This window comes from Pseudomonas sp. ADAK13 (assembly GCF_012935715.1).
Classification (GTDB): domain Bacteria; phylum Pseudomonadota; class Gammaproteobacteria; order Pseudomonadales; family Pseudomonadaceae; genus Aquipseudomonas.
Genome location: NZ_CP052860.1, coordinates 566,254 through 680,396 on the forward strand (window position 1 = coordinate 566,254; position 114,143 = coordinate 680,396).

The 114,143-nt window shown below is 60.2% G+C and carries 113 protein-coding genes, 1 tRNA gene and 1 pseudogene (2 of these 115 only partly in view); 54 read left to right on the forward strand and 61 right to left on the reverse strand.

What is annotated here, in order from left to right; all coding sequences use genetic code 11:
- Both HKK54_RS02725 and HKK54_RS02730 read left to right on the forward strand, forming a co-directional pair.
- Positions 1-652, forward strand: the 3' portion of a protein-coding gene (locus tag HKK54_RS02725; protein WP_010169854.1) for an alpha/beta hydrolase. The gene continues 293 nt to the left of window position 1, outside the view; 652 of the gene's 945 nt are visible here — the last part of the coding sequence; its start codon lies off the left edge, out of view; the stop codon is at positions 650-652.
- A gap of 58 nt (positions 653-710) precedes the next feature.
- Positions 711-1,181, forward strand: a complete 471-nt coding sequence (locus tag HKK54_RS02730; protein ID WP_003213034.1) for a MaoC family dehydratase — start codon at positions 711-713, stop codon at positions 1,179-1,181.
- A gap of 56 nt (positions 1,182-1,237) precedes the next feature.
- On the opposite strand, the gene HKK54_RS02735 is transcribed toward HKK54_RS02730, so the two are convergent.
- On the reverse strand, positions 1,238-1,705 hold the full coding sequence (locus HKK54_RS02735) for a ferritin-like domain-containing protein (RefSeq protein ID WP_010169856.1): 468 nt from the start codon (positions 1,703-1,705) through the stop codon (positions 1,238-1,240).
- Positions 1,706-1,911: 206 nt separating this feature from the next.
- On the opposite strand from HKK54_RS02735, the gene HKK54_RS02740 reads away from it, so the two are divergent.
- Entirely contained in the window at positions 1,912-2,148 is a 237-nt protein-coding gene (locus tag HKK54_RS02740) for a DUF3820 family protein (protein ID WP_003213031.1), read from the forward strand.
- 12 nt (positions 2,149-2,160) lie between these two features.
- Positions 2,161-3,336, forward strand: coding sequence for an aminotransferase class V-fold PLP-dependent enzyme (locus HKK54_RS02745; RefSeq protein WP_169386102.1), 1,176 nt, complete (start codon positions 2,161-2,163; stop codon positions 3,334-3,336).
- Between the two features lie 932 nt (positions 3,337-4,268).
- Here the strand turns inward: HKK54_RS02745 and HKK54_RS02750 are convergent.
- The 3 genes from HKK54_RS02750 to zwf are packed head-to-tail and all read right to left on the reverse strand — an operon-like array spanning position 4,269 to position 7,118.
- Positions 4,269-4,934, reverse strand: coding sequence for a bifunctional 4-hydroxy-2-oxoglutarate aldolase/2-dehydro-3-deoxy-phosphogluconate aldolase (locus tag HKK54_RS02750; RefSeq protein ID WP_010169858.1), 666 nt, complete (start codon positions 4,932-4,934; stop codon positions 4,269-4,271).
- 17 nt (positions 4,935-4,951) lie between these two features.
- The gene (pgl, locus tag HKK54_RS02755) at positions 4,952-5,665 is read right to left on the reverse strand and encodes a 6-phosphogluconolactonase (RefSeq protein WP_010169859.1); all 714 of its coding nucleotides are present in this window, start codon (positions 5,663-5,665) and stop codon (positions 4,952-4,954) included.
- The gene (zwf, locus tag HKK54_RS02760; protein ID WP_076015857.1) at positions 5,652-7,118 is read right to left on the reverse strand and encodes a glucose-6-phosphate dehydrogenase; all 1,467 of its coding nucleotides are present in this window, start codon (positions 7,116-7,118) and stop codon (positions 5,652-5,654) included. The genes pgl and zwf overlap by 14 nt, the downstream gene beginning before the upstream one ends.
- Before the next feature lie 218 nt (positions 7,119-7,336).
- On the opposite strand from zwf, the gene HKK54_RS02765 reads away from it, so the two are divergent.
- On the forward strand, positions 7,337-8,197 hold the full coding sequence (locus HKK54_RS02765; RefSeq protein ID WP_177090645.1) for a MurR/RpiR family transcriptional regulator: 861 nt from the start codon (positions 7,337-7,339) through the stop codon (positions 8,195-8,197).
- A 155-nt stretch (positions 8,198-8,352) separates the two neighbouring features.
- On the opposite strand, the gene HKK54_RS02770 is transcribed toward HKK54_RS02765, so the two are convergent.
- The 10 genes from HKK54_RS02770 to HKK54_RS02815 all read right to left on the reverse strand — a co-directional run bounded on the left by HKK54_RS02770 (position 8,353) and on the right by HKK54_RS02815 (position 19,520).
- Positions 8,353-9,198 (reverse strand): D-hexose-6-phosphate mutarotase, encoded by an 846-nt coding sequence (locus HKK54_RS02770; RefSeq protein WP_010169862.1) that lies wholly within the window; start codon positions 9,196-9,198, stop codon positions 8,353-8,355.
- 178 nt (positions 9,199-9,376) lie between these two features.
- Positions 9,377-10,723: a carbohydrate porin gene (locus HKK54_RS02775; protein WP_010169863.1), complete on the reverse strand. Its 1,347-nt coding sequence runs from the start codon at positions 10,721-10,723 to the stop codon at positions 9,377-9,379.
- Positions 10,724-10,822: 99 nt separating this feature from the next.
- Positions 10,823-11,983, reverse strand: coding sequence for an ABC transporter ATP-binding protein (locus HKK54_RS02780; RefSeq protein WP_010169864.1), 1,161 nt, complete (start codon positions 11,981-11,983; stop codon positions 10,823-10,825).
- Positions 11,984-11,985: 2 nt separating this feature from the next.
- Positions 11,986-12,831: a carbohydrate ABC transporter permease gene (locus HKK54_RS02785; protein ID WP_010169865.1), complete on the reverse strand. Its 846-nt coding sequence runs from the start codon at positions 12,829-12,831 to the stop codon at positions 11,986-11,988.
- Positions 12,824-13,732 carry a carbohydrate ABC transporter permease gene (locus HKK54_RS02790; protein WP_010169866.1) on the reverse strand — a complete coding sequence of 303 codons (909 nt, stop codon included), beginning with the start codon at positions 13,730-13,732 and terminating at the stop codon, positions 12,824-12,826. The genes HKK54_RS02785 and HKK54_RS02790 overlap by 8 nt, the downstream gene beginning before the upstream one ends.
- Before the next feature lie 88 nt (positions 13,733-13,820).
- Positions 13,821-15,107 (reverse strand): ABC transporter substrate-binding protein, encoded by a 1,287-nt coding sequence (locus HKK54_RS02795; protein WP_010169867.1) that lies wholly within the window; start codon positions 15,105-15,107, stop codon positions 13,821-13,823.
- Positions 15,108-15,213: 106 nt separating this feature from the next.
- A complete protein-coding gene (locus HKK54_RS02800) occupies positions 15,214-16,473 on the reverse strand; it encodes a D-mannose isomerase (protein WP_169386103.1) in 1,260 nt (419 codons plus the stop codon).
- 156 nt (positions 16,474-16,629) lie between these two features.
- Complete coding sequence (locus tag HKK54_RS02805) at positions 16,630-17,457, reverse strand: ATPase (protein WP_010169869.1); 828 nt, start codon at positions 17,455-17,457, stop codon at positions 16,630-16,632.
- A 118-nt stretch (positions 17,458-17,575) separates the two neighbouring features.
- On the reverse strand, positions 17,576-18,574 hold the full coding sequence (locus HKK54_RS02810; RefSeq protein WP_010169870.1) for an NAD-dependent epimerase/dehydratase family protein: 999 nt from the start codon (positions 18,572-18,574) through the stop codon (positions 17,576-17,578).
- Positions 18,575-18,626: 52 nt separating this feature from the next.
- Positions 18,627-19,520 (reverse strand): LysR family transcriptional regulator ArgP, encoded by an 894-nt coding sequence (locus HKK54_RS02815; protein ID WP_169386104.1) that lies wholly within the window; start codon positions 19,518-19,520, stop codon positions 18,627-18,629.
- A 99-nt stretch (positions 19,521-19,619) separates the two neighbouring features.
- Here HKK54_RS02815 and HKK54_RS02820 point away from each other — a divergent pair, with 99 nt between their 5' ends.
- The 7 genes from HKK54_RS02820 to HKK54_RS02850 all read left to right on the forward strand — a co-directional run bounded on the left by HKK54_RS02820 (position 19,620) and on the right by HKK54_RS02850 (position 27,527).
- Positions 19,620-20,021: an ACT domain-containing protein gene (locus HKK54_RS02820; RefSeq protein WP_169386105.1), complete on the forward strand. Its 402-nt coding sequence runs from the start codon at positions 19,620-19,622 to the stop codon at positions 20,019-20,021.
- Between the two features lie 5 nt (positions 20,022-20,026).
- On the forward strand, positions 20,027-20,629 hold the full coding sequence (locus tag HKK54_RS02825; protein ID WP_010169873.1) for a LysE/ArgO family amino acid transporter: 603 nt from the start codon (positions 20,027-20,029) through the stop codon (positions 20,627-20,629).
- A 175-nt stretch (positions 20,630-20,804) separates the two neighbouring features.
- Positions 20,805-21,401: a superoxide dismutase gene (locus HKK54_RS02830; RefSeq protein WP_003212997.1), complete on the forward strand. Its 597-nt coding sequence runs from the start codon at positions 20,805-20,807 to the stop codon at positions 21,399-21,401.
- A gap of 149 nt (positions 21,402-21,550) precedes the next feature.
- Positions 21,551-21,775 carry a hypothetical protein gene (locus HKK54_RS02835; RefSeq protein WP_010169874.1) on the forward strand — a complete coding sequence of 75 codons (225 nt, stop codon included), beginning with the start codon at positions 21,551-21,553 and terminating at the stop codon, positions 21,773-21,775.
- 494 nt (positions 21,776-22,269) lie between these two features.
- Entirely contained in the window at positions 22,270-24,327 is a 2,058-nt protein-coding gene (locus tag HKK54_RS02840; RefSeq protein ID WP_010169875.1) for a putative bifunctional diguanylate cyclase/phosphodiesterase, read from the forward strand.
- A 162-nt stretch (positions 24,328-24,489) separates the two neighbouring features.
- On the forward strand, positions 24,490-25,827 hold the full coding sequence (locus tag HKK54_RS02845) for an imelysin family protein (protein WP_010169876.1): 1,338 nt from the start codon (positions 24,490-24,492) through the stop codon (positions 25,825-25,827).
- A 245-nt stretch (positions 25,828-26,072) separates the two neighbouring features.
- Positions 26,073-27,527: a TrkH family potassium uptake protein gene (locus HKK54_RS02850; protein WP_010169877.1), complete on the forward strand. Its 1,455-nt coding sequence runs from the start codon at positions 26,073-26,075 to the stop codon at positions 27,525-27,527.
- Here the strand turns inward: HKK54_RS02850 and HKK54_RS02855 are convergent.
- Positions 27,484-28,539, reverse strand: coding sequence for an AraC family transcriptional regulator (locus HKK54_RS02855; protein ID WP_010169878.1), 1,056 nt, complete (start codon positions 28,537-28,539; stop codon positions 27,484-27,486). The genes HKK54_RS02850 and HKK54_RS02855 overlap by 44 nt on opposite strands.
- Before the next feature lie 161 nt (positions 28,540-28,700).
- Between HKK54_RS02855 and HKK54_RS02860 the strand changes: the two genes are divergently transcribed.
- Positions 28,701-29,012, forward strand: coding sequence for a DUF962 domain-containing protein (locus HKK54_RS02860; RefSeq protein ID WP_017475724.1), 312 nt, complete (start codon positions 28,701-28,703; stop codon positions 29,010-29,012).
- Positions 29,013-29,045: 33 nt separating this feature from the next.
- Positions 29,046-29,630 (forward strand): HD domain-containing protein, encoded by a 585-nt coding sequence (locus HKK54_RS02865; RefSeq protein WP_169386106.1) that lies wholly within the window; start codon positions 29,046-29,048, stop codon positions 29,628-29,630.
- Here HKK54_RS02865 and HKK54_RS02870 read toward each other — a convergent pair.
- Entirely contained in the window at positions 29,627-30,901 is a 1,275-nt protein-coding gene (locus HKK54_RS02870) for an MFS transporter (protein WP_169389237.1), read from the reverse strand. The two genes, HKK54_RS02865 and HKK54_RS02870, sit on opposite strands and share 4 nt — an antisense overlap.
- A 362-nt stretch (positions 30,902-31,263) precedes the next feature.
- On the opposite strand from HKK54_RS02870, the gene HKK54_RS33775 reads away from it, so the two are divergent.
- The 3 genes from HKK54_RS33775 to HKK54_RS02880 all read left to right on the forward strand — a co-directional run bounded on the left by HKK54_RS33775 (position 31,264) and on the right by HKK54_RS02880 (position 32,926).
- The gene (locus tag HKK54_RS33775) at positions 31,264-31,392 is read left to right on the forward strand and encodes a hypothetical protein (protein WP_010169882.1); all 129 of its coding nucleotides are present in this window, start codon (positions 31,264-31,266) and stop codon (positions 31,390-31,392) included.
- Positions 31,393-31,466: 74 nt separating this feature from the next.
- On the forward strand, positions 31,467-31,640 hold the full coding sequence (locus tag HKK54_RS02875) for a hypothetical protein (protein WP_010169883.1): 174 nt from the start codon (positions 31,467-31,469) through the stop codon (positions 31,638-31,640).
- Positions 31,641-31,726: 86 nt separating this feature from the next.
- The gene (locus HKK54_RS02880; protein ID WP_010169884.1) at positions 31,727-32,926 is read left to right on the forward strand and encodes an MFS transporter; all 1,200 of its coding nucleotides are present in this window, start codon (positions 31,727-31,729) and stop codon (positions 32,924-32,926) included.
- On the opposite strand, the gene arfB is transcribed toward HKK54_RS02880, so the two are convergent.
- Positions 32,923-33,336, reverse strand: coding sequence for an alternative ribosome rescue aminoacyl-tRNA hydrolase ArfB (gene arfB / locus HKK54_RS02885; protein WP_010169885.1), 414 nt, complete (start codon positions 33,334-33,336; stop codon positions 32,923-32,925). The two genes, HKK54_RS02880 and arfB, sit on opposite strands and share 4 nt — an antisense overlap.
- 901 nt (positions 33,337-34,237) lie before the next feature.
- Complete coding sequence (locus tag HKK54_RS02890) at positions 34,238-35,650, reverse strand: amino acid permease (protein ID WP_169386107.1); 1,413 nt, start codon at positions 35,648-35,650, stop codon at positions 34,238-34,240.
- 525 nt (positions 35,651-36,175) lie between these two features.
- On the opposite strand from HKK54_RS02890, the gene HKK54_RS02895 reads away from it, so the two are divergent.
- A complete protein-coding gene (locus HKK54_RS02895; RefSeq protein ID WP_003175756.1) occupies positions 36,176-36,313 on the forward strand; it encodes a hypothetical protein in 138 nt (45 codons plus the stop codon).
- Between the two features lie 77 nt (positions 36,314-36,390).
- On the forward strand, positions 36,391-37,350 hold the full coding sequence (locus tag HKK54_RS02900) for a hypothetical protein (RefSeq protein WP_010169887.1): 960 nt from the start codon (positions 36,391-36,393) through the stop codon (positions 37,348-37,350).
- 210 nt (positions 37,351-37,560) lie between these two features.
- Here HKK54_RS02900 and rluB read toward each other — a convergent pair whose 3' ends face one another.
- The 6 genes from rluB to HKK54_RS02930 form a co-directional block, all read right to left on the reverse strand.
- A complete protein-coding gene (gene rluB, locus HKK54_RS02905) occupies positions 37,561-38,811 on the reverse strand; it encodes a 23S rRNA pseudouridine(2605) synthase RluB (protein WP_010169888.1) in 1,251 nt (416 codons plus the stop codon).
- A gap of 143 nt (positions 38,812-38,954) precedes the next feature.
- The gene (locus HKK54_RS02910) at positions 38,955-39,146 is read right to left on the reverse strand and encodes a DUF1289 domain-containing protein (protein ID WP_169386108.1); all 192 of its coding nucleotides are present in this window, start codon (positions 39,144-39,146) and stop codon (positions 38,955-38,957) included.
- Positions 39,147-39,277: 131 nt separating this feature from the next.
- Complete coding sequence (gene scpB, locus HKK54_RS02915) at positions 39,278-40,231, reverse strand: SMC-Scp complex subunit ScpB (RefSeq protein WP_169386109.1); 954 nt, start codon at positions 40,229-40,231, stop codon at positions 39,278-39,280.
- Positions 40,232-40,243: 12 nt separating this feature from the next.
- The gene (locus HKK54_RS02920; RefSeq protein WP_173406103.1) at positions 40,244-40,942 is read right to left on the reverse strand and encodes a segregation and condensation protein A; all 699 of its coding nucleotides are present in this window, start codon (positions 40,940-40,942) and stop codon (positions 40,244-40,246) included.
- 120 nt (positions 40,943-41,062) lie between these two features.
- Positions 41,063-41,692 (reverse strand): L-threonylcarbamoyladenylate synthase, encoded by a 630-nt coding sequence (locus HKK54_RS02925; protein WP_003220075.1) that lies wholly within the window; start codon positions 41,690-41,692, stop codon positions 41,063-41,065.
- A 13-nt stretch (positions 41,693-41,705) separates the two neighbouring features.
- The gene (locus HKK54_RS02930) at positions 41,706-42,569 is read right to left on the reverse strand and encodes a PHP domain-containing protein (RefSeq protein ID WP_010169890.1); all 864 of its coding nucleotides are present in this window, start codon (positions 42,567-42,569) and stop codon (positions 41,706-41,708) included.
- 87 nt (positions 42,570-42,656) lie between these two features.
- Between HKK54_RS02930 and HKK54_RS02935 the strand changes: the two genes are divergently transcribed.
- The 7 genes from HKK54_RS02935 (at position 42,657) to HKK54_RS02965 (ending at position 48,250) form a co-directional block, all read left to right on the forward strand.
- On the forward strand, positions 42,657-43,253 hold the full coding sequence (locus HKK54_RS02935; protein WP_010169891.1) for a septation protein A: 597 nt from the start codon (positions 42,657-42,659) through the stop codon (positions 43,251-43,253).
- A gap of 1 nt (position 43,254) precedes the next feature.
- Complete coding sequence (locus tag HKK54_RS02940) at positions 43,255-43,554, forward strand: YciI family protein (RefSeq protein ID WP_010169892.1); 300 nt, start codon at positions 43,255-43,257, stop codon at positions 43,552-43,554.
- A gap of 106 nt (positions 43,555-43,660) precedes the next feature.
- Positions 43,661-44,068: a translation initiation factor 2 gene (locus HKK54_RS02945; protein WP_010169893.1), complete on the forward strand. Its 408-nt coding sequence runs from the start codon at positions 43,661-43,663 to the stop codon at positions 44,066-44,068.
- Positions 44,069-44,075: 7 nt separating this feature from the next.
- Positions 44,076-44,753: a response regulator transcription factor gene (locus tag HKK54_RS02950; RefSeq protein WP_169386110.1), complete on the forward strand. Its 678-nt coding sequence runs from the start codon at positions 44,076-44,078 to the stop codon at positions 44,751-44,753.
- 231 nt (positions 44,754-44,984) lie between these two features.
- A complete protein-coding gene (locus HKK54_RS02955) occupies positions 44,985-45,449 on the forward strand; it encodes a hypothetical protein (protein WP_010169894.1) in 465 nt (154 codons plus the stop codon).
- A 67-nt stretch (positions 45,450-45,516) separates the two neighbouring features.
- Positions 45,517-46,860, forward strand: a complete 1,344-nt coding sequence (locus HKK54_RS02960; RefSeq protein WP_010169895.1) for a sensor histidine kinase — start codon at positions 45,517-45,519, stop codon at positions 46,858-46,860.
- Between the two features lie 40 nt (positions 46,861-46,900).
- Positions 46,901-48,250 carry a CoA transferase gene (locus tag HKK54_RS02965; protein WP_169386111.1) on the forward strand — a complete coding sequence of 450 codons (1,350 nt, stop codon included), beginning with the start codon at positions 46,901-46,903 and terminating at the stop codon, positions 48,248-48,250.
- A gap of 123 nt (positions 48,251-48,373) precedes the next feature.
- Here HKK54_RS02965 and HKK54_RS02970 read toward each other — a convergent pair whose 3' ends face one another.
- Both HKK54_RS02970 and arcD (HKK54_RS02975) read right to left on the reverse strand, forming a co-directional pair.
- Positions 48,374-49,237 (reverse strand): DNA-3-methyladenine glycosylase family protein, encoded by an 864-nt coding sequence (locus HKK54_RS02970; protein WP_169389238.1) that lies wholly within the window; start codon positions 49,235-49,237, stop codon positions 48,374-48,376.
- A 2-nt stretch (positions 49,238-49,239) separates the two neighbouring features.
- Positions 49,240-50,667, reverse strand: coding sequence for an arginine-ornithine antiporter (gene arcD / locus HKK54_RS02975; protein WP_010169898.1), 1,428 nt, complete (start codon positions 50,665-50,667; stop codon positions 49,240-49,242).
- Between the two features lie 413 nt (positions 50,668-51,080).
- On the opposite strand from arcD (HKK54_RS02975), the gene arcD (HKK54_RS02980) reads away from it, so the two are divergent.
- From arcD (HKK54_RS02980) to HKK54_RS03035, 12 genes are all read left to right on the forward strand, one after another.
- Entirely contained in the window at positions 51,081-52,508 is a 1,428-nt protein-coding gene (gene arcD / locus HKK54_RS02980; protein WP_169386112.1) for an arginine-ornithine antiporter, read from the forward strand.
- Positions 52,509-52,532: 24 nt separating this feature from the next.
- The gene (gene arcA / locus HKK54_RS02985; protein WP_010169900.1) at positions 52,533-53,789 is read left to right on the forward strand and encodes an arginine deiminase; all 1,257 of its coding nucleotides are present in this window, start codon (positions 52,533-52,535) and stop codon (positions 53,787-53,789) included.
- Positions 53,790-53,858: 69 nt separating this feature from the next.
- On the forward strand, positions 53,859-54,869 hold the full coding sequence (locus tag HKK54_RS02990; protein WP_010169901.1) for an ornithine carbamoyltransferase: 1,011 nt from the start codon (positions 53,859-53,861) through the stop codon (positions 54,867-54,869).
- 196 nt (positions 54,870-55,065) lie between these two features.
- Positions 55,066-55,995 (forward strand): carbamate kinase, encoded by a 930-nt coding sequence (gene arcC / locus HKK54_RS02995; RefSeq protein WP_169386113.1) that lies wholly within the window; start codon positions 55,066-55,068, stop codon positions 55,993-55,995.
- Between the two features lie 18 nt (positions 55,996-56,013).
- Positions 56,014-56,376, forward strand: coding sequence for a DUF5064 family protein (locus tag HKK54_RS03000; protein WP_010169903.1), 363 nt, complete (start codon positions 56,014-56,016; stop codon positions 56,374-56,376).
- Between the two features lie 185 nt (positions 56,377-56,561).
- Entirely contained in the window at positions 56,562-58,070 is a 1,509-nt protein-coding gene (locus HKK54_RS03005) for a sigma-54-dependent transcriptional regulator (RefSeq protein ID WP_169386114.1), read from the forward strand.
- A 402-nt stretch (positions 58,071-58,472) separates the two neighbouring features.
- Positions 58,473-58,856: a glycine cleavage system protein GcvH gene (gene gcvH, locus HKK54_RS03010; protein ID WP_169386115.1), complete on the forward strand. Its 384-nt coding sequence runs from the start codon at positions 58,473-58,475 to the stop codon at positions 58,854-58,856.
- A 10-nt stretch (positions 58,857-58,866) separates the two neighbouring features.
- Positions 58,867-61,716 carry an aminomethyl-transferring glycine dehydrogenase gene (gene gcvP, locus HKK54_RS03015; protein WP_169386116.1) on the forward strand — a complete coding sequence of 950 codons (2,850 nt, stop codon included), beginning with the start codon at positions 58,867-58,869 and terminating at the stop codon, positions 61,714-61,716.
- A gap of 190 nt (positions 61,717-61,906) precedes the next feature.
- A complete protein-coding gene (locus tag HKK54_RS03020; protein ID WP_010169907.1) occupies positions 61,907-63,283 on the forward strand; it encodes an L-serine ammonia-lyase in 1,377 nt (458 codons plus the stop codon).
- A 39-nt stretch (positions 63,284-63,322) separates the two neighbouring features.
- On the forward strand, positions 63,323-64,447 hold the full coding sequence (gcvT, locus tag HKK54_RS03025; RefSeq protein ID WP_088427109.1) for a glycine cleavage system aminomethyltransferase GcvT: 1,125 nt from the start codon (positions 63,323-63,325) through the stop codon (positions 64,445-64,447).
- Between the two features lie 389 nt (positions 64,448-64,836).
- Positions 64,837-65,049: a cold-shock protein gene (locus tag HKK54_RS03030; RefSeq protein WP_003316897.1), complete on the forward strand. Its 213-nt coding sequence runs from the start codon at positions 64,837-64,839 to the stop codon at positions 65,047-65,049.
- 94 nt (positions 65,050-65,143) lie between these two features.
- Positions 65,144-65,632, forward strand: coding sequence for an RDD family protein (locus tag HKK54_RS03035; RefSeq protein WP_010169911.1), 489 nt, complete (start codon positions 65,144-65,146; stop codon positions 65,630-65,632).
- Positions 65,633-66,484: 852 nt separating this feature from the next.
- Here HKK54_RS03035 and nadA read toward each other — a convergent pair.
- The 5 genes from nadA to HKK54_RS03060 form a co-directional block, all read right to left on the reverse strand.
- Positions 66,485-67,543, reverse strand: coding sequence for a quinolinate synthase NadA (gene nadA / locus HKK54_RS03040; protein ID WP_169386117.1), 1,059 nt, complete (start codon positions 67,541-67,543; stop codon positions 66,485-66,487).
- A gap of 219 nt (positions 67,544-67,762) precedes the next feature.
- Positions 67,763-69,334 (reverse strand): lactate dehydrogenase, encoded by a 1,572-nt coding sequence (locus HKK54_RS03045; protein ID WP_237151043.1) that lies wholly within the window; start codon positions 69,332-69,334, stop codon positions 67,763-67,765.
- A gap of 128 nt (positions 69,335-69,462) precedes the next feature.
- On the reverse strand, positions 69,463-70,749 hold the full coding sequence (locus HKK54_RS03050) for an OmpP1/FadL family transporter (protein WP_010169927.1): 1,287 nt from the start codon (positions 70,747-70,749) through the stop codon (positions 69,463-69,465).
- 211 nt (positions 70,750-70,960) lie between these two features.
- Positions 70,961-71,191: a hexameric tyrosine-coordinated heme protein gene (locus HKK54_RS03055; protein WP_010169928.1), complete on the reverse strand. Its 231-nt coding sequence runs from the start codon at positions 71,189-71,191 to the stop codon at positions 70,961-70,963.
- Between the two features lie 26 nt (positions 71,192-71,217).
- Complete coding sequence (locus HKK54_RS03060) at positions 71,218-72,210, reverse strand: catalase family peroxidase (protein ID WP_169386118.1); 993 nt, start codon at positions 72,208-72,210, stop codon at positions 71,218-71,220.
- A 154-nt stretch (positions 72,211-72,364) separates the two neighbouring features.
- Between HKK54_RS03060 and HKK54_RS03065 the strand changes: the two genes are divergently transcribed.
- Complete coding sequence (locus HKK54_RS03065) at positions 72,365-72,985, forward strand: helix-turn-helix transcriptional regulator (RefSeq protein ID WP_010169930.1); 621 nt, start codon at positions 72,365-72,367, stop codon at positions 72,983-72,985.
- Positions 72,986-72,988: 3 nt separating this feature from the next.
- Here HKK54_RS03065 and HKK54_RS03070 read toward each other — a convergent pair whose 3' ends face one another.
- A complete protein-coding gene (locus HKK54_RS03070) occupies positions 72,989-73,882 on the reverse strand; it encodes a LysR family transcriptional regulator (protein WP_010169931.1) in 894 nt (297 codons plus the stop codon).
- Between the two features lie 107 nt (positions 73,883-73,989).
- Between HKK54_RS03070 and lldD the strand changes: the two genes are divergently transcribed.
- The 5 genes from lldD (at position 73,990) to pstB (ending at position 79,028) form a co-directional block, all read left to right on the forward strand.
- On the forward strand, positions 73,990-75,132 hold the full coding sequence (lldD, locus tag HKK54_RS03075) for an FMN-dependent L-lactate dehydrogenase LldD (RefSeq protein ID WP_010169934.1): 1,143 nt from the start codon (positions 73,990-73,992) through the stop codon (positions 75,130-75,132).
- A 168-nt stretch (positions 75,133-75,300) separates the two neighbouring features.
- Positions 75,301-76,317: a phosphate ABC transporter substrate-binding protein PstS gene (gene pstS, locus HKK54_RS03080; protein WP_169386119.1), complete on the forward strand. Its 1,017-nt coding sequence runs from the start codon at positions 75,301-75,303 to the stop codon at positions 76,315-76,317.
- A 67-nt stretch (positions 76,318-76,384) separates the two neighbouring features.
- Positions 76,385-77,380: a phosphate ABC transporter permease subunit PstC gene (gene pstC, locus HKK54_RS03085; RefSeq protein WP_169386120.1), complete on the forward strand. Its 996-nt coding sequence runs from the start codon at positions 76,385-76,387 to the stop codon at positions 77,378-77,380.
- Positions 77,377-78,249, forward strand: a complete 873-nt coding sequence (gene pstA, locus HKK54_RS03090; protein WP_169386121.1) for a phosphate ABC transporter permease PstA — start codon at positions 77,377-77,379, stop codon at positions 78,247-78,249. The genes pstC and pstA overlap by 4 nt, the downstream gene beginning before the upstream one ends.
- Positions 78,249-79,028 (forward strand): phosphate ABC transporter ATP-binding protein PstB, encoded by a 780-nt coding sequence (pstB, locus tag HKK54_RS03095; RefSeq protein WP_010169941.1) that lies wholly within the window; start codon positions 78,249-78,251, stop codon positions 79,026-79,028. Before pstA ends, pstB begins: the two co-directional genes overlap by 1 nt.
- Positions 79,029-79,145: 117 nt before the next feature.
- On the opposite strand, the gene HKK54_RS03100 is transcribed toward pstB, so the two are convergent.
- The 18 genes from HKK54_RS03100 to HKK54_RS03185 all read right to left on the reverse strand — a co-directional run bounded on the left by HKK54_RS03100 (position 79,146) and on the right by HKK54_RS03185 (position 93,070).
- A tRNA-Lys gene (locus HKK54_RS03100) sits at positions 79,146-79,221 on the reverse strand.
- 63 nt (positions 79,222-79,284) lie between these two features.
- Entirely contained in the window at positions 79,285-79,962 is a 678-nt protein-coding gene (queC, locus tag HKK54_RS03105; protein ID WP_169386122.1) for a 7-cyano-7-deazaguanine synthase QueC, read from the reverse strand.
- Between the two features lies 1 nt (position 79,963).
- Positions 79,964-80,611: a 7-carboxy-7-deazaguanine synthase QueE gene (queE, locus tag HKK54_RS03110; RefSeq protein WP_169386123.1), complete on the reverse strand. Its 648-nt coding sequence runs from the start codon at positions 80,609-80,611 to the stop codon at positions 79,964-79,966.
- A 165-nt stretch (positions 80,612-80,776) separates the two neighbouring features.
- The gene (gene ybgF, locus HKK54_RS03115; protein ID WP_063027616.1) at positions 80,777-81,613 is read right to left on the reverse strand and encodes a tol-pal system protein YbgF; all 837 of its coding nucleotides are present in this window, start codon (positions 81,611-81,613) and stop codon (positions 80,777-80,779) included.
- A 6-nt stretch (positions 81,614-81,619) separates the two neighbouring features.
- Positions 81,620-82,120 (reverse strand): peptidoglycan-associated lipoprotein Pal, encoded by a 501-nt coding sequence (gene pal / locus HKK54_RS03120; protein WP_003209827.1) that lies wholly within the window; start codon positions 82,118-82,120, stop codon positions 81,620-81,622.
- Positions 82,121-82,175: 55 nt separating this feature from the next.
- Complete coding sequence (gene tolB, locus HKK54_RS03125) at positions 82,176-83,456, reverse strand: Tol-Pal system beta propeller repeat protein TolB (protein WP_032881902.1); 1,281 nt, start codon at positions 83,454-83,456, stop codon at positions 82,176-82,178.
- A gap of 17 nt (positions 83,457-83,473) precedes the next feature.
- Entirely contained in the window at positions 83,474-84,547 is a 1,074-nt protein-coding gene (gene tolA / locus HKK54_RS03130; RefSeq protein ID WP_010169949.1) for a cell envelope integrity protein TolA, read from the reverse strand.
- Positions 84,547-84,999 (reverse strand): protein TolR, encoded by a 453-nt coding sequence (tolR, locus tag HKK54_RS03135; RefSeq protein WP_161635741.1) that lies wholly within the window; start codon positions 84,997-84,999, stop codon positions 84,547-84,549. Before tolR ends, tolA begins: the two co-directional genes overlap by 1 nt.
- A 23-nt stretch (positions 85,000-85,022) precedes the next feature.
- Complete coding sequence (tolQ, locus tag HKK54_RS03140; RefSeq protein WP_003209819.1) at positions 85,023-85,718, reverse strand: protein TolQ; 696 nt, start codon at positions 85,716-85,718, stop codon at positions 85,023-85,025.
- A gap of 1 nt (position 85,719) precedes the next feature.
- Positions 85,720-86,175 (reverse strand): tol-pal system-associated acyl-CoA thioesterase, encoded by a 456-nt coding sequence (gene ybgC, locus HKK54_RS03145; RefSeq protein WP_010169950.1) that lies wholly within the window; start codon positions 86,173-86,175, stop codon positions 85,720-85,722.
- Between the two features lie 139 nt (positions 86,176-86,314).
- The gene (ruvB, locus tag HKK54_RS03150; RefSeq protein ID WP_010169951.1) at positions 86,315-87,373 is read right to left on the reverse strand and encodes a Holliday junction branch migration DNA helicase RuvB; all 1,059 of its coding nucleotides are present in this window, start codon (positions 87,371-87,373) and stop codon (positions 86,315-86,317) included.
- The gene (gene ruvA / locus HKK54_RS03155) at positions 87,374-87,985 is read right to left on the reverse strand and encodes a Holliday junction branch migration protein RuvA (protein WP_010169952.1); all 612 of its coding nucleotides are present in this window, start codon (positions 87,983-87,985) and stop codon (positions 87,374-87,376) included. It abuts the gene before it with no gap.
- A 115-nt stretch (positions 87,986-88,100) separates the two neighbouring features.
- Entirely contained in the window at positions 88,101-88,625 is a 525-nt protein-coding gene (gene ruvC, locus HKK54_RS03160; protein WP_003209812.1) for a crossover junction endodeoxyribonuclease RuvC, read from the reverse strand.
- A gap of 180 nt (positions 88,626-88,805) precedes the next feature.
- Positions 88,806-89,552 carry a YebC/PmpR family DNA-binding transcriptional regulator gene (locus HKK54_RS03165; protein ID WP_169386124.1) on the reverse strand — a complete coding sequence of 249 codons (747 nt, stop codon included), beginning with the start codon at positions 89,550-89,552 and terminating at the stop codon, positions 88,806-88,808.
- A 151-nt stretch (positions 89,553-89,703) separates the two neighbouring features.
- Entirely contained in the window at positions 89,704-91,479 is a 1,776-nt protein-coding gene (gene aspS / locus HKK54_RS03170; protein ID WP_169386125.1) for an aspartate--tRNA ligase, read from the reverse strand.
- A gap of 108 nt (positions 91,480-91,587) precedes the next feature.
- On the reverse strand, positions 91,588-91,809 hold the full coding sequence (locus HKK54_RS03175) for an FmdB family zinc ribbon protein (RefSeq protein WP_003209804.1): 222 nt from the start codon (positions 91,807-91,809) through the stop codon (positions 91,588-91,590).
- Positions 91,810-92,027: 218 nt separating this feature from the next.
- Positions 92,028-92,381 (reverse strand): ribbon-helix-helix domain-containing protein, encoded by a 354-nt coding sequence (locus tag HKK54_RS03180; protein WP_169386126.1) that lies wholly within the window; start codon positions 92,379-92,381, stop codon positions 92,028-92,030.
- Positions 92,382-92,596: 215 nt separating this feature from the next.
- The gene (locus tag HKK54_RS03185) at positions 92,597-93,070 is read right to left on the reverse strand and encodes a Dps family protein (RefSeq protein WP_003209800.1); all 474 of its coding nucleotides are present in this window, start codon (positions 93,068-93,070) and stop codon (positions 92,597-92,599) included.
- 428 nt (positions 93,071-93,498) lie between these two features.
- On the opposite strand from HKK54_RS03185, the gene HKK54_RS33780 reads away from it, so the two are divergent.
- The gene (locus HKK54_RS33780) at positions 93,499-94,101 is read left to right on the forward strand and encodes a cold-shock protein (RefSeq protein ID WP_169386127.1); all 603 of its coding nucleotides are present in this window, start codon (positions 93,499-93,501) and stop codon (positions 94,099-94,101) included.
- Positions 94,102-94,181: 80 nt separating this feature from the next.
- Here the strand turns inward: HKK54_RS33780 and HKK54_RS03195 are convergent, their stop codons facing one another.
- Both HKK54_RS03195 and HKK54_RS03200 read right to left on the reverse strand, forming a co-directional pair.
- On the reverse strand, positions 94,182-94,388 hold the full coding sequence (locus tag HKK54_RS03195; protein WP_169386128.1) for a SlyX family protein: 207 nt from the start codon (positions 94,386-94,388) through the stop codon (positions 94,182-94,184).
- A gap of 3 nt (positions 94,389-94,391) precedes the next feature.
- Positions 94,392-94,817, reverse strand: coding sequence for an HIT domain-containing protein (locus tag HKK54_RS03200; protein ID WP_169386129.1), 426 nt, complete (start codon positions 94,815-94,817; stop codon positions 94,392-94,394).
- 263 nt (positions 94,818-95,080) lie between these two features.
- Here HKK54_RS03200 and HKK54_RS03205 point away from each other — a divergent pair, with 263 nt between their 5' ends.
- On the forward strand, positions 95,081-95,473 hold the full coding sequence (locus tag HKK54_RS03205) for a hypothetical protein (protein ID WP_169386130.1): 393 nt from the start codon (positions 95,081-95,083) through the stop codon (positions 95,471-95,473).
- A gap of 227 nt (positions 95,474-95,700) precedes the next feature.
- Positions 95,701-96,972: an OprD family porin gene (locus tag HKK54_RS03210; protein WP_003209790.1), complete on the forward strand. Its 1,272-nt coding sequence runs from the start codon at positions 95,701-95,703 to the stop codon at positions 96,970-96,972.
- 191 nt (positions 96,973-97,163) lie between these two features.
- Here the strand turns inward: HKK54_RS03210 and HKK54_RS03215 are convergent, their stop codons facing one another.
- The gene (locus tag HKK54_RS03215) at positions 97,164-98,006 is read right to left on the reverse strand and encodes a mechanosensitive ion channel family protein (RefSeq protein ID WP_169386131.1); all 843 of its coding nucleotides are present in this window, start codon (positions 98,004-98,006) and stop codon (positions 97,164-97,166) included.
- A 135-nt stretch (positions 98,007-98,141) separates the two neighbouring features.
- Positions 98,142-98,627: a YajQ family cyclic di-GMP-binding protein gene (locus HKK54_RS03220; RefSeq protein ID WP_010169962.1), complete on the reverse strand. Its 486-nt coding sequence runs from the start codon at positions 98,625-98,627 to the stop codon at positions 98,142-98,144.
- Between the two features lie 125 nt (positions 98,628-98,752).
- Here HKK54_RS03220 and HKK54_RS03225 point away from each other — a divergent pair, with 125 nt between their 5' ends.
- From HKK54_RS03225 to HKK54_RS03235, 3 genes are read left to right on the forward strand one after another with little or no spacing between them, the layout of a single operon-like run.
- Entirely contained in the window at positions 98,753-99,670 is a 918-nt protein-coding gene (locus HKK54_RS03225) for a putative 2-dehydropantoate 2-reductase (RefSeq protein ID WP_169386132.1), read from the forward strand.
- Positions 99,671-99,716: 46 nt separating this feature from the next.
- A complete protein-coding gene (locus HKK54_RS03230; protein ID WP_169386133.1) occupies positions 99,717-101,753 on the forward strand; it encodes a sensor histidine kinase in 2,037 nt (678 codons plus the stop codon).
- A 2-nt stretch (positions 101,754-101,755) separates the two neighbouring features.
- On the forward strand, positions 101,756-102,334 hold the full coding sequence (locus tag HKK54_RS03235) for a cob(I)yrinic acid a,c-diamide adenosyltransferase (protein ID WP_063027599.1): 579 nt from the start codon (positions 101,756-101,758) through the stop codon (positions 102,332-102,334).
- Positions 102,335-102,407: 73 nt separating this feature from the next.
- Here HKK54_RS03235 and HKK54_RS03240 read toward each other — a convergent pair whose 3' ends face one another.
- The 3 genes from HKK54_RS03240 to secA all read right to left on the reverse strand — a co-directional run bounded on the left by HKK54_RS03240 (position 102,408) and on the right by secA (position 107,468).
- Positions 102,408-103,352: a Nudix family hydrolase gene (locus HKK54_RS03240; protein WP_169386134.1), complete on the reverse strand. Its 945-nt coding sequence runs from the start codon at positions 103,350-103,352 to the stop codon at positions 102,408-102,410.
- A gap of 41 nt (positions 103,353-103,393) precedes the next feature.
- Positions 103,394-104,611 (reverse strand): bifunctional glutamate N-acetyltransferase/amino-acid acetyltransferase ArgJ, encoded by a 1,218-nt coding sequence (gene argJ, locus HKK54_RS03245; protein WP_010169967.1) that lies wholly within the window; start codon positions 104,609-104,611, stop codon positions 103,394-103,396.
- A gap of 121 nt (positions 104,612-104,732) precedes the next feature.
- Positions 104,733-107,468 carry a preprotein translocase subunit SecA gene (gene secA, locus HKK54_RS03250; RefSeq protein ID WP_010169968.1) on the reverse strand — a complete coding sequence of 912 codons (2,736 nt, stop codon included), beginning with the start codon at positions 107,466-107,468 and terminating at the stop codon, positions 104,733-104,735.
- 305 nt (positions 107,469-107,773) lie between these two features.
- Here secA and HKK54_RS03255 point away from each other — a divergent pair, with 305 nt between their 5' ends.
- Entirely contained in the window at positions 107,774-108,229 is a 456-nt protein-coding gene (locus HKK54_RS03255) for a DUF721 domain-containing protein (protein ID WP_010169969.1), read from the forward strand.
- Positions 108,230-108,249: 20 nt separating this feature from the next.
- On the opposite strand, the gene HKK54_RS03260 is transcribed toward HKK54_RS03255, so the two are convergent.
- The gene (locus HKK54_RS03260) at positions 108,250-109,728 is read right to left on the reverse strand and encodes a helicase HerA-like domain-containing protein (RefSeq protein ID WP_169386135.1); all 1,479 of its coding nucleotides are present in this window, start codon (positions 109,726-109,728) and stop codon (positions 108,250-108,252) included.
- A 197-nt stretch (positions 109,729-109,925) separates the two neighbouring features.
- On the opposite strand from HKK54_RS03260, the pseudogene HKK54_RS33900 reads away from it, so the two are divergent.
- Together HKK54_RS33900 and HKK54_RS33905 are read left to right on the forward strand one after the other, a co-directional pair.
- A pseudogene (locus HKK54_RS33900) lies at positions 109,926-110,957 on the forward strand (HAMP domain-containing protein); the annotation flags it as partial.
- A 93-nt stretch (positions 110,958-111,050) separates the two neighbouring features.
- On the forward strand, positions 111,051-111,815 hold the full coding sequence (locus HKK54_RS33905; protein WP_442962328.1) for a methyl-accepting chemotaxis protein: 765 nt from the start codon (positions 111,051-111,053) through the stop codon (positions 111,813-111,815).
- A gap of 10 nt (positions 111,816-111,825) precedes the next feature.
- On the opposite strand, the gene HKK54_RS03270 is transcribed toward HKK54_RS33905, so the two are convergent.
- Both HKK54_RS03270 and purU read right to left on the reverse strand, forming a co-directional pair.
- Positions 111,826-112,026, reverse strand: a complete 201-nt coding sequence (locus HKK54_RS03270) for a hypothetical protein (RefSeq protein WP_010169972.1) — start codon at positions 112,024-112,026, stop codon at positions 111,826-111,828.
- A gap of 86 nt (positions 112,027-112,112) precedes the next feature.
- Positions 112,113-112,961, reverse strand: a complete 849-nt coding sequence (gene purU / locus HKK54_RS03275; RefSeq protein WP_010169973.1) for a formyltetrahydrofolate deformylase — start codon at positions 112,959-112,961, stop codon at positions 112,113-112,115.
- Between the two features lie 351 nt (positions 112,962-113,312).
- On the opposite strand from purU, the gene mvaT reads away from it, so the two are divergent.
- On the forward strand, positions 113,313-113,687 hold the full coding sequence (gene mvaT, locus HKK54_RS03280) for a histone-like nucleoid-structuring protein MvaT (RefSeq protein ID WP_005790963.1): 375 nt from the start codon (positions 113,313-113,315) through the stop codon (positions 113,685-113,687).
- A gap of 90 nt (positions 113,688-113,777) precedes the next feature.
- On the opposite strand, the gene sbcB is transcribed toward mvaT, so the two are convergent.
- Positions 113,778-114,143: the end of an exodeoxyribonuclease I gene (gene sbcB, locus HKK54_RS03285; RefSeq protein WP_169386137.1), read on the reverse strand. The gene runs 1,062 nt beyond the window's last position; only the last 366 of its 1,428 coding nucleotides appear in the window; its start codon lies off the right edge, out of view — the gene reads right to left on this strand; the stop codon is at positions 113,778-113,780.

Consider the following 114,143-nt stretch of genomic DNA (forward strand, 5'->3'; position numbering starts at 1 on the left):
CGGCCAGCAGGCGCCGGGAGTGCCGATCATCCTGCTGGGCCACAGCATGGGCAGCTACATTGCCCAGGCGTATCTGCTGCACCACAGCGCGAGCCTCAACGGGGCGATTCTCAGCGGCTCGAATTTCCAGCCGGTGGCGCTGTACGGCGCAGCCAAGGTGATCGCCCACATCGAGCGCTTGCGCCAGGGCTTGCGCGGGCGCAGTGCGCTGATTGATTTCCTGTCATTTGGATCGTTCAACAAGGCATTTAAACCCAATCGCACCGCTTTCGACTGGCTCAGCCGAGACCCGGCCGAGGTCGACAAGTACGTCAGCGACCCGCTCTGCGGCTTTCGCTGCACCAACCAGCTGTGGATCGACCTGCTGAGCGGCTTGCAGCAAATCAGCAAAGCGTCCAATCTCGCTCAGATCGACCCGGGCCTGCCGATCCTGATAATGGGCGGAGAATGTGATCCGGTCAGTGAAGGCAAGCGTCTCAAAAGTCTGGCCAACGCTTTGCGTGAAGCCGGCTGCCAGAACCTGGAGCTGAGCATTTACCCGCAGGCGCGCCACGAATTATTCAACGAAACCAACCGTGATGCGGTCACAGCCGATGTGCTGACGTGGCTGGACCAGGCTGCAATACTGCGCCGCCCCGCTCGCTGCGAATGATATTTCGTTTAAAATCAATACATTAAGATTATCGATTAGCCACAGGATGCACCATCTGATGACCCAGGTTACCAACACGCCTTACGAAGCCCTCGAAGTCGGCCAGACCGCCAGCTACAGCAAGACCGTCGAAGAGCGCGATATCCAGCTGTTCGCGGCGATGTCCGGCGACCACAACCCGGTGCACCTGGACGCCGAATTCGCCAAGGCGACCATGTTCAAGGAACGCATTGCCCACGGCATGTTCAGCGGCGCCCTGATCAGCGCGGCAGTCGCGTGTGAGTTGCCTGGGCCCGGCACCATCTACATCGGCCAGCAAATGACCTTCCAGAAACCGGTTAAAATCGGCGACACCCTGACCGTGCGTCTGGAAATCCTGGAGAAGCTGCCGAAGTTTCGCGTGCGCATCGCCACCCGCGTATTCAACCAGCGCGATGAGCTGGTGGTGGACGGTGAAGCCGAGATCCTCGCGCCGCGCAAGCAGCAGACCGTGACCCTGACCGAACTGCCAGCCATCAGCATCGGTTAAACCACCACGCATAAAAAAGCCCCGCATCTGCGGGGCTTTTTCTATTCAGGCCGGGCTCAAGACTGAGCGCGTGCCTGGTTACGCAGGGCTTTCACCTGGTCGTGGTTGCGTTGCGCGCCGTGGAACTGACGCTCCACCAGGTCGCGGATACCCAGCAGGTTGTGCTTGTTAATCTTCTCGATCGCTTCTTTGTAAGCCTTCAACGCGTGGTCTTCACCGCGCTCGGCTTCGTTCAGCACAGCCTCTTCATCTTTACCGGTGACCAGCGACTTCACGTCGACCCAGCCACGGTGCAGGGCGCCAGCAACGCTACCGGATTTTTCCGGATCGCCACCGAGTGCTTTAACGGCGGTCTGCAGTTCGGCAGCGGCGGTGGCGCAATCAACGGAACGTTTGGCAAACAGGGCTTTGAGTTCTGGATGCTTGATGTCTTCTGCGCAGGTCTTGAAGCCTTCCTGGCCGTCCTTGCTGGTCTCGATCAGGTCATTGAGTACGGAGATCGATTCTTTGTTGATATCAGTCATTTTTCAATTCCTTCGCGGGTTAAGTAACGTGCATTAGTAATTGCAGCGCCCGTGCCAGCTTTTGAAAAACAAATTAATCCTTATATTTCAATAAGTTAAATATTAACCAAAAATCTGTATCCGCTTTATTTGCATGATCTGTCATTTGGCCTCCATGCAGAATGCCTGTATTTTCCAACGCATCGACTCAAACACTTGAAGCCCCAATGAACCCTGAAAAACTTGAACTGCTGATCACCCGCGAAATGCCCTTCGGCAAGTACAAGGGCCGGATCATTGCCGACCTGCCTGGGCCCTACCTGAACTGGTTTGCCCGTGAAGGTTTCCCCCACGGCGAGTTGGGTGGGTTACTGGCACTGATGCAGGAAATCGACCACAACGGCTTATCCGAACTGCTGGAACCCCTGCGCGCCAAACACGGCAAGCCAGCCCCTCGTCATTAATAGAGCACGCACATGGACAGTACCCGCGACGAACAACACTGGCACCAAATCGCCCAGCGCTACGACCTTGAGCCCGGCCCGATCAACCTCGAAAACGGGTACTTCGGGCGCATGAGCCGCGCGGTGCTGCAGCAGTATCAGGACCACGTAGCCTTCATCAATCGCAGCAATTCGATCCATGTTCGCCAGCGTTTCGAGCAGGGCGAAAACCTCGAGATTCGTAACCAGTTGGCGCATTTAATGGACGCCGACCCTGAAGCCGTCGCCCTCACCCGCTGCGCCTCGGATGCGTTGCAGTCGCTGATCCGCAACTACAACCGCCTGCAGCCGGGCGACCAGGTACTGATCAGCGACCTGGAATACGACACGGTCAAGGGCGCCATGCGCTGGCTGGCGCAGAACCGTGGGGTGGAGGTCATCGAGATTGCCCACGAACACCCGGCCAGTTTCGATAGCCTGGTGCAGACGTATCGCGATGCGTTCGTGCTCTACCCGCGTCTGAAATTGCTCGCACTGACCTATGTGACCCACCGCACCGGACTGGTAATGCCGGTGGAGGCGATTGCCACCGCAGCCAAAGAACACGGGATTGATGTGATCCTGGATGGCGCCCATGCGTTGGGGCAGATCGAGTTCAACCTGGCGCAGTTGGGCATCGCGTTTGCCGGCTTTAATCTGCACAAATGGATTGGCGCGCCGCTGACCCTGGGCTTTATCTATATCGACCCGCAGCGGCTGGCGGACATTGATCCCGACATGGGCGAGTTTCACTACCCGGTCACCGATGTACGTGCGCGTACGCCGTACAGCACGCCGAATTTCCCGGCACTGATGACGTTGCCGCTGGTGTTCGAAGAGCATCGGGCATTGGGCGGTTCGAAGGCCAAAGGCGCCCGGCTCAACTACCTGCGGGATTTGTGGGTGAGCGAGGTGCGGCAGTTGCCGGGAATTGAAGTGCTGACGCCGGACGATCCTCGGCTGTATTGCGCAATCACCTCGTTCAAGTTCACTGATCAGCCGGATCAACAGGTGATGGCGGATCGGTTGCTCAAGGAATATGACCTGTTTACCACGACCCGCAGCGGCGCGTCGTTCGGCAGTTGTATTCGGGTGACGCCGGGGTTTCTGACGTCAGCGGCGGACATCCACGTGTTGATCAAGGCCATCACAGAACTGAGCGCGACCTAGCGTGTATATCCGTTATTTAGGTAACGGCCACTTAGGGTTCCGCTCTTACAGCGGCTCACTTTTGAACAGCGCAAAAGTAAGCAAAACGCTCTTGCCCCACCACTCGGCACCTCGCCTAGGCTCGGTGTGCCCTCACTCCGGTACTACTCCGCGGGCCGCCGCGACGGGGCGTCCCTGCCCCGTCGCGGCTAAACCGGCGTCCTGCCGGTTTACCCGCTCCGTACTACCTGCGTTCGGCCAGCGTGGTTTAACGGGGCGCCTAAGATCAAGATCAAAAGCAGATCAACAGCACAGCGGCCTACAGGCCGGCTTGAGTGGTGTGAAGCAAAGGCAACATCAAAATCTAAAGCGGGCACGGTCCAACTGTAGGAGCTGGCTTGCCTGCGATAGCATCACCTCGGTGCATCTGAAAAACCGAGTTGTCTGCATCGCAGGCAAGCCAGCTCCCACAGAAAAGCAGAGCTGCATCAGTTTCAGATTTGGCTTTGGCTTTGGCTGTGGCTTTTGATCTGGTTTCTACCACTCAAGCCGGCCTGTAGGCCGCTGTGCTCTTGCTTTTGATCTGGCTCTGACTGCCCCACTCAGCCCGAGGCCGAACGCAGGGATTGAGGAGCGGGTAAACCGGCAGGACGCCGGTTTAGCCGCGACGGGGCAGGGACGCCCCGTCGCGGCGGCCCGCGGAGCAATGCCGGAGTGAGGGAACACCGAGCCTTAGCGAGGTGCCGACAGGCGGGGCAGAGCGCTTTGGTTACTTTGCCGCTTTTGCAAAGTGACTCGCTGTAAGAGCGAAACCATAAGCCGCCGTTACCTAAATAACGGATATGTACTCAGTCAGCCCTGAAGGTTTCCAGCAGGCAAAAAAAAGCGGCACACCGACCAAGTGCGCCGCAAAAATGCCGTAGAACACAGCAACAACGATTCGGTAAATCCAATCAGTCCAGCAGGGCCAGCGCCTCGGCGGTGGTTTCCTGGATACGTGCCCAGTCGCCGTTCTTGACCCACTCAGGGTCCAGCATCCAGCTACCGCCCACGCACATCACATTCTTCAAGGCCATGTAGCTCTTGATGTTGGCCGGGCCCACACCGCCAGTCGGGCAGAATTTCACTTCGCCAAACGGGCCGCCCAACGCTTTGATGGCCGCCACGCCACCGCTGACTTCAGCCGGGAACAGCTTGAAGCGGCGATAACCCAGGCCATAACCTTCCATGATCCCGGAAGCATTGCTGATGCCAGGCAACAGCGGAATCGGGCTGTGCACCGAGGCTTCCAGCAGGTCACGGGTAATGCCCGGGGTGACGATAAATTGCGAACCGGCCACTTCGGCCGCTTCCAGCATATGACGATCCAGCACGGTACCGGCGCCGGTGCACAGCTCCGGACGCTGCTCACGCAGCACCTGGATGGCCTTCAGGCCGAACTGCGAACGCAGGGTCACTTCCAGTGCGGTCAAACCACCGGCGGCCAGGGCATCGGCCAGCGGCAGAATGTCCTGTTCACGGGCAATGGTGATCACCGGCAGGATCCGCGCCTTGGCGCAGAGGCTGTCGATCAAGGCAACTTTGTCCGCCATGGAAACGGTAGGTTGAGGGCTGTTCATCGCGGCTGATCCTTGGCTCATGGGCACCAGTAAATCTCTAAAGTAGGTTGCAAAAACGCGCGTATCGGCATGGCAGCAACGTCGTCACTGGCCAGCGCGGCGCTCAAGGTGGTCAATTTCGAGCTGCCGGAAATCGACAGCACGGTGTAGTGGGCGGTGGCCAGCAATGCGCGACTCATGGTCAGGCGCTGGTGCGGCACGGTCGGCGCCAGCATTGGCCAGCAACGACGGCTGCCATCTGGCTTGAGTGCATCAGCCAGGTTCGGGCTGTTGGGGAACAGCGACGCGGTGTGGCCGTCGTCGCCCATGCCCAGTACCAGCACGTCAATCGCCGGCAACTCGGCCAGCAGGCGATCGGCCTGCTCGGCAGCCTGCTCCAGGGTGGCGGCGACGCTGTACAGGCTCAGGAACTTCGCCTTGGCCGCCGGCCCTTGCAGTAAATACTTTTTCAACAGGCCGGCATTGCTGTCGGCGTGTTCCACCGGCACCCAACGCTCGTCGGCCAGGGTGATGGTCACCTTGGACCAGTCCAGGCCTTGCTTGGCGAGGTTCTGGAAGAACGCCACCGGGCTGCGGCCACCGGACACCACCAGGGTCGCTTCGCCACGGGCACTGATGGCCGTGCGCAGTTGTTCGGCCACGTCATTGGCCAGGCCGTCGGCCAGCAGCGCCGCGGTGCGGTACTCATGGGCAGTGACGCCCTGAGGCAGTTTCAGTTCAGATATCGCCATACCAAGACCTCCCGTCCCGCGTGATCAGTGCAATCGAGCTCATCGGCCCCCAGGACCCCGCCGCGTACGGCTTGGGCGCATCACCGGACTTTTTCCACCCGGCGATCAACTGGTCACACCACTTCCACGCGGCTTCAATTTCATCTTTGCGCACAAACAGGTTCTGGTTGCCGCGCATGACTTCAAGTAACAACCGCTCGTAGGCATCGGGAATCCGCGCGCTGCGATAGGTGTCGGAAAAATTCAGTTGCAGTGGCCCGCTGCGCAGTTGCATGCCCTTGTCCAGGCCCTGCTCCTTGGTCATCACGCGCAAGGAAATACCTTCGTCCGGTTGCAGGCGGATGATCAGCTTGTTGCTGATCTGCAAGCGCTGCTCGGGAGCGAAGATGTAGTGGGACGGTTCCTTGAAGTGGATGACGATCTGCGACAGCTTTTGCGGCATGCGCTTGCCGGTGCGCAGGTAGAACGGCACCCCGGCCCAACGCCAGTTACGAATATCGGCCCGCAGCGCGACGAAGGTCTCGGTGTCGCTCTGGGTGTTGGAATTCTCTTCTTCGAGGTAACCCGGCACCGGCTTGCCGGCGCTGTAGCCGGCGATGTATTGGCCGCGCACCACTTGGGTGGTCAGGCCATCGGGGCTGATCGGCGCCAGGGCCTTGAGCACCTTGACCTTCTCGTCACGAATACTGTCGGCAGACAGGTCGGCCGGCGGGTCCATGGCGATCAGGCACAGCAGCTGCAGCAGGTGATTCTGGATCATGTCCCGCAGTTGCCCGGCCTTGTCGAAGTAACCCCAGCGACCTTCGATGCCGACCTGCTCGGCCACGGTGATTTCCACGTGGGAGATGTAGTTCTGGTTCCACTGGGTTTCAAACAGGCTGTTGGCAAAACGCAGGGCAATCAGGTTCTGGACGGTTTCTTTGCCCAGGTAGTGGTCGATGCGGTAGGTGCGGTTTTCCGGGAAAAACTGCGCCACGGCGTCGTTGACCTTGCGCGACGAATCGAGGTCCGAGCCGATGGGTTTTTCCAGGACCACGCGGGTGTTTTCCGCCAGGCCGACCTTGGACAGGTTCTCGCAGATCGCGCCGTACACCGCCGCCGGGGTGGCGAAGTAGGCAATCAGGCGTTGTTCAGTGCCGGCTTTTTCCGCCAGGGCAACATAGTCGTCGGCTTTCAGGAAGTCGACGTGCAGGTACGTCAGGCGGGCCAGGAAGCGCTGGGCGACGGTTTCGTCCAGTTCCTTGCCGACGTAGCTGCGCAATTCTTTTTCGATGTGGGCCAGGTGCTGCTGCTCGGAACCCGCCTCACGGGCCAGGGCCAGGATGCGCGTGTCTTCGTGCAGGAGGCCCGCACCATCGAGTTGATAAAGGGCAGGAAATAACTTGCGCAGCGCCAGATCACCCAAGGCGCCAAACAGGGCAAAGGTGCAGGGTTCTACGGTTATCGAAGGCATGATGTTTGTTCTTTTATCAAGTTAAGCTACAAATACCTTTTTTTAAGGCATCACTCAAGGAAAAATGTAGTAATAACCACAACATTTTCCCAAAAAACGTATTCCGAGTGGTGGTGTTCAACTACCCTAAGTAGGATAGGCCACCGCAAAGGGCCGCTCGTCGACTGGTTGACGACCCTTATTTGCATCGTCGCCCTAAGGAAACATGAATGGACCGCGTGCGAAATCTACTGGAACAGATCCAGAAACGCCTCGAAGAACTGAACAAGGCTGAACGTAAAGTCGCCGAGGTCATCCTGCTCAACCCGCAGCAGGCGACCCGCTTCTCTATCGCCGCCCTCGCCCAGGCCGCTTCGGTCAGCGAACCTACAGTGAACCGCTTCTGCCGCTCGTTCGGCGTGAGTGGTTACCCTGAACTTAAATTGCAGCTGGCGCAAAGTTTGGCCAGCGGCGCGGCGTATGTCAGCCGCGCGGTAGGGGCCGATGACAACCCCGAGGCCTACACCCAGAAGATCTTTGGCAGCGCCATCGCCTCCCTGGACAGCGCCTGCCAGGCCCTGGACCCGAACCTGATCAGCAAGGCCGTGGACCTGCTGATCCAGGCCCGGCAGATCCACTTCTTTGGCCTCGGGGCTTCGGCGCCGGTGGCCATGGATGCCCTGCACAAGTTTTTCCGTTTCAACCTGTCGGTCACGGCCCATGCCGATGTGCTGATGCAGCGGATGATCGCCTCGGTGGCCCATACCGGCGAGTTATTCGTGATCATTTCCTACACCGGGCGTACCCGTGAGTTGGTGGAAGTGGCGCGTATTGCGCGGGAAAACGGTGCTTCGGTGCTGGGCGTAACGGCCGAGAACTCGCCACTGGCCAAGGTCAGTACCGTGAGCCTGAACATTCCGTTGCCGGAAGACACCGACATCTACATGCCGATGACCTCGCGGATCATCCAGCTGACGGTGTTGGACGTGCTGGCCACGGGCATGACCTTGCGTCGCGGGGTGGATTTCCAGCCGCATTTACGCAAGATCAAAGAGAGCTTGAATGACAGCCGGTATCCGGTTGGGGATGAGTTCAACTAGTTCGAAATCTACGCGACTGTGGTGAGCGGGCTTGCCCCGCGCTGGGCCGCGAAGCGGTCCTATTAAGCTCGCCGAGTTGATTCAGGTATATCTCGGTGGCTGGTTTCAGGGCCGCTTCGCAGCCCAGCGCGGGGCAAGCCCGCTCACCACAGGCCTCAGGCACCCACCCGCGCCTGCAAACTCAAATGCGCCCTCTCCCCCGGCGCCAGGCTCGCACCGGCCATCGCCGACTCCACACACACAAACCCCGACGCCTCGTTGAAGCTCACCCCCAGCAACGGCCGGCTGCCCGGGTGCCACACCACCGTGTCGGCACTCTCGCCGGTATCGATGCACAACTCACGCTGCCAGGCATGGTCCTTGAGGTGCAACTCGCCCTCGTGCTGGAACACCCGCTGACAGCCGCCATCGACCCGCAACTCACCTTCCTGCTGGCAAACCTGGCGATTGAGCTGGTCGTAGCCCTGCGCCCCATCGAGCCCAGACAGCGCTATCTCACCGACGTTGCCAATTCGCCAATAGGCGTGCAAAGCATGGCTCAGTTGGCACGGAAGCTCGTCCTGATGCTCGGTGGCCAGGCGCAGTTCCAGGGTTTCCCCCAGGTGTGCATGCAGGTCCACCTGCCAATCGCATAACTGCAATTGCCAGTGCAAACGCACGCCGTCGTCGTCGGTGCTGCTGTCCAGCAGTTTCCAGTCGATCAGCCGTGCCCAACCATGGGACGGCCACGCGTTTTCGCTGGGATGGCGGCCATACCACGGCCAACACACCGGCACGCCGCCACGAATGGCGCCGACCTGCGGCCACTTGGCCGCGCACCACAGCCAGGGTTTCTGGCCCTTGGGCTGAAAGTGCAGCAATTGCGCGCCCTGGCGACTGAACACCGCCTGGCAGAGCGGGTGATCGATCACCAACACATCGCGCATCTGAAAGCGTTCCCAGGCGAATACCGGTCGCTCGCGCAGGGATTTGAAAAAGCGTTGCAGCGGATGCTCATGCATGTGCCACGGTCCTGAAAATCCTTGTAGGAGCTGGCTTGCCTGCGATGGCATCGCCTCGGTGTGGCAGATACACCGCGGGGCTCGCATCGCAGGCAAGCCAGCTCCCACACAAAAAAAAGCGGATAGCCATGGCTACCCGCAAAATGCGCACAGAGAGAAGGAGCTTATCGCAACAGCGTTAGAACGTAGACTGAATTTTCAGGCCCGCGACTACCGCGTTGTCGACCTGCTTCACGCCGCCTGGGTTGGCGATGTATTGCAGGTTAGGACGCACGGTCAGCCAGTTGGTGACGTGGAAACCATAGTTCAGTTCGACGTTGTACTCAGTGTTACGCAGCGGTGCGTAGCCCGACTGATCGTAATCGGTGAAACCGCCAGCGGCATTGAGCAACTCGGCGTTTTTCTTCACGTCACTGTTGGCGTGGATACGGGACACACCGATACCCACGTCATCTTTGGTACGTGCGTCGAATGGGCCCTTGTACACAAGCATCAGCGACTGGTAGTTGTCGACCAGGTTGGTGTCTTTGTCGTGGAAGGTGACGTTGGCCGCGATGTTCAAGCCGCGGGAAGCGTCGCCATTGTGGGTGGTGAGTTGCTGTTGCAGAACGCCCCAGTAACCGCTTTTGCTGCTGCGAACACGGAAAGCTGCGCCCGTGGTGCCAGCATCGTTGCCGTTGACGTCTTCACGTACGTCGGTGGCATCGGCGGTGCTCTTGTAGTAACCCACACGGTATTCGCCCGGCAGGCCGTTGACCTTAGGCGACCAGACCAATTCCACCGGCAATACGGTGCCCTTGGTGCCGCTGCCGCTGAGTTTGAAGCCGTTGCCGTGCTCCAACTGCGACGGGTTCTGGTTGTACGCACCGATTTGCGCATACAGCTCAGGCGTGATGTTGTACTTCACGCGGATAGCCGCCTGGCTGACTGGCCAGTTGTACCAGGTGTTTACATAGTTACCGACCTGGGAGCCGCAGAACGACAGGTTCTGGAAGTCGCACGGGAAGGTGTTGAAGTCTTCGCCTTCACCGAAGTAACCGAGTTTCACGTCCAGCTTGTTGTCGAACATCTGGTGCTGAATCCAGAACTGCGTCAGACGCACCATGTGGCCACGGCCGTCGACTTCTTGAGACGAACTCAAGGTGCCGGCACGCGGGTCACCGATACGGTCGTTGGAGATGTTCGCACCATTACGATTGGTCAACTGGATCTTGGCCTGGGTGTTGCTCCAGCCCCACAGCTTGTCCAGGTCCAGTGCTACGCCCAGACCGAACTGGTCAGCGTAACGGGCAGTTTTGTCGTTGTTGTAGCCACCGCTGAGGTTGCCACCGACTTCACCTACGTAATCCGCCTTGATGTCGATACCTTGCTCGATCAGCTTGGTACGCTCACCGCCCCAATCGCCGGTCATCCACTTGGAATCGGAGCTGAATGCATCGGCCGCCATCGCATTGGCGGACAATACCAGGGCTGCTGCTGCTGACAGTTGGCAGATCAGCCGGGTGTTGTTGTGTTGCTTTTTCATCCCTACATCCTCGTCTTTATTGTTATTAACTGTTTTTATCTAACGCGGTTTACTTCTTTGTCCCTGGTTCCCCGACAGGAGCGTGCCCGCTCCTGCCATTCAACGTCCCTTGAATTGAGCGACGTTGTCACTGCGCTCCTGTGCAGGCAACGAAGCGGCAGTGCCCAGACGCTCACCGGTCTTGGCGTCGAACAGCAACACCTTGGCCGGATCGAACTGCAGGGTCAGGGTCTCGCCCACCTGCGGCGCCACATCGGGCGCCAGGCGGCAGCAGACCTTGGTGTCATTGATTTGCACGAACACCAGGGTGTCCGGGCCAGTCGGTTCGGTGACTTGCACCTCGGCCCGAATGGTCGGTGCGCCGGTGGCTTCGGCTGCGGCCAGCACGATCTGCTCCGGGCGCAGGCCCAGGATCACTTCGCGGTCTTCAAGGCCTGCATCGTTCATGCTCAGCGGCAATTCACACCGAGCCTGGCCGCTGTCCAGCAACGCCACCAGGCGGCCGTCCTTGCGTTGCAGGCGCAGTGGAATGAAGTTCATCGGCGGCGAACCGATAAAGCTCGCCACGAACAGGTTGGCCGGGTCGTTGTAGATCTCTTTCGGCGTGCCGAACTGCTGGATGATGCCGTCCTTCATCACCGCTACTTTGTCGCCCAGGGTCATCGCTTCGATCTGATCGTGGGTGACGTAGACGGTGGTGGTTTTCAGACGCTGGTGCATCAGTTTCATTTCGGTACGCATCTCGACCCGCAGCTTGGCGTCGAGGTTGGACAGCGGTTCGTCGAACAGGTAGATCTTCGGACGACGCGCCAGTGCACGGCCCATGGCCACGCGCTGTTGCTGGCCGCCCGAGAGTTGGCCCGGCTTGCGATTGAGCAGGTGCTCGATCTGCAGCAGCTTGGCGACGCGCGCCACTTCTTCGTCGATCGCCGCCTGGGGCATCTTGCGAATCTTCAGGCCGAACTCGATGTTCTCGCGCACGCTCATGGTCGGGTACAGCGCGTAGGACTGGAACACCATGGCGATGTCGCGATCCTTGGGACTCATGCCGCTCACGTCCTGATCGCCGATCATGATCGCGCCGCCGGTGATGTTTTCCAGGCCGGCAATGCAGTTCATCAAGGTCGACTTGCCGCAACCCGAAGGCCCGACCAGGATCAGGAACTCACCTTCCTTGATCGACAGTTCGATGTTCTTCAGGGTGTCCGGCAGGCCGGTACCGTAGGTCTTGTTTACGTTACGAAGTTCAAGCGTTGCCATGATTACCCCTTGACCGCGCCGGCCGTCAGGCCGCGCACGAAATACTTGCCTGCGACCACATAGACCAGCAGGGTCGGCAGCCCGGCGATCATCGCCGCCGCCATATCAACGTTATATTCCTTGACCCCGGTACTGGTGTTGACCAGGTTGTTCAGCGCCACTGTGATGGGCTGCGAATCACCGCTGGAGAACACCACGCCGAACAGGAAGTCGTTCCAGATCTGCGTGAACTGCCAGATCAGGCACACCATGATGATCGGTGTCGACATCGGCAGGATGATCAGGCGGAAGATCGTGAAGAACCCCGCGCCATCCAGGCGTGCCGCCTTCACCAGTGCATCGGGAATGCTGACGTAGTAGTTACGGAAGAACAGTGTAGTAAACGCCAGTCCGTAGACGATGTGCACGAACACCAGGCCCGTGGTGGTACTGGCGAGGCCCATCTTGCCGAGGGTGAACGAGGCTGGCAGCAGCACGGTCTGGAACGGCAGGAAGCAGCCGAACAGCAGCAGGCCGAAGAACAACTGCGAGCCGCGAAAACGCCACATCGACAGCACGTAGCCGTTCAATGCACCGATGGCGGTGGAGATCAGCACGGCCGGAACGGTGATCTTGATCGAGTTCCAGAAGTAACCGTCAACCGTGGCCCAGGCTTTCACCCAGCCAATGCCGGTGACAACGGAAGGCCAGCTCAGCAGGTTGCCGGTGCTGATGTCTTCCGGGGTCTTGAAGCTGGTCAGCAACATGACCACCAACGGCACCAGGTACAACAGGACAGCGAGGATCAGCACCGCGTAGATCGCGATGCGGCTCAGGCTGATGGCAGGTTTGCCGACAAGACTAGTCATTGCGCTTGGTCCTTAGCTCGGAGTACAGGTAAGGCACGATGATTGCGAGAATCGCACCGAGCATCAGAATCGCACTGGCCGAGCCCATGCCCATCTGGCCGCGGCTGAAGGTGAAGGAGTACATGAACATCGCCGGCAGGTCGGAGGAGTAACCCGGACCACCCGCGGTCATGGCCGCCACCAGGTCGAAACTCTTGATCGCGATGTGCGCCAGAATCATCACCGCACTGAAGAACACCGGACGCAGGCTTGGCAGCACCACTTTCCAGTAGATGCGCGGCATGCTCGCGCCGTCGATCTGCGCAGCACGGATGATCGATTGATCAACACCGCGCAGGCCGGCGAGGAACATCGCCATGATGAAGCCCGAGGCTTGCCACACAGCGGCGATCACCAGGCAATACACCACACGGTCCGGGTCGATCAGCCAGTCCAGGCGAAAGCCTTCCCAGCCCCAGTCCCGCAGCAGTTTGTCCAGGCCCATGCCCGGGTTGAGCAGCCATTTCCAGGCGGTACCGGTAACGATCATCGAGAGCGCCATCGGGTACAGGTAAATGGTGCGGATAAAACCTTCGCGACGGATTTTCTGGTCGAGGAAAATCGCCAGCGTCACGCCGATCACCAACGTGATGCCGATGAACATGCCACCGAACACCGCGAGGTTCTTGCTCGCGACCCACCAGCGGTCGTTGTCGAACAAGCGCGCGTATTGAGCCAGGCCCACGAACTTGTAGGTCGGCAGGAAAGTCGAGTTAGTGAACGACAGCACAAACGTCCACAGGATGTAGCCATAGAAGCCCACCAGAACGATGAACATGCTCGGCGCCAGCACCAGTTTGGGTAGCCAGCGCTGCAGTGCATCGAACGGCGAGGCTTTGCTGAACACAGCAACAGAACTCATGGGAAAATCCAGTACAGGGAAAAAGGACTACAGGAACATGCCTTGCGGGGGTTAGGGGTCCCCCCGCAAGGCCATTCAGTACTAACCGTTACTTGGCCGACTTGACCGCGCTGTACAGTTGCTTCGCGGTGGCTGCCGGATCAGCGGCCGGGTTGTTGATGTAGTTGGTGACTACGTCAAAGAACGCGCCTTGTACGGCCAGCGTGGTCGCCATGTTGTGCGCCATGCTTGGCTGCAGGCCGCCGGTCTGGGCGTCTGCCAGGAAGTCCTTGGCGGCAGTCTGGGCGCAGGAGTCAAAGCCGTATTTGCCCATGTCTTTCAACATGTCGATACGAACCGGGATCGAGCCCTTGTTGATGCTGAAGACTTTCTGGAAGTTTTCGCTCAACACGACTTTGGCGATGTCCTGCTGACCGGCAGCAGTGCCTTTGTCTTTCTGCTTGAACACCGCGAGGGAGTCGATGTTGTAGGTGAACGCCTTGTCGGTGCCCGGGAAGGCTACGCACTCGTAGTCTTTGCCGGCGACTTTCTTGGCGGCGGTCCATTCACTCTTGGCCCAGTCACCCATGATCTGCATGCCGGCCTTGCCGTTGATGACTTTGGCGGCTTCGAGGTTCCAGTCCTGGCCCTTGCCGTCGACGTCCATGTAGGTCGCGACTTTCTTCAGCTCGGTCAGGGACTTGATCATTTCAGGGCCGGTCAGGGCTTTTTCGTCCAGGTCGACCAGGGCTTTCTTGTAACCGTCAGCCCCCATTACCGAGAGCACGACTGCTTCGAAAACGGTGCTGTCCTGCCAAGGCTGGCCACCGTGGGCGAGCGGAATGAAACCGGCTTTCTTCAGCTTGTCGCCAGCGGCGTAGAACTCTTCGAGGGTGGTAGGCGGTTTTTCGATACCGGCTTTCTTGAAGACTTCCGGGTTGATCCACAGCCAGTTGACGCGGTGAATGTTCACCGGCACGGCCACGTAATCACCTTCGTACTTCACGGTATCGGAGACTTTCTTGTCCAGCAGGGAGTCCCACTTTTCTTCTTTGGCGGGAACCTTCAGGACGTCGGTGTCGAGCAGCCCGGTGGACGCCCATTCCTGGATGTCGGGGCCTTTGATCTGGGCCATGCCTGGCGGGTTGCCAGCAACGGCGCGGCTTTTCAGTACGGTCATGGCAGTGGAACCGCCACCGCCGGCGACGGCACCGTCTTTCCAGGTGAAACCGTCTTTTTCAACTTGGGCCTTCAGGACATCTACTGCCGCTTTCTCGCCACCCGAGGTCCACCAATGCACAACTTCAACCGTCCCTTTCGAGTCGGCGGCAAAAGCACTGAGGGGAAACAACGAGGCAACGGAAATAGCTACGGCGAGGCGACTGATCGCTTTCATCTGAGTACCTTTTTTCTTGTTGTTATGCATGCAAGTCGGTGCTTGCGCTGCAAACGAGTTTAAACAGGGATTTTTCAGGTGCAGGTAACAAAGGGACGCCAAAATGTCACCACTTGGTGACATAACGCCCGGCGGCCACGGCACTGGCCATACTCGGTGACAAGGGTAGACCCGGCAGCAATACAGACTGCCAGGCGTGGTAGAGGTCCGGCTTGCCACCCCAGATCTTGGCGCTGGGCTGGTTTTTCGGGCTCAGTTCGTGGTGCCAGCTGCCGTGGGTTCGGTCGATGAAATGACTTTCACAGAACTTCCAGAAGCGCCGGTACCAGGTCTCGTAGTGCAGCTCTCCCGTGCGTTTGAGCAACGCCTGGGCAGCGGCGCTGGCTTCGCAATGGGTCCAGTGCAGGCGCTCGCGCACCACTGGGCGCTGGCTCCAGTCGAGGGTATAGACAATGCCGGGGGCACCGTCGACCGCCCAGGCATATTCGCAGGCGCTGGCGAACAGGCCCTTGGCGTCGGTCAACAACCAATCGGGGGTGACGAGCCCGGCGTCCAGGCGCGCAGCCTCAAGGTGCAACACCAACCGCGCCCATTCAAAGCCGTGGCCGGGGGTGATGCCGTAGGGGCGAAAACCGTCGGCCGGGTTGTCTTCGTTGTAACCGCGCAGGGGTTGCCAGTGGCTGTCGAAATGTTCGATCACCATGTCCCGGTTTTCCGCCGCATGGGTATGAATAATCCGCTCGACGATGCGCAGCGCCCGGTCGAGCCAGCGGGTTTCACCGGTGACATCCGCCAGGGCCAGGAAGGCTTCGGTGGCGTGCATGTTGCTGTTGGCGCCGCGATAGGCTTCGACACCGCTCCAGTCCTGGGCAAAGGACTCGAGCATCGCGCCCTCCTCTTCGCTCCAGAAGTACTGGTCGATGATGTGGGTCGCGTCGTTGAGCAAGGTCTGGGCGCCGGGTGCGCCGGCCACTACCGCAGAGCTGGCGGCCAGGGCCACAAAGGCGTGCAGGTAGGCGGCCTTGCCGGTGTTGCCATCGCGGGCATCGGGCTTGGCAAACCAGCCGCCGTGCCGAGCGTCGCGCAGCGGGCCGCTGAGGGCCGCGACACCGTGTTCCACGAGCTCGGCATAACCGGGCAAGCCCAGGCCGTGGGCCATGGCGAAGCTGTGGGTCATGCGGGCGGTGTTCATGGTTTCGGCGACGGCATCGGGCGGCAAGACGCCGTGGTCGTCGAGGTTGCCGAAGCCTTCAGGCAGCCTGGACGCCTTGGCGAATGACAGCAGGCGCTGGCCTTCAGTGGCAAGCCAGGCGTGATGGGCAGGTGCGTTCAGCCAACTACTGGCAGGCAGTGGTTGCGTGGTCATGATTAGCCCTTTTTATTATGTGCGGGATGACGGGAGTCTAAACAAGGGCGGGGCGAGGGCAAGTAACGAAGGAGGTAGGAAATGTCACCGAATGGTGACATTGAGTGTGCTAGGGCTTGTAGGAGTCATGCGCATGACTCCTACAAGGGATCAACATCATGGCTGCCCGAGTGGAGTGATCCGCGCCGGCTGGTTGATCTGCTGCTGCAGGTTCTGCACCTGGCTCTGCAAGGTGGTGACGTTGCGCGTGGTCTGGATGCGGAACACGTCGAACTCCTTGTTGGTCGGGCCGTCGGAGGCGGCCGCGCGGCTGTCCTGTTCGCTCTTGAGGACCACAAGGTCTTGCTCCAGGCGGGCAATCGCGGCCGCAGGGTTGCCCTGTTTTTTCAGCGCGGCGACGTCGGCGGAGAGTTCCTTGAAATCCGCGTCCCGGGACTTGAGGGTTGCCACGGCATCCGTCAGCGCCTGGACCTGGCCCTGCAACTGCGCGTTGGCGCCGGCCAGTTGGGTGGTGCTGGTGGTCATTTGCTCCAGGCGTTTATCGAGGTCAGTCGCCTGGCCCGCCACACCCAACTGCTGCTTGCCCTGCTCCAGCAACTGGGTTTCCAGCTGTTTGATCTGTAGCTTCAGGGCTTCACTGCCGTTATTCACATTGGCCTCGCTGGCCACCACCTTGCCGGAAATGTCCTGCAGGCGCCCCGCCGCTTCTTCGCTGATGCGCGCGAAGCTTTCCTGGGTCGCCACCAGTTGCTGGCCCATCAGGGAAATCTGCTGGAAGCTCCACCAGGCAAGGCCGGCAAAGGCGAACAGCAGCGCGCCGACCAATGCCCACAACGGCCCGGTACTGGCGCTCTTGACCTTGACGACCGGCGTTGGTCGGGAGCGCACGGACGTGGCTGGCGTAGGCTCAAAATCATCGTCGTCCGAGGTGTCAGCTCGCAGGCTGGGGACGTTGTCAAAGTCGTCGTTAGCATCGTTACGCATGAATCAACCTTAAATCCTTTGAGGTGGCATATGGATAGCCAAGCGCCGGAGTATAAACCCCTGGCCTGCCGCACTGATCGACCCCGGGTCGCAAATTCGGTTCCCGGTGTGTTGCCGGTTATTTAAGCCCCACGTCCTGGGCTTTCCACCAACTGCAAAACTCGTCGAGGGCCGCCCACAGGCTGACCTTGGGCTGGTAGTCGAGATAATGCCGTGCGCGGGTGATGTCGAGGGTGAAATCTTTGTTCATGACCTGCATGCCCAGCCGTGACAAAGCAGGTTCCGGGCGCCCTGGCCACATCGCGCAAAACGCCTCATTGAGCGCCGCAACACTGTAGGACAAGCCGTAGGACCGGTAACGGGTGACCTGAGGCATGTCCATTTGGCGCATCACGTAGTTCACCACATCCCACACCGGCACCGGGGTACCGTTGCTGATGTTGTAGGCCTTGCCCAACGCCGAGCCCGTCGCGAGCAAACCGCTGAGCAGGGCTTCATTGAGGTTGTGCACGCTGGTGAAATCGACCTTGTTCAGGCCATCGCCAACAATTGCCAGGCGGTTTTTGCGCTGCATTTTCAACAGGCGCGGGAAGATGCTCATGTCACCGGCGCCCGTGACAAACCGCGGGCGCAGGGCCAGTACTTCGAGGCCGAACTCCTGGGCGCCGAACACCTTTTGCTCCGCCAGGTATTTGGTGGCCGCATAGGGATGCTTGAAGCGCTTGGGCACCTGTTCTTCAGTCAGCCCCAGATGATCGCGGCCATCGAAGTAGATCGACGGCGACGACAGGTGTACCAGACGCCCGACCCGTTGTTTCAGGCAGGCCTCCACCACGTTTTCGGTGACGAGCACATTGCCCTGGTGGAAATCCTGGTAACGCCCCCACAACCCCACGGCCCCGGCGCAGTGCACCACGGCTTCGACGTCGCGACACAACTCGCGCACCAGGTCCGGATCATTCAAATCACCCTGGATAAACTCGGCGCCGCGCCGTACCAAGTGTTCCACACCCTCGGCCCGCCGCCCGTTGACCCGCACGTCCAGGCCCTGCTCCAGGGCGAAACGCGCAAAACGCCCGCCAATGAAGCCGCTTGCGCCGGTGACCAGAATTTTCATGACTTACTCCGCATTCTTTCGTTTTTCATCGCTGTTGCCTTGACGCTGGCCATCACTCCAACGGCACCAACCATTGCCCCGTTGTGTGTGCCAGATGATCGGTCAGCAAGCCCAGCAATTGTCCACCACTGCGCCAATGATGCCAGTACAGCGGCACATCGATCGGCTTATCTGGCAATAACTCCACCAGAACGCCCCTTTCCAGTTGGTCACGCACCTGCAATTCGGGCACCAGGCCCCAGCCCAATCCGGCTTCCGTCAGGCGGATAAACCCTTCGGACGATGGGCATAAATGGTGTTCGAAACCACCGTCAACGCCCAGGGAAGCCAGGTAGCGATGCTGCAGGAAATCATCCGGCCCGAACACCAACGCCGGCGTGCGGGCCAGTTGATCGGCGCGTACGCCCTCGGGAAAGTGCCGAGCGACAAACGCCGGGCTGGCCAGCGCCCGGTAACGCATGGCACCGAGCAACAGGCTGCGGGCACCGGCCACCGGGCGTTCGCTGGCGCAAATGCAGGCCGCCACTTCGCCGGCGCGCATGCGCTTGAGGCCGACGGTCTGGTCTTCTACCACCAGGTCCAGCAGCAGGTGCTGCTCGGCGCAGAAGTCACTCACCGCCTCGGCCCACCAGGTAGCCAGGCTGTCGGCATTCAAGGCGATGCGCAGGCGCTCGGGCATGCCCTCTTCATCCAGCGCGGGCACCTGGCTTTGCAGGTCGCGCTCCAGCAGCCGTACCTGTTGCACGTGGTTGAGCAAACGACGGCCGATTTCAGTGGGGGTCGGCGGCGTGGCCCGTACCAGCACCGGCTGGCCGACTCGCGCTTCCAGCAGCTTGATGCGCTGGGAAATCGCCGACTGGGAGATTCCCAGCACCTGAGCGCCCCGCTCAAACCCGGCTTGTTCCACCACCGCTGCGAGGGCGGAAAGCAATTTATAGTCGAACATCAGTTTTCCTAATGAGCGATCAGCAATATTGGTTTTTCTTATACAGCTTTGAACGGGAGAATAGCCAGCATCGCTTCTTCTTATTCAAGGACCCTCCACATGGCTGGCGAAACCGCCCTGGCAACCCTGCTGCGCAGCATGAGCCCACACCTCAACGAGGGCGACTACGTGTTCTGCACCCTGGCCGACAGCCGCATCCCCGAGGGATGCGAAGTGATCGGCAGCTTCCGCGAGCAGGAAGGCCTGACGCTGATCGTCGAGCGCCAGCAGGCTGAAAAGGCCGGGCTGGCGTTCGAGTATGTCGCGGCGTGGATCACCCTCAATGTGCATTCTGCCTTGGAAGCCGTGGGCCTGACCGCCGCGTTTGCCACAGCCCTGGGCACCGCCGGGATCAGCTGCAACGTGATTGCCGGCTACTACCACGATCACCTGTTTGTCGGCCGCGCCGATGCCGAGCGCGCCATGACGGTGTTGCGGCAATTGGCGGCGGGCGGGGAGTAAATCCTATGTGGCAAAGTTATATGAACGGCTTGCTGGTGGCCTTCGGCTTGATCATGGCGATTGGCACCCAGAACGCCTTTGTCCTGGCGCAAAGCCTGCGCCGTGAACATCACCTGCCTGTGGCGGCCTTGTGCGTGGTGTGCGATGCCATCCTGGTGGCGGCCGGTGTGTTCGGCCTGGCCACCGTGCTGGCGCATAACCCGGTACTGCTGGCGATCGCCCGGTGGGGCGGCGCGGCGTTCCTGTTGTGGTACGGCACCCTTGCCCTGCGCCGGGCCTGTTCGAAACAAAGCCTGGGCCAGGGCGAGCACCTCAAGGTGCGCTCCCTGAAGGCGGTGATGCTCAGCGCCCTGGCGGTGACCTTGCTCAACCCCCATGTGTATCTGGACACCGTCTTGTTGATCGGCTCCCTCGGCGCCCAGCAAACCGAACCCGGCGCTTACGTGGCCGGTGCCGCCAGCGCTTCACTGCTGTGGTTCATGACCCTGGCACTGGGCGCGGCATGGCTGGCACCGTGGCTGGCGCGCCCCGCCACCTGGCGGATTCTGGACCTGCTGGTGGCCGCCATGATGTTCAGCGTGGCCTATCAATTAATCAGCGCAGCGTAGATATTCCAAAACGCTCTGGAACCTCTATCCCACACAGTTGTTGCGTGGTTTTGCCGCACCCCCGGTGCTATGATCCAGCCCCTGCGCCGCAAAGAGTACAAACTCCCCGGCGCTTGTTTGGCCGCCCGTGATCGGCCTTGCGCTCACCGCAACTGACCTGATTAGGAGAATCATCATGGCTTTCGAATTGCCGCCGCTGCCCTACGCACACGATGCCCTGCAGCCGCACATTTCCAAGGAAACCTTGGAATATCACCACGACAAGCACCACAACACCTATGTCGTGAACCTGAACAACCTGGTGCCTGGCACCGAGTTCGAAGGCAAGACCCTGGAAGAAATCGTCAAGTCTTCTTCGGGCGGCATCTTCAACAACGCCGCTCAGGTCTGGAACCACACCTTCTACTGGAACTGCCTGGCGCCAAACGCCGGCGGTCAACCTACCGGCGCACTGGCTGAGGCGATCAACGCCGCCTTCGGTTCGTTCGACAAGTTCAAGGAAGAGTTCACCAAGACTTCCGTCGGCACCTTCGGTTCCGGTTGGGGCTGGCTGGTGAAAAAGGCTGACGGTTCCCTGGCCCTGGCCAGCACCATCGGCGCCGGCAACCCGCTGACCAGCGGCGACACCCCGCTGCTGACCTGCGACGTCTGGGAACACGCTTACTACATCGACTACCGCAACGTGCGTCCAAAGTATGTGGAAGCGTTCTGGAACCTGGTCAACTGGAAGTTCGTGGCTGAGCAGTTCGAAGGCAAAACCTTCACCGCTTAAGTACTGCTTGCAGTAGAGAGAGCCCGGCGATTGCCGGGCTTTTTTGTGGGCATAACAATTTGTCATCCCTGCGCCGGAACTCACTAATAGTCTTTTGCCACGTAATCAACGAGAGGAATTGATCTCTCTTACCTGTCGGAGAAATAACAATGACAATAGGCGCACTGGCAGCACTTCCTGTAGTAGGCGACTTGTTAAAAGCAGCGATTCCTGTGGTTGGCGATATCGTCAAGGCGGTCACGCCATTGATCCAACCCTTCGCAGATGCCCTGGCTAAGAAGATAGGAGGCGAGGAGCAGGAGTCCCCAAGCAAGTCCATCGAGTTCTCCAAAGGCTTGGACGCTGAAAAGCTGACGATTACCTTCAAGTCCTAACAGCAACGCCACCCTTTATCCCTGCGCCGGGCCAGAGCGGGATGTTGCATGGCACAAACTGAAAAAAACAGCACGCAAGAGATGGCGGAAAGACCTCTCTCCGCCCCCTCTTGCGACACAGGATCGACAGGGATAAACAAGCCCTCATCAGAACTTGATTTGCTGCTGTTGATTCATAGCGCTCCCAGCAAAATTGCTTACAGCGCCCAACGCCTGTTTTGCGACGTCTGCCGCCACGCCTGCTGCCTGGCCTACCAAGGGAAGGACCACGGGTGCCAACGCTGCGGCGGCCGCTCCTGCTGCGATCATAAGTAAATACTCCGAAATAGAATGAAAGGCGTATTCCTCTCCCGACCTGAGTGAACCGTTGCGGAAATTTAGTTCCACTTTTCGTAACTTTTTGCGCCTGCCGCAATGTCCCTTTGACTGCCCTCACTGGATTGCCAATACTCATGGCATATTGAGGCTACCCGCATGGAACAAGGAATAACCCTTTGAAGCTGGAACTCAAAAACAGCTTGTCGGTGAAGTTGCTACGGGTGGTACTGCTTTCGGCATTGGCAGTGGGCGTGGTACTGAGCGCGGCGCAGATCGTCTTTGATGCGTACAAGACGCGCCAGGCCGTGGCCGGTGACGCCCAGCGCATCCTCGACATGTTTCGCGACCCCTCGACCCAGGCCGTCTACAGCCTGGACCGGGAGATGGGCATGCAGGTCATCGAAGGCCTGTTCCAGGACGATGCCGTGCGCATGGCCTCCATCGGCCACCCCAACGAAACCATGCTCGCGGAAAAAACCCGCGACCTGCAACAATCCCCGAGCCGCTGGCTGACCGACCTGATTCTGGGCCAGGAGCGCACTTTCACCACGCCGCTGGTGGGGCGCGGGCCTTACAGCGAGTACTACGGTGACCTGAGCATCACCCTCGACACCGCCACCTACGGCAAAGGGTTTCTCGTCAGCTCAGTGATCATTTTTATCTCCGGGGTGCTGCGAGCCCTGGCCATGGGCCTGGTGTTGTACCTGGTTTATCACTGGCTGCTGACCAAGCCGCTCTCGCGAATCATAGAGCACCTGAGTTCGATCAACCCCGACCGCCCCAGCGAGCACAAGATCCCGCAGCTGAAAGGCCACGAGAAAAACGAACTGGGGATCTGGATCAACACCGCCAACCAGTTGCTCGAATCCATCGAGCGCAATACGCACTTGCGCCATGAGGCGGAAAACAGCCTGCTGCGCATGGCCCAATACGACTTTCTCACCGGTTTGCCGAACCGCCAGAAACTGCAGGAGCAACTGGACAAGATCCTGATCGACGCCGGCCGCCGGCAACGTCGGGTCGCCGTGTTGTGTGTGGGGCTGGATGACTTCAAAAGCGTCAACGAGCAGTTCACCTACCAGGCCGGCGACCAGTTGCTGCTGGCCCTCGCCGACCGCCTGCGCGCCCACAGCGGCCGCCTGGGTGCCCTGGCCCGACTGGGCGGCGACCAGTTCGCCCTGGTGCAGGCCGATATCGAGCAGCCTTATGAAGCCGCCGAGCTGGCACAAAGCATCCTCGATGACCTGGAAGCGGAGTTCGCCCTCGACGATGGGCACGAGCAAATCCGCCTGCGCGCCACCATCGGCATCACCCTGTTCCCGGAAGACGGCGACAGCACCGAGAAGTTGCTGCAAAAAGCCGAACAGACCATGACCCTGGCCAAGAGCCGCTCGCGCAACCGCTACCAGTTCTATATCGCCAGCGTCGACAGCGAAATGCGCCGCCGCCGCGAGCTGGAAAAAGACTTGCGCGATGCCTTGAGCCGTGAGCAGTTCCACCTGGTGTACCAGCCACAGATCAGCTACCTCGACCACCGCGTGGTGGGGATCGAAGCCTTGATTCGCTGGCAGCACCCGGAGCACGGCCTGGTGCCACCCGACCTGTTTATCCCGCTGGCGGAACAGAACGGCACCATCATTGCCATCGGCGAATGGGTCCTGGACCAGGCCTGCCGGCAACTGCGGGAATGGCACGACCTGGGTTTCACCGAGCTGCGCATGGCGGTCAACCTGTCGACGGTGCAACTGCACCACGCCGAGCTCCCACGGGTGGTCAACAACCTGCTGCAAATCTACCGCCTGCCGCCCCGTAGCCTGGAGCTGGAAGTCACCGAGACCGGCCTGATGGAAGACATCAGCACCGCCGCACAGCACCTGCTGAGCCTGCGCCGCTCCGGCGCGCTGATTGCGATTGATGACTTCGGCACCGGCTATTCGTCCCTGAGCTATCTGAAAAGCCTGCCGCTGGACAAGATCAAGATCGACAAGAGTTTCGTCCAGGACCTGCTGGATGACGACGACGATGCGACCATCGTGCGGGCGATCATCCAGCTCGGCAAAAGCCTCGGCATGCAGGTGATCGCCGAAGGCGTGGAGACCGCCGAACAGGAGGCCTACATCATCTCCGAGGGCTGTCACGAAGGTCAGGGCTACCACTACAGCAAACCCCTGCCGGCGCGGGAGTTGGTGGCCTATTTGAAACAGGCCCAGCGCAACAACGCCGCCATTCTCTGAGGCGATGCCGGCCACCGGGAGCACGCGCACCGGTGGCCGGCAAATCGATACTAAATATTTCCTACTTATAACCCTTTACACAAAATGCAAATCTTTCGCATTATGTCGCAGTTTTGCGCGCCCCCCGCGTGCCCCATCAACAACCGAAGCAGGATGTTCGCCATGATTCGTATGCCCCTGGCCACCGCCAGCCTTCTCGCCATTGCCATTTCGCTCGCCGGTTGCGGTGAAGGCAAAGACAAGGCCGCCGCGCCTCAAGCCCCGGCCGCCGCCAGCACTACCGCCCCGGCGGCTGCCCCGGCAGGCCAGGTTGACGAAGCCGCCGCCAAGGCGGTGGTCGCGCATTACGCAGACATGGTGTTCGCGGTGTACAGCGATGCCGAGTCCACCGCGAAAACCCTGCAAACCGCGATCGACACCTTCCTCGCCAACCCGAACGACGACACCCTGAAAGCGGCCCGTACCGCCTGGATCGCCGCTCGTGTGCCCTACCTACAGAGTGAAGTGTTCCGTTTCGGCAACACCATCATTGACGACTGGGAAGGCCAGGTGAACGCCTGGCCCCTGGACGAAGGCCTGATCGACTACGTCGACAAGACCTACGAACACGCCCTGGGCAACCCTGGTGCCACCGCCAACATCATTGCCAATAACGAGATCCAGGTCGGCGAAGACAAGGTCGACGTGAAAGACATCACTCCGGAAAAACTCGCCAGCCTGAATGAGCTGGGCGGTTCCGAGGCCAACGTTGCCACCGGCTACCACGCGATTGAATTCCTGCTCTGGGGCCAGGACCTGAACGGCACCGGCCCGGGCGCCGGCAACCGTCCAGCCTCGGACTACATGACCGGTGATGGCGCCACTGGCGGCCACAACGAGCGTCGCCGCACCTACCTGCGCGCCGTGACGCAACTGTTGGTCAGCGACCTGGAAGAGATGGTCGGCAACTGGAAACCCAACGTCGAAGACAACTACCGCGCCACGCTGGAAGCAGAGCCTGCAACCGATGGCCTGCGCAAAATGCTGTTCGGCATGGGTAGCCTGTCCCTGGGCGAACTGGCCGGTGAGCGCATGAAGGTTTCCCTGGAAGCCAACTCGCCCGAAGACGAACAGGATTGCTTCAGCGACAACACCCACAACTCGCACTTCTATGACGCCAAGGGTATTCGTAACGTTTACCTGGGCGAGTACACCCGCACCGACGGCACCAAAATGACCGGCGCCAGCCTGTCGTCCCTGGTGGCCAAGGCGGACCCGGCTGCCGACGCAACCCTGAAGGCTGACCTGGCATCGACCGAAGCGAAGATCCAGGTGATGGTGGATCACGCCAACAACGGTGAGCACTACGACCAACTAATCGCCGCCGGTAACGACAAAGGCAATCAGATCGTGCGTGATGCCATCGCCGCGCTGGTGAAGCAGACCGGTTCGATCGAACAGGCCGCTGGCAAGCTGGGCATCAGCGACTTGAACCCGGATAACGCCGATCACGAGTTCTGATCACTGTGGCGAGCGGGCTTGCCCCGCGCTGGGCTGCGCAGCAGCCCTAATAGCAAACGCCGAGTTCTTCCTGAAAGAACCCGGCGTTTTTTTTGGGGCCGCTACGCAGCCCAGCGCGGGGCAAGCCCGCTCGCCACAAAAATCCCACTCACCACCGGGTTCATACCCTCTCAGCTGTGCCCCGGTTTACTTGCCCTGCACCGCAGGTAGAATGGCGCCTTTCCCTGTCACACCGAGCGGACCTCATGGCGTTGCCGACCTTACGGATAATCGGTTTCATTATCGGCATCTTCCTGATCACCCTGGCGATCGCCATGGTCATCCCCATGGCGACCCTGGTGTTTTTCGAACGCACCAGCGACCTGCCATCGTTCCTCTGGGCCAGCCTGATCACGTTCATCGCAGGCCTGGCGCTGGTCATCCCCGGTCGCCCGGAACACGTGCACCTGCGCCCGCGGGACATGTACCTCCTCACCGTGACCAGCTGGCTGGTGGTGTGCATCTTCGCCGCGCTGCCGTTCCTGCTGACCCAGCACATCAGCTACACCGACTCGTTCTTCGAAAGCATGTCCGGCATCACCGCCACGGGTTCCACGGTGCTCAGCGGCCTGGACACCATGTCCCCGGGCATCCTCATCTGGCGCTCCTTGCTGCACTGGCTCGGCGGCATCGGCTTTATCGGCATGGCGGTGGCGATCCTGCCGCTGCTGCGCATCGGCGGCATGCGCCTGTTCCAGACTGAATCTTCCGACCGCTCGGAAAAGGTCATGCCCCGCTCGCACATGGTGGCGCGCCTGATCGTGGCGGCCTACGTGGGCATCACCATCCTCGGCAGCCTGGCGTTCTGGTGGGCCGGCATGGGCCTGTTCGATGCGATCAACCATGCGATGTCGGCCATTTCCACCGGAGGGTTTTCCACCTCCGATGAATCCCTGGCCCACTGGAAACAACCAGCAGTGCACTGGGTGGCGGTGGTGGTGATGATCATGGGCAGCCTGCCGTTCACCCTGTATGTGGCCACGCTGCGGGGCAACCGCCGGGCGCTGATCAAGGACCAGCAGGTGCAAGGCTTGCTCGGTTTGCTGCTGGTGACCTGGCTGGTACTCGGCACTTGGTACTGGTGGACCACCGACTTGCATTGGCTGGACGCGCTGCGCCACGTGGCGGTAAACGTCACTTCAGTGGTGACCACCACCGGCTTTGCGTTGGGGGACTACAGCATCTGGGGCAATTTCTCGCTGATGCTGTTCTTCTACCTGGGCTTTGTGGGCGGCTGCTCCGGCTCTACCGCCGGCGGCATCAAGATCTTTCGGTTCCAGGTGGCCTACATCCTGCTCAAGGCCAACTTGAACCAGCTGATTCACCCGCGCGCGGTGATCAAGCAGAAGTACAACGGCCATCGCCTCGATGAAGAAATCGTGCGCTCGATCCTGACGTTTTCGTTTTTCTTCGCCATCACCATCTGCGCCATCGCCCTGGCCCTGTCGCTGCTGGGGCTGGACTGGATGACCGCGCTGACCGGCGCCGCCAGTACCGTGTCCGGCGTGGGCCCGGGCCTGGGGGAAACCATCGGCCCGGCCGGCAACTTCTCCACCCTGCCGGACGCCGCCAAGTGGATCCTGTCCCTGGGCATGCTGCTCGGCCGGCTGGAGATCATTACGGTGTTTGTGCTGTGCATTCCGGCGTTTTGGCGTCACTGACGGGCGCTTCCTGCAACCGCGCCCGGTACTCGCCGGGCGTGGCATCGAACCAACGACGGAACGCCCGGAAGAAGTTGCTCGGGTCGGCAAACCCCAACAGGTAGGCAATTTCCAGTAGGGTCATGCTCGGCTGCGCCAGGTATTGCTCGGCCAATTCGCGGCGAGTGTCGTCGAGCAGGGTCTGAAAACTGGTGCCCTCCTCCTGCAAGCGGCGCTGCAGGGTGCGCTGGGACAGGTGCAGCGTCTGCGCAACCACCTCGCGCTTGGGCTCGCCCTGGGGCAGCAACCGGCACAACACCTGGCGCGCCTTGTGGGTCACGCGGCTTTCGGAAAACCGCGCCAGGTACTCCCCGGCAAAACGATCATGCAGCAACGCCATCGCCTCGTTCGCCGTGGGCAACGGCGCTTCCATGTCCGCCCGCTCGAAGATCAGCGCGTCATAGGGCGCGTTGAACACCAGCGGTGCATGGAAGGCTTGTTTATAAGGCGCCAGGTCCGCCGGCTGATCGCCCTGCACCAGCACCTTGCGCGGCTGCAGAGTGCGCCCGGTCAACCAGCCGCACAACGCCAGCGCACTCGCCAGGGAGGCTTCGGCGCTTTGCCGGGTGGGCGGCAGGTGATCACCGTGCACGGTGAGAATCAGCGCATAGCCTTCGGGTAACAGTCGGAAACTCAGGTCGGCGCTTTCAGCAATGATCCGTTGGTAACGCACCAGCCGCATAAAGCCTTCGGCCAGGGTGTTGCTGGACATCAAGGCATAGCCGGCCACATGAAACGACGCCGGTCGCACCACCTTCCCCATGTTCAGGCCAATCGCCGGGTTGCCCGACAGCTCTACCGCGCGCTGCCAGAGCCGGGTCATGGAGTCCTGGGGGAAACGCGCATCCGGGTCGTTCAGCGCGGCGTAATCCAGGCCGAGCTGCTTGAACAAGGCACGGCAATCCAGGCCGTCCATCTCCAGCGCCTTGACTATCCCCATCGCCCAGCTTGCAGAAGTCGTTCGTTCGCTCATGGCGTTTTCTTAACAAGGAAGGCTGAAACGACAGCCAGGAATCCGAAGGATACTAAAGTGGCATCTATTGTCACTGGCTGTTACCACTGATGACTCTAGACTCAAATAAGCTCCCCGCCGAACATCTGTCGGGCAGAACAATAACCAGAGGGCCGACCACTGTGGAAAATGTCAGGCAATTCAACAGCTTCGCCGATTTCTACCCGTATTACCTGAGCGAACACGGCAACAGTACGTGCCGTCGCCTGCACTTTATCGGCACCAGCCTCGTTATCTTCATTCTTGCGTTCGCCATTGGCAAAGGCGCCTGGTGGCTGCTGCTGGCGCTGCCGGTTGCCGGCTACAGCTTTGCCTGGATCGGCCACTTCTTCTTTGAAAAGAATCGCCCGGCGACCTTCCAGCATCCGCTTTACAGCCTGCTGGGGGATTTTGTGATGTACCGCGACATGATCCTGGGCAAGGTGCCGTTCTAGCCCCGTCCCTCAAAAACAATAAGAGAGGCTTTGATGAACCAGCAGGCCCGCTTCACCCATATGCAGGACGGCACCCAGGAAGACTGGGCGATCATCGCCAAGGATTTCAGCGCCTACGCCCGGCAATTGCCCGGCCGGATCCTTGCGCATCTGCGGTTGCTGGAGGGCGACTTCGGCGGTTTCCCGGTGGACCGCCTGACCCATTCGCTGCAAACCGCCAGCCGTGCCTGGCACGACGGGCGCGATGAAGAATACGTGGTGTGCGCCCTGCTCCATGACATCGGCGACACCCTGGGCTCCTACAACCACCCGGACATCGCCGCCGCGATCCTCAAGCCGTTTGTAAGCCCCGAGAACCTGTGGATGGTGGAGAAGCACGGGATCTTTCAGGGCTACTACTTCTTCCATCACCTGGGGATGGACCGCCACCTGCGCGAGCAATTTGGCGACCATCCGCAGTACCGCCAAACCATCGAGTTCTGCGCGCAGTACGACGCGGCAGCGTTCGATCCGGCCTACGACACCCTGCCGCTGAGCTTCTTCGAACCGATGCTGGCACGGCTGTTTGCCCAGCCGAAGAACTCGCTCTACAAGGCCGCGATGGAGCGTCAGGGCTAAACCGGCAGCAACGTGCCGCCCTGGCCGGTCTGGGCGACTGGCTCGGGGCCTTTAACAATCTCCCGGGCCACGGTCAGGATGATGATGGCGGCGATGATGTCGAAAATCGCCAGCACCACAAACAGCGGGCTGTAGCCGACCTTGGTCACCAGCACACCGAACACGGCGGTAAATGCAGCGGCCCCGATAAACCCGCACATCTGCCCGCCGCCGGTCGCGGTGGCCACGTCGTTCTTGCCAAACGAGTCCGAGGCGATGGAAAACAGCGCGCCCGACAAAGTCTGGTGGGCGAAACCGCCGACGCACAGCAGGGCAATCGCGGTGTATGCGCTGTCTACGAGGCCGATGCAGGCCGGGCCGATCATGCACAGGCAGCCGAACAACATCACCAGCTTGCGCGACGTGAACAGCGAGACCTTGAAGTAGCGATGGAACAGCGGGCTCAGGTAGCCGCCCAGCACGCAGCCGATGTCGGCAGCGAGAAACGGCAGCCAGGCAAACAGCGCCATTTCCTTGATGTTCATGTGCCGCTCGGTCATCAGGTACAGCGGAATCCAGGCGTTGAAGGTCTGCCAGGCCGGCTCCGAGAGCATGCGCGCCGAGGCGATGGCGAAAAAATTGCGGCTCTTGAGGATGCGCTTCCAGCTGGCTTTCTTCTGCGCGCCTTCCTTGAGGTGGGTTTCCTGGCCGGCTTCGATGTACTCGCGCTCGGCCTGAGCGAGCAGGCGCTGGTCACGCGGGTGTTTGTACAGCAGCAGCCACAGCCCACTCCACACCAGGCCGATGCCGCCGACAATCAGGAACGCCAACTGCCAGCCGCTGTGCAAAATTGCCCAGACCACCAGTGGCGGCGCCAGCAACGCCCCAAACGAGGAGCCAAAGTTGAACCAGCCGATGGCGACGGAGCGCTCCTTGGCCGGGAACCACTCGGTAATCGCCTTGACGCCGCCGGGGAAACCCGCCGACTCCGTCAGCCCCAGCGCGCCACGGGCCACCGCCAGGCTCTGCCAACCGGTGGCAAACGCGGCCAGCGCGCACACCACCGACCAGGAAATGGCAAAGATCGCAAAGCCCATCTTGGTGCCAATCGCGTCGATTACATAACCGGCGATCGGCTGCATCAAGGCGTAGCACACCTGCCAGGCAACGACGATATGGGAGTACTGCTCAGTGGAGATGCTCAGGTCGGTCATCAGCGTGGGGGCTGCGACTGAGAGCGTGTTGCGGGCCAGGTAGTTAATAATCAGGCCGACCGTCATCAGCCCGACCATCCACCAACGGATGCCTTTGATTTTCATCGCTTCACCTTAATTATTTTTAGATTTGAGGCGTACGTTCTGCGACCGAGCGCATCCGTATTACGGGCGCTATAAAACTGTAACGTCATATGTCGTCATACAACTATTAGCGTTATATTCAGTCAGCAGCGCGATGTCAATCCGTTAAGGGTGATGTTGTACGATGACAATGGATCCACCTGTGGCGCCACGTCACTTGCGCAGCGGGATGAAGACGGGTTCATTTTCCGAGATAAAATCTTTCTGTCATTTACAGTGCTGTATCCTGCACAGGCTTTTTGAAAGCGCGGAATCACCTGCGATTGATAAAACAGATCTTGCGAGGAGCGACGACGATGCACGAAATCCCTAATCTCCCCTTCCCAAGCCTGCGCGAAACTGAGCAGCCAACCCCGCAACAGGCCGGCGCCAGCAAGCCCGAGCCAAAAGAGGCAAAACCGGTCGACCGCAAAAGCGAAGACTGAGTGCCGTACCCAGACCGTGTGGAAAGCGTGACATTGCGCGCTTTCCACACCGCCTGAACACCGTGAGCCCCGCCATGACCGACACCACCCCCGATACAGCCCTGCTCGACACTGCCCTGCAGATGGTCGATGTCTGGAACCGCCTCACCCCGGAAAAACAGGCACTCCTGCTCAAGCGCTTCGGCACCCAGGAAAACGCCCTCGCCGCGCTGGTGACCACGCAACTGCTCAACCCCGCCGATCGCTAAAAGTTTGGTTTCCTGCCCCCGCGCACGCCCAGCATCGGTATCATAAGCAGCCTATCTTTTCCTGCTGCGACAGTGGACCTCTCCCCATGCCAGATACCCAGCGCCCCATGGCGGTCACGCTGCAAGTCGTTTCCATCGTCCTGTTCACCTTTATCGGCTACCTGAACATCGGCATTCCGCTGGCCGTGTTGCCGGGCTATGTGCACAGCGACCTGGGCTTTGGCGCCGTGATCGCGGGCCTGGTGATCAGCGTGCAGTACCTGGCCACCCTGCTGAGCCGGCCCTATGCCGGGCGCATCATCGATAACCGCGGCAGCAAACGCGCCGTCATGTACGGCCTGGCCGGTTGCGGGTTAAGCGGCGTGTTCATGTTGCTCTCGGCGTGGTTATCGCACCTGCCGGCGTTGAGCCTCACCAGCCTGCTGATCGGCCGCCTGGTGCTGGGCAGCGCTGAAAGCCTGGTGGGCTCTGGCTCCATCGGCTGGGGCATCGGCCGGGTCGGCGCGGCGAACACCGCCAAGGTCATCTCCTGGAACGGCATCGCCAGCTACGGCGCCCTGGCCATCGGTGCGCCGCTGGGGGTGTTGCTGGTCAGTCATTTCGGGCTGTGGAGCATGGGTGTCAGCATCATCCTGCTGGCGGTGCTGGGCCTGCTGCTGGCCTGGCCGAAAGTCGCCGCGCCGATCGTGGTGGGCGAGCGCCTGCCGTTCATGCATGTACTGGGACGCGTGCTGCCCCACGGCTGCGGGCTGGCGTTGGGCTCGATCGGGTTTGGCACCATCGCTACCTTCATCACCTTGTATTACGCGACCCAGCATTGGGATAACGCCGTGCTGTGCCTGAGCCTGTTTGGTGCCAGCTTTATCGGGGCGCGGTTGCTGTTCGGGAATTTGATCAACCGGATTGGCGGGTTTCGCGTGGCGATTGCCTGCCTGTCGGTAGAGACCCTGGGCCTGCTGCTGTTGTGGCTAGCGCCGGATCCTCATCTCGCACTGGCGGGTGCGGCGTTGAGCGGGTTTGGCTTTTCCCTGGTGTTTCCGGCGCTGGGGGTGGAGGCGGTCAACCTGGTGCCCGCTTCAAGCCGGGGCGCGGCGGTGGGTGCGTATTCGCTGTTTATCGACTTGTCGCTGGGGATCACCGGGCCGTTGGCCGGGGCGATTGCGGCGGGGTTCGGGTTTGCCTCGATCTTCCTGTTTGCGGCGATCGCGGCGTTTGGCGGGCTGCTGTTGAGCCTGTACTTGTACCGGCAGGCGCCGAAGTATCGCGAAGAACGGGAAGCGAGCTAGAAGTCGACCTTGCCGCGCCCGGCCTTGATGCTGCCGCGTTTGGTCTTGGATTCAAGGCGGCGCTTTTTTGAGCCCAGGGTGGGTTTGGTGGGGCGGCGTTTCTTTTCGACCTTGGTGGCGCTCTGGATCAGCTCGACCAAACGCTCGAGGGCGTCGGCGCGGTTCTGTTCCTGGGTGCGGTATTGCTGGGCCTTGAGGATCAGCACGCCTTCGCTGGTGATGCGGCTGTCGCGCAGGGCCAGCAGGCGTTCCTTGTAGAAGTCAGGCAGGGACGAGGCCGGTATGTCGAAACGCAGGTGCACGGCGCTGGAAACCTTGTTGACGTTCTGACCGCCGGCGCCTTGGGCGCGGATGGCCGTCAACTCGATCTCGGCGTCGGGGAGGTGCACGTTGTTGGAAATCACCAGCATTTTTTGATCGGGCCTTGGGGGTGGGGGGTGAGGATACGCCAATGTGGTGGGCTTCTGGGCACCGGGGGTATATCCGTTATTTAGGTAACGGCCGCCTATGGTTCCGCTCTTACAGCGGCTCACTTTTGAACAGCGCAAAAGTAAGCAAAACGCTCTTGCCCCACCACTCGGCACCTCGCTCAGGCTCGGTGTGCCCTCTCTCCGGTACTACTCCGCGGGCCGCCGCGACGGGGCGTCCCTGCCCCGTCGCGGCTAAACCGGCGTCCTGCCGGTTTACCCGCTCCGTACTACCTGCGTTCGGCCAGCGTGGTTTAACGGGGCGCCTAAGATCAAGATCAAAAGCAGATCAACAGCACAGCGGCCTACAGGCCGGCTTGAGTGGTGTGAAGCAAAAGCAAGATCAAAATCAAAATCTACAGCGGGCACGGTCCAACTGTAGGAGCTGGCTTGCCTGCGATGGCCTCGCCTCGGTGTACCTGAAAAACCGAGGTGTCTGCATCGCAGGCAAGCCAGCTCCCACAGAAAAGCAGAGCCGCAGCAGTTTCAGCTTTGGCTTTCGCTTTGGCTTTTGATCTGGCTTCTACCACTCAAGCCGGCCTGTAGGCCGCTGTGCTCTTGCTTTTGATCTTGATCTGGCTCTGACTGCCCCAATAAGCCCGAGGCCGAACGCAGGGATTGAGGAGCGGGTAAACCGGCAGGACGCCGGTTTAGCCGCGACGGGGCAGGGACGCCCCGTCGCGGCGGCCCGCGGAGCAATGCCGGAGTGAGGGAACACCGAGCCTGAGCGAGGTGCCGACAGGCGGGGCAGAGCCCTTTGGTTACTTTGGGGCTTTTCCAAAGTGACCCGCTGTAAGAGCGGAACCAATAGCGGCCGTTACCGCAACAACGGATATGTACTCAATCACCCCGGACTCACCACCCCCTCCTCCCGAGCCTTGCGCTTATTCTTGATGCCGTAGCAAACCCACATAAACACCACCCACACCGGAATCGCATACACCGACACCTGAATCCCCGGAATCAGCAGCATCACGCCAAGAATAAACACCACAAACGCCAGGCAAATGTAATTCCCATACGGGTACCAAAGCGCTTTGAACAACGGCACCTGCCCCGTCCGATCCATATGCTGCCTGAACTTGAAATGCGAAAAACTGATCATCGCCCAGTTAATCACCAGGGTCGCCACCACCAGCGACATCAACAGCTCCAGCGCATGCTGGGGAATCAGATAATTCATCAACACCGCCACCAGCGTAATCGCCGCCGACGCCAGGATCGACCGCACCGGCACCCCGCGCTTGTCGATCTTCGCCAACACCCGAGGCGCATCACCCTGCTCGGCCATCCCCAACAACATGCGACTGTTGCAGTAGGTGCCACTGTTGTAGACCGACAACGCCGCCGTCAGCACCACAAAGTTGAGAATGTGCGCCGCCGTGTTACTGCCCAGCATTGAAAACACCTGCACAAACGGGCTGCCGCTGTAGGCGTCACCGGAAGCATTCAGGGTTTCCAGCAAGCTGTCCCAAGGCGTCAACGACAACAACACCACCAACGCGCCAATGTAGAAAATCAGAATCCGGTAGATCACCTGGTTGATCGCCTTCGGAATCACCGTACGCGGCTGGTCCGCCTCAGCCGCAGTAAACCCGAGCATCTCCAGGCCGCCAAACGAGAACATGATGATCGCCATGGCCATCACCAGACCACCGACGCCGTGGGGAAAGAAACCGCCGTGTTCCCACAGGTTGGTCACCGAGGCTTGCGGCCCGCCGGTGCCGCTCACCAGCAGGTAGCTGCCCAGGGCGATCATGCCGACGATGGCGACCACCTTGATGATCGCAAACCAGAACTCGGCCTCGCCGAAGACTTTGACGTTGGACAGGTTGATCACATTGATCAGCACGAAAAAGGCCGCTGCCGACACCCAGGTCGGGATCTCGGGCCACCAGTAGTGCACGTATTTACCGACGGCCGTCAGCTCCGACATGCCCACCAGGATGTACAAAATCCAGCAGTTCCAGCCCGACAGGAAGCCGGCGAAACCGCCCCAATACTTGTGGGCAAAGTGGCTGAAGGAACCGGCCACCGGCTCTTCGACGATCATTTCGCCCAGCTGACGCATGATCATGAAGGCGATAAAGCCGCAGATGGCGTAGCCGAGGATCATCGACGGCCCGGCGGATTTCAGCACGCCGGCCGAGCCCAGGAACAGCCCGGTGCCAATCGCGCCACCGAGGGCGATCAGTTGAATATGGCGATTTTTCAGGCCGCGCTTCAGTTCGCCTGAATGCGAGTTGGCTTCACTCATGGAAAGGGTCTCACGCAAGGTTTGAGGGTGCTCATGGAGGGGTGCTGCTTTGGTAACGGGCTACAGCAGCGCCGATCAAACCTCGGTCCAGCATTTTTTCTTACGGTCATACGTCACCTGTTGTTTTTATCTGTGACGAAATCGAACCCGACGGGCTTGTGGCCAGGCGGAATGAACAAGGCGGATAGCCCTGAAAAAGTGGGATCACAGTAAAACGCGGCGCATTGTACACCGCCAAACCTGTCTGGGCTGACAGGATGCGGTGCGGCAGATAGGAGGGACATTAGGAAAATTCTTTCAGATAACGAGAAGTTGACGAAAGGACCATTCCTACAAAACGACGCAACCAACTCGCTGTTTCATCGACATAAACCAAAACGCCAGCAAAACAGAATAAAAAATCCAAATGAAACCATGTCAATAAAAATTTTGCATTCCCAAACACACTCTTCTAGGTTCATCCACTTGCCCAGCGCAGCCCGCTGGCATGTTCGTTCTCAAACAACGTCATCTAGGAGATTCACCATGCAAGCACTGGAAAATGACCTGGAAACCGAACTGCAACTCGACGATTGGTTTGAAGCGCCGACCCACGAGGCCGCCGTTGAAATGATGCAAGCCGATGCCGTCGTGCCGTTCGGCACCGCGATGTGGCCTTTCTAATCTGATCAGGCACCCCGGCAGGTGCGGGACGCCGCACCTGCCACTGCTCCTACCGAAGGCTTTGAAGGAAGGACGTCATGGACAAGGCCCGCGCCGTCGAACATTTTCTGTATTACCTCGCCCATCACCCGGCCCTCGCCGGCCTGCACCGCCCCACCATTTTGCTTGGCCATACCGAACGCTACGACGCCATCGCCCAGTCGATCATCCAGGGCAGCGCCGCGCGTTTCGACTTCCAGGTACAGCGCCTGGACCAGGCCCCCAGCGAAGCGCTGGCCAAGGCCATCGAAGACTGCGACCTGTACATGTTTCTCTACGATTCCTCGACCTTGCCCAACCCACGCGCCGAAGGCCCGGACTTTATCCGCGCACTGCAGGGCGTGATGGCTGAGCACTGGAAAAAGTCCCTGCTGCTCAAGGACTATGGCGATTACTTCTACGACACCTTCAGCGTCGCCCCCCAGCGAATCGCCGACCTCAACGCCACGTTGATCCGGCGCATGTCCCAGGCCAGCGTGCTGAGCTTCACCGACCAGCATGGCTCGCGCCTTGAAGCGCCCATGAGCAGCATCAAGAAATGGACCAATATCAACGGCGTCGGCAACCACGACCTGGCCCCCGGCGAGATCGCGACCCACAGCGAGGCCATCAACGGCCAGGTGCGGTTTGTCGGCACCTTCCTCAGCACCATCCCCTTTGCGCGTAAATACGGCGTACTGCAATCACCGCTGGAACTGTGGATCGAGAACTCGACCATCTGCACCGTCGCCAGCGAAGTGCCGGGGCTGGCGGACGACTTCAACAAATACCTGAATGCCAACCCGTCCAACCGCCGGGTGGAGGAACTGGGCATCGGCACCAATGAAGGCGTGAAGGACTTGTATGCGCGCAATGCCGGCTTTGAAGAGCGCCACTGCGGGCTGCATCTGGGCCTGGGTGGCGGGCAGAAAGGCAGTCATCATCTGGACCTGATCTTCGCCAGCGGCGTGTTGGCGCTGGATGACAAGCCGGTGTTTGATGGGGCCTTCATGTTCTGACACGGCCGTCAAAACAAATGGAGATCAAAATGTGGGAGCCGGCTTGCCTGCGATGCGGGCAACTCGATCCACCGGCAATACCGAGGTGATGCCATCGCAGGCAAGCCAGCTCCCACAGGAAAGCAGGTTTGCTGTGTAGAGTGCACGCCAAATCCAGACCCAAAAAAACGCCAACCCGAGGGTTGGCGTTTTTATGCAGCGCTTAACGACTCACTGCGGCTTCTTGCGACCAAAACCTGGGCGCTGGCCGGAACCGGCCGGTGCACCACGACGCTTGCCCGATGGCGCGTCATCGACCAGTTTCAAGCCCGGGCGCTTTTTCGGCGCTGGCTTGGCCGGGCGTTTGGTGCTGGCGCTGTCGTCGGAACGGCCGGTAGCCGGAGCACCACGGCCAGACTCGCCACGGTTACCGCGACCGCCGGCCGGAGCATCACCACCACGACCAGCCGGGCGCGGCGCGCGCGGAGCACGTTCGCCATCCTGACGAGCCGGTGCCGAAGGACGACGCTCGCCTTCGATGTGCGGCTCGCGGGAGATGCGACCGCCAGTGGCCGGGGCATCCAGCGCAGGACGCAAGGTGCGGGCAACACGGTCGGTACGCGCAACAGGGCGCGACGATTTACGCTGCATACGCTCAAGCTTGTCTTTGCTCTTGGCGTTCATCTGCGGCATGGCTACCGGCGTCAGGCCGACTTCAGCACTCAGGATGTCGACTTCGTACTGGCTCATTTCGCGCCAACGGCCCATCGGCAGGTCGGAGTTGAGGAACACCGGGCCGAAACGCACGCGCTTCAGGCGGCTGACCACCAAGCCCTGGGATTCCCACAGGCGACGGACTTCACGGTTACGGCCTTCCATCACCACGCAGTGGTACCAATGGTTGAAGCCTTCGCCGCCCGGAGCCTGCTTGATGTCGGTGAACTTGGCCGGGCCGTCTTCCAGCACGACGCCGGCTTTGAGGCGCTCGATCATTTCGTCATCGACTTCACCACGTACACGTACCGCGTATTCACGGTCCATCTCGTAGGAAGGGTGCATCAGGCGGTTGGCCAGCTCACCGTCGGTGGTGAACATCAGCAAGCCGGTGGTGTTGATGTCGAGACGACCGATGTTGATCCAGCGGCCTTCTTTAGGGCGCGGCATCTTGTCGAATACGGTGGGACGGCCTTCCGGGTCGTCACGGGTGCAGATTTCGCCATCGGGCTTGTTGTACATGATGACGCGGCGCACCGATTCGGCGGCCTCTTCACGCTTGATGACCTTGCCATCAATGGTGATGGCATCGTGCAGGTCGACGCGCTGGCCAAGGGTGGCTTCAACGCCGTTGACCTTGATGCGCTTCTGGGTGATCCAGGCTTCTACGTCGCGGCGCGAGCCTACGCCGATACGGGCGAGGACTTTCTGCAGTTTTTCACCTGCGGGGCCGATTTCCTGGCTGTCGTTCTGGTCTTGGTCACTCATCTTAAGCACCTCCCGGTGTGTCGATTCAGGCTTGGCCTGAAGATAGTAAAAGCTGGGCTGTTGGCGAACGCATCGCCAAAGGGTCGCGAATCATACGCTCATGGCGCGCGTTGCGCATCAGAGACTAGTCGATAAGTGCAGGTTCATTTGCCTTTCCGCCGACCGGTGGCCCCCAGTGCCAGCAGGCGCAACTCGGCTTCGGCGAGCACCGTGCGCTTGTCGACCTTGTCGAGTTTCTTCCACGCACGGATCTCGCGCTTGCTGCGGCCACAGCCCACGCAGATGTCGGCGTTGAACTTGCAGAGGCTGATGCAGGGGTCTTTGGTGGAGCTCATTTGAGTTCTCCTTGCTGGCGACAATCCAAATGCGGGAGCGGGCTTGCTCGCGAATTCAGTGTGTCAGTCGCCGGAGGCATGGCTGACCCACCCCATTCGCGAGCAAGCCCGCTCCCACATTTTGTTCTGCGTCAGTCTTCGAATTGGCGGCGTTCGTTTTCGATGGCTTCGGCCAGGGCGCGGGCTTCGTCTTCTTCGTCGCTCAGCGGCGGTTGTTCGAGCGCCGCGACGGCGGCCAGGAGTTTGGCACGGGCTTCGGCGACGCCGAGAATGTCTTCTTCGGGTTCCGGCTCCGGTTCATCTTCGACCGGCGGCTCAACCTCAACGTTCAGTTGCAGCACGGGCTCCGGCTCCCCATCGCTGACCGCACCATCACGCAGCAAATCGTCGAAGTCGGTCTTAATGCCCTGTTCCATATCGTCCAGTTCCAGCAACAGTGTATGGAAACTGGTTTCGTCCTTCGGCTCTTCCGGCTCGGCGCTGGCGTCGGCCAGCTCCTGCAAACCGGCGGGCACGGGCGCATCGTCGAAGTCCAGAACCGGGTCCGGCTCCATCTCCCGCAGTTCGGCCAAAGGCGGCAAATCGTCGAGGTTTTTCAGGTTGAAGTGGTCGAGGAACACCTTGGTGGTGGCAAACATCGCCGGCTTGCCGGGCACGTCGCGATAGCCAACGATGCGAATCCACTCCCGCTCCAGCAACGTCTTGACGATATGGCTGTTGACCGCCACACCCCGCACGTCTTCGATCTCGCCCCGGGTGATCGGCTGGCGATAGGCGATCAGCGCCATGGTCTCCAGCATCGCCCGGGAATAGCGCTGCGGGCGCTCTTCCCACAGGCGGCCGACCCACGGCGAGAACTTCTCACGGATTTGCAGGCGATAACCCGAGGCCACTTCCCGCAGCTCAAACGCACGGCCATCGCAGGACTTGCGCAGAATCTCCAGGGCCTTCTTGAACACCGGCGGCTCAGGGCGCTCGGCTTCTTCAAACAGCTCGAACAGGCGTTCCAAAGATTGCGGCTTGCCCGAGGCCAGGAGAAAGGCTTCCAGCAGCGGGGCCAGTTCGCGGGGTTCAGTCAAATTCATCGATTCAGCTCTTTATTCGGCTCGCGCCCGCACGTGGATAGCCGCAAAAGGCTCATTCTGGACCAGCTCGACCAAGGATTCCTTGACCAGTTCGAGGATCGCCATAAAAGTCACCACGACCCCCAGGCGCCCTTCTTCTTTGGTAAACAGCTCTACGAACGGCACAAACCCGCCGCCCTTGAGGCGGTCCAGCACATCGCTCATGCGCTCACGGGTGGACAGCGCCTCGCGGCTGACCTGGTGGCTTTCAAACATGTCGCCACGGCGCAGGACTTCGGCCATGGACATCAGCAATTCTTCCAGGCTCACGTCCGGCAACAGCTTGCGCGCCCGGGCTTCCGGGGCGTCGAGCTTGGGAACCACCACATCGCGGCCCACCCGGCTCAAACCGTCAATGCCCTCGGCGGCGGCCTTGAAGCGTTCGTATTCCTGCAGGCGACGGATCAGTTCGGCGCGCGGGTCGTCCTCTTCCGCCTCGATGGTTTCCGAGCGCGGCAGCAGCATGCGTGACTTGATCTCCGCGAGCATCGCGGCCATCACCAGGTATTCGGCGGCCAGTTCCAGGCGTACCGTCTGCATCAACTCGACATAGCCCATGTACTGGCGGGTGATTTCCGCCACCGGGATGTCGAGGATGTTGATGTTCTGCTTGCGGATCAGGTACAGCAGCAAGTCCAGCGGGCCTTCGAAGGCTTCGAGGAAGACTTCCAGAGCGTCCGGCGGAATGTACAGGTCCAGCGGCATTTCCATGACCGCCTGGCCGTAGACCATGGCAAATGGCAGTTCCTGCTGGGCGCCCGCCTGGCTGTCGACGGTTTCCACGGCCGACATTCAGGCCTCGACCATGAACGGTGCCGGGTCGCCGCAACCCACGCGCACCACTTCCGGTTCGCCGTCGGCCAGGTTGATCACGGTGGAAGCCTTGTTGCCGCCGTAGCCGCCGTCGATGATCAGGTCGACGTGTTTTTCCAGCAGCCGGCGCATTTCGTAAGGGTCGTACAACGGCTCCTCTTCGCCCGGCAGGATCAGCGACACGCTCATCAGCGGCTCACCGAGTTCGGCCAGCAATGCCAGGGCGATCGGGTGTTCCGGCACCCGCAAACCGATGGTGCGCTTCTTCGGGTGCAGCAGCAGGCGCGGCACTTCCCGGGTGGCGTTGAGAATAAAGGTGTAGGGCCCCGGCGTGTGGGCCTTGAGCAGGCGGAAGGTGCCGGTGTCGACCTTGGCGAACAGCCCCAGTTGGGACAGGTCGCTGCAAATCAGCGCGAAGTTGTGGTTCTTGTCCAGGTCACGCAGGCGTCTTACGCGCTCGACCGCATTCTTGTCGCCGATCTGGCAACCAATCGCGTAGGAGGAGTCCGTGGGGTAGATCACCACGCCACCGGCACGGATGATCTCCACGGCCTGTTTGATCAGGCGCGCCTGCGGGTTTTCCGGATGAATCTGGAAGAATTGACTCACGTGTTCTACCTGTTCAGACGGTGGCAATAATGGGGTCATGTTTGAAGCGACACCAAAGGGGCGGCAAATCTTCCGGGACGGCACGGTACTCGCCAATCTCGGACCAGCCGCCAGGGCCATGAAAATCACTGCCGGCGCTGACCAGCAGACCAAATTCGCGGGCAAGAATCGCCAGGCTGCCGACCTGTTCGGCGGGTTGATGCCCGTTGACCACTTCGATTGCGTGGCCGCCCGCTTGAATATAGTCGCCAATCAGCTTGCGGCGCTTGCTGCGGGTGAAATCGTAATGCCAGGGATGCGCCAGGCTGACCCACGCGCCTGCTGCCCGCAGTGTGCCAACGGTGTCTTCCAGGGTCGGCCAGTGCTGCTTGACGTCTCCCAGCTTGCCGGCGCCCAGCCATTTGCGGAACGCTTCGGCGCGATCCTTTACAAAACCTTCACGCACCATCCAGTCGGCAAAGTGCGGGCGGGCCGGGGCGTTGCCGCTGTCGCCCAGTTCCTGCTGGATGGCGCGGGCGCCTTCCAGGCCGTTGGGCATGCCTTTCAAGGCCAGCTTGCGACTTATTTCTTCGGACCGCAGCCAGCGGCCATCGTGCAATTGGGCGATGGCCGCAACCAGCGGCGGCGCGTTGACGTCGAAACCGTAGCCCAGGACGTGAATGGTTGCGCCACCCCAGGTGCAGGACAATTCAACCCCGTTGACCAGTTGCATACCCAGCGCATTCGCGGTCTCGCGGGCCTCTGCCAGGCCTTCGAGGGTGTCGTGGTCGGTCAACGACAGGACTCGCACGCCTTTTTCAAACGCACGCGCAACCAGGACCGCGGGCGCCAGGGCGCCGTCGGAGGCTGTGCTATGGCAGTGCAAATCAACATTCACGGGAGTGTGTAACCTCAAGTCAGCTGGCGCTTTCGCTACCAAGGATGTTTGTTATTATGCCGCCACATCCAGCTTCTGGCTCTTACTGTGAAACAATTCATCGACTTCATCCCGCTGTTGCTGTTTTTCATCGTTTACAAAATCGACCCTCGCTCAATCGATATTGCCGGCCACGAGCTGACAGTCGGTGGCATCTACAGTGCCACCGCCGTGCTGATCATCAGCTCCGTGGTGGTCTACGGCGCGCTCTTCATCTCCCAGCGCAAGCTGGAAAAAAGCCAATGGCTGACCCTGATCGCCTGCCTCGTCTTCGGCAGCCTGACCCTGGCCTTCCACAGCGAAACTTTCCTTAAATGGAAAGCCCCGGTGGTCAACTGGCTGTTCGCCCTGGCCTTTATCGGCAGCCACTTCATCGGTGACCGCCTGCTGATCAAGCGGATCATGGGCCACGCGCTGAGCTTGCCGGACCCGGTCTGGGTTCGCCTGAACATCGCCTGGATCGTGTTTTTCCTGTTCTGCGGCGCCGCCAACCTGTTCGTCGCCTTTACCTTCCAGAGCTACTGGGTGGACTTCAAGGTCTTCGGCAGCCTGGGCATGACCGTGCTGTTCCTGGTCGGCCAGGGTATCTACCTGTCGCGCCACCTGCATGACACCGACCCTACCACGCCGAAAACCGAGGACTGACATGCTCTACGCAATCATTTCCACCGACGTCGCCAATTCCCTGGAAAAACGCCTGAGCGTGCGCCCGGCGCACCTGGAGCGCCTGAAACAGCTGCAAGCCGAAGGCCGCCTCGTGTTGGCCGGCCCGCACCCGGCGGTCGACAGCAATGACCCGGGAGACGCCGGTTTTACCGGCAGCCTGGTGGTTGTCGAGTTCGCCTCCCTGGCGGCGGCACAAGCCTGGGCCGACGCTGATCCGTATGTGGCGGCCGGCGTGTACGCCCAAGTGCTGGTCAAACCGTTCAAACAAGTCCTGCCTTGATTCGTTGTGCGCTGAACCAATTGGCTTCGGCGCACTCCTAAACGCTCATTATTCCCGGTAACCTGCCGACAACGTTCTGAATATTCGTGTGGAATCAGGAGTTCCGATGCGCTTACGTCAGTTGTGTCTGTTGGCAGTGTTAATGATCGGGGCTACGGCCCACGCTGAAGAAACCTCGAACACCGGCAGCTCTACGCCCCTGTCCTTGAGTGCCGGCAGCCAGATCACCGATTTGCAGCAACGTTTGAAAGAAAGCGAACGGCAGCGGGAAGAACTGAGCAAGCAATTGCAAAGTGCTGACGCCACCCGGGAAAGTACCCAACTGAGTAAACTGCGCCAGGAGAACCAACGCCTGGCCCAGCAACTCAAAGAAGCACAGGGCAGTGCCTTGCCACGCTGGCTTACCGAACAGCAGCAATGGTTCGTGACCGGTGGAGCAGTCGCGCTGATCGCCCTGTTGTGCGGGATCTTCGCCAGTGGCGGGCACCGGCGCCGTCGACAATGGCTAAATTGAGTGAGTCATGAGCGAGCTGTTACTGATAGATGATGACCAGGAGCTCTGTGAGCTGCTGACCAGTTGGTTGAGCCAGGAAGGTTTCCAGGTGCGCGCCTGCCATGACGGCATGAGCGCCCGCAAGGCATTGGCCGAAGCCGCCCCGGCGGCGGTGGTGCTCGACGTGATGCTGCCCGATGGCAGCGGCCTTGAGCTGCTCAAGCAATTGCGCAGCGACCACCCGGAGTTGCCGGTGCTGATGCTCTCGGCCCGCGGCGAACCGCTGGACCGGATTCTCGGCCTGGAACTGGGCGCCGACGATTACCTGGCCAAGCCCTGCGACCCTCGCGAACTGACTGCCCGGCTGCGCGCCGTGCTGCGTCGCAGCCACCCGGCTGCCGTGTCCACCCAGCTTGAGCTGGGCGACCTGTGTTTTAGCCCGGTGCGTGGCGTGGTCACTATCGATGAACAGGAATTTGCCCTGACCGTCTCCGAAAGCCGCCTGCTGGAAGCCTTGCTGCGCCAGCCGGGGGAGCCACTGGACAAACAGGAACTGGCGCAAATCGCCCTGGGCCGCAAGCTGACGTTGTATGACCGCAGCCTGGACATGCACGTCAGCAACCTGCGCAAGAAGATCGGCCCGCACCCGGATGGCAGGCCACGGATCGTGGCGCTGCGTAGCCGCGGCTATTACTACAGCCTTTAACACCCATTTTTGTAGGAGCCCGGCTTGCCGGCGATGGCGTCAGAAAGCGAGACGTAAGATCCGATAACGCCATCGCCGGCAAGCCGGACTCCTACAAGGATGGCGTGAGTTTTGTCAGCCCCGCCCAAAATCCTCTTTACCCAAGCTTTACCCTCCCCTGACTGCCGCTGACCTTGTTCTCCGTAATCTACTCACATCCGGACTCACCGGAATAGAGACAGGAGAATCACCATGCGCAAGACCCTTATCGCTCTGATGTTCGCTGCCGCCCTGCCAACCGTTGCCATGGCCGCTGCACCTGAAGGCCCAGGCCCGATGGGCGGCCCGGAAGGCCACATGATGGGCGGCCCAGGCCACGGCGGCGAACACGGCATGCGGGGCAAAGGTGGCCCTTTCAGCCAGCTTGATCTGACCCATGAACAACGCCAGCAGATCGGCAAATTGATGGGCCAGCAATGGCACGCTCGCAAAGAGCTGGTCAAGAAGTACCTGGATAAACTCCCGGCCGCTGACCAGAAAGCCATGCAAGACGAAATGGCCGCCGGCAAACAGAAAACCCAGGCCGATATCCGTGCCGTGCTGAAACCCGATCAACAGAAGAAATTCGACGAGATCGTGAAGAAACAAGCCGAGCGCCGCGCCGAGTGGAAGGAATTCCAGGCCTGGAAAGCCCAGCAGCCGCAAAAAGCGCAATAATGATCTAGCTTCACTCCCACAGCCCAGTGGCCACCGCCGCTGGGCTTTTCCTGTTTGAGGATTTCTTGTGCGTTCATTGTTCTGGCGCGTCCTTGCCAGCTTCTGGCTGGCCATCGCCCTGGTTGCCGGGTTGTCGATCCTGCTGGGGCATATGCTCAACCAGGATGCGTGGATTCTCAGCCGCCACCCCGGGCTCAATAACCTCGCGCAGGAATGGACGCAGCTCTATGAGGCTCAGGGCGAGGACGCCGCCCAGGACTTGCTGCAACAGCGCAAACGCCAGTACCACATCGACGTGCAAGTGCTTAACGAAAGCGGCGAGCCCGTGGTGCGCGGCACGTTCCCGCGCCGGGCCGCCGCCCTCGAAGCCCGGCAAAACGACAGTCAGGACCGCCACCTGCCCTGGCGCCGCCTGACCGCCGAATACACCAGCGAAAAAACCGGCGACACCTACCTGCTGATCTACCGCATCCCTCACCCGGAGCTGGACGCCTGGCACCGCAGCAGTCTGCTCTGGCCGTTGAGTGCCCTGGCGATCGCGCTGGTGGTGCTGACACTGTTCAGCCTGCTGGTGACGCTGTCTATCACCCGCCCCCTCAGCCGCCTGCGCGGCGCGGTGCACGACCTGGGCCAGACCACCTACCAGCAAAACAGCCTGGCGCGACTGGCCAACCGTCGCGACGAATTCGGCGTGCTCGCCACCGACTTCAACCGCATGGGCGCCCGCCTGCAAAGCCTGATCGGCAGCCAGCGCCAATTGCTGCGGGACGTGTCCCACGAACTGCGCTCGCCCCTGGCCCGCCTGCGAATCGCCCTGGCCCTGGCAGAACGGGCCACGCCCGAGGCACGGGAGAAACTCTGGCCCCGCCTGACCCGTGAATGCGACCGCCTGGAAGCACTGATCAGCGAAATCCTGGTACTCGCCCGGGTGGACGCCGACAACGCCAGCGCCGAAGACATCGACCTCAATCCGTTGCTCAGGACCCTGCAAAAAGACGCGCTGCTCGGTGCACCGGACCAGCCCGTGCAGCTCGATGCCGAGGCCGGGCTGCACCTCAAGGGCTGGCCGACCATGATCGAACGCGCGGTGGACAACCTGCTGCGCAATGCCCAACGCTTCAACCCGCCCGGCCAACCGATTGAAATGGACGCCAAACGCCAGGGCGAACGCATTGTGATCAGCGTGCGCGACCACGGCCCCGGCGTAGACGCCGAACACCTGAGCCAGTTGGGCGAGCCGTTTTACCGGGCCCCGGGGCAAACCGCCCAAGGCCACGGCCTGGGCCTGGCCATTGCCCGGCGCGCGGCGGAGCGCCATGGCGGCAGCCTGATCCTGGCCAATCATCCCGATGGCGGCTTTATCGCCAGCGTGGATTTGCCGCTGGAACCCGGGGTTGTCATTCAACCCTGATGATCTTCTATGATGGCCCTTCTCATAAGGAGGGCCTTTGATGACTGATCTGCTCACTCCCATCCAGGAAGCACTCGACTTACCCGTCACCGCGCTGGCCTTCACCGAGGCCGGCGCCCTGCCCTCGACCTTTGCCGTCACCGAACTGGCCAGCGCCAGCATCGGCGCAGCCGGCCAAGCGGTTGCCCAGTTGCTGTTGCAGCAAACCGGGCGCTTGTCCTCGGTGACCGTCGATCGACGCCTCGCCTCATTCTGGTTCTCCTCGTCCCTGCGTCCCGACGGCTGGGCCACACCGCCGCTGTGGGACCCGATTGCCGGCGACTACGCCTGCGCCGATGGCTGGATTCGCCTGCACACCAATGCGCCGCACCATCGCGCCGCCGCCGAGCGCGTACTCGGGCAGGCCGCTGACCGTGACGCAATGGCCGCGAAGGTTGCGCAATGGAACGCTGCCGAGCTGGAACAAGCGATTGTCGAGGCGAACGGCTGTGCCGCGCAGATGCGCTCGTGGCAAGACTGGCAAGCTCATCCTCAAGGGTTGGCGGTCAATCAGGAACCGTTGGTTCATCGCCAGACCTTTGCAACCCTCAGCGACAAACCCTGGCTGGGCTCGGTGGCGCGGCCACTGGCGGGCATCAAGGTGCTGGACCTGACCCGCGTGTTGGCCGGCCCTACCGCCAGCCGATTTCTCGCCGGGCTTGGGGCCAACGTACTGCGCATCGACGCCCCGGACTGGAACGAACCGGGCGTGGTACCGGAAATGACCCTGGGCAAACGCTGCGCCCGCCTGGACCTGAAAAACCCCGACGACCGCAGCATCTTCGAGCGCCTGCTCAAGGACACTGACATCCTGCTGCACGGCTACCGCGCCGATGCCCTGGAGCAATTGGGCTACGGTGAGGCTGCGCTGCAAGCCCTGGCGCCCGGCCTGATCGACGCCAGCCTCAATGCCTATGGCTGGAGCGGCCCGTGGCGCAATCGCCGGGGCTTCGACAGCCTGGTGCAAATGAGCACCGGAATTGCCGAGGCTGGCCGGCAGTGGAAAAAGGCCGACAAACCCGTGCCACTACCGTTGCAGGCGCTGGACCACGCCACCGGGTATTTAATGGCAGCCAGTGCGATCCAGGCATTGAGTGAGCGATTGAAATCCGGGCGCGGCGGGTCGGCGCTGCTGTCATTGGCGCGCACGGCAAAGCTGGTGGTGGACGCCGGACACGCTCAGGAACAACCGCCCTTGCGAGCCGAAGAGCCGGGTGATCAGGGCCTGGTGGTCGAGCAGACCGCCTGGGGACCGGCCCATCGGTTACTGCCCCCGGTGACCCTCAGCGGCACACCGTTGCAGTGGGATTTGCCCGCAGTTGAATTGGGTTCACATCGCCCTCAATGGTGACCGAAGATCCTGTGGCGAGGGAGCTTGCTCCCGCTGGACTGCGCAGCAGGCCCCTGCCTTTAGGTCAATGGGGCCGCTTCGCGCCCCAGCGGGAGCTTGCTCCCTCGCCACAGGTACGCAGAATCAATCTGCCCGGCTTAATGATGTCCACAAATGCTGCGCCGCGTACGCCCGGAGCGGTCGCCAGGCTTCAGCCCGTGCCAGCAACTGGCGCGGGCTCACCGGCCCGCCTTCCAGCGCGGCCAACGCATTGATCAACCCGATATCGCCCGAAGCAAACGCATCCTGCTCGCGCATCTGGCGCATGGCGATGTACTGGGCCGTCCAGTCACCAATCCCCGGCAATGCCACCAGCCGCGCCACGCTCTCCTTCAAGCTCGCTTTCGGCTGGAAGATATGGGGGTCATCCAGCAACGCCTGGGCCACACCCGACAAGGTCCGCCCGCGGCTTTTCGGCATGCCCAGGCTCGCCAGGTCCGCCGCCGCCAACACCTCGGCGTCGGGAAACACATGGGTCACGCCGGCATGGGGTGTCACCAACGGCGTGCCGTATTGCGCCACCAACTTGCCTGCCAATTTGATTGCCGCCACTACGGTGATCTGCTGGCCCAGTACCGCCCGAATCGCCAACTCCAACCCGTCCCAGGTTCCCGGCACACGCAGGCCGGGCCGCGCCGCCACCAACCGTGCCATCAAGGGATCCGTCGCCAGTTGCCGCTGGATCAGCTGCGGGTCAGCCGCCAGGTCAAACATATCGCGCAACCGCCGCTCAATCTCAGGCAACGCGTTCGGGTCGGGAAAACCCACCGTTACCTCAAGCCACTCCCCCGTGCCGGGCGTTACACTGAGCCAGCCATACTGACCGCCGACACTGATACTGCGCGAGTACACGCCGCCGTCCACTGTCTCCAACCCGCTGATCGCACGGGCCGACAGAAAACCCAGCATCGCCGCCCAGTCATAGGGCGCCTGATACCCCAGTTGAATCCTCACAACGACAACACCCCGCTGTACAACCCATACGCCGCCAGGCTCGCCCCGGCGATCACGCAGGCGAAAATGCCTTTTTCCAGGTGGGTAAACAAGGGCTGGCCCTGCTCACGCTTGGCCAGGGCAAACAGGATCACCCCCGGCGCATACAGCAGCGCCGACAACAGCAGGTATTTCAAACCACCGGCGTAAAGCAGCCACACCGCGTAAGCCAGGGCAATCAGGCTCACCAGCAAGTCCTTCATGCGTTCGCCGTGGGCGCCTTCGTAGGTTTCGCCGCGTCCGCTCAACAACACCGCATAAGCCGCCGACCACAGGTAAGGCACGAGGATCATCGACGACGCCAGGTAGATCAGGGTGGTGTAGGTGCTTTCCGAAAACAGCGTGATCACCAGGAACAACTGGATCATCACGTTGGTCAGCCACAGCGCATTGACGGGCACCTGGTTGACGTTTTCCTTCTTCAGGAACGCGGGCATGGTCTTGTCATGGGCGGTGGCATAGAGAATTTCAGCGCAGAGCAACGCCCACGACAGCAACGCCCCCAGCAGCGAAACCGCCAGCCCGATGCTGATCAACAACGCGCCCCAGGGCCCGACGATATGCTCCAGCACCCCGGCCAGGGACGGGTTTTGCAGGTTGGCCAATTCCGGCTGGCTCATGATCCCCAGCGACAGCAGGTTGACCAACACCAGCAGCGCCAGCACGCCCAGGAAACCGATCACCGTGGCCCGGCCCACGTCCGAGCGTTTCTCGGCTCGCGCCGAGTAGACGCTGGCGCCCTCGATGCCGATAAACACAAACACCGTGACCAGCATCATGTTGCGCACCTGGTCCACCACGCCACCGAAGTTCGGGTTGCTCAGGCCCCAGATGTCGCGGGTAAAGATATCGGCCTTGAACGCCACGGCGGCGATCACGATAAACATCACCAACGGCACGATCTTGGCCACGGTGGTGATCTGGTTGATGAACGCCGCCTCCTTGATCCCGCGCATCACCAGAAAATGCACGGCCCACAGCAGCACCGACGCGCAGGCGATCGCCACCGGGGTATTGCCCTGGCCGAACACCGGAAAAAAGTAACCGAGGGTACTAAATAGCAACACGAAGTAACCGACATTGCCCATCCAGGCGCTGATCCAGTAACCCCAGGCGGAGGAAAAGCCCATGTAGTCGCCAAACCCGGCCTTGGCGTAGGCGTATACGCCGGAATCCAGCTCGGGCTTGCGGTTGGCCAGGGTCTGGAACACGAACGCCAGGGTCAGCATGCCCACGGCGGTAATTGCCCAGCCAATCAATACCGCACCCACCTCGGCCCGCGCCGCCATGTTCTGCGGCAACGAGAAAATCCCGCCGCCGATCATCGAGCCCACCACCAAGGCGATCAAGGCATTGAGGCGCAGCTTTTCCGAGGGTTGGGACATGGACACTCCTGAAAAAAACAACAATCGAGCCAACAACTGTGCACTCAACTAATTTATTAAGCCGATCTAGCGTTTATTAGATATAGCTAATAAAGACGCAAGCTTCATAACTTAAAGGCATGACAATAAACAGCGTTAAGGCAAATTTATAATTTAAATAACGCTGCTCTGGAAAAGTTTGCATATCTGGAAATACGGGCTAGCTTCAAAGGTCCATGCTAATGAGAAAACCTGTTGTTTGAAACGCAGAAACGCTCTACGACGAGCCTCTGCGGGGCACTTCAGCGCCCGTAGCTTTCATCATAAGTCATTAATTCACAATGGAATGTGCCAATGAAGTGATCTGAGTCAGCTGTTTGATTAGCGCACGGATTTATTCTGTGGTCTCTCTTCTCCTGCATTGGAGTCATGCGATGTCTGAATCTCCCGGAAAACTTCGATTAGGCGCACTGGTTGCACTTGTCGTGGGTTCAATGATTGGTGGCGGGATCTTCTCACTGCCGCAAAACATGGCGGCCAGCGCCGATGTGGGCGCGGTACTGATTGGTTGGGTAATTACCGCCGTGGGCATGTTGACCCTCGCCTTCGTCTTCCAGACCCTGGCCAATCGCAAGCCTGACCTCGACGGCGGGGTGTATGCCTACGCCAAGGCCGGGTTTGGCGACTACATGGGTTTCTCGTCGGCCTGGGGTTACTGGATCAGTGCCTGGCTGGGCAACGTCGGCTACTTCGTGCTGCTGTTCAGCACCCTCGGTTACTTCTTTCCCATCTTCGGTGAAGGCAACACCTCGGCGGCGGTGATCGGCGCATCGGTGCTGTTGTGGGCGGTGCACTTCCTGGTACTGCGCGGGATCAAGGAAGCGGCGTTCATCAACCTGGTGACCACCGTCGCCAAGGTGGTGCCGCTGGTGCTGTTCGTGTTGATCGCACTCTTCGCGTTCAAGCTGGATATCTTCACCGCAGACATCTGGGGCGTGAAAAACCCGGACCTGGGCAGCGTAATGAACCAGGTGCGCAACATGATGCTGGTCACCGTCTGGGTGTTCATCGGCATCGAAGGCGCGAGCATCTTCTCGTCCCGCGCCGAAAAACGCTCCGACGTCGGCAAGGCCACCGTGATTGGTTTCATCACCGTGCTGCTGTTCCTGATGCTGGTTAACGTGCTGTCCCTGGGGATCATGACCCAGCCGGAACTGGCCAAGCTGCAGAACCCGTCGATGGCCGCGGTGCTGGAGCACGTGGTGGGGCATTGGGGTGCAGTGCTGATCAGCGTCGGCTTGATCATTTCCTTGCTGGGGGCGTTGCTGTCGTGGGTGCTGCTGTGTGCGGAGATCATGTTCGCCGCGGCCAAGGACCACACCATGCCGGAGTTCCTGCGTAAGGAAAACGCCAACCACGTGCCGGTCAACGCCCTGTGGCTGACCAACGCCATGGTGCAGATTTTCCTGGTGATCACCCTGTTCTCGGCCAGCACTTACCTGTCGCTGATCTACCTCGCCACCTCGATGATCCTGGTGCCTTACCTGTGGTCGGCGGCCTATGCGCTGTTGCTGGCGGTGCGCGGTGAGACCTACGAAAACGCCCTGGCCGACCGCAAGAAAGACCTGTTTATCGGTGCGATCGCGCTGATCTACGCGGTCTGGCTGCTCTATGCCGGCGGCACCAAGTACCTGCTGCTGTCCGCCCTGCTCTACGCCCCCGGCGCAATCCTGTTCGCCAAGGCCAAGCACGAGTTGGGCAAACCGATTTTCACCAATGTCGAGAAACTGATTTTCGCCGCAGTAGTCATCGGCGCCCTGGTGGCGGCCTATGGGCTCTACGACGGTTTCCTGACCCTGTAATTATTGTTCACTGGAGGATCTGTAATGACCACGGAAAAAGTGAAGTACGGCGTACATTCCGAAGCCGGCAAACTGCGCAAAGTCATGGTGTGCTCCCCAGGTTTGGCCCACCAGCGGCTGACCCCCAACAACTGCGATGAATTGCTGTTCGATGATGTGCTGTGGGTGGCCCAGGCCAAGCGCGACCATTTCGACTTTGTGACCAAGATGCGCGAGCGCGACATCGATGTGCTGGAAATGCACAACCTGCTGACCGACATCGTCGCCATCCCCGAAGCCCTGGACTGGATCCTGGAGCGCAAGATCACCGCCAACCAGGTCGGCCTGGGCTTGGTCAATGAAGTCGGCTCGTGGCTGCGCAGCCTGGAGCCGCGCAAGGTCGCCGAGTTCCTGATCGGTGGCGTGTCGGCCGATGACCTGCCGAGCAGTTTCGGCGGCAAGACCATCGAGATGTTCCGCGACTTCCTCGGGCATTCGAGCTTCATCCTGCCGCCACTGCCGAACACCCAGTTCACCCGCGACACCACCTGCTGGATCTATGGCGGCGTGACGCTGAACCCGATGTACTGGCCGGCGCGACGCCAGGAAACCCTGCTGGCGAGCGCCATCTACAAATTCCACCCCGAGTTCACCAACGCTGACTTCCAGGTGTGGTACGGCGACCCCGACCAGGAACACGGCAACGCCACGCTGGAAGGCGGCGACGTGATGCCGATCGGGAACGGCGTGGTGTTGATCGGCATGGGCGAGCGCTCCTCGCGCCAGGCCATCGGCCAACTCGCGCTGAACCTGTTCAAGCACAAAGCCGTGGAGCGCGTGATCGTTGCCGGCCTGCCGAAATCCCGCGCGGCGATGCACCTCGACACGGTGTTCAGCTTCTGCGACCGCGACCTGGTCACCATCTTCCCGGAAGTGGTGAACCAGATCGTCGCCTTCACCCTGCGCCCGGACGAGACCAAGCCCGGCGGCATCGATATCCAGCGTGAAAAAACCAACTTCCTCGACACCGTCGCCGCCGCCCTGAACCTCAAGGCCCTGCGCGTGGTGGAAACCGGCGGCAACAGCTTCGCCGCCGAACGCGAGCAGTGGGATGACGGCAACAACGTGGTGGCCGTGGAGCCTGGCGTAGTGATCGGCTACGACCGCAATACCTACACCAATACCCTGCTGCGCAAGGCCGGCGTGGAAGTCATCACCATCAGCGCCGGTGAACTCGGCCGGGGCCGTGGCGGCGGCCACTGCATGACCTGCCCGATCATTCGCGACCCAATCGACTATTAATTTTTTGGCCTTGGCCGCTGTTTATCCAGCAGTGGCCAAGGGGATAACCGAAACCCAAGGAGATCCACCATGGCTTTTAATATGCGCAACCGCAGCCTGCTGTCGCTGATGCACCACACCACCCGCGAGCTGCACTACCTGCTGGACCTGTCCCGCGACCTCAAGCGCGCCAAATACACCGGCACCGAGCGTCCGCACCTGAAGGGCAAAAACATCGCGCTGATCTTCGAAAAAACCTCGACCCGCACCCGTTGCGCCTTCGAAGTCGCGGCCCACGACCAGGGTGCGCACGTCACCTACATCGACCCGGTGTCGTCGCAGATCGGCCACAAGGAAAGCATGAAAGACACGGCCCGCGTCCTCGGCCGGATGTTCGATGCCATCGAGTACCGTGGCTTTGAACAGGAAATCGTCGAAGAGCTGGCCAAGTTCGCCGGCGTGCCGGTGTTCAACGGCCTGACCGCCGAATTCCACCCCACCCAAATGATCGCCGACACCCTGACCATGCGTGAGCACAGCGACAAGCCGCTGCATGACATCAGCTACGCCTACCTGGGCGATGCCCGCTACAACATGGGCAACTCGCTGCTGATGATCGGCGCCAAGCTGGGCATGGACGTGCGCATCGGCGCGCCGAAAGCCCTGTGGCCGCATGCTGATTTCATCAAGCAGTGCCAAGAGTTCGCTGAAGAAAGCGGCGCGCGCATCACCATCACCGAAGACCCGAAAGAAGCGGTCAAAGGCGTGGACTTCATCCACACCGATATCTGGGTGTCCATGGGCGAGCCGGTGGAAGCGTGGGACGAGCGCATCGAGCAACTGCTGCCGTACCAGGTCAACGCCAAGATGATGAAGGCCTCGGGCAACCCACGGGTGAAATTCATGCACTGCCTGCCGGCGTTCCATAACAGCGAGACCAAGGTCGGCAAGGACATCGCCGCGCGTTATCCGAACCTGGCCAACGGCGTGGAAGTGACCGAAGAAGTGTTTGAGTCCCCGGCCAACATTGCCTTTGAGCAAGCCGAGAACCGCATGCACACCATCAAGGCGATTCTGGTGTCGGCGTTGGCGGATATCTGACCCAACACCGCTCCCACTGTCGGAACACAGTCAATGTGGGAGTGCTTTTGTGGGAGCTGGCTTGCCTGCGATGCAGACGCCTCGGTATTTCAGATGCCCCGAGGTGATGCCATCGCGGGCAAGCCCGGCTCCCACACAAGCCCGCTCCCACAGTTTGTCCTGTGTTCACAAGGCCGAATTTTAGAAGGATTGCATTATGCGTATCGTCGTTGCACTGGGCGGCAACGCCCTTCTGCGCCGTGGTGAACCCATGACCGCAGACAATCAACGGGCCAATATCCGCATCGCCACCGAACAGATCGCCAAGATCCACAGCGGCAACGAGCTGGTGATTGCCCACGGCAATGGCCCGCAAGTGGGCCTGCTGTCGCTGCAGGCTGCCGCCTACACCCAGGTTTCGCCGTATCCGCTGGATGTGCTGGGCGCCGAAACCGAAGGCATGATCGGCTACATCATCGAGCAGGAACTGGGCAACCTGCTGGACTTCGAAGTGCCGTTCGCCACGCTGTTGACCCAGGTCGAAGTGGACGCCAAGGACCCGGCCTTCCAGAACCCGACCAAGCCCATCGGCCCGGTCTACTCCAAGGCCGAGGCAGAAAAACTTGCCGCTGAAAAAGGCTGGGCGATTGCCCCCGATGGCGACAAGTATCGCCGCGTGGTCGCCAGCCCACGGCCAAAGCGGATCTTTGAAATCCGCCCGATCCAGTGGCTGCTGGAAAAAGGCAGCATCGTGATCTGCGCCGGCGGCGGCGGGATTCCGACGATGTATGGCGAAGACGGCAAGCTCAAGGGCATTGAAGCCGTGATCGACAAAGACCTGTGTTCCTCCCTGCTGGCCGGGCAACTGGACGCCGATTTGCTGGTGATTGCCACCGACGTCAATGCGGCATTTATCGACTTCGGCAAACCGACACAGAAAGCCATCGGCCAGGCGCACCCGGACGAAATGGAAAAGCTCGGCTTCGCCGCCGGCTCCATGGGGCCGAAGGTTCAGGCGGCGTGCGAGTTCGCCCGCCAGACTGGCAAAACCGCAGTGATCGGTTCACTCTCGGACATCGAAGCGATCGTCCAGGGCAGCGCCGGCACCCGCATCAGTACCGCAAAACCTGGCATCATCTACCTGTGAAGTAGAGGAGAAACGCCTATGGCTACCTTTGAACCTGGTCACTTGCACATCGAACGCCACGCGCTGAACAAGGATGACTACAGCTACAACCTGTGCATCGACTACGAAGTCAGCCAGGACCCAAAGGAAGGCAAGGGAATGCTCTTCAAGATGCACGGCTCGGTGCAGGGCAAGGACCTCAAGGAAGAGTTTTTCCTGCCCAAGGACCAGTCGTTCGACTTCGCCCGGCAGGCGATGAACATCGCGCAGAAGTACGGCATGCCGAAGATTGCCGTGCTCAATGGCCAGATGCACAAGCAGTACGACTTGATGTTTGAGGATGTGCGGCATCAGCTGGATGTGAAGCCGGGCGACCCGATCAAACCTGAACACCTGGAATAACCCGATTTCATTAACACCGGCGATCCCCTGTGGGAGCTGGCTTGCCTGCGATAGCGGACTGACAGTTAATATTTTCAATGACTGATCCACCGCTATCGCAGGCAAGCCAGCTCCCACATTTTTGATCTCCACCACCTGTCAGGCATACTTGCCACCTCTCGTCCGCCAGAACCGCTAACCGCCCCATGCGTATCCACGTCAGCTTCATCGACCGCGTCGGCATCACCCAGGAAGTCCTGGCCTTGCTCGGTGGGCGCAATCTCAACCTGGATGCGGTGGAAATGGTGCCGCCCAACGTCTACATCGACGCCCCGACCCTGAGCGCCGAAGTACTGGAAGAACTGCGCGATGCGCTGTTCAGCGTGCGCGGTGTGCAAGCGGTGACCGTGGTCGACATCCTCCCTGGCCAGCGCCAGCACCTGCAACTCGACGCCCTGCTGGCCGCGATGACCGACCCGGTATTGGCCCTGGACAGCGCCGGCAAGATCCTGCTGGCCAACCCGGCCCTGGTCGCGCTGTATGGCCGCGAGCCCGCCGGGGAAAGCATCAACGAACTGTTCGATGACCCATCACTGCTGGCCACCTTGCTGGAACACGGCTTTCGCCTGGCCCTGCGGGAAATCAGCGTCAACGGCCAGACCCTGCTGCTGGACGCCACGCCGATCACCGACGCCGGTGCCCTGCTGACCCTGTACCAACCCAACCGCATCGGCGAACAACTGTCGGCGCTGCACCATGACCATGCCGAAGGGTTCGACGCGCTGCTGGGCGAGTCCCCGGCGATCCGCACCCTCAAGGCGCGGGCGCAACGGGTGGCGGCGCTGGATGCACCGTTGTTGATCCAGGGCGAGACCGGCACCGGCAAGGAACTGGTGGCCCGCGCCTGCCACGCCATCAGCGCCCGCCACAGTGCGCCTTTCCTGGCCCTGAACTGCGCGGCCCTGCCGGAAAACCTGGCCGAGAGCGAGCTGTTCGGCTACGCCCCCGGCGCCTTCACCGGCGCCCAGCGCGGCGGTAAACCGGGGCTGATGGAACTGGCGAACCAGGGCACGGTGTTCCTCGACGAGATCGGCGAGATGTCGCCGTACTTGCAGGCCAAGCTGCTGCGGTTTCTCAACGACGGCAGCTTCCGTCGCGTGGGCGGCGACCGTGAGGTGAAGGTCAATGTGCGGATCCTCAGCGCCACCCACCGCGACCTGGAAAAGATGGTCAGCGAAGGCACCTTCCGCGAAGACCTGTTCTACCGCCTCAACGTGCTCAATGTCGAAGTACCGCCCCTGCGCGAGCGCGGCCAGGACATCCTGTTGCTGGCCCGTTACTTCATGCAGCAGGCTTGTGCGCAGATCCAGCGCCCGGTCTGCCGCCTGGCGCCGGGCACCTACCCGGCCCTGCTCGGCAACCGCTGGCCGGGCAACGTGCGCCAGTTGCAGAACGTGATTTTCCGCGCTGCCGCCATTTGCGAAAGCAGCCTGGTGGACATTGGCGACCTGGACATCGCCGGCACCTCCGTTGCGCGCCAGAGCGATGGGGAAATCGACAGCCTGGAGCAGGCGGTGGAAGACTTTGAGCGCACCTTGTTGGAGAAGCTGTACGTCAGCTACCCGTCCACACGCCAACTGGCCAGCCGCCTGCAAACCTCCCACACCGCCATTGCCCACCGCTTGCGCAAGTACGGCATTCCCAACAAGCCCTGACTGCACGCGATCAACATGTGGGAGCTGGCTTGCCTGCGATAGCGTTGGGTCAGTCGACACCGCTATCGCAGCGGTGCGACGTTTCGACAAGCCAGCTCCCACATTGATTGCATTCCAACGTTGATATCAAAAGCGACCTCCACCTGTACTGAAAGCGCTACAGTGGAACGATATCAATACATCCCCCTTCAACCGTCGCCATGCAAGGCTTTGATCCTCATAGGCTTTTTTTCGTGCGTCGAGCTGTAGCGATATCGCTACAGCCACGGTTCGAACCTCGCCAACCAAAATCAATAAGCCATTGTTTTATAAAGACAAAAAAACATTGGCCGCGTTTTTGCTAAGCAACTTCCCATTATTCCAATCCCGTCCACCAGACGAATCTGGCCCTGAGGAGTTTCCATGAGCGAGTTGCGCTTTACTGAAGATCACGAATGGCTGCGCGCCGAAGCCGACGGCAGCGTGACCGTGGGCATTACCGCTTTTGCGCAGAACGCGCTGGGTGATGTGGTTTTCGTGCAACTGCCGGAGCTGCAGTCCTACGACAAAGGGGCAGAAGCCTCCACCGTTGAATCGGTCAAGGCCGCCAGCGGCGTGTACATGCCGCTGGATGGCGAAGTCCTCGAAGTGAACGACAAGCTGGACGGCAGACCCGAGCTGGTCAACGAAGACCCGATGGGCGAAGGCTGGTTCTTCCGCTTTAAGCCGGCCGACGCCGGTGCAGTAGCTAAGCTGTTGGATCAGGATGCGTACGACCGCCTGATCAAAGCCAACGCCGAAGCCTGAGGAGCGCGCCATGACCGTTAATCTGACCACCGCCAACGAATTCATCGCCCGCCACATCGGCCCGCGCCAGGACGACGAGCAACACATGCTCGCCACCCTGGGCTTTGATTCCCTGGAAGCCCTGAGCGCCAGCGTGATCCCGGAAAGCATCAAGGGCACCGCCGTACTGGGCCTGAGCGACGGCCTGAGCGAGGCCGATGCACTGGCTTCGATCAAGGCGATTGCCGCCAAGAACGAGCTGTTCAAGACTTATATCGGCCAGGGCTACTACAACTGCCACACGCCGTCGCCGATCCTGCGCAACCTCCTGGAAAACCCGGCCTGGTACACCGCCTACACGCCTTACCAGCCGGAGATTTCCCAAGGCCGCCTGGAGTCGCTGCTGAACTTCCAGACGCTGATCAGCGACCTCACCGGCCTGCCGATCGCCAACGCATCCCTGCTGGACGAAGCCACCGCCGCTGCCGAAGCCATGACCTTCTGCAAACGCCTGAGCAAGAACAAAGGCAGCAACGCGTTCTTCGCCTCGGTCCACAGCCACCCGCAAACCCTCGACGTGCTGCGCACCCGTGCCGAGCCATTGGGCATCGACGTGGTGGTGGGCGACGAGCGTGAACTGACCGACGTCAGCGCCTTCTTCGGCGCCCTGCTGCAATACCCGGCCAGCAACGGTGACGTGTTCGACTACGTTGAGCTGACCGAACGCTTCCACGCCGCCAACGCCCTGGTGGCCGTGGCCGCCGACCTGCTGGCCCTGACCCTGCTGACCCCGCCGGGTGAATTCGGCGCCGACGTGGCCATCGGCAGCGCGCAACGCTTCGGCGTACCGCTGGGCTTTGGTGGTCCGCACGCGGCGTACTTCTCTACCAAGGATGCGTTCAAGCGCGACATGCCGGGCCGCCTGGTCGGCGTGTCCGTCGACCGTTTCGGCAAGCCGGCCCTGCGCCTGGCCATGCAGACTCGCGAGCAACATATCCGCCGCGAGAAAGCCACCAGCAACATCTGCACCGCCCAGGTGCTGCTGGCCAACATCGCCAGCATGTATGCCGTGTACCACGGTCCTAAAGGCCTGACCCAGATCGCCAACCGCATTCACCACCTGACCGCGATCTTCGCCAAAGGCCTGAGCGCGTTGGGCCTGAAGGTTGAGCAAGAAAACTTCTTCGATACCCTGACCATCAAGACCGGCGCACACACCGCCGCCCTGCACGACAAGGCCCGCGCCCAGCGCATCAACCTGCGTGTGGTCGACGGCGAGCGTCTTGGCCTGTCGGTAGACGAAACCACTTCGCAAGCCGATATCGAAACCCTGTGGGGCGTGTTCGCAGGCGGTAAAGCCCTGCCGGACTTCGCCGCACTCGCCGCCAGCGTTGAAAGCACCCTGCCCGCCGCGCTGCTGCGCCAGTCGCCGATCCTCAGCCACCCGGTGTTCAACCGCTATCACTCCGAAACCGAGCTGATGCGCTACCTGCGCAAGCTGGCCGACAAGGACCTGGCCCTGGATCGCACCATGATCCCGCTGGGTTCGTGCACCATGAAGCTCAACGCCGCCAGCGAAATGATCCCGGTGACCTGGGCCGAGTTCGGTGCCCTGCACCCGTTCGCCCCTGCCTCGCAAAGCGCCGGCTACCAGCAACTGACCACCGAACTGGAAGCCATGCTCTGCGCGGCCACCGGTTACGACGCGATCTCCCTGCAACCGAACGCCGGTTCCCAGGGCGAGTACGCGGGTCTGCTGGCCATCCGTGCCTATCACCAGAGCCGTGGCGAAGAGCGCCGCGATATCTGCCTGATCCCGTCGTCGGCCCACGGCACTAACCCGGCCACCGCCAACATGGCTGGCATGCGCGTGGTGGTGACTGCATGCGATGCGCGCGGTAACGTCGACATCGAAGACCTGCGCGCCAAGGCTATCGAACACCGCGAGCACCTCGCTGCGCTGATGATCACCTACCCGTCGACCCACGGCGTGTTCGAAGAAGGCATCCGCGAAATCTGCGGGATCATTCACGACAACGGCGGCCAGGTGTACATCGACGGCGCCAACATGAACGCGATGGTCGGCCTGTGCGCCCCGGGCAAGTTCGGCGGCGACGTGTCCCACCTGAACCTGCACAAGACCTTCTGCATTCCCCACGGCGGTGGCGGCCCGGGCGTTGGCCCGATTGGCGTGAAATCCCACCTGACGCCGTTCCTGCCGGGTCATGCCGCGATGGAACGCAAGGAAGGCGCGGTCTGCGCCGCACCGTTCGGCAGCGCGAGCATTCTGCCGATCACGTGGATGTACATCAGCATGATGGGCGGCGCGGGCCTCAAGCGCGCGTCGCAGTTGGCGATCCTGAATGCCAACTACATTTCCCGTCGCCTCGAAGAGCACTACCCCGTGCTCTACACCGGCAGCAACGGCCTGGTGGCCCACGAATGCATCCTCGACCTGCGCCCGTTGAAAGACAGCAGCGGGATCAGCGTGGATGACGTGGCCAAGCGCCTGATCGACTTCGGTTTCCACGCGCCGACCATGTCGTTCCCGGTGGCCGGTACCTTGATGATCGAGCCGACTGAAAGCGAATCCCGGGAAGAACTGGACCGTTTCTGCGACGCCATGATCGCCATCCGCGAAGAAATCCGCGCGGTGGAAAACGGCTCGCTGGACAAGGACGACAACCCGCTGAAGAACGCACCCCACACTGCGGCGGAACTGGTGGGCGAATGGAGCCACCCATACAGCCGTGAACAAGCGGTGTACCCGGTGGCGTCGTTGATCGAAGCCAAGTACTGGCCACCGGTTGGCCGGGTCGACAACGTGTTTGGCGATCGCAATTTGGTGTGCGCTTGCCCGTCGATCGAAAGCTACGCGTAACCTGAGCGGTAGAACGCGGTCAATGTGGGAGCTGGCTTTTGTGGGAGCTGGCTTGCCTGCGATGCAAGCACCTCGGTCTATCCGGTAGACCCGGGTGATGCTATCGCAGGCAAGCCAGCTCCCACACAAGCCCGGCTCCCACATTGGGACCGCGTACACCCGATAAATAATAAGAAACCGGAGAACAACCATGTCTTTAAGCGTGTTCGACCTGTTCAAGATTGGCATCGGCCCCTCCAGCTCCCACACCGTCGGCCCGATGCGCGCTGCCGCTCGATTCGTCGAAGGCCTCAAGCGCGACAACCTGCTGAGCGCCACCACCTGCGTCAAGGTGGAACTCTATGGCTCCCTCGGCGCCACCGGCAAAGGCCACGGCAGCGACAAGGCTGTATTGCTGGGCCTGGAAGGCGAACACCCGGACACCGTGAACACTGAAACCGTCGCCGCACGCCTGTTGGAAATTCGCGGCAACGCACGCTTGAACCTGCTCGGTGAACACAGCATTGCGTTCAACGAGAAAGAACACCTGGCGATGATTCGCAAACCCCTGCCCTATCATCCCAACGGCATGATCTTTCGCGCTTTCGACGCCGCCGGTTTGCAGATTCGCAGCCGCGAGTACTACTCGGTGGGCGGCGGATTTGTGGTGGATGAAGACGCCGCCGGCCACGACCGGATCGTCGAAGACGCCACGCCCCTGACCTTCCCGTTCAAAAGCGCCAAGGACCTGCTCGGCCATTGCGCCACCTATGGGCTGTCCATCAGCCAGGTGATGCTGACCAATGAAAGCGCCTGGCGCCCGGAAGCGGAAACCCGCGCAGGCTTACTGAAGATCTGGCAGGTGATGCAGGACTGCGTGGACGCGGGCTGTCGCAATGAAGGGATTTTGCCCGGCGGCCTTAAGGTCAAGCGCCGCGCCGCCGCGCTGCATCGCCAGCTGTGCAAGAACCCGGAATCGGCGCTGCGTGACCCGCTGTCGGTGCTGGACTGGGTCAACCTGTACGCCCTGGCGGTCAACGAAGAAAACGCCAATGGCGGGCGCGTAGTCACTGCGCCCACCAACGGTGCGGCCGGGATTGTGCCGGCGGTGTTGCACTACTACATGCGCTTTATCCCGGGCGCCAGCGAAGACGGCGTGGTGCGTTTCCTGCTCACCGCCGCTGCCATCGGCATCCTGTACAAAGAAAATGCCTCGATCTCCGGCGCCGAAGTCGGCTGCCAGGGGGAAGTCGGCGTGGCCTGCTCCATGGCCGCCGGCGCGTTGTGTGAGGTGTTGGGCGGTACGGTTTCCCAGGTGGAGAACGCCGCCGAGATCGGCATGGAACACAACCTGGGTCTTACCTGCGACCCGATTGGCGGCCTGGTGCAGGTGCCCTGCATCGAGCGCAACGCCATGGGCTCGGTCAAGGCCATCAATGCGGTGCGCATGGCCCTGCGCGGCGACGGGCAACATTTCGTGTCCCTCGACAAGGTCATTCGCACCATGCGCCAGACCGGCGCCGACATGAAAAGCAAATACAAGGAAACCGCCCGTGGCGGTTTGGCGGTCAACATTATCGAGTGCTGACGCCCACCAGCGCGTCCGCACGTTTTTCAGGAGCTGAATATGTCCACCGAAACCCTGTTGAAAACCCCGTTGCACGCCCTGCACATCGAGTTGGGCGCGCGCATGGTGCCGTTCGCCGGCTACGACATGCCGGTGCAATACCCGTTGGGCGTGATGAAGGAACACCTGCACACCCGTGAACAGGCCGGGTTGTTCGATGTGTCCCACATGGGCCAGATCCGCCTGACCGGCGCAGGTGCCGCCAAGGCCCTGGAAAGCCTGGTGCCTGTAGACATCATCGACCTGCCGGTGGGCATGCAGCGCTATGCGATGTTCACCAACGAGCAAGGCGGCATCCTGGATGACCTGATGGTCGCCAACCTGGGTAACGACGAACTGTTCCTGGTGGTCAACGCCGCCTGCAAGGACCAGGACCTGGCCCACTTGCGCCAGCACATCGGTGACCAGTGCACCATCGAGCCGCTGTTCGAGGAACGTGCCCTGCTGGCCCTGCAAGGCCCGGCCGCTGTCAGCGTACTGGCGCGCCTGGCACCGGAGGTCAAGCACATGACCTTCATGCAATTCGCACCGACCCGCCTGCTGGGCGTGGACTGCTACGTCAGCCGCTCGGGCTACACCGGCGAAGACGGTTTCGAAATCTCGGTACCGGCCGCCAGTGCCGAAGCCCTGGCCCGCAGCCTGCTGGCCGAAACCGAAGTACAGGCCATCGGCCTGGGCGCCCGCGACTCCCTGCGCCTGGAAGCCGGCCTGTGCCTCTACGGCCACGACATGAACACCGAGACCACGCCGATTGAAGCCAGCCTGTTGTGGGCGATTTCCAAGGCCCGTCGTGCAGACGGCGCGCGTGCCGGTGGTTTCCCGGGCGCCGACGCGATCTTCACCCAGCAACAAACCGGTGTGAGCCGCAAACGCGTGGGCCTGCTGCCGCAGGAACGCACGCCGGTACGTGAAGGCGCAGAAATCGTCGACGAGCACGGCACCGTGATCGGCAGCGTCTGCAGCGGCGGTTTTGGCCCGAGCCTGGGCGGCCCTCTGGCCATGGGTTACCTGGACAGCGCATTCATCGCACTGGATACCGAAGTGTCTGCATTGGTACGTGGGAAAAAGGTGCCACTTCGTGTAAGTAAAATGCCATTCGTGCCACAGCGTTACTACCGTGGTTGATTGACTGTTCCTATAAGTAACGCGGTTGCGTTAAAGCGCACTAATTTGTAACGCAACCGCCACATAAAAGTGCATTGACGATAGTCAATGTTATGTTCAGTCACCTATAACAAGTGACCAACTCTATCGAATAAACGGGATCCACATTGTTGACCGAAGTGTCACAAAGCCGAGTAAACGTTGGGCTTTTCCCGGGGCTTGTTTTTTCTGTCTTAGTTGGCGTAGAGTTTGCCCACTGTGTTTGCATGGGTCGCTTGGAACCTGGACCTGGGCAGTAGCCAAAGTTTGCTACAACCCGTTCGACGTCTCTTACTTTCCTGCAACCCAGCCCAGTACTCTTTCATGTGAAAGGGGCTGTCATTAATTTTTTGCGTCAAGGAAATAAGAAAATGGCTGAACGTCAGAGCGGTACCGTCAAGTGGTTTAACGACGAGAAAGGGTTTGGTTTTATCACTCCAGAAAGCGGTCCGGATCTGTTCGTCCACTTCCGCGCTATTCAGGGCAACGGCTTCAAAAGCCTGAAGGAAGGCCAGAAAGTGACCTTCATCGCGGTGCAAGGCCAGAAAGGCATGCAAGCCGACGAGGTACAAGCAGAGGGTTGATCTCTTCTGCGACAAAAAGCCCCTGATATGACATCAGGGGCTTTTTTATGAGCGTTATTCCGTAAAATGGCTTTTTTCTGCCGAGAGCCATGCCATGTCGAAACACCTGCTGAGCCCCCAAGGCGAGTTTCCTCCCGTAGGCCTGGGCCGTCGTCTGGCAGCGATGTTCTATGATTTCCTGTTGTGCACTGCCCTGCTGATCGTCACGGCCTTTATCTACAAGCTGGTGTGGATGGGGTTTGTCGGTGAGGCCAAGCTGCGGGCGCTTTCTGAATCCGGCGCGCTGGATGGTGACCCACTGTTGTCGACGATTTTGTTTTTTGTGCTGTTTGGTTTTTTTGCCAAGTTCTGGACGTATTCGGGGCAGACCCTGGGCATGCAGGTGTGGGGGGTCCGGGTGCAGAACGCTGATGGGTCGCGGATCAGCCTGTGGCAGGCGTTGTTGCGGTTTGTGGTGTCGATCGCTTCGTGGTTGTGCGTTGGGCTGGGGTTTATCTGGGCGTTGTTTGATAAGCAGAAGCGTGGCTGGCATGACATTTATTCGGATACGCGGTTGGTGCGGATTCCGAAGAAAAAGAAGTAGGGTTGGGTTGGGGGCATATCCGTTATTTTCTTAATGGCGGCTATTGGTTCCGCTCTTACAGCGGCTCACTTTTGAACAGCGCAAAAGTAAGCAAAACGCTCTTGCCCCACCACTCGGCACCTCGCTAATGCTCGGTGTGCCCTCACTCCGGCTTTGGACCGTGGGCCGCCGCGATGGGCCATCCTTGGCCCAGCGCGGCTAACCCGGCGTCCTGCCGGGTTACCCACGCTCCAAAGCCTGCGTTCGGCCAGCGTGGTTTAACGGGGCGCCTAAGATCGAGATCAAAAGCAGATCAACAGCACAGCGGCCTACAGGCCGGCTTGAGTGGTGTGAAGCAAAGGCAACATCAAGATCAAAATCTACAGCGGGCACGGTCAAATGTGGGAGCTGGCTTGCCTGCGATGGCCTCGCCTCGGTGTACCTGAAAAACCGAGGTGTCTGCATCGCAGGCAAGCCAGCTCCCACAGAAAAGCAGAGCTGCAGCAGTTTCAGATTTGGTTTTCGCTTTGGCTTTTGATCTGGCTTCTACCACTCAAGCCGGCCTGTAGGCCGCTGTGCTGTAGATTTTGATCTTGATCTGGCTCTGACTGCCCCACTCAGCCCGAGGCCGAACGCAGGGATTGAGGAGCGGGTAAACCGGCAGGACGCCGGTTTAGCCGCGACGGGGCAGGGACGCCCCGTCGCGGCGGCCCGCGGAGCAATGCCGGAGTGAGGGAACACCGAGCCTAGGCGAGGTGCCGACAGGCGGGGCAGAGCCCTTTGCTTACTTTGGGGCTTTTCCAAAGTGAGCCGCTGTAAGAGCGGAACCCATAGCCGCCGTTACCGAAGAAACGGATATGTACACAACCCAGATCAAGCGTTCCCAGCCAACCTCAACCGCGCAGCCTGAGTAAAATCCAGCATCCGCTTAAGCGGTCTAACAGCCTGAGGAATCACCGAAGGCTCAACAAAAATCTCATTACTCCCCTCACGCAAACACTGCAGCGTGCGCTCCAGGGTATTCATCGCCATCCACGGGCAATGCGCACAACTGCGACACGCCGCCCCGTTCCCAGCCGTCGGCGCCTCGACAAAAACCTTGTCCGGACACAACTGCTGCATCTTGTAGAAGATCCCCCGGTCGGTCGCCACAATGAACGTCTTGTTCGGCAACCGCTGCGCCGCCGCAATCAACTGACTGGTAGACCCCACCGCATCCGCCAACTCAATCACCGACGTCGGCGACTCCGGGTGCACCAGGATCGCAGCGTCCGGGTACAGCGCCTTCATGTCCTCCAACTGCTTGGACTTGAACTCCTCGTGAACAATGCACGCACCGTCCCACAGCAACATGTCCGCGCCGGTCTGACGCTGGATATAGGTGCCCAGGTGCTTGTCCGGCCCCCAGATAATCGTCTCGCCGTTATCCATCAGGCTTTCAACGATCTCCAGTGCACAACTGGAGGTCACCACCCAATCAGCCCGGGCTTTCACCGCCGCCGAGGTGTTGGCATACACCACCACCGTGCGCTCGGGATGCTGATCACAGAACGCCGAAAACTCATCCACCGGGCAACCAAGGTCCAGGGAGCACGTAGCTTCCAGGGTCGGCATCAGGATGCGTTTTTCAGGCGTGAGGATCTTCGCGGTCTCGCCCATGAAACGCACGCCAGCCACCAGGACGGTCTTGGCCGGATGCGCCGCGCCGAAGCGGGCCATTTCCAGGGAGTCGGAGACACAGCCACCGGTTTCTTCGGCCAAAGCCTGAATCACCGGATCGCAGTAGAAGTGAGCCACCAGCACCGCGTCCTGAGCCTTGAGCTCGACGGCGATGGCGGCACGGTAGCCCGCCTCTTCTTCGGCGCTCAGCACCTTGGGCTGCTTGGCGTCGAGGTGGGCTTGGACCAGAAGGCGTTCGGAAATTTGCGTCATGTTCGCAAGACCTGCAGGCGCAGTTGCGCGAAAGTCGAGTGTACCACCGGCTCTGGAGCCTTTCGGGCGCCGCCGGACGAAGTGATTGTGTTCATCAAGCACGGTGAAGCTGCGCAAGGCTACAGAATATCGAATGGATTCAAAAGCCTAATCTGGGATTCGGCGAGGCATAAAAAAGGGAAACCCACGCGGGGGTTTCCCTTTTTTACAACGTCCGGTTTAGCGCGGCAACGCGCCAGGATCGTCTTGCAGCAACACGCCCTGATGCATGTTCGCCAGCGCATCCTTCAGGATGGTTTCATCGGCGCCCTGGACTTTCTTGCCCTCTCGCGCCGCATATTCCAGCAATATCAGGTAGTCGCGATGGCTGCTGGCCTGGTTAGGCTCCAGCGTGTCCTTAACCAGTTTAGCCATCTCGTAGCGCTGGGTGCGGGTGTTCTGGCTGGCGCTTTGATCGACGGAGGCGTTGGTCAGGAAGCCATCCTTGTAGGTGATATTCGCCGCGCTGCTGGCCTTGTCGTCGACCTGCACATAGAGGTAGTTCTGCGACTCGCGGTGGGTGTCGAAAGCCGGCGGCTTTCCGCCATTGAGGTCCCGATGGAAGCTGGCTTTGAGGCTTGATTGCTGGACCTGATCGATCGTGCGATTGGAGATGTCACTGCCGCCCACACGGGTTTTCTGGGACAGCGTATAGGCAAACGTGTCGGTTTCCCCAAGGCGCGCCGGGTTGGGGGAGCTGGCCGTCTGGCTGATAGAGGCCTTGAAATCTGCCAAACCCGTCAACAGGCCTTGATCCGCCGCATTCCGGGTCAGCGCCTGTGGCGCTTTGACGCCCTGCGGGTAGTTGCTGTTCATGGCGGTAAACGCATCCTTGAACATCGCCATCAGGTCCACATCGGCTTTGCCCCGCGCCTGGGCCTTGTCGAACTGGGCCAAGTAGCTTTTCAGCGCGATTGCCTGCTGCTTGGCGCTGCCGAGGATGCCGGCGTTTTTCAGGTCCACCGAGAGGTTCACCTCTCCCGCCGGGCTTTTCATGCGAGTGGTACGGCTCTGGCTGTCCGCATGAAACGCGAGGGTGATGTCGTCAACAGCCCCCGCTTTCAATTTGCCGCTGAGGTCTACCGAGGACAACACACTGGAATCAAACTGCGTCAGCTTGCTCAGATCGAGTTTCGGCGGCTGGGCAGCCAGGCCGTCGATGGCGCCCTGGAAGGCTTCGCCCAACTTGGCGATTTCCTTGAGCTCGGCGGCGCTGAGGGTGCCGCCGTCCACCTTGGCCTGCGCGGCCAGGCCACCGGGCTGGCTGGCCAGGCTGAAGGTGACAGTCTTGCCGCTGGCGGTCTTGACGGTAAGGCTGACCCGGTTATCTGCTTCGCTGTGCAGCAGGGCTTGCTGAACCTTGAGTTCGGCCGGGCTCTGGATCTTGGACGACGCGGTGCCGAGCGCCGACTGGGAAATGTCCGTACCGCTCTTGGCGAATTGCGCGATCAGGGTAGCGCCCAAGCCGCTGAACCCGGTGGCTCTGGGCGTTGAGACGATATTCGCGCCAATCGCCCGTGTAACGGCATCCTGGCTATCATTTTCCCAGACCGTGATCGGTTCATGGACGGGCAATTGGCCGTTTCGGGAATAGGTCTGGGTCTGGACATCAACCGCCACGTTGCCGAGGCTCACCACCGAGGAGGGCCGCACGACCGTGGCGTCCGTTTCTGGCGTCAGCGTCGCTGGCGGCGTAACGGCCGGCCGATTGATAAGGGCAATGGCGGAGCTGATGGGCGAAAGCGTAGTCATGACGATCCCTGTCTTGAACTGGATTGCGCCTAATTTAGCCAAGACAGGGAGGGTTTGATAGCACGATTGATACAATTGCTAGCAAAGAGCCATGTCAGAAAAATGACTCTTTGCCCTCTTTCGGTGCATCAGAAGCGGTAAGTTACCGAACCGCCAAAGCCGTTGGCGCTGTTTTCATACTTGGCGTCGTAGGTCAGTGCCAACTGCGGATTATTGTCGCGGACCTTGATCGGTTCTTCCTTCAGGTAGGAGTAAGCGACGTCGAAGGTCAGGTTATCGACTGGCGTCCAGCCGGCACCCAGGCTGAATACCGTGCGATCGCCCGTAGGAATACGTACGGAACGGTCGGTGTTGTTGGTAGGGGTCTGATCCACCGAGAAGCCGGTCCGCAGCACCAATTGCTTGTTCAACTGGTACGACAGGCCGATGGCGTGAGACCAGGTGTCATGCCAGTGCTGTTCTTCGGTGATGGAGTTCAGGCCGGCCAGCTCGGTGGCGAGGTCGGAGACGCCACTGTTATTGATCGTGATCTTCTTCAACTGGCTCCAGCGGGTGTAGGTGCTGCCGACGTACAAGGTCCAGTCATCGTTGAGTTTATGGGTAACCGAGAAGTCCACGGACGACGGAGTGGTGACATCCAGCTTGGCGTCATACCGCTGCGGGCCGCCATCCAACAGGTTAGAGAGAACCCCTGAGGCATTGGTGTTACCCGACAGGTGATACACAACCTGCGAGTGGTAGGTCACACCGATGCGCGTGCTTTCAATCGGCTGCACCAGGATACCGGCGTTGAAACCGGTGGCGGTGTCGTCGCCCTTGACCTTCACGTTTTCAGTGCCCAGGCCAAATGCCGGGACCTTGGAATCCAGCTCGCCACTGATCCGGTTGAACGTTGGACCGAAGCCCACCGAAACCTTGTCGTTGAAGGCGTAGCTGACCGTTGGCTGGACCGTGATGACTTGAACCTTGCTTTTGTTACCAAAGCCATTGCCCTGGAAGCTGTGTTCATAGTCGGTCACCAGGCCGAACGGCGCGTAGATCCCCAGGCCGAACGCCCAGTGTTCATCAATCGGCGTCACCAGGTAGCCCATCGGTATGGCGATGCCGGGGACCATGTCGCCTTTGTTGGTGCCGGGGTTGTCCGCGCCACCTTGAGAGGAACTGGCGTCCTTGATGTTCGATTTGGCATCCAGGTAGGTCGCCCCGATGCTCACTTCATTGTGCTTGAGGCGAGACATGCCGGCCGGGTTGCCGAACACCGTGCTGGCGTCGTCGGCAGAGGAAGAACGCCCGGCGTAACCGGTGCCCATTGAACTGATGCTTTGTTCATTGAGGGCGAAACCACCGGCAAACAGGGAAGTGGAGGCAAGCGAAACCGACAGCGCCAAAGCGCTCTTGAAGAGTTTTTTATTCATTATTAGAACTCGAATTATTGGGCAGCACGTGGAAGCTACCAATCTTCGAGCGAGCGAATTATGAAGAGTTTTTCATGCTGAAAATTGTCCTACAATCCTTCTGATTTCAAAGACTTCGGCGGTTTTTACGGTACTTGTTCAGACCTTGAAACCCGAATGTGACTGATGGGTTTTAACGAAGGTGCAGCCTTGGGCCGCACCTTCACCGGCGTCAGCGCGTCCAGTATTTGTTGGCCGCTGCGATGGTCGCAAACTCAGTCGCCACCACCTGGCCGATGCTGATCAGCATCGCCGCATCGTTGGCGTACACATCGCGCAGCCGGTTGCGCACGGCTTCGTCGGGCTGCGTGGCCTTGATCACCAGGCGGGCCATCTTGATCGCCAGTTGGCGCCCTTCTTCAGGGGTCTCGGTTATCAGCGAGTTGTTCGGTATCAGGCTCATCAGGGTTTCCTCTTGTTATTGATCGCTTACTGCCGACGCCCGAAGGACACCGGGTAGGCGGCCGAACGTGCGTTGATCATCGGGTCTTGCGGCTCGATGCCTGCCGGGACGTTGTTGGGCAGGAACATCAGGCTTTTTTGTGCCGCCACGTTATCGGCGACGGCACGGGTGATTTCGACGGTGCCCAGTTCCACCACAGGCCGGCTGTTCGGCCAGGCAGTGGAGGGATCGTCCAGCTTGTCCCCGGGTTCGGCCACCTGAACCACCAACTTGAAACGTGCCGGGGCCTTGGCGAGGCGTTGCAGGATTTCTTCGCTCAGGTAGTCCGGTTTCGCCTTGGCTGCCTTTGCATCCGCCAGGTAATGGGCACCGCTGACCGGCAGGAACTGGTAGCGCCCGAACGTCACCTTGCCCGCGTCGTTGATGAACCTGAAGGTATTCACCCCATAGTAGGGCAGCGTGGCGAAACTTTCCGGCGCCGGCTTGGGTGCCGTCAGGAATGCCTTGGCCACGGGATGGCTGGCCAGGTAGCCGTCCAGCGGGGTTGGCTTGGGTGCGTCAGGACCACTGGTGCCGAGGGCGATCAGCAGGTCGCGAAAGTCATCGGCGGTGGGCGATGGGAAGCCGTTGAACGAGTGAGCGACGATGTCGGTGGAACCACCGCCGGGCAGCGCAAAGCGAATCGCCAGGCCACGCGGGCTGGCCAGGGCGTGGTTGTCGGGAATGTCCGGGATCCCGGCAAAGTTGGAAAAGCGCACCGTCACCGGCACTGCGCTCGCCTGCAAATGCACCGCCTTGCTGATGGAGGCCGCCGACGGGCTTGGGGTGAACTGGCCTTCCAGCACCACGCCCTTGGCGTGCACGGCGCGTGCACCCGCGTGTTGGCCAAACACGCCGTTAAGGGCGTCGACCAGTTGGGTTGGGGTGGCTGGCTGGGCCGGTGCCTCTTGTGCCTCGGCGCTGGCGATCAATGCCAGCGCAAAAGGCACTGCCAAGAGCACGTAAATGGTTTTTTTCATGGTGTGACCTGCAGGGTGGTGGGTGATCCCGGCGGATTCTAATCGACAAAAAACAATTACGACAATAAATTTTGTCATTATTGTTTTTGGTCCTGCATTCCAAACGGTTGAAGGTATACTCGGCCCTCAAACCAGCCAGCGAACCCAGCCTGCCGTGAGCACCAAAAGCGACATCCTCAACCTTCTGCAACGCGAGCCACTGACCGTGGTGCAGCTTTGCGAGCACCTCGCCGTCACCCGCAACGCGATCATCGTGCAGCTCAAGCAACTGGAGTCCGAAGGCCTGGTGCGCCGCAGCAAGGTCCGCCCACCGAATACCGTGGGCAAACCGCCGGTGGTGTTCGAGGCAGCGCCCGGCAGTGAAGATGTCACCTCCACGGCCTATCAGATTCTGTTGACTAACCTGCTCGCCGTGCTCAAGGACCGCTACGCCGCCGATGAGTTGGGCGACGTGTTGGAACAGACCGGCCGCCAATTGGCGCAAAGCGCCGGCCTGGCCAACCCGCGGGACTTCGACAGCGGTCTGCGCGCCGCCATGGCCGCAGCCGACTCCCTGGGCGCCAGCACCGAGGCAGTGGTTCAGGATGGCGGTGTGATGGTGCGCAACTTCACCTGCCCGGTGGGCAGCGTGGTGCGCGACGAACAATGTGTGTGCCGGGCCATGGCCGGGTTCTTTTCCGAAGCCACGGGTTTTCCCGCCAGCGAGCACTGCCTGCGAGAAGATCGGCTGATCTGTCAGTACTTCATCCAGCAAGGCGAAAGCCCCGCCGAATAAGCATCAGGTCTCGTCCGGCACATTGCCCATCTCCAGGGCCAGGTCCAGCCAGGCCCGTGCTGCCGGCGGCAAGTGCGCCTGTCGTCGCCAGGCCAGGGCGATGTGCCAATCGGTCTCGGGCTCGTCCAACTGAATCAGGGCAATGCCGGCGTGCAGGTGTTTGTAAGCCAGCATGCTCGGCAAAAACGCGACGCCCAGGCCTGCGGCAACCAGGTCGACGATAAAGTCGATCTGGGCGCTGCGGGCGGTGATACGCGGGACTACGCCTCTGCGCTCGCAGGCGGTGAGAATAATCCGGTTAAGCGCAAACCCGGCTTCGAACAGTATGAATGGTGAGTCGGCGAGGTCGGAAAAGTCGACGCTTTTACACCCGGCCAATGGATGGTCGATCGGCATGACCACCATCAGCGGCTCGACGCGTACATCCTGATATTCAAATTCGCCGGCCACCGGCACCAGCAAGGCAGCCAGGTCCACCTCACCCGCCTCCAGGCATTCGCCCAGCTTCTTGCTGCCGTGCTCGATCAGCTCGATCTCGATCTCTGGATAACGCTGCCGGTACAGGGCGAACATCGCCGCAAACAATACGCCACTGCCTACCGGCGGCAAACCGATGCGCAATACACCGCGCTTGAGCCCCAGCAAGTCATTGATCTCGGCCACCAGGTCACTGCGCTCGGCCAGCAATACCAAGGCGCGACGGTAGGCAATTTCGCCGGCAGCCGTCAGCTCGCTCTTGTGGCCGATGCGATTGAACAGCGGCGTGCCCAATTCATCTTCCAGGGTCTTCACCGCCTTACTGACGGTAGACTGGGTGAGCGAAACAACCTCGGCGGCCTGTGAGAAGCTGCCCTGGCGTACCACTTCGACAAAAGCCAGCAACGTGCGAAGGTTCATGAGTATTCCATTTGCGACTTGATTCAAGTTGGAAAAGTTGTTTTTACCATGAAAGGCCTTTGTCTATCCTCACCCCACCGTTTTCTTCACTCGGGGCATCACTGTTCATGATCATTTCGTCCGCATCGGATTACCGCGAAGCCGCCCGCCGCAAACTGCCGCGTTTCCTGTTCGACTACATCGACGGCGGTGCCTACGCCGAACACACCCTGCGCGCCAACAGCTCGGACCTGTCGGATATCAGCCTGCGCCAGCGCATCCTGCGCAACGTCGAAAGCCTGAGCCTTGAAACCACCCTGTTCGACCAGCCGCTGGCGATGCCGGTGGTCCTCAGCCCGGTGGGACTGACCGGCATGTTTGCCCGGCGCGGTGAAGTCCAGGCGGCAAAGGCGGCAGCGAACAAGGGCATTCCGTTTTGCCTGTCGACCGTTTCTGTGTGCCCGATTGAAGAAGTGGCGTCCCAGAGCCCGCAGTCCATCTGGTTTCAACTGTATGTTTTGAAAGACCGCGGCTTCATGAAAAACGCCCTGGAGCGGGCCCAGGCTGCCGGCGTGAAGAACCTCGTGTTCACCGTCGACATGCCCACCCCCGGCGCGCGTTATCGCGACGCCCATTCGGGGATGTCCGGCGCCTACGGGCCGCAACGCCAAATCCTGCAGGCCATGACCAAACCGGCCTGGGCCTTCGATGTTGGCCTGATGGGCCGCCCCCACGACCTGGGCAACATCTCCAAGTACTTGGGCAAGCCCACCCAGTTGAAGGACTACATCGGCTGGCTGGCCAACAACTTCGACCCTTCCATCAGCTGGAAAGACCTGGAGTGGATTCGCGAGTTCTGGAAAGGCCCGATGATCATCAAAGGCATCCTCGACCCGCAGGATGCCAAGGATGCGGTGAGCTTCGGAGCCGATGGCATCGTCGTCTCCAACCATGGCGGCCGGCAACTGGATGGCGTGCTGTCGACGGCCAAGGCGCTGGCACCTATCGCACAAGCCGTGGGCAGCGATCTGACGGTGTTGGTGGACTCCGGCGTACGCTCGGGGCTGGACGTGGTGCGCATGCTTGCCCTTGGGGCCAAAGGCGTGCTGCTGGGCCGTGCGCAGGCTTACGCGCTGGCCGCTGACGGGCAACGCGGGGTGGAGAACCTGCTGGATATCTTCGCCAAGGAAATGCGCGTGGCGATGACGCTGACCGGGGTGACGTCAATCGCGCAGATTGATGAATCGATCCTGGTGCGCAGCCACGGTTGATCAATAGGAGGCCTCAAAATATCTCTTTTGAGGCCTCCTACAGATATTTCTAAATGTTTCTTCATAAAGCCAAACCGTCATCAAACAGAAACATCCCGGGAATTAAATCGTCACGTCTTAGACAGGTGGACCCTTCCACTTACCCCCTTACTTTGAGGTGTCGTCGTGATGTTGCTGACCAAAAAGAGTCTGTCAGTGTTGTTCACTGCCCTGTGCCTGAGTGGTGTCGCTCACGCCACTGACGTCACAGGCGCAGGCTCCAGTTTCGTCTACCCGGTACTGTCCAAGTGGTCCCAGGAATACAGCAAAAGCGCCAGTGACCGGATCAACTACCAGTCCATCGGTTCCGGCGGCGGTATCGCCCAGATCAAGGCGGCAACCGTAGACTTCGGCGCCTCCGACGCGCCGTTGTCGGCGGATGAACTGAAGGCCGGCGGCCTGGGCCAATTCCCAAGCGTGATCGGCGGCATCGTGCCGGTGGTGAACGTTGAAGGCGTTGCGGCTGGCCAGTTGAAACTCGATGGCGATGTTTTGGCGAAAATCTTCCTGGGCGACATCAAGGCCTGGAACGACCCGGCGATTGCCGCACTCAACCCTGGCCTGAAGCTGCCGGGCGCGAACATCACCGTGGTTCACCGCTCGGACGGCTCGGGCACCTCGTACAACTTCACCAACTACCTCGCCAAAGTCAGTGACAGCTGGAAGACCAAGATCGGTTTCGGCACCACCGTGCCGTGGCCAGTCGGTGTGGGCGGCAAGGGCAATGAAGGTGTTTCGGCCTACGTGAAGCAGATCAAGAACTCCATCGGCTTTGTTGAATACGCCTACGCCCTGCAGAACAAAATGACTTACGCCCAGTTGAAGAACGCGTCGGGCAAGTTTGTCGAGCCCAACGCCAAGGCCTTCCAGGCGGCTGCGGATACCGCCGACTGGGCCGACGCCAAAGACTTCAACCTGATCATGACCAACGCCCCGGGCGAGAACGCGTGGCCGATCACGGCGACCACCTGGATCATCATGTACAAGCAGCCGAAAAACGCCGAGCAAAGCCAGGCCGCTTTCAACTTCTTCAAATGGTCGCTGGAAAAAGGTCAGCAGCAGGCTGCGGCATTGGACTACGTAGCGCTGCCTGATTCCCTCGTGACCCGGATCGAAGGTTACTGGAAGTCTGACTTCGCCCACTGATCCGCCCTCCCATAGTCCCCTTGCCCGAGCCACTACGTGTTTGAGCAAGGGGATGAGCACATCTGATATGAACGAAACTGTCCAACCCCTGGCCATGACGACTCACGCGAGCGATGTATCGGGTGACAGCCGTGCCGCCCGCGATCAACGCAACGACCTGTGGTTCAAACGCTCAATGTTCGGCGCCGCCATGCTCGTCTTGCTGTTGCTGGCCAGCATTGCCGCCTCGACATTGTGGGGCGGTGGCCTGGCCTTCAAGACCTTCGGTTTCGGCTTTATCACCAGCACCGAGTGGGATGCGGTCAACAACCACTTTGGCGCCCTGGTGCCGATTTACGGCACGCTGGTCACCTCCTTCCTCGCGTTGCTGATTGCGGTGCCCGTGAGTTTTGGCATCGCGATTTTCCTGACCGAAGTGGCGCCGCCCTGGCTGAGAATGCCGGTGGCCTCTGCCGTTGAATTGCTCGCGGGCATCCCCTCGATCATCTATGGCATGTGGGGATTGTTTGTTTTCGGGCCCTTTATGGCCGAACACTTGTCGCCCTGGATCAACGATTACCTGGGTGCACTGCCGTTTATTGGCTCGCTGTTCCAGGGGCCGCCGCTGGGCATCGGGATGCTGACCGCCGGCATCGTACTGGCGATCATGATTACGCCGTTCATTACCTCGGTAATGCATGAAGTTTTTCGCAGCGTGCCGACTCAGTTGAAAGAGTCGGCCTACGCATTGGGGAGTACGACGTGGGAAGTGGTGTGGGACATCGTCCTGCCCTACACCCGCTCGGCAGTGGTCGGCGGGGTGTTCCTCGGCCTCGGTCGCGCCCTGGGGGAAACCATGGCGGTCACGTTCGTACTGGGTAACGCCCAACAGTTCTCCGCCTCGTTGCTGATGCCCAGCAGCTCGATTGCTTCCGTCATCGCCAACGAATTCAGCGAGGCCTATACCGACCTGCACCGTTCGGCGCTGATTGCACTGGGCTTCCTGCTGTTCATCGTGACCTTTGTGGTGCTGGCACTGGCGCGGCTGATGCTGATGCGCCTGTCCCGCAAGGAGGGCCTATGAACAGCAACGAACGCCTGTACCGCAAGCGTGCCTTCAAGAACCGCGTGGCCATGCTGCTGAGCTGTGGCGCGACAGCCTTTGGCCTGCTTTGGCTCGCCTGGATCCTGCTGACCACCATCATCAACGGCTTTCAGGCGCTCAACCTGCGCCTGTTTACCGAGATGACACCGCCCCCCGGAACAGACGGCGGGCTGGCCAACGCCTTTTATGGCAGCGCGCTGATGTCGGGGATTGCCCTGCTGATCGGCACACCCATCGGGCTGATGGCGGGCATCTGGCTGGCGGAATTCGCACGCCACTCGCGCCTGGGGACTACGGTTCGTTTCATCAACGACATTCTGTTGTCCGCACCTTCCATCGTCCTGGGGTTGTTCATCTACACCGGCGTGATCCTGCCACTGAACCTGCTGACCAATCACCAGGTGGGCTTTTCCGCGATTGCCGGTGCGTTGGCATTGGCCCTGCTGGTGATTCCGGTGGTGGTGAGGACGACGGACGAAATGCTTCAGCTGCAACCTTCCACCATGCGCGAGGCCGCCCTGGCCCTGGGCGTACCGCAGTGGAAGCTGACGTTGCAGATTGTATTGAGAGCGGCGAAGGCCGGGGTGGTGACCGGCATCCTGCTGGCGCTGGCCCGGATTACCGGGGAAACCGCCCCGCTGCTGTTCACCGCCTTCGGCAACCAGTTCTGGAGCAGCAACCTGCTCAAGCCGATTGCCAGCGTGCCGGTGGTAATTTTCCAGTACGCCATGAGCCCCTTCGATGACTGGCACGCCCTGGCCTGGGCGGGCGCGCTGGTACTGACGATGTTCGTACTGGTGCTGAGCTTGCTGTCTCGCCTGATTCTTTTGCGCAATAGGTCCCACTGATGCAATCGACCCGCCTTGATCCTGAAAAAACCAAAATCCGTGTCCGTGGGTTGGAGTTTTTCTACAACAACCAACGCTCACTGAAATCCATCGACATCGATATTCCGGAAAAACGCATCACCGCGATCATCGGCCCCTCGGGCTGCGGAAAGTCGACCTTGCTGCGTGTGTTCAACCGCATCTACTCGATGTACCCGAAGCAGGAAGCGCGCGGTGAGGTGCTGCTGAACGGCGAAAACATCCTCGCCCCGGGCTACTCGATGAACCGCCTGCGCAGCCACGTCGGAATGGTCTTCCAAAAGCCCGTGCCTTTTCCGATGTCGATCTACGACAACATCGCTTATGCCGTACGCCACCATGAAAAACTGACACGCCGGGAAATGGATGACCGTGTCGAGCAGGCCCTGCGCGGTGGCGCCCTTTGGGACGAGGTGAAAGACAAACTCAAGCAAAGCGCCCAGAGCCTGTCAGGCGGGCAGCAACAGCGCCTGTGCATCGCACGCACCATTGCACTGCGACCGCAGGTATTGCTGCTGGATGAGCCGACCTCGGCGCTCGATCCGATTTCCACCGGGCGCATCGAGCAATTGATCACTGAGCTGAAAGAGCACTACACAGTGATCATCGTGACCCACAACATGCAGCAGGCCGCCCGCGTGTCGGACAGCACGGCGTTCATGTTCATGGGCGAACTGATTGAGCATGGCAAGACGGACCAGATCTTTACTACGCCGAAGATGAAGCAGACCGAGGACTATATAACCGGGCGCTTTGGCTAGATTTAACAAAAAGGCCGATCACTCTCTGCCCGAGAGTGATCGGCCTTTCGCTGGGCAAAAAAAAACCCGGAAATCCTCACTTGCGTGGGCCTTCCGGATTTTCTAAACCGCCAAAAATGGTGGGTCGTGTGGGATTCGAACCTACGACCAATTGGTTAAAAGCCAACTGCTCTACCAACTGAGCTAACGACCCGCTGTGTGGTGGCGCGTATAATACTGATTTCTAAGGATTATTCAACACCTTATTTGAAATAAATCAGAAATAACGCGTTGGGTCAGCAATTCCGGCCGCCTGGAAGCCTTCAGCACGCAGTCGGCAGCTGTCGCATTTCCCACAAGCGCGGCCGTCATTGTCCGCCTGATAGCAGGAAACAGTAAGCGAGTAATCAACGCCAAGTCCTACGCCAGTCTTCACGATATCGGCCTTGCTGCGGTTCTGCAGCGGCGCCAGGATACGAAAGCCCTGCCCCTCTACGCCGGCCCTGGTCGCCAGGTTGGCCATGCGTTCGAACGACTCGACGTACTCGGGACGGCAGTCCGGGTAACCGGCATAGTCCAGGGCATTGACGCCGATGAAGATGTCGCGGGCACTGAGCACTTCGGCCCAGCCGAGGGCCAGGGACAGGAACACGGTGTTGCGCGCCGGCACGTACGTCACCGGGATGCCTTCGCTGGGGCCTTGCGGTACATCAATGGAGCTGTCGGTCAACGCCGAGCCGCCAATGCCGTCGAGGTTCAGGCCAATCACCTTGTGCTCCACCACGCCCAGGTCACGGGCGACGCGGGCGGCGGCGTCGAGTTCGGCACGGTGGCGCTGGCCATAGTCGAAGCTCATGGTGTAGCAGCTGTAGCCTTCAGCACGGGCCATGGCGACCACGGTGGCGGAGTCGAGGCCGCCGGACAGCAGGATGACCGCACGCTTTTGATCAGTCATGTCAGCGCCCCGGCTCGTCGTTCCACAAGTACTTGTGCAGTTGCAGCTGCAGGCGCACCGGCAGATTGTCCGCGACGACCCAGTCGGCCAGGTGGCGGGCGTTCAGGTCATGGTGGCTTGGGGAAAACAGCACCTCGCCGGCGCGTCGGTCCAGGCCATACTGGATCAGCTTGGAGGTCGCCCAGTCGTAGTCTTCACGGGAACAGATGACGAACTTGACCTGATCGTTGGCCGTCAGCAGTTCAATGTTCTCGTAGCGGTTGCGGTGTGCTTCCTTGGAACCCGGGGTCTTCAGGTCGACGACCCGGCTGACGCGAGGGTCGACCGCAGCAATATCCAGGGCGCCGCTGGTTTCCAGGGACACCTCATAACCGGCATCACACAACTGCTTGAGCAAGGGAATGGCGTTAGGTTGCGCCAGTGGCTCGCCACCAGTGACGCAGACATAACGCGGCCGGTAACCGGCTACTTGCTCGAGAATGTCTTCAAGGGTACGCACGGTGCCGCCGCTGAAGGCGTAGGCGCTGTCGCAGTACTGGCAACGCAGCGGGCAACCGGTGAGGCGCACAAATACAGTGGGCAGCCCAGCAGTGCGCGTTTCACCCTGCAACGAGTAAAAAACTTCGGTGATACGTAATGTGTCTTGCATAGTCGCCACGGGCGTAACAGCTAAACAGGCTGTCCGCCTCCGTCAGGCACTTCAAGGAGTTCCGCCAACGCGTAAACCCCAAAAAGCGTGTTTCATAAAAGGGCGTGGATTCTAACGAAAAAACCCGCGCAGGGCGCGGGTTTCTTCTAAACGGGTTGCAACCGCTTACATGCGTTGCAGGTCCCGTTGGGCCAACTGCGCAGCGGAGGTACCCGGATACTGGGCCACCACCTGCTGCAGAATGCCTTTGACCTTGTCGGTATGACCCAGGCGGCGTTCTACGTCAGCGAGCTTGTACAGCGAATCCGGCACCTTGGCGTGCTTGGGGTACAGTTGGCTGACCTTGGCAAAGGCCTGACCTGCACCTTGCAGGTCGCCCTTGGCCAGGTTCACCTCACCCAACCAGTACTGGGCGTTGCCCGCGTACTGGCTGTTCGGGTATTTGCGCAGGAATGCGGTAAAAGCCTGGCTGGCTTTATCGAAATCCTTGGCTTTGATCAGGTCGAAAGCTGCGTCGTAATACAGCTTTTCCTTCGCCGGATCACCCGGTTCGCTGCTCGCGGCAGGGGCTTGGCTGGCAGCCGCGGCCCCTGCTGCTGCACCACCGGCGGCGGCACTGGGCGCGCCACCGGCAGAAGAATTATCAGGAGTGGCGGCAGGTGTAACGCCGGCTCCAATGCGTCGATCAAGATCCTGGTATCGCTCCAGGCCTTCTTGCTTCAGCTGGTTCACTTGATTCTGCAGAACTTCAATCGTGCCTTGTTGCTGCGACAATTGATCCTGCATGCGTTGCAGCTGATTGAACAGCTCGCCCTGTGCCGAAGGCGCGGCCGTAGCCGCGCCCCCGGCATAGGCGCCGTTCGTGCCATAACCCGCTGGCGGATAGCTGCTCCCGCTATTGTTATAGCCAGAGTTGCTATCTTCCACAGGAACCGCAGCCCACACCGCAAGCGGTGCCAGGCTGAGAGCCAATACAGTTAGAGCACGACGGCACGTTCGCATGACGAATTACTTACGCAGTTCGACGCGACGGTTTTGAGCCCAGGACTGCTCGTCGTGGCCAGTAGCAACTGGACGCTCTTTACCGTAGGAAACGAGTTCCAGTTGGCCTGGAGCAACACCTTGCAGTACCAGGTAGCGCTGAACGGCTTTCGCACGACGCTCGCCCAGTGCCATGTTGTACTCACGAGTACCACGTTCGTCGGTGTTACCTTCCAGAACAACGCGAGCGCCGTTAGCTTTCAGGTCCTTCGCGTGAACGTCCAGAGCGCGCATGGCTTCTGGCTTCAGGTCCGAACTGTCGTATTCGAAGTAGAAAGTGGTGATAGCGCGCAGAGCAGCTTCTTCGCTCAGGGAGCCGTCAACTGCACCAGTGTTAGCGCCGTAACCAGCGTTTGGATCAACAGCTGCGCCTTCACCGGCATTGTCGCCGCCTTTAGACGAGCAACCAACGGCTACGGACAGAGCCAGAGCCAGAGCAGCAAACTTACCAAACTTCAGCATTTCCATCGTGAAACTCCTAATGAACCCCAGTGTGTTAAGTACTTCTTTTTGTAGCGCCGCGTCAGTTCAGGTAAGGGGACCAGGACGGTTCTCTGACTTCGCCTTGTGCGGTAGGAAGCGGGAGCCTTACGCGTCCATTAATGGACACGAGCATCAAGACTCCCCGGCCCTGCTGGCGGGTGGCGTAGATTACCATGGTGCCGTTGGGCGCAACAGTGGCTGACTCATCAAGGTTGGTATCTGTAAGGATTTTTACGGTTCCGCGCTGCAAATCCTGGGCCGCAACCCGGAAATTAGTGAAACCATCCTGACGGTGAATCATCACCAACGTCTTTTCATCAGCTGAAAGCTTGGGTGCAGCGTTGTAGTTACCAATAAAGGTCACACGTTCGGCGCCGCCGCCGTTGACGCTGGTTTTGTAGACTTGCGGCTTGCCGCCACGGTCGGAGGTGAAGTAGATGGTCGAACCATCCTTACCCCAGAACGGTTCGGTGTTGATGCCAGGGCCGCTGGTAACACGGCTCAGTTGGCGCGAGGCCATGTTCATCACGTAGATGTCCGGGTTGCCGTCCTTGGACAGCACGAACGCCAGGCGCGAACCATCCGGCGACCAGGCTGGCGCACCGTTCAGGCCTTCAAAGTTGGTGATCTGCTCACGGCGACCGGTATCGATGTGCTGAACGAAGATCCGTGGACGCTTCTGTTCAAAGGACACGTAGGCGATACGCTTGCCATCCGGTGCAAAGCGAGGCGACAGGATCGGCTCACGGGATTGCAGCAGCGTCACTGCGCGAGCGCCGTCATAGTCGGAACGCTGCAAAGTGTAACGAGTGTTGTCTACCGAAAAACGCTCGGCCGTTACATACAGCAGGCGAGTCGAGAAGGCACCCTTGATCCCGGTCAGTTTTTCAAACGACTGGTCGGAGATGTAGTGCGCCATGTCCCGCAATTGATCCGTAGTACCCGATACGCTGCCGGTCAGCACTTGCTGCTCGGTCGCGACGTTGAACAACGCGTACTGGATCTGCAGGCGACCGCCGGCCGGCGTGATGCTGCCCACCATCAGGTACTGGGCGTTCAACGCTTTCCAGTCACGGAAGATGACTTCGCTGGCCTGGGTCGGCTGGCTGATCATGTTGCCTTTGTCGATTGGTGCGTAGTAACCGGAGTTACGCAGGTCATCACTGATGATCTGCGCCATGTCGTCCGGCAGCACGCTGCCGCCCTGCCAGCCAAACGGCACAACGGCGATCGGGGTGGCCCGATCGCTACCGCTGGTGACCAGGATGTTCTTTTCATCCGCCGCCGCTATCCCTGCCATGCAGCAAATAACGACAAGCATTCCTCGAAGAAGGTTTCTCACAAGGCTAGATCCTCAGGTGTGAATGTCATCTTGAATGAACGGTAGGGAGCGAAGTCGCTTGGTTTCATTCCCTGCATCTCGGTCAACCGGCCAATGTTCTTGACCGCTGCTACCGCCGAACTGTCGAACGAGCCGTCGCCACTGGACTTGGCCACGCTGACCGAAGTCACCGTACCGTCCGGCAACATGCCGATCTGCAGCACTACTGTCATGCCTTTGCGTGCCGAAGGAGGACGGGTCCACCCTTCTGCTGCCCGTGAGCGAATCAGGTCATCGAAACTGCCCGCGACTTCATCACCACGTTCATCGGCCAAGGCCTGCTGGCGCTGCGGCGTGTCGGAAAGCAAATCGGCCAAGGCCTGGGCCTTTTTGTCTTCGGTCGATTTACGTGCTGCTTCCTGGGCCTTTTTCTTGGAGGCATCGGCGGCAGCTTTCTTCTTCGCATCGTCGGCGACTTTCTTCTTCGCCTCGTCAGCTTCAGCTTTCTTCTTGGCGTCGTCCGCGGCTTTCTTCTTCGCGTCTTCGACAATCTTTTTCTTCGCGTCTTCAGCGGCCTTTTTCTTGGCCTCTTCTTCGGCAGCTTTCTTGGCTTCTTCTTCAGATTTCTTCTTGGCTATATCAGCCAATTGTTTCTCTTCGGCCTTTTTGGCTTCGGCAGCTTTATCGGCTTTCTTGGCTTCATCAGCCTTTTGCGCCTCTTCAGCTTTCTTCGCCTCGTCAGCCTTTTTCGATTCCTCGGCCTTTTGAGCCGCCTCTTCTTTCTTTTGTTCCGCAGCAGCCTTCACCGCTTCCTGCTCGACCTTCTTCTGTTCCATCTGCTCGACTTCAGTCTGGCGCGCAGCCGACTTCTGGGCCTCACCCGCAATCTTCTGATTGGTCTGGGTGGTGGCCTGGCTTTTCGATTTCAGCTGATACAGGGTCGCCTGCACGATCGGCTTGGCTGGCGGCAGGTCCGGGGTCATGGCAAAGCTGACGAACAGCATGCCAAACACCAGGACGTGCAGGGCAATTGCCCAGACGCTAGGCCAGAAGTAGCTTTCCGAGGCGGACGGCTCTCGCTGTTGGTGCATCAGGGCGCCTCGGTAATCAAGCCAACATTACCGACTCCGGCCTTCTGCAGCCCGCCCATGGCGCCCATGACGGAGCCGTAGTCGACGACTTTGTCGCCGCGAATGAACACCTGCGTGTGCTTGCCACCTTCGTTGCCGGCGCGAATGATCTTGGTCACGGCATCAGTCATCTGCGGCAAGGTCATGGCCTTGTCCTGCTGTTTCTGAGTGTCGACTTCGCTGCCAAGGTTCCAGTAATAGGTCTTGTCAGCCTTGATCGAAATGGTCAGGACCTGGGTGTTGTTGTCCTGCGGCAAGGCTTCGCTGGAAACCTTGGGCAGATCAACCTTCACGCCCTGATTGAGCATCGGCGCGGTCACCATGAAGATAACCAGCAGCACCAGCATCACGTCGATGTAAGGCACTACGTTCATCTCGGCGACCGGCTTGCGCTTTTTGCGAGCTCGAGCGATTAAAGCCATTGGGAATTACCTGCTTATTCTTCGCTGGTGTGCACTTTACGGTGCAGGATCGCCTGGAATTCATCGGCGAAGGTGTAGTAACGGCTGATCAAGGTTTCGCCGCGAGCAGCAAAACGGTTGTAGGCGATTACTGCGGGAATAGCTGCGAACAGGCCGATGGCGGTGGCGATCAGCGCTTCGGCGATACCCGGGGCCACGGTGGCCAGGGTCGCTTGCTGGGCCTGGGCCAGGCCGCGGAAGGAGTTCATGATGCCCCAAACGGTACCGAACAGGCCGATGTACGGGCTCACGGAGCCTACGGTGGCGAGGAACGGCAAGCTTTGCTCAAGCTTTTCTTCTTCGCGGGAAATCGCGACGCGCATGGCACGGGCCACGCCTTCCATGACCGCTTCCGGGTCAACGCCTGGCTGCTGGCGCAGACGGGAGAATTCCTTGAAGCCGGCGCGGAAAATTTGTTCTACGCCCGAATCCGGGTCCGGGTTGCTGCCGGCCTGGCGGTACAGTTTGGACAGGTCGATACCCGACCAGAAGCGCTCTTCGAAGCTCTCCAGGGCACGTCGACCGGCACGCAGCAGGTTGCTGCGCTGAAAAATCATGACCCAAGAGGTAACCGATGCGGCTACCAGGACCAGCATCACCAGTTGAACCACGACACTGGCATTGCTGACCAGGCTCCACATGGAGGAATGGTCGACGACGGTAGGTTCCACGCTAAATCTCCTGCTCTGAATGTTTACCCGCGCCGCTCACGCCGGCAAAGGCCGCGCGTAGAGTTTCGGGAATGGCCCGGGGTTTCAAACTATTGGTGCGAACACAGGCCACCAGGAACTGCCCCTCACAGAGCAGCGTTGCATCCGTAGCCCGCCTGACCTGCTGTTTAAAGCGCAGGCTGGCACGGTTCAATTCGGTTATTTCTGCGCTGACCAGCAGTTCGTCGTCCAGTCGCGCCGGCGCGTAGTAACGCGCCTCGCTGGAATGCACGACAAACAACAGGTCCTCCCCTGCCAGCTGGGATTGGGCAAAGCCCAGCTCCCGTAGCCGCTCGGTTCGAGCCCGCTCCATGAACTTTAGGTAATTGACGTAATAAACGATGCCGCCAGCATCGGTGTCCTCGTAATAAACGCGACAGCGATGTGCGAACGACTGATCCCCGTTTTGCGCGCGCATACTCTAGTGCTTACTCCTCAGGTTGCCAATCCGGCCAGGCAACTGTTTTTCATTCTGTGGCACATTTCTAACGAAAGAATGACGACGCCAGCCACTAGGACAGCACAAACGCCGAATAAATCGAATCGCCAAGCCTTTTTTAATCGTCTACTGCATCGAGGAATTCGTCTACTACGGGCATCTCGCCCAATCGTGACGGAATGTTTAACCCAAAGTGCAGATAGGCATGCCGGGTGACCACGCGCCCCCGCGGCGTACGCATGATGTAGCCCTGCTGGATCAGGTAAGGCTCCAGTACATCCTCAATCGTGTGCCGCTCTTCGCTGATGGCCGCAGCGAGGCTGTCCACCCCCACCGGGCCACCGTCGAACTTCTCGATCATGGTCAACAGCAGGCGCCGGTCCTGGTGGTCAAAGCCATGCTCGTCCACATCCAGCAGGTTCAGCGCCAGGTCTGCCACGGGCTTGGTGATATGGCCCTTGGCACGCACTTCGGCGAAGTCGCGCACACGGCGCAGCAAACGGTTGGCGATCCGCGGCGTGCCACGGGCGCGGCGGGCAATTTCAAACGCACCTTCCGGGTCCAGGGGCAAGCCGAGGATGTTCGCCGAACGACTGACGATGGTGGCCAGATCCGCCGTGCTATAGAACTCTAGACGTTGAACAATCCCGAAACGGTCTCGCAGCGGGTTCGTCAGCATCCCCGCACGGGTGGTGGCGCCCACCAGCGTAAACGGTGGCAGGTCGAGCTTGATCGAGCGGGCCGCCGGCCCCTCGCCAATCATGATGTCCAGCTGGAAATCTTCCATGGCCGGGTACAGCACTTCCTCGACGATGGGCGAAAGCCGGTGAATCTCGTCGATAAACAGTACGTCGTGGGGTTCCAGGTTGGTCAGCAGCGCCGCCAGGTCGCCCGGGCGCTCCAGCACAGGGCCGGAGGTGGACTTGATCGACACGCCCATTTCCTGGGCGATGATGTTGGCCAGGGTGGTCTTGCCCAGCCCCGGCGGGCCGAAGATCAACGTGTGATCCAGTGATTCGCTGCGCCCGCGCGCAGCCTGGATGAACAACTCCATCTGCTCGCGCACGGTGGGCTGGCCGATGTATTCGGCAAGGCTCAGGGGACGAATCGCCCGGTCCTGGATTTCTTCACGATCACGCGGGCCGGTGGCCGCGATCAGACGATCAGCTTCAATCACTTAAATCATTCCCTTCAGGGCGCGGCGGATCATGTCTTCGCTGCTCAGGTTCTTGTCCTTGATGGCCGACACGGCCTTGCTCGCCTCCTGCGGCTTGTAGCCCAGGGAAATCAGCGCGCTGACTGCATCGCTTTCGGCGCTGGCCACCGGTACACCCGGCGCGTCCGGCTGATTAGGCACCAGGGCGAACATGCTCGGTACGACTTCCCAGGCCTTGAAGCGGTCCTTGAGTTCTACCAGCAAACGCTCGGCGGTTTTCTTGCCGACGCCCGGGACCTTGGTCAACGCGGACGTATCCTGCGCCGACACACACCGTACCAATTCATCGACCTCCAGGCTCGACATCAGCGCCAGCGCCAGCTTCGGCCCCACGCCATTGAGGCGGATCAGTTCGCGGAAGAAATCCCGGTCACGCTTGCCAATGAAACCATAGAGCAATTGTGCGTCTTCGCGCACCACCAGGTGGGTGTGCAGGGTCAGCGGCTCACCGACCGACGGTAGGCGGTAGAGGGTGGTCATGGGCACTTCCAGCTCATAGCCCAGCCCGTTTACATCCAGAATCAGGTGCGGCGGCTGTTTCTCAGCCAGGGTGCCGCGCAAGCGTCCAATCACGTTCGAATCCTTAAGAGTCGGCTCAGATCAAGGCCTGACCGGTAATAACGCGGGCATGCCGGCCGACAGCACAGGCCGTTCACGCACCCCACGCAGAATGATTGCGCTGATGCTATCAGAGACGCAGCCGGCCGCCACGACTGCGTGCCGTACCCAAGCCGTGCGGCATCAGGCTGGAACGGGTATGGGCATGGCAAATGGCAATGGCCAGGGCGTCGGAGGCATCGATTTGCGGCTTGGCGGTGAGCTTGAGCATGTGCATGACCATCATCATCACTTGCTCCTTATTGGCCGCACCGGTACCGACCACGGCTTGCTTGACCTGCGTCGCGGTGTACTCGGCGATCTCCATGCCCTCCTCGGCACCGGCAACGATGGCCGCACCGCGTGCCTGGCCGAGCTTCAGGGCCGAGTCGGCGTTTTTTGCCATGAACACCTTTTCAATGCCCATGGTCACCGGGCCGTATGTCTGGATCACTTCACGTACGCCGCGATAAACGATCTGCAAGCGCTCGGCCAACTCGCCGGCGCCGGTACGGATACAGCCCGACGCCACGTACACGCAGCCTCGCGGGGTCTGTTGCACCACGCCAAAGCCGGTGATTCGCGAACCGGGGTCGATACCTAGGATTAGAGTCATAACGCCTGCGAGATGGGTTTAAAGCGGATGCGCGAGGCACATGGTTTGTGTAACAGCATAGAACCCTGTGGGAGCTGGCTTGCCTGCGATGCAGGCACCTCGGAGCATCAGTCACACCGAGTTGATGCCATCGCAGCCTCGCCGGGGCTCGACAGCTCCCACATTGGATCTTCAGTGCCCTTAAGTGAGCTGTTCGGCGACCGATTCCGGGATATCGGCGTTGGAATAAACGTTCTGCACGTCATCCAGGTCTTCAAGCATATCGAGCATCTTGAGCACCTTCTGCGCGCCGTCCAGGTCCAGTTCGGCACTGGTGGTCGGCAGCATCACGATTTCCGCATCGGTACCTCTGAAACCGGCCGCTTCCAGGGCGTTACGCACCGAATAGAAGCCCGCGAACGAGGTAAACACGTCGATGGAACCGTCTTCATTGGTCACCACGTCGTCGGCATCGGCCTCCATCGCCGCTTCGATCAGCGCATCTTCATCAACGCCCGGCGCGAAGGAAATCTGCCCCTTGCGCTCAAACAGGTAGGCCACCGAACCATCGGTGCCCAGGTTGCCGCCACATTTGCTGAACGCATGGCGCACGGCCGCCGCGGTACGGTTGCGGTTGTCGGTCATGCACTCGACCATCACCGCCACGCCACCCGGGCCGTAGCCTTCGTAGCTCAACTCGACCATGTCATCGGTATCGGCCGCACCGGCGCCACGGGCCACGGCGCGGTCGATGATGTCGCGGCTCATGTTGGCGCCGAGGGCCTTGTCCAGGGCCAGGCGCAGACGCGGGTTGGAGCCCGGGTCACCGCCACCCTGGCGGGCAGCGACCGTCAGCTCGCGAATCCACTTGGTGAAAATCTTGCCTTTCTTGGCATCCTGACGCTCTTTGCGGTGCTTGATGTTCGCCCACTTGGAATGGCCAGCCATAACACAACTCCGAAATTCTGTAGAAACCTGTCGATCCCGCCCCAGGCGGGACTTCCCTCTTAAACGTACAGCCCTTGTAACGCAAAGGCGCATCCGAAGATGCGCCCTTAGCTGACAATGTAAAACCTTATCGCGCTTTCACGCTGCGGCCTTACTCAGCCTTTGGTGTCTCGCGCAGACGGATATGCAGCTCGCGCAGTGCCTTGGCATCCACCACACCCGGTGCCTGCGTCATGACGTCGGCAGCACTTTGGGTTTTCGGGAAGGCAATCACTTCACGGATCGACTGGGCACCGGTCATCAGCATCACCAGACGGTCCAGGCCGAAGGCCAGGCCGCCATGGGGTGGCGCGCCGTATTTCAGGGCGTCAAGCAGGAAGCCGAACTTCTCTTGCTGTTCGTCTTCGTCGATACCCAGCAGGCGGAAGACCGATTGCTGCATCTCCTTGCGGTGGATACGGATCGAACCGCCACCCAGTTCGGTGCCGTTCAGCACCATGTCGTAGGCACGGGACAGAGCGCCAGCCGGGTTGGCTTCCAGCTCTTGCGGCGTGCACTTCGGCGCGGTGAACGGGTGGTGCAGCGCGCTGAAGCTGCCGTCGTCGTTCTCTTCGAACATCGGGAAGTCGACCACCCACATCGGCGCCCACTTGCAGGTCAGCAGGTTCAGGTCGTTGCCGACCTTGATCCGCAATGCACCCAGCGCTTCGCTGACGATCTTGGACTTGTCGGCACCGAAGAACACGATGTCGCCGTCGACCGCGCCAACACGATCCAGGATCACGTTGAGGTTGGCCTCAGGGATGTTCTTGACGATTGGCGACTGCAGGCCTTCAACACCCTTGGCGCGCTCGTTGACCTTGATGTACGCCAGGCCCTTGGCACCGTAGATGCCGACGAACTTGGTGTAATCGTCGATCTGCTTGCGCGGCATGCTCGCAGCGCCAGGCACACGCAGGGCGGCAATACGGCATTTCGGGTCGTTGGCCGGGCCGCTGAACACCTTGAAGTCGACGTCTTTGAGTTGGTCTTCAACGTCAACCAGTTCCAGCGGGTTACGCAGGTCTGGCTTGTCGGAACCGTAACGGCGCATGGCTTCTTCGAAGGTCATGTGCGGGAATTCGCCGAATTCCAGGTCCAGCACTTCCTTGAACAGGTTGCGGATCATTTGTTCGGTGATGCCCATGATCTCTTTTTCATCGAGGAAGCTGGTCTCGATGTCGATCTGGGTGAATTCCGGCTGGCGGTCGGCCCGCAGGTCTTCGTCACGGAAGCATTTGGCGATCTGGTAGTAACGGTCGAAGCCGGCAACCATCAGCAGCTGCTTGAACAGCTGTGGCGACTGCGGCAAGGCGAAGAAGGAACCGGCGTGGGTACGGCTCGGCACCAGGTAGTCGCGGGCGCCTTCCGGAGTAGCGCGGGTCAGGATCGGCGTCTCGACGTCGAGGAAGCCGTTCTCGTCCAGGAAGCGGCGGATGCTGGTGGTCATGCGCGAACGCAGACGCAGCTTCTCGGCCATTTCCGGGCGACGCAGGTCGAGGAAGCGATAACGCAGGCGGGTTTCTTCGCCAACGTCCGAGAACTCGTTCAGCGGGAACGGCGGGGTTTCCGACTCGTTCAGTACTTCAAGCTCGTAGCCCAGTACTTCGATCATGCCCGACGCCATGTTGGCGTTGGTGGCACCGGCCGGACGCAGGCGAACCTTGCCGGTGATCTTCACGACGTACTCGCTGCGCACGCGATCGGCGGCGGCGAAGCTCTCGGCGCGGTCCGGATCGAACACCACCTGGGCCAGACCATCACGATCACGGATATCGAGGAAGATCACCCCGCCGTGGTCGCGGCGACGGTGAACCCATCCGCAAAGGGTGATTTCCTGACCTTCCAGGGTCTCGTTCAGTTGGCCGCAATAGTGGCTGCGCATCATGATAGTGGTTTCGCTTCTCGTAATTCGAAATTCGGTGGAGGCCTGCCTCATCACCGTACAGCTAAGTCAGGTGACGGATAATGCAGGAGCCTGCGCGTAGAGTTCAACTCAGTCTGCTTTGTCGCCGCCGGCCAGATTCTTCTTCGAACCGGTCTTGAAGTCGGTCTCGTACCAGCCGTTGCCACTCAGGCGAAAGCCCGGCATGGACAACATCTTTTTAAGCTCCGGTGCCTGGCAGGCAGGGCAATCGACCAGCGGCGCGGCGCTGATCTTTTGAATGGCTTCCAACTGATGACCACAGGAAGCGCATTGATAGTCGTACATGGGCATGGAGATGTCTCGGCGATCAGATCATTACTGCGCCACGCCCTGCCCTGACTGTGTCCCGTGGGAAAGTCCCGGCATGCGCAGCAAAGCCCGGGATTATATCTGGTAAATCGAGGCTGTGCAGCCGTGGCGGCGTGCTGCTCTTTATATAGGTGGCTGCAGCAGGCTTGTGCCAGGCGCCCGACCCGGGGCAATCCCGGGGCTGGCAGCTGGCACAAGGATCACGCCTGGCCCAAAGGGACACTTGGCGCGGTGCCGCGTCCTTTCAATAAATGAACCACGCACACCACCCTGACCAGACCGCTGAAGTTCTTTACACCGCCATAACGCAAGTGCACTTCGCGGTCCACGTAAGACAGCAGCGCACTGACCGAACAGGTATTGATCCTGGCTATCTCCGTGAGGATATTCCAATAGACTTCTTCAAGTCGCAAACACGTCGAAAAACCATTAAGCCGAACGGATCGGGACAATGGCCTGGCCAGGTTCATATCAAACCCCTTGGCAAAGGGATCTACCTTTATCTTGTGCAACCCGCACGTTTCCATCACTCCATTACCTGCTCCGCGTGACATACACTTGACACTCCATTGCCTGACGGCCACCCATCAATCGTTCTTGTTGGCCGTTGGGCCTATAAAACATCAAGAAGACAAGTGCAGCCAGAAGACAGGGAGCTGATCGCCGTAGGACAAGCCAACGCGCGTATCAGGAAGCTCGCAGGGTGAAGGGAGTCGCCGGAAAGCAGGCATGCGAGGGGCGTCGGTTCAACGCCCACCCGCAACCGGTGTTACTTGTTTTCGAGCAGGGAGCGCAACATCCACGCGGTCTTTTCATGAACTTGCATACGCTGGGTCAGCAAGTCCGCAGTAGGCTCGTCGCTGACTTTATCCAACAACGGGAAGATGCCCCGGGCGGTGCGGGTAACCGCTTCCTGGCCCTCGACCAACTGCTTGATCATGTCTTCAGCGCTCGGCACGCCCTCTTCTTCCTTGATTGAAGAAAGTCGCGCGTACACCGAGTAAGCACCCGGCGCCGGAAAGCCCAGGGCGCGGATCCGCTCGGCAATTGAATCCACCGCCAGCGCCAGCTCGTTGTACTGCTCTTCAAACATCAAGTGCAGTGTGCGAAACATGGGGCCCGTGACGTTCCAATGGAAGTTGTGGGTCTTCAGGTAAAGTACATAGGTATCGGAAAGCAGCCGCGAAAGTCCATCAACGATTGATTTACGATCTTCTTCACTGATACCAATATCGATTGCCATGTTTTTCCCCTTCAATTGATAAAAAATTCATTGATCAGGTGCAGGACCACTCTAGCAAGAGTACCGGCCTTGCGCAGCCCGGCTGACCCTCACGACGTGCGGCAAATCGCCCCTTGCAGAGCGAATCTGCGCGACAGACGGGGCTTCGAGCCCTGCAAGAAAAATTACCCAACGCCTGCGAAAAAGCCTGCACCTGTCTAGGACAAGTGTTTGCCGCAGAAATGCCGTGCCCCTTGTAACAGCCTGAAATGCTTGATTTGAGTAGGCACAGGCTTTGCTGTTAAATAGGCAGCGTGTCGCCACCGTTATTTTTCGCGGTAGCGACATAGGCTGATACCCGTGCACGTGCCCAACGCCTCCCATTGTTCAGAAGCGAACCGTGCCAGTCAGCTCTTCCTCGTGATCCGTCTTAACGTGAGTTAATCAAAATGTTGAAAATCGTCCACCTGCTAACGGGCGCCGCAGCTTTGCTGCTGTCCTTTATCCCCAGCCTGCGATCAGAAACCCTGCCTTACCTGCAACAACCTGACGCTCTCTACCTGACCTTCTTTGGTCTTCTTAACCTGACACTGGCTCCAGTCATTCCTTACTGGAACAAAGGCCCGCGTCATCAACTGCAAAACCTGGTCAGCGCCCTGCTGGTCCTGTCTGTTGTCGTGCAAACCCTCACCCTGCTGGCGCCTATGCCTGAAGTCGGTGGCCACCCGGCCGTCCTGCTCAGCCTGGCAATAGCACTGGTCGCCATCGTTCTTCATCTGGCCATCAGTTTTTACCGTTCCTCCCCGGCCGCTGCGTCGCAAACCTACGACATGACCAACCGGGATACCGGCACGGTCAAGTGGTTCAACACCTCCAAGGGCTTCGGCTTTATTTCCCGGGATTCGGGCGACGATATCTTCGTCCACTTCCGGGCGATTCGCGGCGAAGGCCATCGCGTCCTGGTGGAAGGCCAGCGCGTGGAGTTCTCCGTGATGAACCGTGACAAGGGTTTGCAAGCTGAAGATGTGATCGCCGCGTTGCCGCGTCGCTGATTCCAGCCCCCCGAAAAAAGAAACCGCGATGCAGCCTGGCTGCATCGCGGTTTTTTTATGCCCGGGCATTCACCCCTGCATTAATAATGAGGCGGCGGCGCCTCTTCCTCGGACGACTCGAACTGGCCGCCCATTTCTTCCTGGCGCTTGAGTAGCGCCGTCATCTGCATCTGCAGGCGTTCGACCGCCCGTTGCTGGGTAACCAGGATGTCATTGAGGGTCTCGATGGTGTCGTCTTGAAAGGCCAGGCGACTCTCCAGGTCCATCACACGGTCTTGAAGATCCATGGCTCAAGCCTCCAGGAACGTAAAGTCAGCCGGCAGGATCTCGCGCAGACGTGCACGAATCACCGCCACTTGCTCGTCGCTGTAAGGCTTCGCCGGATGCTTGCCCCAGACCGGCGCCGGCCACGCGGCGTCATCGCGCCTGCGCACGATCACATGCACGTGCAGTTGGCTGACCACGTTGCCCAGGGCACCAATATTCATCTTGTCGGCGCCAAACCCTTCATTAAGCAACTGCGCCAGCGCCGTGCTTTCCTGCCACACCCGCTGCTGGTCAGCGACATCCAGTTGAAACACTTCGCTGATACCGTCTATGCGCGGCACCAGGATGAACCAGGGGTAATTTGAGTCATTGGACAGCAGCAGCCGGCACAGGGGGAAATCCCCGATGGGCAAGGTGTCTTGTTGAAGACGTGGATCTAAGGCGAACACAGCAGTCACTCCCGTTCGGCGGGTCAGGTTTCAGGCGCCCAGCATACCTGCGAATGCCCGGCGCTTCACGGCGAATGCACCGGGCCAAATACGCGCCCAAACAGGACGCCATGAAAAAAAGCGCACCATTTCGAGACAGGTCAATATTTCGGCTACGCTAAATGACCAACGCACCTTCTTTCAGTCAAAGCCAGGACGCGTGACAGGCTTCAAGCACCTGAGCCAGAGGGCTTTCCAGGCGCGAACAGCAGCCTGGAGCAAAAATGCAGCAAGGGCACCACTGCACCAAAATGACCCATTTGTGCCTCAAAGGGATCCGCCGACTACCCACAGAACGGGGTGAACCGGTAACGTTTTGCTCTGGTGCAGGTTTTATGCACCACCGAACAGGAGTACAGCAGGCGCGTCAAGGCCAAACCAAACGGCGTAAAAAGCCCGTGCTTATGCGGTTTTTACAGGGCATTGACAATTTTCACGAAAAAATCACATTCAGTTACTCGTTTGTGCACGCTTGTTGCATTCACCCCCATATGGTCGACAACAGCACCGGCGGGAAGCAGGTGTTTCGCGACAGAAAACAACAGCGGGTCAATGCTTTTCAGGGAAGTGTTAAAACTTTCAAGGGTGACTTTTCCACCCTGAACTCAAGGTTTTAAAACAGTATTGAAGTTGTCAGTTCGGTTACATTCGAACTGTAAATTTGCGACATGGACATAGCAATTTACGACAGGCTCGTAAAGAAGCTGAAAGGATAGATGGGCAAGTATCGCCAATATTGTCAGCGTGATATAAGTTTGCGCCGACACAAAAAAGAAAGAGCCGCCCAGACAAAAATATAGGTGGGACGGCAGTACTCTTCCTAAAACCAAAGGAGCAAATCACGATGCGCGTGATGAAGTGGAGCATGATCGCCCTGGCTGTTTCAGCAGGCACCTCGCAGTTCGCAATGGCGTCCTCTCAGGACGACTCCAAGGGCTTTGTTGAAGACAGTACCTTCAGCATCAACACTCGCCTCCTGAACTTTAGCCGCGACTTCCGTAACAACGACACCGGTAAAAGCCGCGTCGACGAAACCGGCCTGGGCTTCAACGGCCTGTACCAGTCGGGCTTCACCCAAGGCACCATCGGTGTGGGTGTCGACGTGATCGGTCTGTTGGGCGTCAAACTGGACAGCGGCAAGGGTCGTTCCGGCACCGGCCTGTTTCCAACAGGCTCCGACGGTCGCGCTCAAGATGATTACTCCAAAGGCGGCGGCGCAGTTAAGTTCCGTATCTCCGATACGGTCCTGAAAATCGGCGACCAGTACACCACCGCACCTGTATTCGCATCCGATGACAGCCGTCTGCTGCCTGAATTGCCACAAGGTATCTCGTTGACCAGCAACGAGATCAAGGGCCTGAAACTTGAAGGCGGTCACTTCACTTCGAGCGTGGCGCAAGCCCAGACCTACCGCGACAGCCTGGGCCTGACAAAAACTGACTTCATCGGTGGCGTCTACGCCCTGACTCCAGAAGTCAGCGCCAGCCTCTACTACGCGAAGACCGAAGACTACTGGAAGAAAACCTACGCCAACCTGAACTGGACCCATGCGCTGAGCAATGAACAGTCCCTGGCGGTCGACTTCAACATCTACAGCACCAAAAGCGATGGCGCTGGCCTGCAACGGGCTGAGAAGGACGGCACCACCAAACTGGATAACCGTGCCTACAGCTTGCAAGGTGCGTACACCATCCAGGCTCACACCTTTACCCTGGCCTACCAGAAGGTTAGCGGTGACGGTGACTACGGCTACGGCGTAGACGGCGGCGGCACGATCTTCCTTGCCAACTCCATCGCTCGTTCCGACTTCAACGCTGAAGACGAGAAGTCCTTCCAGGCTCGCTACGACCTGAACATGGCGACTTTCGGCGTTCCAGGCCTGAGCTTCATGACTCGCTACGTTAAAGGTACCGGCGCCAATACCGCCGACACTTCGAACGGTAAAGAGTGGGAACGTGACATCGAAGCCAAGTACGTGATCCAGAGCGGCCCGGCCAAAGACCTGAGCCTGCGCGTACGTCAAGCCACTTATCGCTCCAGCGATGGTGTGTACTACGGTTCGGCGTCGATCGACGAACTGCGTCTGATCGCGCAATACCCGCTGAACATCTTGTAATTGGCAGTTTGATTGCAGCGATGACTTAGGGCCTCGGCCCTAACTAAAAAGCCGCTCACTTGTTCGCAAGTGAGCGGCTTTTTTATTGCAACTTAATCTCAACACCTGGATAACTAGCAAGCTAACTATCTAGTTTAACACCACGCATCAAACCTGACACATCGGACAAGTTTGACACGCAAGTCATACCCTCACTTCGCAGCAGTTTCCTGCATCACGCGAATAACCCGCTGCGGGAACGGAATATCGATCCCTGCGCCTTTTAAACGGTCACGCGCCAGTTCATTGAACATGAACATCACGTCCCAGTAATCCGACGTTTTGGTCCAGACTCGCAGGGATACGGTGATTGAACTGTCGCCCAGGGTCGAAACCACGGCTGCCGGTGCAGGATCAGCCAGTACCCGTGGATCCTTGGCCAGTTCCAGCAATACTTCACGCGCTTTCTGCAGGTCGGCTTCATAGTCGACACCCACGTCAAACACCACCTTGCGGGTCGGCTGACGGTTGGTGTTGGTGATGAGGCCGTTGGACAGGCTGCCGTTTGGGATGATCACCGTCTTGTTGTCGCCGGTGCGCAACACGGTGTGAAAGATCTGGATGCTGTCGACGGTACCGGAAGTGCCCTGGGCTTCGATCCAGTCACCAATGCGGAACGGACGGAACAACAGAATCAGCACGCCGCCGGCGAAGTTCGCCAGGCTGCCTTGCAATGCCAGACCGATGGCCAGGGTGGCGGCACCGATCGCGGCAACGAACGAGGTGGTTGCCACGCCGATCATCGAGGCCACGTTGACCACCAGCATGACTTTGAGCGCAATGTTCGCAAGGCTGGTAATGAAGTGTTGCAGTGCCAGGTCAGCATTACGCAGTGCCAGCAAACGCCCCACTCGGTGGGTCAAGACGTTGATCAGCCACCAACCGATGGCCAGGGTGACCACCGCCAGCAAAAATCGGCTGCCATATTCCATGATCATCGGTAACCACGACTCCGAGGTCTTGATCAAGTGATCCACTTCAGCGTTCAAATCCATCTACGTTCTCCTGTTTACCGGATGTACGGCTTTATTTATGCCCACATAACAAATGAGCCCCGAAGGGCTCAATCGTTTCTGCAGGTTCTGGGCGTGGGACGTCAAAAACGCCCTCAGGTTCCCGACGGGGGGCACTCAGTCGCGGAAGTTATTGAACTGCAGCGGCATGTCGAAAGCCTTGGCGCGCAAGGCAGCAATGGCCTCTTGCAAATCGTCACGCTTCTTGCCGGTGATGCGCACCTGCTCGCCCTGGATCGCGGCCTGGACCTTGAGCTTGGCGTCCTTGACGTGAGCGACGATTTTCTTCGCCAGCTCCTTGTCGATGCCCTCTTTGAACACGACTTCCTGCTTCATCAGCTTGCCGGAGGCATACGCGTCCTTGATTTCAAGGCACTGTGCATCGATCTTGCGCTTGACCAGGGACAGCTTGAGGATCTCAATCATCGCTTCAAGCTGGAAATCGGCTTCTGCGGTCAGGTTGACGGTGAGGTCTTTTTCCTTGAACTCGAAGCTGCCCTTGCCCTTCAAGTCATAACGACGATCCAACTCCTTGACGGCGTTCTCGACGGCGTTGGTGAGTTCGTGCTTGTCCAGTTCGGATACCACGTCGAACGACGGCATGTAATTTCTCCAATAAAAAGGGGCGCGGCTCAGTAGAGATGGAGCACGCCCGGGCTAAAATGCCCGGGCATTATAGCGGTTCTTTCGCCTCGTTCACTGCGGGCAGCCTTACGGAGTAAAAACTGATGTCGACCACCTGGCATGTCCTCGGCGCCGGCAGTCTCGGCACGCTGTGGGCCACACGCCTGGCCCGTGCCGGGCTGCCCGTGCGGCTGATCCTGCGAGACCACGCGCGGCTGGCGAGCTATCAGGCGGCCAAGGGCCTGACCCTGGTTGAGCAAGGCGTGGCCCACACCTACCCGGTCGTCGGCGAAACGCCCGACAGTCCGGGGCCAATTCATCGCCTGCTGGTGGCGTGCAAAGCCTACGACGCCCAAGACGCCGTCGCACAGCTTCAACACCGGCTGGCACCCGACGCCGAGCTGATCCTGCTGCAAAATGGCCTGGGCAGCCAGGACGCGGTCGCCGCCCAACTGCCCCAAGCCCGCTGTATTTTTGCCTCCAGCACCGAAGGCGCGTTTCGTGAAAGCGACTGGCGGGTGGTGTTTGCCGGCCATGGCTATACCTGGCTGGGGGATGCGAGCCACCCTACCCCGCCGCTCTGGCTGGATGACCTGCAAGCCGCCGGCATTCCCCATGAGTGGAGCACCGACATCCTCACCCGCTTGTGGCGCAAACTGGCCCTGAACTGTGCGATCAACCCGCTGACCGTGCTGTACGAATGCCGCAATGGCGAGCTGCAAGCCCATCAGTGCGAAGTCGCCACCCTGTGCGCCGAACTCGCCGACCTGCTGGAATGCTGCGGACAACCCGCCGCCGCGCAGGATTTGCAAAGCGAAGTGGAACGCGTGATCCAGGCCACCGCGGCCAACTACTCGTCGATGTACCAGGACGTGATCAGTGCCCGGCGCACCGAAATCAGCTACTTGCTCGGCTACGCCTGCCAGGCGGCGGCTCGCCATCAACTGACCTTGCCGCACCTGCAACAACTCCAGGTGCGATTGGTACAGCGACTGTCTGCACGCGGATTGCCCAGCGACTGAGGCACGCGCTACCCTGCCTGCTTGTTCCTTTGCAGCGAAAACCTCGATGCCACTGCGCCAGCGTCTCGAAAATCTACCGGTTGGGCAGAAACTGCTGGCGGCCCTGCTGGTTTTGTTGACCACCGTGTTGCTGGTGGCCAACCTGACCTTTATCAGCGCCGCCTACTGGATCTCCCAGGAAAGCATGGCCCCCCAGGCCTTGCAGGCCATCGGTCGGCTGGTGTCCAACCCGTCGCTGGCGGCCGAGGCGCTGGACTCACCGCTCAAGGCGCAAACCCTGCTGGATGAACTGACCAGCTACTCGCCATTACGGGCCGCCGCCTTATATGACGGCGAAGGCACCCGCCTGGCCCAGTTGCAACACGCCAATCGCCTGCACCTGCCCGACAATTACCGCGAGATTGAAATCTGGCGCGCCACCGAGTTTCGCAGCAATCAAGTGATCACCATTCCCCGTGCCGGCCAACCGTCCGGGCATTTACTGCTGGTGGCCAGCAGCGAACTGCCGGTGGCCTTCTACACCGGGACGTTCACCGCCAGCCTGGGCATCCTGATTTTCAGTGTGCTGCTGTGGCTGGTGATCGCCCGGCAGATCAAGCGCCTGATTACCCGGCCGATCCATGAATTGGAAGAGTTGTCGCGCCAGGTCACCCGGGAAGAGAACTACGCCCTGCGCGCCGGTCGCGGCAACCACGACGAAATCGGCAGCCTCGCCGAAGCCTTCAACACCATGCTTTCGCGCATCGAAGCCCGCGAGCAGCAACTCAAGCGCGCGCGGGACGATTCCCAGGCCGCCTACGATCAAGCCCAGGGCCTGGCGGAAGAAACCCGCCATACCAACCGCAAGCTGGAGCTGGAAGTCCAGGTGCGCAGCAAGATCGAGAAAAAACTCACCGGGTTCCAGAATTACCTCAACAGCATCATCGACTCGATGCCCTCGGCGCTGATCGCCCTCGACGAACAGCTCTACGTCACCCAATGGAACCAGGAGGCCAGCGCACTTTCCGGCACCCGTCTGGATGAGGCGCTGAACCAGCCGATCTTCCTCGCCTTCCAGCCGCTCAAGCCCTTCCTGCCGCAGATCAAGGCCACGGTGGAGCAACACACTGTGGAGCGGATCGAGCGGGTAACCTGGGTCAAGGATGACGAGCCCAAGCACTACGCCCTGACGTTCTACCCGCTGATGGGCGGTGCCGGGCGCGGCGTGGTCATCCGGATCGACGACATCACCCAGCGCCTGTCCCTGGAAGAAATGATGGTGCAGTCGGAGAAGATGCTCTCGGTCGGCGGCCTGGCCGCCGGCATGGCCCACGAAATCAACAACCCGCTGGGGGCGATCCTGCATAACGTGCAGAACATCCGCCGCCGGCTGTCGCCGGAGCTGCCAAAAAACCTCGAGCATGCCGAACAGGTGGGCATCGAGCTGGAAACAGTGAACCGCTACCTGCAAAGCCGCGAAGTGCCGCAGTTGCTCGACGGCATCCAGCAAGCCGGCGCCCGGGCGGCGAAAATTGTCACCCACATGCTCAGCTTCAGCCGCCGCAGCAATCGCCAGATGGCGCCCTGCGATCTACCGGCGCTGATTGACCAGGCGGTGGAAATTGCCGGCAACGATTTCGACCTCACCGTCGGCTTCGACTTCAAGGGCCAGGCGATCATCCGCCAGTTCGACCCGCAATTGGGCCCGGTGCCCGGCACCGCCAACGAACTGGAACAGGTACTGCTCAACCTGCTGAAAAACGCCGCCCAGGCGATTCATCAGCGCGAAGATGACAGCGAGCCCGGGCGTATCATCCTGCGTACCCGGCTAAACCCGCCGTGGGCGGAAATCCAGGTGGAAGACAACGGCATCGGCATGAGCGAGAACGTGCGCAAGCGCACCTTCGAACCATTTTTCACCACCAAGGAGATCGGCCAGGGCACCGGGCTCGGGTTGTCGGTCTCGTATTTCATCATCACCAACAACCACAAGGGGCAGATGGAAGTCCATTCCACCCTCGGCCAGGGCACCTGCTTCACCTTGCGCCTGCCCCTGGCTGGCAGCCAATTGCCACCCAACGAACTCACTCAACTGGAGCGCTAACCATGGGCTTTCGCCTGTCGAAAATTTACACCCGTACCGGTGACAAGGGCGAAACCGGCCTGGGCGACGGCCGCCGCGTACCCAAGGACCATCCACGGGTGGAGGCGATTGGCGAAGTGGATGCGCTGAACAGCCAGCTGGGTCTGTTGTTGGCAGGCCTGGAGGAACAGAGCGGGCAACACCCGGCGCTGAAGGATGTGATCGAGGTGCTTACGCCCTGCCAGCATCGACTGTTTGACCTGGGCGGTGAGTTGGCCATGCCGGTGTACAAAGCGCTGAATGCCGCGGAAGTCGACCGTTTGGAAGCGGCGATTGATCGCTGGAATGAAGAGGTCGGGCCGCTGGAGAACTTCATTTTGCCGGGAGGTTCGGCGCTGATTGCCCAAGCCCATGTGTGCCGTAGCCTGGCCCGCAGCGCCGAGCGGCGGTGTCAGCACCTGAATGCGGTGGAACCGTTGGAAGGCGTAGGGTTGGCGTATATCAACCGGCTGTCGGACTTGCTGTTTGTGGCAGCACGAGTGATTGCCAAGCGTCAGGGTGTTGCGGAGATTTTGTGGCAGGCGGCCGCGAAGCCGCACTGACGCTTACTGACTGATTGAGACTTGTGGTGAGGGAGCTTGCTCCCTCGCCACAACAAGCGCCCCGGCCTGGTCCTTAAACCTCAGGCCAAAACGCCCTAATCCCTGCCACACCTTGAGCACCGACTTCCCACGCCTTTTCCAGCTCGGCAGGCCCAACCCCACCGAGCAGGAACACCGGTTTGCTGAAGCCGCTGATCAACTGCTGCGCCTGCTCCCAACCCAACAGCTGGGCATCCGGATGAGTCTGGGTCGGCTGCACCGGCGACAACGTCACGAAATCCACGCCCATCAATTCCGCCAACGCCAATTCCTCAGCATTGTGGCAAGACGCCGCCAACCAGCGGTCCTTGGGCAAAGGTCGCCCTTTGCTGGCGTACTTGCGCAGTTGCGCCGAGGTCATGTGCCAGCCGGCTGCGGGAAAATCCCCCAGCCATTCAAACGGCCCTTTCAGCATCAATTGCGCCTTGCCCGCACACAGGCCCACGGCGTCCACCGCCAGGTCGCGGTACTTGGGGTCGTAACCGTTGGGGGCACGCAACTGAACCAGCTTGATGCCGCCAGCGATGGCTTTTTGAATGCCGCGCAACAGCACGGGGGTTTCCAGCTCACCCGGGGTGATCAGGTAGTGCGCCGGCAAACGCGCCGCCGCAACGATCGGCGCATTGGCCGCCGGAAACTCGTAGTTCGGCAGGTCCCGCGGGGCGACCCATTCAAGCGGCTGCCCTTCGGCACCGTGGGGTTCGCCGGTGAAGGCCGAGACTTCCCAGACATCCAGCAACACCTGTTTGTCCGGGTAATCGTGCTGCACCTTGATCAACGGACGAGCCGTTGTGACCTGGATACCCAGCTCTTCCTGCAACTCACGGGACAGCGCGGCAGCGACCGACTCATCGGCCTCCACCTTGCCACCGGGAAACTCCCAGAGGCCACCCTGATGCTGGGTATCGGCGCGGCGCGCCAGCAGAATCCTGCCGTCGACACCCCGGATGACCGCTGCTGCTACATGAACTCGTTTCACCGCACTATTTCCTCTGAATCGGTTTGAAGACCAGCCTGGTGTCAGGTGCGGTATTCCGCGTTGATCTTCACGTACTCGTGGGACAGGTCAGTGGTCCAGATGGTTTCGCTGCACTCACCGCGACCCAATTCGATACGGATGGTGATTTCTTCCTGCTGCATCACCGCAGAACCCTGGGCTTCGGTGTACGTCTCGGCACGGGCGCCACGGCTGGCGATGCACACCTCGCCGAGGAACACGTCGATCTTGCTCACGTCCAGGTTCGGCACACCGGCACGGCCAACAGCGGCCAGGATACGGCCCCAGTTCGGGTCGGAGGCAAACAGCGCAGTCTTGATCAATGGCGAGTGAGCCACGGTGTAGCCCACATCCAGGCATTCCTGGTGATTGCCGCCGCCGTTGACTTCAACCGTCACAAACTTGGTGGCGCCTTCGCCGTCGCGCACGATGGCCTGGGCCACGTCCATGCACACTTCGAACACGGCCTGCTTCAACGCCGCGAAATACGCGCCGTTGGACGAGGTGATTTCCGGCAGGTCGGCCTTGCCGGTAGCGATCAACATGCAGCAGTCGTTGGTCGACGTATCACCGTCGATGGTGATGCGGTTGAACGACTTGTTGGCGCCGTCGAGCATCAGGTTTTGCAGCACGTCACGGGACACTTTGGCGTCGGTGGCGATGTAGCCAAGCATGGTCGCCATGTTCGGGCGAATCATGCCGGCGCCTTTGCTGATGCCGGTCACGGTGATGGTCACGCCTTCATGCACAAACTGGCGGCTCGCGCCTTTGGGCAGGGTGTCGGTGGTCATGATGCCGGTGGCCGCAGCCGCCCAGTTATCCACCGACAGGTCATCCAGTGCGGCTTGCAGCGCGCCTTCGATTTTCTCTACCGGCAGCGGCTCACCGATCACGCCGGTGGAATACGGCAGCACCTGGCTGGCATCAACGCCAGTCAGTTCGGCCAGCTTGGCGCAGGTGCGGGCAGCGGCGGCCAGGCCAGGCTCGCCGGTGCCGGCGTTGGCATTGCCGGTGTTGGTCAACAGATAACGCACCGGGCCTTCAACCCGCTGCTTGGCCAAAATCACCGGTGCCGCGCAAAACGCGTTCAGGGTGAACACACCCGCGACGGTCGAGCCTTCGGCACAACGCATCACCACCACATCCTTGCGCCCCGGGCGTTTGATGCCGGCCGAAGCAATACCGAGTTCAAAACCGGCAACCGGGTGCAACGTGGGCAAAGGACCAAGACCAACAGCCATGAATGCGCTCCTAAAAATAGTGGATGTGTGACCCGTCGCTATCGACGGTGACAAAATGGCAAAACGCCGCGACGGCTGATGCCGGTCGCGGCGCGGGGTGTTGCAGCGTCAGGCGAAAATCTTAGTTGATTTCGCCGTGGCAGTGTTTGAACTTCTTGCCCGAACCGCACCAGCACAGTTCGTTGCGGCCCAGCTTCTGCTCATTGCGCACCGGGGCCTGGGCCAGGGCCACATCGACCTCTTCACCCAACACTTCCGGAGCCTCAAGACCAGGCGCTTCGTCATGCTGGAACTGCATGCGCGCAGCCAGTGCCTCGGCTTCCTGACGCAGGCGAGCTTCTTCCTCGATCGGGTCTTCGCGACGCACCTGAACGTGGGACAGCACACGAATCGAATCGCGCTTGATCGAATCCAGCAGCTCGGAGAACAGCGTGAACGACTCGCGCTTGTACTCCTGCTTCGGGTTCTTCTGGGCGTAGCCACGCAGGTGGATGCCGTGACGCAGGTGATCCATGGTCGACAGGTGGTCTTTCCACAGGTCGTCCAGCACGCGCAGTACGATTTGCTTCTCGAAGGTGCGCAGTGCTTCGGCACTCGCCTGCTCTTCTTTTTCGTTGTAGGCGGCCAGCAGCTCGGTCATGAGCTTCTCGCGCAGGGTTTCTTCGTACAGGTGGTCGTCTTCGTCGAGCCATTGCTGGACCGGCAAGTCGACACCGAAGTCGCTCTTCAACGCCGCTTCCAGACCGGCAACATCCCACTGCTCAGGCAGCGACTGTGGCGGAATGTGTGCGCTGACCGTGGCGTTGAGCACGTCCTGGCGGAAATCGGCAATGGTCTCGCCGATGTTGGTGGCGGCCAACAAACTGTTACGCATGTGATAAATCACTTTACGCTGTTCGTTGTTGACGTCATCGAACTCGAGCAATTGCTTACGAATGTCGAAGTTGCGGCCTTCTACCTTGCGCTGGGCCTTCTCGATGGCGTTGGTCACCATGCGGTGCTCAATCGCTTCACCGGACTGCATGCCCAGGGCTTTCATGAAGTTCTTCACCCGGTCAGAGGCGAAGATGCGCATCAGGCTGTCTTCCAGGGACAGGTAGAAGCGGCTGGAACCGGCGTCACCCTGACGACCGGCACGACCACGCAGCTGGTTGTCGATACGGCGCGATTCGTGACGCTCGGAAGCGATCACCTGCAAGCCGCCGGACTCCAGCACTTGCTGGTGACGCTTCTGCCAGTCGGCCTTGATTTGCGCGATCTGCTCAGGCGTCGGGTCTTCCAGGGAAGCCACTTCCACTTCCCAGTTACCGCCCAACAGGATGTCGGTACCACGACCGGCCATGTTGGTGGCGATGGTCAGTGCGCCTGGGCGACCGGCCTGGGCGATGATTTCCGCTTCTTTTTCGTGGAACTTGGCGTTGAGAACCTTGTGCTCGATGCCTTCCTTGTTCAGCAAGCCCGACATGTGCTCGGAAGTTTCGATGGTGGCCGTACCCACCAGCACCGGACGGCCCTGGGCCATGCATTCCTTGATGTCGGCGACGATTGCAGCGTATTTCTCGTCGGCGGTCAGGAACACCAGGTCGTTGAAGTCTTTACGCGCCAGCGGTTTGTTCGGCGGGATAACCATCACCGACAGACCGTAGATCTGGTGGAACTCGAACGCTTCGGTGTCGGCTGTACCGGTCATGCCGGACAGTTTGTTGTACAGACGGAAGTAGTTCTGGAAGGTGGTCGAGGCCAGGGTCTGGCTTTCAGCCTGGATGTTCAGGACTTCCTTGGCTTCGATCGCCTGGTGCAGGCCTTCCGACAAACGGCGACCCGGCATGGTACGACCGGTGTGTTCGTCGACCAGTACGACCTGGCCGTCCTGCACGATGTATTCGACGTTGCGATGGAACAGCTTGTGTGCGCGCAGGCCGGCATACACGTGGGTCAACAGGCCCAGGTTGTGCGCCGAGTACAGGCTCTCGCCTTCAGCCAGCAGGCCGATCTGGGTCAGCATGTCTTCGACGAACTGGTGACCGGCTTCGTTGAGCTCGACCTGACGGGTCTTCTCGTCGATGGTGAAGTGACCTTCTTTGGTCACCACGCCTTCCACTTCCTCGATGTGTTGCTCGAGGCGCGGGATCAGCTTGTTGATCTCGGTGTACAGGCGCGAGCTGTCCTCGGCCTGACCGGAGATGATCAGCGGGGTACGGGCTTCGTCGATCAGGATGGAGTCGACTTCGTCGATCACGGCAAAATTGAGTTCGCGCTGGAATTTTTCTTCCATGCTGAACGCCATGTTGTCGCGCAGGTAGTCGAAACCGAATTCGTTGTTGGTGCCGTAGGTGATGTCGGCAGCGTAGGCGGCGCGCTTCTCTTCCGGCGGCTGGAACGGCGTGACAACGCCGACGGTCAGGCCGAGGAATTCATACAGCGGGCGCATCCAGTTGGCATCCCGGCGAGCCAGGTAGTCGTTCACCGTCACAACGTGCACGCCCTTGCCGGACAGTGCATTGAGGTAAACGCCCAGGGTTGCCACCAGGGTCTTGCCTTCACCGGTACGCATTTCGGCAATCATGCCTTCATGCAAGGTCATGCCGCCGATCAACTGAACGTCGAAGTGGCGCATGCCCATGACACGCTTGCCGGCTTCACGGGCGACCGCAAAGGCTTCGGGAAGCAGCTTGTCGAGGGTTTCACCTTTGGCTATGCGGGCCTTGAACTCTTCGGTCTTGGCGCGCAATTGCTCGTCCGAAAGGGCAACCATCTGCTCTTCGAAGGCATTGACCAGCTGCACCGTCTTGAGCATGCGTTTGACTTCGCGCTCATTCTTGCTTCCAAAAAGTTTCTTTAACAAAGGCGCAAACATATCGGCAGGTTCTTCCACACATAGGGATGGAGGGCGCCCCGTGAGTCGCCCGAGCAGCCCTCACGGCCGCATGCGAACGAGCATTCTACCCGGAAACGTGGGTGAGGAAAGTGGCGTTATTCCACGATGCTGGCACGGCGCTCTTGGAGGGCTTGTTTAAAATAAGGGCTTTTTGCTGAACTTCAACCCATTCGGGTAATAAGTTACTCGTTGATTTAATGGATAAACTGCCGGTAATGCAATGGCCGCGGCGTCGCAGACGCTTTCTGCTACCATGGCCTCTCTGTTACTTAAGGTGTCTAGTCATGGCATTTCGCCCTCTTACGGCCCGTGCTCCCGCCGTGTTGCTTCGCGAAGCCAAGCCTTTAAAAGCCATCTTTGGCCATGCGCAACGCCTTGGTCATTTGCAACGCCTGGTAGAAAGCCAACTGCAACCCGCCGCCCGCGAACACTGCCACGTGGCCTCGTGGCGTGAAGGCAATCTGCTGCTGATCGTCACCGACGGCCATTGGGCGACGCGCCTGCGTTATCAGCAAAAACGCTTGCAGCGCCAATTGATGGCCTTCGACGAATTCGCCAGCCTGACGCGTATCCAGTTCAAGGTGCAGCCGCCGACCGTGCAGCAAGGAGCGGCGGGGCATACCATGGACTTGTCGGAGATTGCGGCCGAAACCATTCAGGCCACGGCAGACGGGATTACCGATCCGAACTTGCGCGCTGCGCTGGAGCGCCTGGCCGCTCACGCCAAACCGAAGGCGTGAGGGCGAGCGACTCCCTTGCTTTATTTACGCTTGCTGCCACCCAACAACGAGCCCAGTAACCCTCGCACCAACTGCCGGCCCATCTGATTGGCTGCCTGCTGCATCGCGGACTTCAGCGCCTTGCCGGCCGTGGAGCCAAGGAACGCACCGGCCTTGTCGGTGAAGCTCGGTTCTTCAGCGGCGGGCGCCGCCTCCTCTTGCGGCCCCAAGTCCTTGCGCGCCATCAACACTTCGTACGCCGACTCGCGATCAATCGGTTTGTCATAACGCCCCAGCAACGGCGAGCTGGCAATCAATGCCGCCCGTTCGGCTTCGCTCAACGGCCCGATCCGCGATTGCGGCGGTGCCACGAGTACGCGTTGGACTACTTCAGGCGTCCCCTTTTCCTGCAAGGTTCCCACCAACGCCTCACCGGTACCCAGCTCGGTCAGCACCGCCAACGCATCAAACGCCGGATTCGGACGGAAACCATCGGCCACTGCCCGCAGGGACTTCTGCTCTTTGGTGGTAAACGCCCGCAACCCGTGCTGGATACGCAAGCCCAGTTGTGCCAGCACGGTGTCCGGCAGGTCACCCGGAGACTGGGTGACGAAATACACGCCGACACCTTTCGAACGAATCAACCGCACCACCTGTTCCAGGCGATCCTGCAGAGCCTTGGGGGTGTCGGCGAACAACAAATGCGCCTCATCGAAAAACAGCGCCAGCAGTGGCTTGTCGGCATCGCCGCGTTCCGGCAGTTGCTCGAACAATTCGGCCAACAGCCAGAGCAGGAAGGTCGCGTACACCTTCGGCGCGTCATGCACCAGGCGGCTGGCGTCCAGCAGATGAATGCGCCCGCGGCCGTCACTGGACGGTTGCAGGATATCTTCCAGTTGCAGGGCCGGCTCGCCGAACAACGCTTCGGCTCCCTGCTGCTCCAGCACCGCCAAACGCCGCAACAGGGCCTGGCTTGAGCCCGTGGTCATCAAGGCCGCATCTTCCCCCAACAACTCCGGGTGGTAGCGCAGATGATTCAGCAGGGCCTTCAGGTCCTTGAGGTCCAGCAACAACAGCCCCTCGCGGTCGGCCACCTTAAAGGTGGCGTAGAGGGCTGATTGCTGGCTGTCGGTAAGTTCCAGTAGGCTGCCGAGCAACAGCGGGCCCATTTCACTGATGGTGGTGCGCAATGGATGACCGGACTGGCCGTGAATATCCCACAACGTCACCGGATAAGCCTTGGGCGCGTAATTAAGGAAAGGCATGCCAGCAATCCGCTCGGCGACCTTGCCCTGAGGGTTGGCTGCGGCGCCCAGGCCACACAGGTCGCCCTTGATGTCGGCGGCGAATACCGCTACGCCAGCATCGCTGAAGGCTTCTGCCAGGCGCTGCAAGGTGACGGTCTTGCCCGTACCGGTGGCGCCCGCGATCAGGCCATGGCGGTTGGCCAGGCGCATCGACTGGGCGATCGGCTGGCCTTTGAGATCTGCACCAATAATGAGTTGCGAGGAGTCAGGCATTTTGTCACCCATGGTTAATCTTTAGCACTGCATGGTCGATACAGTTAACGCGAGAGACCCAAAAAGTCTTAGAAAAAATGGGCCGGATAATTCCTGCAGGAGCAGATGGAAATATCACACTTTTTTTGACGCAGCCATTTTGCACGCCCCAAAAGGACGTGCATCGGATATTAAGACCATAGCGGACCCCACAAGCCATGAATAAAAATCTGCGTTTCAGCCATAAAATCCTGCTTGCCGCCGCTCTTGTCGTCATTGCCGCTTTTGCGTTGTTTACGCTCTACAACGACTACTTGCAGCGTAATGCGATTCGCGACGATCTGAACAACTACCTGCATGAAATGGGCGATGTCACCGCCAGCAATATTCAGACCTGGCTCGCCGGGCGCATTGTGCTGATAGAAAGCGCCGCACAGAACATCGCCATCAACCCTGATTCAAGCACCGTCGCCAGCCTGCTGGAACAGAAAGCCCTGACCTCTTCATTCATGGCGACTTACCTGGGCGACAGCAAAGGCGGCTTCGTGATCCGCCCCGACACCAAGATGCCCGACGGCTTCGACCCGCGTGTGCGCCCCTGGTACACGGGGGCCCAGAGCAGCAACGGCTCGACCCTGACCGAACCCTATATTGATGCAGCCACCGGCCAGTTGATCATTTCCATCGCCACCCCCAGCAGCAAAGCGGGCCAGAGTGTCGGCGTAGTGGGTGGCGACCTGAGCCTGCAAACCCTGGTGGACAACATCGGCGCCCTGAACTTCGGCGGCATGGGTTATGCCTTCCTGGTCAGCGCCGACGGCAAAGTACTGGTACACCCCGACAAGAGCCTGGTGATGAAGACCCTGGCCGACGTCTATCCAAACACTACCCCCAAGATCAACAGCGACTTCAGCGAAGTCGAGGTTAACGGTAAGACCCGCATCGTCACCTTTACCCCGATCAAGGGCCTGCCATCGGTGAACTGGTACCTCGGCCTGTCGGTAGATAAAGACAAATCCTTCGCCATGCTCAGCGAATTCCGCACCTCGGCGATCATTGCCACGATTATCGCGGTGGTTATCATCATCGCCCTGCTGGGCATGCTGATCCGCATCCTGCTGCAGCCACTGCACGTCATGACCCGCGCCATGGAGGACATTGCCGACGGTGAAGGCGACCTGACTCGCCGCCTGACCATCCAGAACCATGACGAGTTCGGTGTGCTGGGCAGCGCGTTCAATCGCTTCGTGGAACGGATTCACACCTCGATTCGCGAAGTATCCTCGGCCACCGAGCAGGTCAATGAAGTGGCCCTGCGGGTGGTCAGCGCCTCCAACTCCTCCATGGTCAACTCCGACGAACAGGCCAATCGCACCAACAGCGTCGCCGCTGCTATCAACGAACTGGGGGCCGCCGCCCAGGAAATCGCCCGCAACGCCGCGCAAGCCTCCAGCCAGGCCAGCGATGCCCGGCACCTGGCAGAAGACGGTCAGCAGGTGGTGGAGCGCAATATCAAGGCGATGAACCAGCTGTCACAGATGATCAGCGCTTCCAGCACCAATATCGAAGCGCTTAACAGCAAGACGGTGAACATCGGGCAAATCCTGGAGGTGATCACCAGCATTTCCCAGCAAACCAACCTGCTGGCCCTCAACGCGGCGATTGAAGCCGCACGAGCCGGGGAAGCCGGGCGCGGGTTCGCGGTAGTGGCCGATGAAGTGCGCAACCTGGCACACCGCACCCAGGAGTCGGCGCAACAGGTGCAAAAGATGATCGAGGAGCTGCAGGTGGGCGCCCGGGATTCGGTCAGCACCATGAGCGAAAGCCAACGCCACAGCCAGGACAGCGTGGAAATCGCCAACCTCGCGGGGGAACGCCTGAACAGCGTGACCCTGCGCATCGGCGAAATTGACGGCATGAACCAGTCGGTCGCCACCGCCACCGAGGAACAGACCTCCGTCGTGGAGTCGATCAACATGGACATCACCGAGATCAACACCCTCAATCAGGAAGGCGTGGAAAACCTGCATTCAACGTTACGGGCCTGCTCCGACCTGGAACAGCAGGCGGCGCGCTTGAAACAATTGGTGGGCAGTTTCCGGATCTGATCCAGCAGGCTCAGTTGCTGCCTTGCGCAGCGGCTGACGCCTTTTCTTCCGGCGAATCAGATGTGTCCTGCAACTGTTCCCACAACTCGGCGGCGCCAGGAAACTCGGTGCCGTCCTCACTGCTCAGGTCATCCGGGTCATATCGACTCAAACAGCCCTCTCCCAGCGTCGCGGGGGCTTTGGACGTGGCTTTATCCAATGGATCGCTCATTCTCCACTCCTCACCTGTTGCCAAAGAAAAAGGGCCTGTAGCGATTTAACGCCCAGGCCCTTCATTCTTCAATCAAAACGCTTCAATCAGAACACGACGGTCTTGTTGCCGTGCACCAATACCCGGTCTTCCAGGTGATAGCGCAGGCCACGGGCCAGCACCATCTTCTCAACGTCACGGCCAAAACGCACCATGTCTTCGATGCTGTCGCTATGGCTGACGCGCACCACGTCCTGCTCGATGATCGGACCGGCGTCCAACTCTTCGGTGACGTAATGGCACGTTGCGCCGATCAGCTTCACACCCCGCAGGGATGCCTGGTGATACGGCTTGGCACCCACAAACGACGGCAGGAAGCTGTGGTGAATGTTGATCACCTTGCCAGCGTACTCACTGCACAGTTCGGGCGGCAGGATCTGCATGTAGCGCGCCAGTACCACGACGTCCGCGTCGTGCTGCTTGACCAGGCGCGAGACCTCGTTGAATGCCGGCTCCTTGTCCTGCGGGTTGACCGGGACGTGGTAATACGGGATGCCGTGCCACTCGACCATGCTGCGCAGGTCGTCATGATTGGAAATCACGCAGGAGATCTCGCAGTCCAGCTCGTCGCTGTGCCAGCGGTGCAGCAAGTCAGCCAGGCAGTGGGACTCACGGCTGGCCATCAGGACCACGCGTTTTTTCTGTTCCGTGTCAGTGATGCGCCAGGTCATGGAGAACTCTTCAGCGATCGGCGCAAATGCCTCGCGAAATGCCTCCAGGCCAAAGGGCAGCGTATCGGCACGGATTTCGTGACGCATGAAAAACCAGCCGCTGAGATTGTCCGAGTGATGGCTTGCTTCGGTGATCCAGCCGTTGTGGGAAGCCAGAAAGTTACTGACCTTGGCAACGATGCCAACCCGGTCCGGGCAAGCAATCACCAGCCGAAAAGTGCGCATTAGGGGGAAACTCCAGAACTTCGCAAAGGCCGCCATTCTAGCGATTGCGCAGAAAAACTGCAGTATTCCTCATCGCTTATTCTGATCGCGAGCGTCAGCCCTGCCCCTTAATAGCGTAAGGTTTTAGCCACTATATGTGTGCAAACGCGTGGACTCCGGCAGTAAGCCAAGACTTAACGAGAGTATCTTTAGGGCTTAACCCTTACTAATTAACTCAATTCCACGCTTTTGCCACAAACATCCAAAGTAAATTACATAAATGCGGCCTTAAATGTTTACTTGGACAAACCGTCTGACTATTATTGGGCCACTATCCCCTTTCACCCCAGCGCCCTACATAAGGTAGTCCCCATGTCCCTGATCAACGAATACCGCGCCACCGAAGAAGCTATCAAAGAGCTGCAAGCCCGTTTGAAGAACCTGTCCCAAGACGACAAACTGCAAACCGAGCTGGAATTCGAAGGCAAATTGCGCACCCTGATGGGTGAATACTCCAAATCCCTGCGTGACATCATCGCGCTGCTGGATCCAGAGTCGAAAGTTAAGGCTCCACGTGGCGCCGTAAAAACTACCGGCACCAAGCGTGCGCGCAAGGTTAAACAATACAAAAACCCGCATAACGGCGAAGTGATTGAAACCAAAGGTGGCAACCACAAGACTCTGAAAGAGTGGAAAGCCAAGTGGGGCGGCGACGTGGTTGAAGGCTGGGCTACCCTGCTGGGCTAAGCCTCGTCAGGACGCTGCGTGATTCGCAACGCAATAAAAAACGCCAGCTTGCTGGCGTTTTTTATTGCGCGTGTTTTACCCGGGAGCCGACTACAGGCTCATTCGAGTCGCTAAAGAGTCAACATATTCCTGCCACTCATCAAGCACCTGCCGCTGAAACGGTGTAGCACTAACAGCCAACTCAAGACGCGCCTGTTTAAAATCCTCAAGGGTGTTTGGAGCGCCCCATTGCGGGTCTGACAAACGTTGCTGACAGAAAACTCTCCAGCGTTGTTGCTCCTCACTATTCAAGGTTTCGGGGAAGTTACGGGCGCGATAGCGAAATAATAATTCAGGCAAACGTTCATCATCGAACGGCCATTGCTGGCGTGCTAGTTGCTCAGGCTCGGCGACTCTCACTTGTTCACATAAACGTCGATCCCGATCACCGATAAAACCATCGTATAGCTGCTGCTC

Coding starts and splice junctions, on each gene's coding strand:
- HKK54_RS02855 (WP_010169878.1), bottom strand. CDS start 28,539: ATGAGCGAACGAACGACTTCTGCAAGCTGGGCGATGGGGATAGTCAAG.
- rluB (WP_010169888.1), bottom strand. CDS start 38,811: ATGAGTGACCAAGACCAGAACGACAGCCAGGAAATCGGCCCCGCAGGT.
- HKK54_RS02795 (WP_010169867.1), bottom strand. CDS start 15,107: ATGAAAGCGATCAGTCGCCTCGCCGTAGCTATTTCCGTTGCCTCGTTG.
- nadA (WP_169386117.1), bottom strand. CDS start 67,543: ATGACGCAAATTTCCGAACGCCTTCTGGTCCAAGCCCACCTCGACGCC.
- HKK54_RS03060 (WP_169386118.1), bottom strand. CDS start 72,210: ATGAAAAAAACCATTTACGTGCTCTTGGCAGTGCCTTTTGCGCTGGCA.
- HKK54_RS02845 (WP_010169876.1), top strand. CDS start 24,490: ATGATTCGTATGCCCCTGGCCACCGCCAGCCTTCTCGCCATTGCCATT.
- HKK54_RS03005 (WP_169386114.1), top strand. CDS start 56,562: ATGCGTATCCACGTCAGCTTCATCGACCGCGTCGGCATCACCCAGGAA.
- HKK54_RS03055 (WP_010169928.1), bottom strand. CDS start 71,191: ATGAGCCTGATACCGAACAACTCGCTGATAACCGAGACCCCTGAAGAA.
- HKK54_RS33905 (WP_442962328.1), top strand. CDS start 111,051: ATGGTCAACTCCGACGAACAGGCCAATCGCACCAACAGCGTCGCCGCT.
- tolA (WP_010169949.1), bottom strand. CDS start 84,547: ATGCACCAACAGCGAGAGCCGTCCGCCTCGGAAAGCTACTTCTGGCCT.
- HKK54_RS03070 (WP_010169931.1), bottom strand. CDS start 73,882: ATGAACCTTCGCACGTTGCTGGCTTTTGTCGAAGTGGTACGCCAGGGC.
- HKK54_RS03180 (WP_169386126.1), bottom strand. CDS start 92,381: ATGTCACGCGGAGCAGGTAATGGAGTGATGGAAACGTGCGGGTTGCAC.
- HKK54_RS02895 (WP_003175756.1), top strand. CDS start 36,176: ATGCAAGCACTGGAAAATGACCTGGAAACCGAACTGCAACTCGACGAT.
- HKK54_RS02865 (WP_169386106.1), top strand. CDS start 29,046: ATGAACCAGCAGGCCCGCTTCACCCATATGCAGGACGGCACCCAGGAA.
- HKK54_RS03230 (WP_169386133.1), top strand. CDS start 99,717: ATGCCACTGCGCCAGCGTCTCGAAAATCTACCGGTTGGGCAGAAACTG.
- HKK54_RS02850 (WP_010169877.1), top strand. CDS start 26,073: ATGGCGTTGCCGACCTTACGGATAATCGGTTTCATTATCGGCATCTTC.
- arcC (WP_169386113.1), top strand. CDS start 55,066: ATGCGTATCGTCGTTGCACTGGGCGGCAACGCCCTTCTGCGCCGTGGT.
- queC (WP_169386122.1), bottom strand. CDS start 79,962: ATGACTGATCAAAAGCGTGCGGTCATCCTGCTGTCCGGCGGCCTCGAC.
- gcvT (WP_088427109.1), top strand. CDS start 63,323: ATGTCCACCGAAACCCTGTTGAAAACCCCGTTGCACGCCCTGCACATC.
- HKK54_RS02950 (WP_169386110.1), top strand. CDS start 44,076: ATGAGCGAGCTGTTACTGATAGATGATGACCAGGAGCTCTGTGAGCTG.
- HKK54_RS02965 (WP_169386111.1), top strand. CDS start 46,901: ATGACTGATCTGCTCACTCCCATCCAGGAAGCACTCGACTTACCCGTC.
- scpB (WP_169386109.1), bottom strand. CDS start 40,231: ATGAATTTGACTGAACCCCGCGAACTGGCCCCGCTGCTGGAAGCCTTT.
- HKK54_RS02805 (WP_010169869.1), bottom strand. CDS start 17,457: ATGCGTAACGATGCTAACGACGACTTTGACAACGTCCCCAGCCTGCGA.
- lldD (WP_010169934.1), top strand. CDS start 73,990: ATGATCATTTCGTCCGCATCGGATTACCGCGAAGCCGCCCGCCGCAAA.
- pstC (WP_169386120.1), top strand. CDS start 76,385: ATGAACGAAACTGTCCAACCCCTGGCCATGACGACTCACGCGAGCGAT.
- aspS (WP_169386125.1), bottom strand. CDS start 91,479: ATGATGCGCAGCCACTATTGCGGCCAACTGAACGAGACCCTGGAAGGT.
- ybgC (WP_010169950.1), bottom strand. CDS start 86,175: ATGCGCGCGCAAAACGGGGATCAGTCGTTCGCACATCGCTGTCGCGTT.
- HKK54_RS03235 (WP_063027599.1), top strand. CDS start 101,756: ATGGGCTTTCGCCTGTCGAAAATTTACACCCGTACCGGTGACAAGGGC.
- HKK54_RS02810 (WP_010169870.1), bottom strand. CDS start 18,574: ATGAAAATTCTGGTCACCGGCGCAAGCGGCTTCATTGGCGGGCGTTTT.
- HKK54_RS02820 (WP_169386105.1), top strand. CDS start 19,620: ATGGCTGGCGAAACCGCCCTGGCAACCCTGCTGCGCAGCATGAGCCCA.
- secA (WP_010169968.1), bottom strand. CDS start 107,468: ATGTTTGCGCCTTTGTTAAAGAAACTTTTTGGAAGCAAGAATGAGCGC.
- HKK54_RS03030 (WP_003316897.1), top strand. CDS start 64,837: ATGGCTGAACGTCAGAGCGGTACCGTCAAGTGGTTTAACGACGAGAAA.
- pgl (WP_010169859.1), bottom strand. CDS start 5,665: ATGGCGATATCTGAACTGAAACTGCCTCAGGGCGTCACTGCCCATGAG.
- HKK54_RS02835 (WP_010169874.1), top strand. CDS start 21,551: ATGACAATAGGCGCACTGGCAGCACTTCCTGTAGTAGGCGACTTGTTA.
- pstA (WP_169386121.1), top strand. CDS start 77,377: ATGAACAGCAACGAACGCCTGTACCGCAAGCGTGCCTTCAAGAACCGC.
- HKK54_RS03000 (WP_010169903.1), top strand. CDS start 56,014: ATGGCTACCTTTGAACCTGGTCACTTGCACATCGAACGCCACGCGCTG.
- pstS (WP_169386119.1), top strand. CDS start 75,301: ATGTTGCTGACCAAAAAGAGTCTGTCAGTGTTGTTCACTGCCCTGTGC.
- HKK54_RS02900 (WP_010169887.1), top strand. CDS start 36,391: ATGGACAAGGCCCGCGCCGTCGAACATTTTCTGTATTACCTCGCCCAT.
- HKK54_RS02745 (WP_169386102.1), top strand. CDS start 2,161: ATGGACAGTACCCGCGACGAACAACACTGGCACCAAATCGCCCAGCGC.
- HKK54_RS02945 (WP_010169893.1), top strand. CDS start 43,661: ATGCGCTTACGTCAGTTGTGTCTGTTGGCAGTGTTAATGATCGGGGCT.
- HKK54_RS03205 (WP_169386130.1), top strand. CDS start 95,081: ATGCAGCAAGGGCACCACTGCACCAAAATGACCCATTTGTGCCTCAAA.
- ybgF (WP_063027616.1), bottom strand. CDS start 81,613: ATGCGAACGTGCCGTCGTGCTCTAACTGTATTGGCTCTCAGCCTGGCA.
- HKK54_RS03255 (WP_010169969.1), top strand. CDS start 107,774: ATGGCATTTCGCCCTCTTACGGCCCGTGCTCCCGCCGTGTTGCTTCGC.
- HKK54_RS02735 (WP_010169856.1), bottom strand. CDS start 1,705: ATGACTGATATCAACAAAGAATCGATCTCCGTACTCAATGACCTGATC.
- HKK54_RS03175 (WP_003209804.1), bottom strand. CDS start 91,809: ATGCCCATGTACGACTATCAATGCGCTTCCTGTGGTCATCAGTTGGAA.
- HKK54_RS02955 (WP_010169894.1), top strand. CDS start 44,985: ATGCGCAAGACCCTTATCGCTCTGATGTTCGCTGCCGCCCTGCCAACC.
- zwf (WP_076015857.1), bottom strand. CDS start 7,118: ATGCCTTCGATAACCGTAGAACCCTGCACCTTTGCCCTGTTTGGCGCC.
- HKK54_RS03210 (WP_003209790.1), top strand. CDS start 95,701: ATGCGCGTGATGAAGTGGAGCATGATCGCCCTGGCTGTTTCAGCAGGC.
- HKK54_RS02875 (WP_010169883.1), top strand. CDS start 31,467: ATGACCGACACCACCCCCGATACAGCCCTGCTCGACACTGCCCTGCAG.
- HKK54_RS02990 (WP_010169901.1), top strand. CDS start 53,859: ATGGCTTTTAATATGCGCAACCGCAGCCTGCTGTCGCTGATGCACCAC.
- pal (WP_003209827.1), bottom strand. CDS start 82,120: ATGGAAATGCTGAAGTTTGGTAAGTTTGCTGCTCTGGCTCTGGCTCTG.
- gcvP (WP_169386116.1), top strand. CDS start 58,867: ATGACCGTTAATCTGACCACCGCCAACGAATTCATCGCCCGCCACATC.
- HKK54_RS02730 (WP_003213034.1), top strand. CDS start 711: ATGACCCAGGTTACCAACACGCCTTACGAAGCCCTCGAAGTCGGCCAG.
- arfB (WP_010169885.1), bottom strand. CDS start 33,336: ATGCTGGTGATTTCCAACAACGTGCACCTCCCCGACGCCGAGATCGAG.
- gcvH (WP_169386115.1), top strand. CDS start 58,473: ATGAGCGAGTTGCGCTTTACTGAAGATCACGAATGGCTGCGCGCCGAA.
- HKK54_RS03185 (WP_003209800.1), bottom strand. CDS start 93,070: ATGGCAATCGATATTGGTATCAGTGAAGAAGATCGTAAATCAATCGTT.
- HKK54_RS02775 (WP_010169863.1), bottom strand. CDS start 10,723: ATGAAAAAGCAACACAACAACACCCGGCTGATCTGCCAACTGTCAGCA.
- HKK54_RS02780 (WP_010169864.1), bottom strand. CDS start 11,983: ATGGCAACGCTTGAACTTCGTAACGTAAACAAGACCTACGGTACCGGC.
- HKK54_RS03195 (WP_169386128.1), bottom strand. CDS start 94,388: ATGGATCTTCAAGACCGTGTGATGGACCTGGAGAGTCGCCTGGCCTTT.
- pstB (WP_010169941.1), top strand. CDS start 78,249: ATGCAATCGACCCGCCTTGATCCTGAAAAAACCAAAATCCGTGTCCGT.
- HKK54_RS02800 (WP_169386103.1), bottom strand. CDS start 16,473: ATGACCACGCAACCACTGCCTGCCAGTAGTTGGCTGAACGCACCTGCC.
- HKK54_RS03165 (WP_169386124.1), bottom strand. CDS start 89,552: ATGGCTGGCCATTCCAAGTGGGCGAACATCAAGCACCGCAAAGAGCGT.
- HKK54_RS02870 (WP_169389237.1), bottom strand. CDS start 30,901: ATGGTCGGGCTGATGACGGTCGGCCTGATTATTAACTACCTGGCCCGC.
- HKK54_RS03260 (WP_169386135.1), bottom strand. CDS start 109,728: ATGCCTGACTCCTCGCAACTCATTATTGGTGCAGATCTCAAAGGCCAG.
- HKK54_RS03035 (WP_010169911.1), top strand. CDS start 65,144: ATGTCGAAACACCTGCTGAGCCCCCAAGGCGAGTTTCCTCCCGTAGGC.
- HKK54_RS02785 (WP_010169865.1), bottom strand. CDS start 12,831: ATGACTAGTCTTGTCGGCAAACCTGCCATCAGCCTGAGCCGCATCGCG.
- HKK54_RS03020 (WP_010169907.1), top strand. CDS start 61,907: ATGTCTTTAAGCGTGTTCGACCTGTTCAAGATTGGCATCGGCCCCTCC.
- HKK54_RS02910 (WP_169386108.1), bottom strand. CDS start 39,146: ATGAGCTCCACCAAAGACCCCTGCATCAGCCTCTGCAAGTTCAACGCC.
- argJ (WP_010169967.1), bottom strand. CDS start 104,611: ATGGCTGTTGGTCTTGGTCCTTTGCCCACGTTGCACCCGGTTGCCGGT.
- HKK54_RS02890 (WP_169386107.1), bottom strand. CDS start 35,650: ATGAGTGAAGCCAACTCGCATTCAGGCGAACTGAAGCGCGGCCTGAAA.
- HKK54_RS33775 (WP_010169882.1), top strand. CDS start 31,264: ATGCACGAAATCCCTAATCTCCCCTTCCCAAGCCTGCGCGAAACTGAG.
- HKK54_RS02825 (WP_010169873.1), top strand. CDS start 20,027: ATGTGGCAAAGTTATATGAACGGCTTGCTGGTGGCCTTCGGCTTGATC.
- arcD (WP_010169898.1), bottom strand. CDS start 50,667: ATGTCCCAACCCTCGGAAAAGCTGCGCCTCAATGCCTTGATCGCCTTG.
- HKK54_RS02880 (WP_010169884.1), top strand. CDS start 31,727: ATGCCAGATACCCAGCGCCCCATGGCGGTCACGCTGCAAGTCGTTTCC.
- HKK54_RS03045 (WP_237151043.1), bottom strand. CDS start 69,334: ATGACTACGCTTTCGCCCATCAGCTCCGCCATTGCCCTTATCAATCGG.
- ruvC (WP_003209812.1), bottom strand. CDS start 88,625: ATGACTCTAATCCTAGGTATCGACCCCGGTTCGCGAATCACCGGCTTT.
- HKK54_RS02740 (WP_003213031.1), top strand. CDS start 1,912: ATGAACCCTGAAAAACTTGAACTGCTGATCACCCGCGAAATGCCCTTC.
- mvaT (WP_005790963.1), top strand. CDS start 113,313: ATGTCCCTGATCAACGAATACCGCGCCACCGAAGAAGCTATCAAAGAG.
- HKK54_RS03270 (WP_010169972.1), bottom strand. CDS start 112,026: ATGAGCGATCCATTGGATAAAGCCACGTCCAAAGCCCCCGCGACGCTG.
- HKK54_RS02770 (WP_010169862.1), bottom strand. CDS start 9,198: ATGCATGAGCATCCGCTGCAACGCTTTTTCAAATCCCTGCGCGAGCGA.
- purU (WP_010169973.1), bottom strand. CDS start 112,961: ATGCGCACTTTTCGGCTGGTGATTGCTTGCCCGGACCGGGTTGGCATC.
- arcD (WP_169386112.1), top strand. CDS start 51,081: ATGTCTGAATCTCCCGGAAAACTTCGATTAGGCGCACTGGTTGCACTT.
- arcA (WP_010169900.1), top strand. CDS start 52,533: ATGACCACGGAAAAAGTGAAGTACGGCGTACATTCCGAAGCCGGCAAA.
- HKK54_RS02830 (WP_003212997.1), top strand. CDS start 20,805: ATGGCTTTCGAATTGCCGCCGCTGCCCTACGCACACGATGCCCTGCAG.
- HKK54_RS02815 (WP_169386104.1), bottom strand. CDS start 19,520: ATGTTCGACTATAAATTGCTTTCCGCCCTCGCAGCGGTGGTGGAACAA.
- HKK54_RS02940 (WP_010169892.1), top strand. CDS start 43,255: ATGCTCTACGCAATCATTTCCACCGACGTCGCCAATTCCCTGGAAAAA.
- HKK54_RS02750 (WP_010169858.1), bottom strand. CDS start 4,934: ATGAACAGCCCTCAACCTACCGTTTCCATGGCGGACAAAGTTGCCTTG.
- queE (WP_169386123.1), bottom strand. CDS start 80,611: ATGCAAGACACATTACGTATCACCGAAGTTTTTTACTCGTTGCAGGGT.
- HKK54_RS02790 (WP_010169866.1), bottom strand. CDS start 13,732: ATGAGTTCTGTTGCTGTGTTCAGCAAAGCCTCGCCGTTCGATGCACTG.
- tolB (WP_032881902.1), bottom strand. CDS start 83,456: ATGCTTGTCGTTATTTGCTGCATGGCAGGGATAGCGGCGGCGGATGAA.
- HKK54_RS33780 (WP_169386127.1), top strand. CDS start 93,499: ATGTTGAAAATCGTCCACCTGCTAACGGGCGCCGCAGCTTTGCTGCTG.
- HKK54_RS03220 (WP_010169962.1), bottom strand. CDS start 98,627: ATGCCGTCGTTCGACGTGGTATCCGAACTGGACAAGCACGAACTCACC.
- HKK54_RS03215 (WP_169386131.1), bottom strand. CDS start 98,006: ATGGATTTGAACGCTGAAGTGGATCACTTGATCAAGACCTCGGAGTCG.
- HKK54_RS03050 (WP_010169927.1), bottom strand. CDS start 70,749: ATGAATAAAAAACTCTTCAAGAGCGCTTTGGCGCTGTCGGTTTCGCTT.
- HKK54_RS03225 (WP_169386132.1), top strand. CDS start 98,753: ATGTCGACCACCTGGCATGTCCTCGGCGCCGGCAGTCTCGGCACGCTG.